Below are 115,343 nucleotides of genomic sequence, written 5' to 3' on the forward strand. Positions count from 1 at the left end.
AATTAGAAATTAATCAATTCAAAATTAAAGACTAGGTGGCTATATTGTAGGGGTTCCACCTCTTCCCATTCCGAACAGAGAAGTTAAGCCCTATAAAGCTGATGGTACTGCCGTAAAAGGTGGGAGAGTAAGTCGCCGCCACATTTTATTTTGTGGTTTCACAAATTTAAAAGCCCTGACAGAAATGTCAGGGCTTTTTTTTATGTCTAAAAAGGTAAATTGGAAGATGTGTCGCCTGATGACGAAGCTTCGCTTGTCAGCATACTAACTCCCGATAGTTATCGGGGCGTCAGTAGCCACAATTTATTTTGTGGTTTCACAAATTCAAAAGCCCTGACAGAAATGTCGGGGCTTTTTTATTTCTATGAAGCGATTGGTTCAGTCCCTACAAGTCGCTGACATTTTATTTTCGGTAGTATTCAATAAAGTGTGTAAACTGATTTTTAGTTGAGAGTTATAAAATCAATTTATTTCTTTTGAAGAAGAATCATTCCTAAGGAGAATGACTCATCTTCGCCATATTTGTTTAGGATTTAAATTAGTTTGCTGCCTGTGCCACCGCTACAGGTCTCACATCGGCATAGGTATGAATACCAAAATTTTGGGTTATACACAGCTGTGGATTTTTCACATGCCATTCAAATTCATCTCTAAAATGACGGAGTGCAGCAGCTACAGGCCATGCGGCAGCTTCACCTAGAGGGCATATGGTATTCCCGTCTATTGATTTTTGAATATCCCATAATAAATCTATATCTGACATAGTACCATGACCATACTCTATTTTATGCAGTACTTTTTCTAGCCAGCCTGTTCCTTCTCGGCATGGACTACATTGTCCACAGCTTTCATGGTGATAGAAACGAGAAAAATTCCAAGTATTACGCACGATACACTGGTCTTCATCATAGAGCATAAATCCACCAGAGCCTAGCATAGTTCCTGTTTCAAACCCACCATCATTTAATCCTTCATAAGAAAATAATCGGTCTTCGCCTGTGGCGGTTTTACAAACTAAATTGGCAGGTAAAATAGGCATAGAACTTCCACCTGGAATACAAGCCTTCATTCGCTTACCTTTAGGGATTCCTCCTAGCCACTCATCCGAATAGATAAATTCTTCCATCTTCATCCCTAGCTCTATTTCATAGATACCAGGTTTATTAATATTACCAGATGCAGAAATTAGCTTAGTTCCTGTACTCTTGCCAATACCTATTTTAGCATATTCTTCTCCGCTCATTTCAATGATAGGAACAACCGCTGCTATTGTTTCTACATTATTGACTACAGTAGGGCACTGATAAAGTCCTTTAACCGCTGGAAATGGTGGCTTCATGCGAGGATTACCTCGCTTACCTTCTAATGCCTCTAACAAAGCAGTTTCTTCGCCACATATATAAGCACCTGCACCCGGCGTAACATAAAGCTCACAATCAAATCCTGATTTCTGAATATTCTTACCCAACCAACCTGCATTTTTAGCTTCGGCGATAGCTTTTTCTAAAATGTCAACTATCCACATATATTCTCCACGGATAAAGATATGACCTACATTCGCTCCTAAGGCAAAGCAAGAATTAATCATACCTTCTACCAAAAGATGTGGCAGCTTCTCCATAATAAACCGATCCTTGAAGGTTCCAGGTTCTGATTCATCAGCATTGCAAACCAAATATCGAGGTACACCTTCTGGTTTGGCTAGAAAGCTCCATTTCATTCCCGTAGGGAAGCCTGCTCCTCCACGACCGCGAAGTCCAGACTTTTGTACTTCGGTGACGATTTCTTCAGGGGTCATCTTCAATGCCTTTTCTGTAGAAGCATAGCCTCCATTCTTGCGATAGACTTCATAAGTCTCAATTCCTGAGATGTGCGCGTTTTTAAGTAGTAGTTTGCGTGACATATTTCTTAATCTTTCTTCTTATTAAATAAATTCAAACTGATTTTTTTCTTCTTGATAAGATAGTATATTCCGAAAATTACCAAAATAAACGGCAATAATTCTATAAACCATAAGACCAATGTAAACACATTATCCCACCCATCTTTAAACGAATTCTTCAACTTCATAAAATAGTTATTAGACAGTTGGCTATCCTTATCTAAAATGGTTATCTCAAACTGACTAAATTGCGTATTATTTTGTAAAAAGCGCTGCCGACCTTCGATACGTTCGATATTGGCTCTTACTTCACTCAGTTTAGCTTCTATTTCTAGCATATCTTTAATCGTCTTAGCCTGCTTGACCAGTTGTAAATATCGTTGCTCTAGTTCTTTTTGAGCCTTTACTTGCGATTCATTGTCTATAAATTCTTCTGTCACATCTTGGCTCGATACATTTTTATCTATGAGTGTACCACCATTTTTTTCTAAGTCAATAAGTACAGCATCAAATTTTTGAAATGGAACTTTAAAGCTTATTCGATATTCTGTGAGATTATCAAGTTTTGATTGATTGTTAGATATAAGATATCCTTGATTTTTTGTTACCAATTGTGTAATCAATCTCACGTTTTCTTCTGGCTTTTCTGATTCAAAAGTGAGCAAGGCATTTTTGATTATCTTTCTATCATAGGTATTGAGATTGACAGCATTGCCATTTACTGGTTCAATCGCTGCTTTTGATTCCTCTACTGCCATTGGAGAACTAACTGCTGCATCGGATGCACCTATTGATTCATGGCTCATCTTAGCTTCATTACAAGAAACCAAGACTAAACTCAAAAAATAAAAGATCCACTTCATCCTATTTACTTTTTAATTCTTCTATCAAGGCATCTATTTTCTCAGGTGTCAAATGCTCTCGATAACTTTTACCCAACTGTAGCATGGGGGCATATCCACAAGCACCGAGACATTCTACTTCTTTGATTGTAAACATTCCATCAGCAGTAGTCTCGCCAGATTTTATACCTAGCTTTTTGCAAGTATAGTCAATCAAACTCTCCACACCCGCAGTAGCACACGTAGCCGTATGACAAAACTCTAGCATATATTTGCCAACAGGTTTTAGATTATACATCGAATAGAAACTTGCTACTTCATATACTTCTATTGGCTTTAGACTCAATACCTCTGCTACATAATTCAGAGTATTGACACTTAACCAGCCGCCAAATTCTGCCTGAGCTATGTGTAATACTCTTAGTAAAGCACTTTTTTGTTTGCCTTCAGGATATTGAGCGATAATCCGCTGCACCTCTTGCATGGTTTCTGCTTTGAATTGTGGCTTTTCTGGGGCTTCTGTTACTTTTACCATTTTATTTCTATTTGATATTCTGTAAATTTAATTCTATAAAATACTGCATACCTACATCTTTTATCTTTCTCAATAAAAACGTGAAAAACATGATATATAAAAGATGGTGCAATGTCATTTCTAGGGTGAAACTACTCGTAGTATTTGATTCTTTGATGTAATATAAAATTGCGAAAACCATGATGCTTACAGCCATATATTCACTATTCCATAAGAGCAAAAATAAAACACCAATAAGTGGTCGAGAATAACTGACTGTATCTTTTACTACCCAAGGAAGCATCAGCCAAGAAAGACCGAGCCCTATGAGTAAGAAAAGAATACTGATTAATTCTGACATATATTTTATGCATCAAGTTCTCCCGCAATCACATTTAGACTACTCATGGTTAAAATAGCATCGCTCAATACTTGCCCTTTAATCATTTCTGGATATGCCTGATAATATATAAAACAAGGTCTGCGGAAATGTAAACGATAAGGGCTACGTCCGCCATCGCTCTGAATATAGAATCCCAACTCTCCATTTCCTCCTTCTACCGGGAAGTATACTTCACCCTTTGGCATAGGGACTTCTCCCATAATTATTTTAAATTGATAAATCAATTGTTCCATTTTGGAATATACATCCTGCTTAGGAGGTAAGAAAAAATCTGGCACATCGGCATGAGATTTCCCTTCAGGTAAATTTTCATATGCATTCTTCATCAATTGAAAACTCTGACGAATTTCTTCTTGACGTACGGTGAATCTATCATAAGTATCACCATTAACTCCTACGGGGACCGTAAAATTAAAATCATCATAACTAGAATATGGGTGAGCTACACGCACGTCATAATCGACACCTGTAGCACGCAGATTGGGACCTGTAAATCCATAAGCTAGAGCCATTTCTGGAGAAATAGGTCCTGCACCAATACATCTATCCATAAAGATCCTATTGCGCTCTAGTAGAGAATTAAACTCTTCAAAAGCTGCAGGAAAATCTTTAATAAAATCTTTGATTAATTGATGAAAACGTGGAGAAAAATCTCTGTCAAATCCTCCAATTCGCCCCATATTGGTAGTCAAGCGAGCACCTGCCACCTCTTCATACATATCGTAAATTTTCTCTCTCCACTGCCAGATATAGGTAAATCCTGTCAAGGCTCCTGTATCTACACCTATTACAGAATCACAAATTATATGATCTGCTATACGTGCCATTTCCATGAGGATGATTCGCATGTAATCCACCTTTTTGGGTACTTTGATCTTGGCTAATTTTTCTACAGCCATCGTATAACCTATGTTATTGATAGGCGATGAGCAATAATTTAGCCTATCCGTCAAGGTTGTAATTTGATAATAGGCTCTATGCTCCGCTATTTTTTCAAATGCTCTATGGATATATCCCACGGTAGCTTCGGAGCTCAGAATACGTTCGCCATCTACCTTAAGCACATTTTGAAATATACCATGAGTAGCAGGGTGAGTAGGACCTAGATTGAGGGTAGCTATTTCACCATCAAAATTATCATACATTTCAAAATTAGAATTCGCCATGCTTATCTTTATTTTTCTTTAAATATTTCAATTATTCTAAACTTAGTTATAAGATTCGGTTAATCAAAAAACTATCTACCGAAATACTTATCTTCTTTATCATCTCTTGTCGCATCTTCCAACTTATATTCCTTTCTCATTGGGAAATAGTCCATATCGTCAACATTTAGAATGCGTTTAAGATTAGGATGACCCTCAAATTCTATTCCGAAGAAATCATATTCTTGCCGCTCTTGCCAGTTGGCAGATGGGAATAGACTTGTAACCGATTTTATCTTAGGATTTGAAATCGGAAAATATGCTTTCACACGAAGACTATAGCCCGAGACTAAGTTTTTCACTTGATACATGACTCCTAGCTCTGCGTCTTTCTTTTCTGGAAAATGCAAGCCACACATAGTCGTTAAAATATCAAGCTTTGTTGCTGATTCATTTTTTAAATATTGCAATACATCATATGCAGCTTCGCGATTGACCTCGACAATCAAGGTATCATAGTCTATTTCTGATTTTAAAACTTTATTTCCAAATTTGGACTGAAGTTCATTCAATACTTCCTCGTTCGTTGGCATATTTCTAATCAATATTATAAGTATCTAGTAATTTTTTATACTCAGGCATATTTCTTCGTCTAATAGATTCCGATTTTGATAATTCCTGAATCTTCATAACTCCTTCTATGATTTGCTCTGGACGAGGAGGGCAGCCTGGGACATAGACATCCACAGGTATGACTCTATCGATACCCTGCAGCACAGAATATGTGTCAAAAATACCACCGCTACTGGCACAAGCACCCACTGCAATAACCCAACGTGGTTCTGCCATTTGTTCATATACCTTACGAAGTATTGGTGCCATTTTTTTAGCGATAGTACCCATAACCATAAGCATATCCGCTTGACGAGGCGAGAAACTTAATCGTTCTGACCCAAAACGTGCTAAATCATAATTCGGACCCATAGTACTCATAAACTCAATGCCACAGCATGATGTAGCAAAAGGCAGCGGCCAAAGCGAATTAGCTCTAGCTAAACCAATAGCTTCGCTAAATTTTGTAAGCATAAATCCTTCACCTTGGTAGGACTCGATTTGTTCTGTTTTAATTTTATCTAACTGATTCATATTTTATATTTCAATAAAACTTACTTTAACACTTCTATTTATTCCAATCCAAAACTCCTTTCTTTATTACATAGTAAAAGCCACAGAGAAAGAAAGCCACAAAAATGAGAACAGCATAAAAGCCTTGCCAGCCCATATCAAGAAAGTTAACTGCGTATGGGTAAAAGAATACTACTTCTACATCGAATAAGACAAAAAGGATAGCAACTAAAAAATATTTTACAGAAATGGGAAATCGGGCATCTCCTTGGCTTTCTATTCCACATTCAAACGCTTCGTTCTTAGCTTTTGAATGTCGCTTAGGACCTAAAAAATGTGTGCCAACTAGGGTCAAAACAACAAACCCAATAGAAACGATGCTAGCGAGAAGTATAGGAATATAAGAATTCATTCAATTAATTATTGTATCCGCAAATCTAGTAATTCTCAAGAAACTAAAACGATATTTCTGACTTTAATTTTACTGCAATTATGAAGCCTTAATCCAAATTCCGCATTATAAAAATGCAGAATCGATTAAGAATTTGTATTTCAATCTCGTACGTACGGGATTGAAACATATTCTAAATCGTCCAGAAGGCTTTTCGGGACAACTTAATCATATAGTTCGCCACGCTGTGGCTTCTAATGTTTATTTTGAGTTTAACAAGATTTAAATGGTGAGAAGCTAAATTCCTTTTTCCTATTTCGTTATCTTTGTTTTAAAATCTCAAACAATATTGACTAACAAATTTATTTTCAAGAATATAGCGATACTAGTAGGTATGACAATACTACCTTTGGTTCTGCTCTTTTTGCCAAAGGATTTCTTTGATAATGGACCAACGCTATGTTTATTTACTCTTGTCACAGGGGTCAATTGCCCAGGGTGCGGTATGACACGTGCATGCATGCGAATGATCCATTTTGATTTTCAAGGAGCTTGGTTGTTTCATAAAGCAAGTTTTGTGGTACTACCTACTCTTATATTTTTATATATCCGTTTTTTTGTACTAAAATTAAGACAAATTGTTAAATTCTAGCGAAAAGCCAACTAAAAATTGTTTGAAATCTTGAATTGTCATTTTTTTTCACTATATTTGCTTCAAGTTTGATTATGACGATGAAAAGGCTTTTAATATTTCTTGGTTTAACTTTTACATTGGTATCCTTTACCCTTGCGGACAAGGACGGTATCAATAGTCTTAGTATTTATCCGCAGCCTATTGTCAAAAAGGCCAGAGTTCAATGCGAAATTGAACTTAGGAAAGTAGAAGTCTATAATTTATTAGGCAATAAAGTAATGGAGCGCGATGGACAAGGAGAATTGGACTTCTCAGATTTGCCAAGCGGTTATTATTTTATCAAAGCTTATTCAGACAAAGGTGACATTGTAAAAAGAGTTCAGAAGAACTAAATTTCATGTCGGTTTTTAAGCGATTGACTCTTCCAGGATTTGAGAGAGTTCCTATTCATAAGGTCTTAGGTCTAGTTATTAGAGAGATTCGTTCTCCTATAATGATATTGCGTGCCAAAGCCATTGCATATAGCTTTTTCCTTGCTATTTTCCCTTCGATTGTTTTTTTATTTAGCTTACTTTCCTATTTACCAAAGAGTAGAGAACTCACAGAAAATATATTGGGGTATCTCAATAAAATGTCTCCGAACCAGCAGATGATCGAGTTATTTAAACCTATTATACATGAGGTAATGAATGGACCCAAAGGCGGTATTCTATCGATTGGTTTTTTATTGATAATTTTCTTCATGAAAAACGGAGTAGTAACTATGATGCAATCTTTCAATGTGCATTTTGAAATTCGCTCGGGCAAATTGTTTATAAAAAATCAACTATTATCTATTGTTATTACAATTGTCGTTCTTGTTTTATTCGTTTTGACTATTGTTTTGCTTGTATTAGGTAAATTCATCATGCAAAAACTATTTGACTTTTTCAGTTATGATGGACATGTTTTAGTATTGTTAATAGATTTGTTACGATATAGTATAAGTATCACTTTAAATTTTCTTGTAATTTCCATATTATATTATCTAGGACCTATCGTGCGACCAGAGAGATTTAAAGTGTTTACTCCTGGTTCTATTGTTGCTACGACTATGATTGTGTTGGTATCGGTTTTATTTTCTTACTACATCAAAAATTTTGGCAACTACAATAAAATCTATGGATCCCTAGGAGTCTTAATTTTTATGCTTATATGGCTATACTGGAACGCACTCGCTATACTTATTGGATATGAAATGAATAGAGGCATAAATATGCTAAAGTCTAAACGGCGAAAAAAGTAAAAATATTAGTTTTTAACTTTCAAAAGTTTTTCCGCAACTGCTATTTTGTATATCTCATATAAACAAGACAGAATGACAATGAAAAACAACAATGCTATAAACTTACTTCTTAATAAAAGTACATTATAGTTTTGAAAAGATAAACTCTTTAAAACATCCTCCACATTCAATAGATAGGCTAAACTCGCCAATAAACCGATATGCCATTTACTAGACCTAATGGAATAGATAACTAAAAAGATGATGGCAGCATGTGCATAACGTTCGTGCATTTGAGTGCAGAAAAAGAAAAAAATAAGCGGTAAAATACCCCAGCTAAGAATAGCTAGATCATGATTTATAGTATTACTTGTTTTACCTAAAATTCTTTTAAGACTCCAAACAAATAGTGGCCATAATGAAAGAAAGCTAAAAATAAAAAAGAGTGCCAGTCCCCAAGTCTTATAGCTAAATCCATACAAAATCTCAGAATCCTTCATCCATCTGGCCTCTCCTCCTATAAATGCGAACCATATATTATAAGCGTTAGCCGAGATATAAGGTTGGCTATCGACCAAGGTAGCTATAACTCTCCAGATATCGCCCAATTTACCATGGAGTATGTAAGGTAAGAAGATAATAGTTTGGATAATTACCAAATATATGAAATCAGAAAGAATAGATTTTCGATCTCCATGCCAGTATATTGGTACCAATAGGAATAGAATAGCTGGAGTAAAAACAATAGCCTGATATTTAAAATTAAGCGCTAATAAAAATGATATCAACCCCATGCGTGTATTTTCTTTCAATAGAAAATATAAACTCATAACCATAAAGAAAGAAATGATTTCATCTACCTGTCCCCAAACTAAAGTATTATGTAAAACAGCAATATTCAAAAGATAAAATATGCCATAATAACTATTAACTAGCGGAGAAAATTTACGCAAAAAATGAAAGACCATATAGCTGGATCCAAGGTGGAAAAGGAAAATAACGAGTTTGAAGTATTTAATATTTAGTGTCAACTCATCAATACTATCCTTCCATTGAGAATAAAGATACAATAAATACTGAAAGGCAGGCAAGTATTCTGTATCCGTATTGTAGACATTCAGTAGTCCAGAAGTTTTGATATAACTTATCCACCTAAGCCAGCATACTCTATCATCATAGTGGCATCTTTCAGGGACTATAAAAAGTATGACTAGAAAAAACAAACTGGCAAAAACAAAAAAATGTTTTTGCCAATCCTCTAGTTTAAATTTAATAAACATGAAAGTATTCCTACTTTGACTTTTCGGTCTTCGATTCTGTCTGCTCTTCTACGATAGGTGAGGAACCTCCTACTTTTAGCTTTATCTTATTTTCAATTTCTTTGGCTACCTCTGGATTATCCGCTAAAAACTGCAGCACGGCATCTCTTCCTTGCCCTATTTTCGTGCCTTCATAGCTATACCATGAACCGCTTTTTTCTAGGATATCGAGTTCTGTACCGAAGTCAACAATTTCACCTACTTTCGAAATACCTACTCCATACATGATATCAAATTCACACACTTTGAACGGAGGGGCTACCTTATTTTTCACGACTTTGACCTTGGTTCTATTCCCAATAATCTCTCCCTCTTTATCTTTTATTTGGGCAATTCTTCGTATATCTAATCTCACAGAGGCATAATATTTCAAAGCATTACCTCCAGTAGTGGTCTCAGGATTACCAAACATAACTCCGATTTTTTCTCTTAATTGATTGATAAAAATGCAGCAGCTATTCGTTCTATTGATAGAACCAGTTAGCTTTCTCAGAGCCTGGGACATCAAACGCGCATGAAGCCCCATTTTACTATCACCCATCTCTCCTTCTAGCTCACTTTTCGGCACTAATGCTGCTACAGAGTCAATAACACAGACATCAATAGCTCCACTTCGTATTAAATGGTCTGCTATTTCTAATGCCTGTTCACCATTATCTGGCTGTGATATAAATAAATTATTTGTATCTACACCTAAAGCCTCGGCATAGGTTCTATCAAATGCATGCTCGGCATCAATTATGGCACAAATACCTCCTTTGCGCTGTGCTTCGGCTATAGCATGTATAGCCAATGTCGTCTTACCTGATGATTCTGGTCCATAGATCTCTACGATACGTCCCTTTGGATATCCTCCTATACCTAGAGATAAGTCTAGACCAATTGACCCAGATGGCACGGTATCGACGGATATCACTTTTGCATCACCCAGACGCATTATGGTTCCTTTTCCATAAGACTTCTCCAGTACACCTATCGTGCTTTCTAATGCTTTTAGCTTTTGTGTTAAATCTGACATAAATAGTTGTTTTTAATTTTATGAATTGCTTTACTGAGTCTGACAAAATTAATCAATTTCTATTGGAAGTAAATTAATATTTTTGCTAAAATCAACGATGCAAATGTAAAAAAGTGAAGTGACAAAAAGTGGCGCTTAAATGAATTAAAGTGGAAAATGATCAGATAATGAGTGAATGCTTTATGAAGTTAGTCACGTTTTGATAGAAAAATGTCGAAGACATCGTATTGTAATAACAAACCATGAGCAGCTTTCTCACAGAATGATATCGATTTTAATTTGAGATAAATTAACCCTATTACGTGCAAGTATTCCATAAAGTTGAAGATATTCAACACCATATCCAAGAAATAAAAAGAAATAGTAAAATTATCGGCTTTGTGCCGACTATGGGTGCGCTTCATGAAGGTCATTTATCCCTCATTCTACGATCCAAAATGGAGTGTGATATAACGGTAGCTAGTATTTTTGTCAATCCTACTCAGTTTAATAATCAGAATGATTATGATAAATATCCGCGCATGCAAGAGGTCGATAGCTACATGCTTGAAAATTCTGGCTGCGATATTTTGTTTCTGCCTGATATTGAGGAAATGTACCAAAATTCGATATTAGAAGTCCTACCTTTTGACATTGGTTATCTTGACACGATTCTTGAAGGTGCTAAACGACCAGGGCATTATCAAGGAGTAGCCACAATTGTGGAAAAACTCTTTCTATCGGTGTCTCCCGATAAGGTATTTATGGGCTTGAAAGATTTTCAACAAGTAAAAGTCATAGAAAAACTAGTGAGAGATAGAAAAATGCCCATAAATATCATAGGTTGTCCTACTCTACGTGAAGCCAATGGCTTGGCTATGAGTAGTCGAAACATGCGACTATCAGAAGAGGGAAAAATGCGTGCTGGAGACATTTATCTTGCGCTTCGTTCTATCATTGAGAATAAAAATACAAAGAGCCCACTCGAGGTTTTAGATAGTGCAGCTATGGAATACTTAGCCCAAGAATTCTGGGACATCGAATACCTTGTGCTACGAAATGCCCATGATTTATCCGAAGTGAATATGATCAAATGGGAAGATGACATCAATTATATTGTTCTCTTTGCAGGGTGGTTAGAAGGGGTGAGATTAATAGATAATATGAGTTTTATCTCCTAGCGGAGTTCCACAATAAGGACTTCTTGCAAATATGTAAGCGAGGTCTTGTCTCTTTCAAGTATTGATTTCTGTGCAAAAATAGTTGAGATAGGAAATTACTACTCCATAAACTCCCATGCACTTTTATAAGCATTATGGGAATGGCAGTAGTCCAGCCATTGATTGTAGAAATCATCTTGAGAGAGGGTAGCACTATCGCCAAAGACGATTAGCATTTTTTTTGCACGGGTAAGTGCTACATTGATACGTCGGTAGTCTTTGAGAAATCCTATACTCCCTTCGTCATTCGAGCGTACGAGACTGATGCAGATGATATCGCGCTCCTGTCCTTGGAAAGAGTCTATTGTGGAGATATCGATATTGTAGTTTAGTTTGAGTTGGGAAAATTCCCGGTCAAAGTTTTTCATATACTCCACCTGACCTCGGTAGGGTGCTATGACACCTATGCTCAAGTGATCGTATTGGTATTTGAGTTCGAGGAGAAGCTTGCTTAGATAGTCAAATAATAATTTACATTCTTCAGGATTGAAAAGGCTATCCGAGTTGTCTTGTTTTTTTTCATCGAAGCCACAGCCAGCCGTATCTATAAATTGTAGGGTGGGGTAGAGCATCTCACGAATCTGAAAATAATGTACTCTTGTATTGGGTGCGGCTTTCAGTTTGTTTTCATAAAATACGAGATTGCTAAATCCCATGATTTCTTCTTTCATCCGATACTGTGTGTCGAGAAGAAATACTCTATTCTTCACGTGAAATCCTATGTCCATAAGGGTTGTAGATAGTCCTTGTTTTTCTGCTTCATGGCTCTTAATAGTAGGGGGCAGCTGAAATGGGTCTCCTGCGAGGATGACCTTTGCCGACTTTAAAATAGGAATCCACGTGGCAGGTTCAAGGGCTTGAGAGACTTCATCTATAACTACTGTATGAAATTTCATATCCTTGAGATAGTTCTGCTGACTGCCGACTAAGGTAGTACAGATTACTTGTGATTCTTCTAAGATTTTTTTGACAAGATAATCTTCAATCCATCGAATGTGTTTATGGATTTCTTTCACTTCTTGTAATAGCAATTTTCGTTGCTCCCTTTCCTCTGGTCCGAATTGGCGTCTATACTTATTCGCCATCTTTCGAAATTCATCAGCTTTTTTTCGCAGTTTTTTAATTTCTAAAATTTCAGGAGATGAATCGATTTTAGCATCTAATGTTTGAGATAATACCGCTTCATTGACACGAGAAATATTTCCTATCCGTAGTGTTTTTAGACCAATAGAAGATAATTTCTCCACTAACAAATCGGTCGCACTATTACTAGGCGAACAAACGAGAATTTGGCTTTCTTTTTTGCTGAGTTGGTAGATAGCTTCAATGAGTGTCGTTGTTTTTCCAGTGCCTGGTGGTCCATGAATGATGAGAAAATCTTCCATTCCCAAAATATGCTCAATGGCATGGATTTGGCTTGCGTTGAGGGAAGAATTACGAGGTGTAAATGGTGTAGCTTGTATAGGTGAAGTCGCTCGCAGTCTATAAAATTTATCTCTCAACTGCGCTAATGTCGTGGAATCTCCTGCTTTCTCGACTTCAGCTAGTGCCAAACGCATTTCTTTAAATGATTTTTCATCAAAATCTGATGCGATACCTATTTTACCATCTTGGTACCAGTCTGGGAAATCATCTTCTTCTAATATGATTTTAATCTGGTTACTTGAGATATAATAGACATTGCCGCGCACAGAGTGAGTGTGAATATTGCCATCGTTATTTTGGAAAAAACGTATCATGGAGCCACTTTTAAACTGGTGGGACACCAATTTATCTTCAGCTATTTCTAGGGTGAGATACGGGTATTCTCCTACAGTAAATCCTGTTTCATTGATTTTGAGAGGATACCATGCGAGTCCTTTCTCGACTAATTCTTTGATAGATAGTTTTCTTAAGGTTTCTTCATAAATGATTTTCTCGTGCTGAAATTCTATATCTAAAGCCTTATTTAGCTTTTCTAGTCTCTCTATTCTCTGGCTCATACTTGAGGTAAAAATATATTCTTTACATCAAAATGGATTCTTTTATTCAGTTGTTTTAGAGAATGGAAAGTAGTTACAACGAAAGAATAACATTTATTTATTTTTGAGAAAGGTTCTTCTGACTATTTTTGTAGATATTTTATAATAATTATGCGATTAGATAATCGTTTGTTAATGATTTTACTATTAATGTTTGTCTATATCTATGGATCACAGATATTAGGCTGGCAGTTTGATTATAATAAATTATTAGCTATTTTTTTATTTGGGTTGCTTACTCAGACTCTCTTTTGCTTGGCTTTTAAAATTCCTGTGAATGCTTCTATTAGTACCATAATAACCACCATGTTGCTTGGATTACTCATACGCACAGAATTTATTTTTATTTGTGGAATGCTTTCCTTTTTTGCAGTATCCTCGAAATATATTTTTCAGTATGAAGGGAAACACCTCTTCAATCCAGCGAATTTTGGATTAGTTTTTATGATGTTATTCACTAAGCAGGCATTTATTACCACGCTCCGATTAGACGTTTTTTTATTGGTGGTCGTAGTCTTAGGAATTCTTCTCATTCTCTATAGAAGCAATGTTAAAAAAGTCGATATTCTATTGTTTTACTTTGTCATACATTATATCTTAACCTTTATTTTTTCATTATTTGACATCGTTATAAATAATGTAGATTGGAAAGATTTGTGGTTTGTCATCTACGCACTTATACTCTTAGCGGATCCCCTCTCAAGCCCTAATAGCAGAATAGGCAGATTATTATGGGTATTTACAATTGTATTATGCACATTTGTCTTGAGCTCTTTGTTTATGGTTACCTATGCGTCGTTTTTTGCTTTAGCCATTGCAGGGATTTTGATGCCTCTTGTAGATAAAATCTTTAAAAAGGAAACAAGATTTTCTTGGGATTCTGTCTATAAAAGACCTCTACATTCAAATGATACTAATTATCAGGCATCTTTGCATTGAGTTTAGCTAAATATTTTTCTAACCAAATTTTTAAAAGATTGCTTGATTTGGTCCAGACGCGGCTTTCTAAAATATCTCTATGTATTTTGTTAAACTTTACCTTACTAATCTTCTCTTTGAGCTGAAAAGATAGAAGTTTACAAATAAAGTTTATTATATCGGACTCATCTTTTGCTAATTCTGAATTGAAATGTTGCATTCGCTTTGAATTTTCGCATTCTCTATAAGCTGACTCTAAATCATTTGTATCTATTAAGTATATAATGATTAGTGCCCTTACATATAGCATTTGGTCTTCTTTAAAAAGGTGGGGTTGTAGTTCTGATAAAGTCGTGTATATGTCATCGTATTGGTTATTTAGTATTTGAAGATATTTCTCACGAATCAAAAATTGAGTTTTCTTAGCCATAGGTACATGTTCCATATTACCCATGACGCGCTGTTGATATGCGAGGGCTTTTTCAAATTGTCCTTTTTTGAGCAACAAGGAAGAATAGTTGAAATAAAAGACAGTTTCGTTTGCTACTGCATGTTTTATGAGTTCATTTTTCTCAATGAATAGAAATATTTCTTCTGCTTTATCTAATTCTTCCTCATATATTAACATGATGGCGTAATTAAAAATACTTTGCCCTAGCTTAAACTTGATGGAAGGACGATATTTCGATTTTTCATTTATAAGAAGGGTGAATATTTCTAGAACTATACCCCATTTTACTTGCGGTTTTTTTTCTTCAATGAGTTGAATAGCTTTATCTATAGGATTGCTAAAACTCGATATGGTTTCTTCTTTTAGTAGCTCAAACGTTTGCATAGATAAAACCTCATCGATTCCATAAATTTCTTTGAAGTAGTTAAAATTTAATGCAGTATAACTCAGATTCGCTGATTCTTCTAAATAAGCCATTTGATTATACTTGTAAGATGTTTTCAGACATTCTATAGCTTCTTGATACATTTTAGGATTCCGAATTGTTTGACTATATTTTACAAAGTATAATTTGCTTAGGCCGAAATAATATAAACTAGAGCTAAACTGATTAAAATAATAATTCCATTCTTTTTCGAATAGATCATTTGCTTGTCTTAACCCTAGAGTATTAAGATAGTTGATGCATTTATTGAGTTCTACGTTTTCAGTTCCTTGCAGCCATAAATCACCTATATAGCCTCTAACCAAATGAAACAACTCTGTTAAGAGATTTTTTAATTGCTTTTCAGAACTTTCATTCATAGGTTTGCCTAATACTTTTCTAAAGAGCTTCCCTTTGTTTTCTTGAAATTCGCTCTCACTTATTGAATGTATTTCCTCCCATAATAAAGACAGTTGTTTATTGACAGAAAAAAAAGTCCTTTTGAGTGCTTTTTTATCTTCAGGAGTTAGACTATTTAGTAATTCAAAAATTTTCATTTTAAATCGACTTAAGTGTTTGTAAGTTAATTACATGAGTGCATTTTTCAACTGTAATTTTATGACTTTTGTCGTTCAAATGTCATAAAATAAATATCTATTCTCCTCATTTTTGTACTCGATGACAGTTTCTATTTCCTCAAGAGCTGTTTGGCGTGTACTTTTGGGGTTTAGCATGGTGCACGCCTTTATTTATTTTTTACGATATAGGCAATCTATATCCATTATTAAGGGGTCATTTCTTTACCATAAGGGGGTAGTTGAAATGACCTCTTTATTTTGTGTAATACTGAATCAAGGCATCGATAGGATTGGCATCTACATTCGTAATATTTAAATCATATTTTTGCATGGCTAATGTCAGTTCCTCCTTGAAAACTAAAGCTATTGAACCGACAAAACTTATGGGTAATTTTTTAGATTCTGGATAGCAGATTATATGGTAACGTATAAATTCATCAAATCCTCGGAGAATAATTTCCTGAATAAATGGGTGAGTTTTAAAATGGCTGGCAATAGGAGCAAAGCTAGCTAGGAATCGATTCGGCAGGTCTTTTTTATAGACAGCGTCAAATATATCTTCTTTGTCTATTTCGTATTTTTCCAAGATATAATCATGGATTTCTTTAGGGAGAGTTTTATAGATATAATTCTTAAGAATTTCCTTGCCTATATATGCGCCCGATGCCTCGTCTCCCATAACATAGCCTAGTGCTGGCACATTATGGGTGATTTCTCCATTTTCATAAACGCAACTATTGGACCCAGTGCCTATGATGCAAGCTATACCATCGCCTTTTCCGAAAAGGGCTATGCACGAAGCTAGTAAATCATGATCAACTAAAATATCATTCGCATTTTTAAAATAAGATTTAAAGATTCCTTTCAGGAAATTATTGCGCCCCTCATGTGAGCACCCAGCACCATAAAACACGATACGAGTAATATCATTTTGAAAATTGGCTAGTTCTGAATTTTTCAATTCATTTATGACAAATTCTTCTGTGACAAAGAATGGATTAATTCCTTTGGTTTCAGCTGCTTTGATTTTTTCACCTGATATAAGCCGCCATTGCGTTTTAGAACTTCCACTTTCTGCTAATAAAAACATAAAGTATAAATATTTAAAAATGTGGGTTTAGTTTATAATGCGAAAAGTACTAGATTTTGATGAAATGATTGGAACTAATTTGAAAATCTATTCTAATTTTGTCTCATGATAAAACAGATTTTAAGAGAAATAGTGATATGGTCAGTAACCATTTTAATCGCTTGGCTTATATGGTTCCCGATTCATAACGTTATTCCATATCGTTTTTTACCATTAGGGTTGATATCATTTACCCTTTTAATGCAATTTGCAAGGTGGTTTGTATTCTATGATGCAGTAGTTTTGTTTAAAAACCCATATTGGCGGGTAGCTTTTGCTTGTGGTTTGTTTTTTGTAGGATTTGTCATTTGGTCTGAAGGTCAAAAAATAGTGGCACTCGCTGAGAATATGGAGCTGCGAGACATTATGCCTGATCAGGCTACACCAGTTTTTCTCAAATATGAACAGATGTATAACTTGTTCATGTATTTGAGAAATCTACTCGTTATTAGCAACTATGGAACACCAGGGGTAGCAGTAATGTTATTGCTTAAAATTATTTATAAATCATTAGGAATGGGCCAAAAAAAAGTTAGTGGCTCAATCTAAATGAAAAAAAAACTTGAGAAACCTATAGCTAACTATTTTCTTCGTTGCACAGTGAAGTCTATTAAAGCTTCAAAAGCTTTTCGATAGATATTGTCATCAAAGTTTAGTAATAATTCTTTTGCCTTGTCAGCATACTCATTCATGCGTTTTTCTGCATATATCAACCCACCGTTATTCTCTATAGTAGATATTATTTTTTGAATGGTGTCTGGATTTTTACGCTTAAAACGTATTGCGGTCATTAGTTTTGTTTTTATCCACCAGCTTGATTTTTGTAAGGTATGTATAAGTGGTAAAGTCATTTTCTGATCCTTTATATCTATAGCCAATGGCTTTCCTATTTCATCTTTTCCTAAATCGAGCAAGTCATCTTTTATCTGAAATGCCATTCCTATGTTGTATCCAATTTCACCTAGTAAGCGATTCTTTTCATTATCCGTGCTCACAGAATGACTACCTACAAGGCAAGCTGTTTTAATTAAAGAAGCGGTTTTCTTGGATATAATATTATAATATACATCTTCCGTTATATCTAGTTTCATAGCCTTCTCTATTTGTAATAGCTCCCCTTCGCTCATTTCCTTTACCGCACTCGATATTATTTGTAGCAGATTATATTCACCATTATCTAATGCTAGTAGTAAGCCTCTAGAAAGCATATAATCACCAAGTAAGACTGCTGCTTTGTTTTTCCATTTTGCATTTATAGATAGAAATCCTCTCCGAGTTTCAGCCTCATCTACTACATCATCGTGAACCAAGGTAGCCGTATGAAGGAGTTCTATCATAACAGCGGATAATATGGTTGAGTGATTAGTCGGTGCTTGAATCTTTGCTGACAGAAAAACCAAGATGGGTCTTATCTGTTTGCCTTTCATTTTTAATAGGTAATCTGTAATTAGATTTAAAAGCGGAATTTCACTCTTTAACTCCGACTTCATCATGGTATTTAAGGAATTTAAATCTTCCTGAATCAGCTCATTAATTTGCTCGAAATTCATACCTTTTTCAACCCTTTTTCGTAAATTATAACGGATAAAATTCCTGCAATGATACCTAAAATACTACCAATAAATACATCTTCTTTAAAATGACACATAAGATACATTCTTGATATTCCTACCATTATGGCTATTGTGAAAAAAAGTACCTGAAAGGACCGATTGAGATTAAAAAAGAAAATAAGAAATGACATACAAAAAAATGCTGTAAAGGTATGTCCTGATGGCATACTATGGTTATATAAAGGCTGAAAATCCGGAATTGGATTTATTTCTCCTTGCTTAAAATACAAGAGGGGTCTAGGAAAGTCTAGAGTTTTCTTAAGATAAACTAAAAATAAATCTATTGGGATGAAGGCCATTAAAGCACTTAGTAGAGCTCTTCTATTTTTCAGCAATAGGTATAAGGCAATTCCTGCTAGACCAACCCATTCTCCTAGATATGTAGCTGTTTTAAAGAATTCCGTCAAAAAAGTTTTCCTATTATAACAGAAGTAAAGTATTTCCCATCCTTTGTTGGTAAGTAGAATAAAGCTCTGCATAATTATAGCATATAGCGCAACGAGAACTAGAAAAAATCTTCTATTTTGGGTTAACATATTTCTTAGAAAATTTCTCTGTTACCCAGTTAGCAAAGCCTTCAATATTCATCAACTGGCTATCATTCATAGCTTTATATGTTAGAAAAATACCTAAAGGAAGAAATAAAATAGTACTAAACCACATGCCTAAGAACGGAGTTACTTTCTCTTGTTGGGCCAATTCTCCCGCAATTTTTGTTAACATGTAGTAGGTGATAAACAAAATAATAGAGATAAACATAGGTAGGCCAATTCCTCCTTTCTTTATAATAGCTCCTAATGGTGCTCCTACAAAAAATAGTACAAGACAAGATATGGCCAGAGTAAATTTTCTATGCCATTCCACCTTGAGTAGCTGGTTATTGCTACGAATATATCCGAAGTCTGAATTGTATGTAAATAGATGGTTCTTTATACTTCGGAGTCTATTGCTGGTAATGGTTTTAAATCTACTAGTATCTTCTGGTATTAGCTTGGCTATACTATCACTCAATTTAACAAGGAAAGTTGGCTTGGAAAGAATGACAAAACTGGGATTCAATTTTAAAAACTGTGAATCAAATTTGGCATTCATGGTTTTCATTTCTTTTTTAAATGAATCCATATTGGTATTGAGCTGAGTCATATTCATGGAAAACCTGGCATCATCTGGATTTTTGCTCATATTTTCCGCTAACTTAAACTGAGTTAGATCAAATCGTTTGTCATAGTTTGAAAATCTCCATTCATAGTGCGGATATTTAACGTCATCGTAAGAATTACTGGCGACCTCTTTATACATAACCCCGGTATCCATCCGAAAAATGAGTACCTTGCCATCATCACTTTGCAACATACGAGCGGATCGAGCAATTAATAGACTTTGATTGCCAGTCCCCTTAGTATGGTCATAAATCTTGAGTCCATATAATGTGCCAGTTTTTTCATCCTTTCCATCAACCAATATACTCATACCGCTGATACCATTATAAAACTGCTTAGGTTTAATAAGTAAGGTAGGCTTTAAATTTCGAATATCGCTCAACATAGTGATCGCTACAGCCTTGGTTTTAGTGAAAATATAATTAGAATAATAAAAGGCAAAGAGTGAAACAAAAATAGAGAATATAATGGTGCTTTTAAAAAAGCGAAATAAAGAAATTCCACTTGCCTTGGCGGAGGTAAGCTCGGAATTTTCACCAAACTTTCCCATGGTCATAATACTACTCAATAGTATAGCTAAAGGCAGGGCGCTAGGGATTAGGGTAGACGAGGTGTACCATATAAACTTAAATAAGTTTTCGTTGTCTATACCTTTACCAATAAGATCATCGATATATACCCACAGAAATTGCATGATAAGGACAAACCATGCTAATAGAAAGGTAATAATAAAAGGCCCAACGTACTGCTTGACCACATACCAATCTAGTTTTTTAAAAGTAAAGAAATCGAGGAGCTTTTTCAAGATCGGTTGGTTTTGCTACAAAAACGCAAAGGAACTAAGATAACAAGATTTTAATTTTGTAATGTTCTCACCTGATAATAAAGTGCTTTTATATCATGTGATGGATATACCCTACACTAACATACTTACAGGACTCTCCAAATACTTCTTCACATCAGCTAGGAAAGCAGAACCTACAGCTCCATCTACGACACGATGGTCACAGCTGAGCGTCATTTTCATGACAGAAGTCGGTACTATTTGACCATTTTTCACACCAGCGATATCTTTCATAGCGCCTACAGCCAATATACATGCATCGGGTGGATTGATTATAGCTGTAAATTCCTCGATGCCCATCATACCTAGATTAGAAATAGAAAAAGTATTTCCTTTCATATCGTCGGGAAGTATTTGTTTGTTTTTAGCTTTTTCGGCAAAGGATTTACTACTAGCTGCTAGTTGGCTCAGACTGAGCATATCGGCACTTCGGATTACAGGTACTACCAACCCATCAGGCACAGCCACAGCCATACCAATATTGACATGATGATTGATTCTAATTTTATCTCCTAGCCAGGAAGCATTTACATAAGGATGTTTTTTCAATGCTAAGGCACAAGCCTTAATGACCATATCGTTAAATGAAATTTTCACAGGAGATATAGCATTCATTTGTTCACGAGCCAACTTAGCATTGTCCATATTGACCTCTATTGTCAGGTAGAAATGCGGGGCAGTGTACATAGATTCGGCCAATCTCTTAGCTATGACTTTGCGCATTTGTGAAAGTGGAATTTCCTCAAATGACTCCTGACCTATAGGTAGATTTTTCAATATATTTCCGCTACTATTTGCCGAACTAGAGCCACCTTGATAGGTCTCAACATCTTTTTTCACTATTCTTCCATCTTCGCCAGTTCCCACTAGGTTAGTAAGATCTATTCCTTTCTCTTTGGCTATACTTTTAGCCAATGGACTAGCCTTGATGCGTTGGTCCGCAGAGCTTACTGGTTCGGCAGTCGGAGCAGAAGAGATTGTTTGAACAACAGAAGCCCCCGCTTCTACCTTGGACTCTTCTTTAGCCGGAGGAGTAGTAGGTGCAGTATCACTTAGCAAGGATTGAAAATCTTCACCTTTTTTACCTAATATGGCCAATAATCCATTGACAGGCACAGAATCGCCAGATTTTGCTGCAACATAAAGTACCTCACCAGATTGGAAACTTTCAAAATCCATAGTAGCTTTATCAGTCTCTACCTCTGCTACTACTGTACCAGCTTTGATGACATCGCCTACTTTAATGAGCATATTCGCTATGACACCTTCTTCCATAGTGTCGCTCATTCTTGGTAAATTTAATCTTTCTGCCATATATTTAGTTTATTCAGTTAAAAGTTTGTTCAGTTATCAGTTTATTTAATGGTCAGTCGTCGGTGAATAGATAACAGTTAGAATAATTGAAATTAAATAAATCATATCAACCTCGTATCTTCTCATTCACAAATCATCATTTCAATCTTTTTTTCAAATTATTACATCATCACATCTCCATATCATCACGTCATCCAATCAATTACCTTCTTCCTGGGGTGAAATTTTGCATTTGCTTCATCATCTTCTTCATTTGCTCGAATTGTTTGATAAATGCATTGACCTTTTCAATACTATTTCCGCTACCTTTAGCGATACGCATTTTTCGTTTCATATCCAATATATCTGGATTTGCCCTCTCTTTCGGAGTCATAGATTGAATAATGGCCTCAATTTTTACAAATTGTTTTTCGTCCACATCAATATCTTTCATAGCATTACCTACACCAGGTATCATCTTCATCAAATCTTTCATATTACCCATCTTTCGTATTTGCCCCAATTGGTCTAGGAAATCATCGAAATCAAACTGGCTTTTAGCTATTTTCTTGGATAACTCCCTTGCTTTTTTCTCGTCATAAACCTCTTGAGCTTTCTCCACGAGCGATACAATATCACCCATGCCGAGGATTCTATTCGCCATCCTATCTGGGTGAAATATATCGAGCGAATCTTCTTTTTCTCCTTGTGATATGAATTTGATAGGTTTATCCACGACGTAGCGAATAGATAAGGCTGCACCACCTCGGGTATCGCCATCCATTTTTGTAAGTACCACGCCATCAAAGTTTATGGTATCGTTAAATGCCTTAGCAGTATTCACCGCATCTTGCCCTGTCATGGAATCTACTACGAATAAGGTCTCCGAAGGTTTTAGTTCATTTTTCAATTGAGATATTTCCCTCATCATAGCCTCATCCACCGCCAATCTACCTGCTGTATCGACTATAATCAGGTTGCAATTATTTTCCTTGGCATATTTGATAGCATTTTCAGCTATCTGTAGTGGGTTTTTATTCTCCATTTCTACATATACCGGCACACTAATCTTCTCACCTAGTGCCTTCAATTGTTCCATAGCTGCTGGTCTATAGACGTCAGCTGCCACCATAAGAGGCTTAAATTTTTTCTTATTTTTAAGGTAGAATGCGAGTTTGTGTGTAAAAGTCGTCTTACCAGAACCCTGTAAACCAGCTATTAAAATGATCGGCGGAGTACCTGTAATATTGATATCTTGTTGACTGCCACCCATCAATTCGGTGAGGGCGTCATTCATGATTTTAATGAACATTTGACTAGGAGAAACAGAAGTCAAAATTCCTTTTCCTATGGCCTCATCTTTTACTTTGTCAGTAAAATCTTTTGCTACTTTATAACTCACATCGGCATCAACTAATGCACGACGAACCTCCTTGGCAGTAGCTGCCACATTTATATCGGTTATTTTACCCTGCCCTTTCAGCGTTTTGAGCGAGGCTTCTATACTTTCCTGTAACTTTTCAAACATCCTATATCCTAACGGTATAAGCTACAAATTTAAAAGAAAATATCTGATAATGATTGAAAAAATCAAAAAAAGGACCCTAACGCTATATTCGTTTTAGGCAATATGACAAAGGTGTAAAAAGTCAATCCTAAGGAAAGAATACAGAGGAGGATTATTATCCAAAAAAACAACTTTTCTTTCTGTACGGTCATAGTTTATAGAGATAAATTTTCCAAAAATCTTTTTTACTGCCTACGGTCTGGATGAGATGAAGCCCCAGTGCAGTGGCATTTTTTACTTCGCAGGCGGAGAATATATACCGTCCTCCGAGCTTTTTTATCTGTTCTGTATTGATTTCCAGATTATAGATTTTTTTACTGTCATGGGCACTTTGACAGTTTTGAACATTTTCTACTCCTAATTCATCGGAATAGAGATAGCAACGATTGCCCCAGGTGTCAAATTTTTCCCGTATGAGCGGATTTTTTAGCAGTTCCTTTTCCATGATTTTTCTGAACTCTTTTTTATAGGCAAGGTTATATACAGAGAACAATCCATCCAAGGTAGCATAATCATGATACTGGGCTATAGTAGGGCTTAGTCCTAGAGAAATGACTTTATTGTCTTCTGTATTGGGTATAACTTTTTTAATTTTCTTGAATTGGTTCAAAGCTAAGTATTCACGATAACTAGGAAAGGTATCTTCAAATCCCCAGAGTTTTTTATAGTTATGCTGGGTTTCATCATTTGCAAGAAATAATATGAGAAACTGTGTGCCTAGAATGAGTGGAATAGTCTTGCTCAGAAGGCGGAAACGAGCAATAGTGTCTAGAGATATGAGTAAAATCAAAAACCAGAGAAAAGGAAGTAGGAAACCAAATCGGTTGAAACGAAAGGATTTTATAAACACGATACTTTGCGTAAAATATTCAATATAGTTGTAAAAAGCTTGCCAGAGAACGATAAATACAATAGCTAAAAAAATTCTTTTTGACCATGGATTCTTTTTAATGCCATAGTAGCTAAGAATAAACACTCCAAAAATAAGCGTGGAGACAAAAATAGAAACGTGATAATGTGTGCTGAAGAAAAAAGAGAAAAACTCCGTGAGACTAGCCTCTATGTTAGGAACATCATTAAACTGATAGTATGCAACTCTATGCGATCGAAATCCTTCTTTTAAAAATAACATACCATAGATAAATTGCAAATTGGCTAGAACTGTTCCTAGAATAAAAGAAGCCCAAGCTGCTATCCATTTTTTAAGGTGATCATGTTTGATAAAAAATAAGTATATCAGATAGACATTGAAAAGGAAAATGATTTCAATCCCAGACCATACAAAAGAAGAACAGAAAGGGAAGATGAAAAAAATGAAAGCTGTAATGCCGAAATCTTCCTGATAGTATAATCTAGCGAAACCATAAGCCAGTAGTGGCATGCCCATTATAGAAATACCGAATGGTGTAAAAAATTGAATGGAAGTTAAGAGTAAGCAGACAAAAACGATACCTGACTCATAAATATAGTTTAAGGTCATATAACGCTTTATAAACAGATAGAATGAGATAAAACCGATAGTCTTGAATAAATAATGCGCTATGATATAACCGTAGAAAATATCAAAAGCATTGCATAAGTTGGCGATAATAGTATAGCCTGATGGAAGTACATTGCGCGGCAGACCATCCATGATCGAGGTGAGTTTGATATCATTGGACAGGCTATACATATAGCCAGAGTGTTTTAAAATATGCAACCATACGAGCTCACCTTCTAGCGTATCATGTATACGTATATATGAGTCATAGCCTAAAATAATATAAGGCATGAAAAAACTTATCGTCCAGATTCCAAGTCCTATGTAAAATTCTTTAGAGAATCGACGATTGATTTTTTGTAATATTGGTATAATAGAATTCAATTTTTTGTTAAAAACAAATTTACAATACATTTTTATTTATCATAAAATTAATGTAATTCTAAAAATTAATATAAAATGCTATTTTTCTAGTTACCTTGCATTTTATTTTTCTGTGTAAAGTGTCTAAAAAACGAATAGCGATTATTGGAGGTGGGGCAGCAGGTATATTTTGTGCCATTCAACTACAAGAAAGACTTGATTGCTTCGTGACCATTTACGAGAAATCAAACGAACTGCTTAAAAAAGTTCGTATTAGTGGTGGAGGTAGGTGCAATGTAACTCATCACTATCATTCCCAGGCTCAATTTTCCAAAAACTACCCAAGAGGTTCAAAAATTATCAAAAAGAACTTAGATGTATTTTCTCCAAAAGATATGTATAAATGGCTTGAATCGAAGGGTGTGAAACTCAAGACAGAGGAGGATGGTAGAGTGTTCCCCGTAACTGATAATTCACAGACAATTATCAACTGTTTTACTAGTCAATTATCGAAACATAATGTCAAAGTCTTGTTTGATCATGAACTTACAAGCATAATTAAGGGAGAAGATGGTTTCTTATTGCATTTTTATCAGAAAAAAATTCAGGCTGATTTTTTAATCATAGCTACAGGTGGAGCACAAAAGCCAAGAGAATTAGAGTTGTATAAAAATTTGAAGATCGAAACGATAGATCCTGTACCCTCTTTGTTTACATTTAAAATTAATGAAAGCGATTTAACCTCACTTATGGGGCTCAGTGTACCGAATGTTTCTGTGAGGATAATGGGCTCAGATTTAAGAGAGCAAGGTCCTGTTTTGGTAACACATTGGGGACTCAGCGGCCCTGGTATTTTAAAATTGTCTGCATGGGGTGCGTTCGTCCTTAACGAATTGAATTATAAATTTCAGGTTGCCATAAATTGGACAGGAGAAAAATCGGAATTAGATGTTAGGAGAGATATCGAAGCAGTCATAGAAAAAAATAGTCAGGCAAAAGTTTCCAATCGGAGGCTAGAAAAGTATCCTCAGCGATTTTGGGAATATTTACTTGTAAAAGCAGAAATAGAATCGGATAAAAAATGGTCTGAACTTTCGAAGAAAAATGTCAATAAGTTGATTCAGATACTTATAAATACAGTTTATGAGGTCAATGGTAAGACTACATTTAAAGAAGAGTTTGTCACAGCAGGTGGTATAGATATAGAACACTTACATAGTCATTCTATGGAATCGAAGTTAGTCCCTAACATGTATTTTATCGGAGAGATTACTAATATTGATGGTATCACTGGTGGTTTTAATTTTCAAAATGCCTGGACAAGTTCTGTAGTTTGTGCAATAGATATTACCAATAAAGTCAAAAAAAGCCTCTCAAAGGAGAGGCTAAATGTTGATTTTAAAGATTAATATTCATCTTCGTTAAAATAAAAGTCATCCTGTGTAGGGTAGTCTGGCCATATATCTTCTACGCCTTCATATTGTTCTTCTCCGGCATCTTCTAGTTGTTGTAGATTTTCGATAACTGCTACAGGTGCTCCAGAGCGTATAGCATAGTCGATAAGTTCATCTCTAGTAGCTGGCCATGGGGCATCTTCTAAATAGGAAGCTAATTCAAGTGTCCAATACATATTTGTTTAATTTTTTATTTTGATAATTTTTTATTTTAATGGTTTAAAGTGTGACTTCTTTTTTCCAAATAACTTCATTTTTCCCGTTTAATTGTGCTAATTTTCTGGATAATATAAAAAAATAATCACTCAATCTGTTTAAGAACTGTAGGGCTGTGTATAGGGACGGATGGCAAGTTTCGATATCCAATAACGCTACGAGACTTCTTTCAGCCCTGCGACATACCGTTCTACAAATATGCGCTCTAGCTATCGATTCATGTCCACCTGGCAATATGAAATTAGTCATAGGCGCTAATTCAGATTCCATTTTATCCATTTGCATTTCTAGGCTGGTGATATCTTCACCCAATAGCTGTGGCAATTTGGCTATAAACTTTTCATCTACCGTGGCAACAACGGAGCCTATATTAAATAGAATATGTTGAATTTTTTCCAAATACAATCTCAAATCGTTTTTCTCTATACTTTCAATCAATGCACCTAGAAATGAGTTAAGTTCATCAATATTGCCATAGGCCTCTACTCTAATGTAACTTTTTTTTACTCTCTCACCACCAAATAGAGCGGTAGTTCCGTCGTCACCGGTTTTGGTATAAATTTTCATTCGATTTGTTACCTAGATAGCATCAAATCCCATAGTCAAACCTGTGAGTGCAAATGGCAATGGTATCCACACCCACTGTGGTACTAATACTAGTGCAGCTAAACATGCTATAGTGCCAAGACCAAACATGAGCCAAGCTTTACCTCTTCCGTTTTCTTTATTCATATATTAACGTTTTTAGTTTTTTCTAAATTTTCGGCAAATGTAATTTTTTTTTTAAAAAAAAAGCAAGTTCATTTTGAACTTGCTTTATATGTTAAGATTGGGTGAATAAATCTTGGTTATGCAGCCTTGAGAACTTTTCGCATCAACTTAGATTTAATATTAGACGCTTTATTCTTATGAATAATATTCCTTTTTGCTAATTTATCTACTAGAGAAATGACGCTAGATAATTTATCTTTTTGAGCATTATTGTCTTTTTCGTTCAATATTGCTCTAACTGCATTACGAGTAGTTTTAGCATAATATCGATTGTATAATCTTCTTTTGACAGCTTTTCTTGCCGCTTTTTTTGCATTTTTTGTGTTTGCCATATCTCTGAATCTTCAAATTTTGGGAGTGCAAATATAAAGAATAAATTTTAAATGAGAATCTTTTTCTTTCGATCAAAGTAGTCATTGATAAGAAATATCAAGATAACTACAGTGGATGAGGAGTATAATAAAAAGTTATATATCAATTCTTTAGGAACGAAAATGCTTATCTTATATTTTTCACTATATCCGAAAAAATAAATTAATAATATGCAAAATATCAAGGTGAAAAACAAAATAATATTGTCTTTTTTCTCAGCAAAAGATACTCGAAAACTTTTTTTAGGGGTATCTATAGACTTCATGACCCTATCCCTCATATTCTCATGGAATTGAATGGGGATAATTTGGTCTATATCTTGCTCAATAATTTTCTTAAAATTACTCATTGTGTGCAAATTTAATTGATTTCTGAACATACTCATTCATTTTTTTACGAGCTCTATGCAGCATCACTTTTACATTCACTTCGGTAGCTTGGGTAATTTGACTTATTTCCTTTATACTTTGATCTTGAAAGTAAAATAAATCGATGATCAACCGCTCTTTGTCTTGAAGTATTTGCAGTGCTTGCGCCACCAATTGCTCATTATTGGTATCTATCTCTTCGTTATAATCTTCCAGATTTTGCCCTATGTCACTAATTTCATCAAAATATTTCTGATTATTCTTCACAGCCAAGGCTTTATTCACTACAATACGATATAACCAGGTTGAAAACTTAGATTCTCCCTTGAAATTTTTTAAGTTATCATAAGCAGCTATAAATGATTCCTGCACAATATCTTGACAATCATCGCTATTTTTGACTATTCTATAGGCTACTGCAAAACTCATTTTGGCATATCTATCCACTATATGCTTATACAGAGATGGCTCTCCTTTAAGGATTAAGGAAATAAGTTGGTGGTCTGTCATGCTCTAGTCAGGCGGCCTTAGATTACTTTATTTTTTCATTGTAATACCAAAATCCTGTTCCTAAAAGGATAAAAAGCATACCTATAAAATATCCAAATCCATCCATGACAGTTCCTATCAAAATAGAAATACCCAAAGACCCAAAAACAATCGCATATTTTAATGTCTTTCGTTTATCATAGCTTGCTAATTCATCGGTACCAGATTCAATTTTGAACTTCCTTTCATTTTCAGAACGATTTATTTCTTCTAGGCTAAATCCTTTATTTAGAAGCGCCTCCCTCCATTTTCTTTTCTGATAGCTTCGAAAGGCTAAGTACCCAAACACCGATAATATGGCTATAATTGGGATGAAAACTCCAATCTTATCTGTAAATCCTTCGGTTTTTATTTTTTCTAATTCTACTTGACTTTCAAAATATTCTTGCTTAGAATCATTTTTAAATTCTGCAGCTACATTCTCCATTTCTTCGTTTACTTCTTTGCTAATTTCGTCTAAAGTTTTGTTAATACTGTCATTTTCAGTAACTATACTTATCTGATAAGACTTTTTACCATTGGAAGTTGCAGTATCTAGGGTAATAGATGCTTGGTTTCCAATTTGTATTTTTGCAGTTGGTACTGAGAGCATTATATTATTTTTCATGTGTTGGATTTTTAAATTAATAATCGTTGATATGATTATGGAAATCGAAGAAGGTTACAAACTAAGTTTAATTTTAGAATAAAACCCTTGTGAGTTTACATTTTTTTATATCTTTGCGGATACAATAATAAAAATTCTAATCCAAGATGAGTAAATCTATACTTGAACTTAATTTTTTCAAGAAATCTTTATCAATTCTATTCTTATCTATTATAACTTTAGTAGCTCAGTCTGCCATCAACATTATTACTCCTTTGCCTACTAATGTGACAAAGTGTGAAGGAGATTCTCTTTCATTCAATATCTCTCTGACAAGTGATAATCCAGTAGATTATACTTGGAAGCGAAATGGAGGCGTTATCGGTAATAATAGCTCTAGTTTGTTAATACCTATTCTAGCGATTACAGATACTGGTACTTATACTTGTGAAATAAAAGAACAAGTAACGGGTGTTACCAATATTCAAACATGTATAGTCGCTATAAACAGAAAGCCTGTAATCGTGACACATCCAAATGGAACGACTTCTCCCATGTGTTTTGGTGCCAATTTAAGTTTAAACGCGAATGTTCAAAATGCGACAATGGTATGGCGCAGAAATGGAGTAGTTCTATCTTCAGGTCCTGCTACTTATACCAAAATGGGCGTTACACTTTCAGATACTGGATTATATACGGTGCTAGCCAAGGCTCAAATTGGTTGTAAAGACACTGTAACCAACGGTTACCATATTGCAATTAAACAGCGAGCATTTATTATCGATACCCCAAAAGGTGCAAAATTAAGAGATAAGTCTCTTATCCTATCTGGTCCTGGTATGTCTCATGTTATGAAAATAAAAGTAGGAGGAGATGGCCCATTCGCTTATCAATGGTATAAAGATGGTGTAGCTATCCCTGGCGCAAATGCCGACAGTTTAAAGATTCATGAATTCATATCTATTCAGGATTCTGGATCCTATAGAGTTATAGTTAATACAACCTTACCATGTCTAGATACACTTAGGAGTAAATTGGTTTTAGTGGAGCCTACTCTATGTCCCTTATTGCTAAAGCAGACGGATACCCTTTTAAACGCCTGTATGGGTGGACCTGCGATAATGGAGGTGAATGCATTAGGAGTGCATAGATATCAGTGGTTTAAAGTAAATAATAGTGGTACCCAAGATTCGTTAGAAGGAGCTATTTATAATCGATTCATGATAGCTAACGCAGATTCTACTTCACCTGGTTTTTATAATTTAGTGATGTATAAGGACCCGAGTATAACTGGAGACTGTCAAGAAAAGGATTTATTCAAGAGAATTAAAGTCGTGCTCAATCCACGTCAAACAGTGACTGTTCACCCCATGCCTAATGCTAGTTGCAACGCCACATCGCATACGCTGATGGTACGTGGTAAAAATGCTACCATGTATCAGTGGTACAAAAATGGGGTAGCCATTCCTGGTGCTACCGACAGCAACTATACTGTAAGTCCAGTAACTTTATCACCAGATGAGTATAAGGCTCATGTGAGAAATCCTTACTGTACAGATGAACCGTCAAATGCTGTGTTAGTTAGACAATTAAATCCAAATAATGCGGTTCGTTTAGCTATTAGTGATAAATTAAATTTACTAGAACAGTGCACAGATAATGGAGGATGGACATATTATGCTCATGAGGGCAATAGACAAGAATTACTTTTAGCGATTAAAAAGAATGGAAATAATATCCTATTTTCTCCAGATGTGAGATTTACTGGTGGATTTATCAAAGAATTAGAGCCAGAAGCTACGCAAAATAAAGTAATCTTAATGGGTCTGAGAATGTTTACAATAAAACTTCAAAATCCATTGATGGATACAGTAAAAAATCCATATTCAGTAAGATTTTTCTACAACGAAGGTCCTTCAGAAAAAGGTCTATTTATAAGCACTATTCAAGCTAGAAGAAATGCCTTAGTTCCCACAAATCAGTTTTCAACTGATTTACCATTAAATGAACTCTCATTTGTCACTTCGACACAAAACGAAATGACAAGTGCATTGATTTTAGGTGAAACTAAATCTCCAATTAAATTCCCTTATCAAATCGTTGTAGATAAAACTATGGGATACCAAAATGGTATAGCCTACGTTGATGTCAATAATATGGTTACTTCGAAAGGAGGTGGTACTTTTTATTTCCATTATCAAAGAAAGGCATCTAGTGGAATTGAGTCTCAAGTAAAATCTAACTTTGATATTTATCCAATTCCATCCAATGGTAATTTCTCAATTAAGTTAAATGAAATGTTAAAAAATGAGGTTCAAGTAAGAGTCCTCGATTTATTAGGTAAAGAGGTCAAAACATTTACAATAGAAAAATTTGAAACTATAAAAAATATAGACTGCACAAATCTTCCTGCTGGGAATTATTTTCTCAACATAGACAATGGTACAGAGCAGTTTAACAAGAAAATAACTATCGCTAGGTAGTTGTTTTAATACTAATTTATGTTTAAGTGGAGGGATAGACGCAAGTCTATCCCTTTTCTTTTTATGTTGTTTTAATACCGTAAGCGTATTAGTAATAGTCCAATGTCGCATGGCTCATTGCACTAAACGAATACAGCTACGGCATTTACCATAGCAAGGTTTTAAAATGGGTTGGGCCATTTTAAAACCGCTATTGGTATTACAATTTATATTTTTTGGTTAGAATCTTTTTGCAATACCATGACTATCAATTGTTTTTGCTTTTTTCAGCAAACCCTAATTTAGTTTTGCAATCTCAAGCGCAGTTATAGGACTTAAAGAAACCCCCATTCCATTGCAGTTCATCGCATAGATCGTATTTTGACCTAATTGTAATATTTTGGGCAATTTGTTTTCAGTAAAAGCCATAATTCCAGACCACTGTTGTTCAATTTCCAATCTTTTATTTGGGGAGATAATAGTGTGAAGCTTGTTAATCAAGTCCTCTTGAATCTTTTGATTTAATTCAAACTCTGTAGTAGACTCTTTTTCAAAATCTAAATGCCGTCCTCCGCCAAATAATATTCTATTCCCTACATTTCTGAAATAGTAATACCCCTCATGAAAATGAAAACAGCCTTTCCATGGCAAATCTAAGACTGGTTCTGTAATAAGCACTTGTCCGCGTCCAGGTTTTATAAGCAAACTCTGATCTGGCAAAAAGGCATTGGTACAGAAAATTAATTTGTTAGTATTTACCTTCGTTTTACCATTCACTTCAAGAGTTACCTCTTCGCCAGAATTATAGTCTGTAATTTCAGAATTTGAGAAAAAACTTATATTTCTAGAACGTATCCGTCGATGCAGGGCCAATATCAATTTCCCACTATGCAGCTGGCCTTCAAGTGAATTATATAAAAGCTGTTTTACTTCGTTACCAAATCCAAAATCACATAACCTATTCTTAACCAATTGGAAAACGACCTGTCCAAATATTGGATAAAGGAAATCATTCACTTCGTCTATAATCTTCGAATCAATTTTGTCATCAAACAATAACTCGTAACCACCATAATTGTGGTAATCTATTTCGTCACCAATTAGTGACTGTATCGCCTGAATTCCAAGCCAACGATTTTTAATAATTTCTAAAGTTTTTTTATCTCCCCATTGTTTTCTATCTGTTAATATCTCTGTAAGGCTGCCAAAGCAGGCAAAGCCAGCATTGCGGCTAGTAGCACCCGAAGCGTATAACTCTCTTTCATAGATAGCGATTTTAGCATTTGGATATTTCAATGACAATTCATAGGCTGTCCATAACCCTAGTATGCCACCGCCTATTATGGAGATGTCATTTTGAAGTAGGGAGTCTGTTTCCCAAAAACTTGGCATAATTTATCTTTGATAGGAATCAAAAATAGAATTCCATTTTAACTTGAGAACACCAAGTATGGCTTCTTGAATAATATTCCCCGACATTTTCGAAACTCCTTCTTCACGGTCTTTGAACCAAATAGGTACCTCGACTATTTTATAACCTAGTAAATAGGCAGCGTATTTCATTTGAATCTGAAATGCATAACCCTTAAAGGTAATTTTATCAAAATTCAAATTTTCGAGAAACTTCTTTTTATAGCATACAAAGCCAGCAGTAGTATCGTTTACTGGCAGAAAAGTAATCATTCGCGCATATATGGATGCTCCTCGAGACAAAAATATTCTTCTTTTAGGCCAATTATAAACACCCCCACCATCAATATACCGAGACCCGACAGCAACATCTGCTCCATCCAAAATAGCTTGGCGAAGTCGCGGTAAATCTTCAGGATTATGAGAAAAATCACAATCCATCTCGCAAACCATTTCATAGCCACGCTCTAGTGCCCACTTAAATCCTGTAATGTAGGCTGTACCCAATCCTAGCTTGCCTTCCCGCTGTATTAAGTGTAGTTGATCAGGAAATTTTTGTTGCATTTCTTTGACCAAATCAGCCGTACCATCAGGAGAATTATCATCTATAATTAACAAATCGAAACCCGCATTAAGAGAAAATACTTTCTCTATCATTTGTATTACATTATCCTGCTCATTATAAGTAGGAATTATTACTAAGCAATCATTCACAATACAAATATAAAAGATAATATAACTATAGACATATAATTATGATAATGGAATTCCTAGCTCGTTGCAAACTTGTTTTAATTTAGCCTTGGTATGTAATCCGAAATCTGCTTGGTACATCCATCTAAAATAGCCTCTATCTTTTTCATAAATATCTTGAAATCGCATATCTTTATATTTGCCAAAGCAGAGATAGTATTGATTGTCTTTTTTGAGAATACGTTTGGCATTATCCAAATGACCACTAGCGGTATGTGAAAATGTTTTAGAGATATAGGCGATATCATTTATAATATCAGGGTAGCGCTCAAGCTGAGCTTTGAATATTTCGTAGGTAGCTTCTACATCGGCCTCTGCAGTGTGTGCATTGATGAGTTCTTTCTCACAGTAAAATTGATATGCAGCAGATAGATCTCGCTTCTCTTTGGCGTGAAAAATGGATTGCACATCAATATTATTCTTTTCTTCAATAAATAAATCAATACCGCATCGCAACATTTCTTCTTGTAGCATAGGTATGTCGAATCTATTCGAATTATAACCTGCTAAATCAGCATCTTTGAGAAATTCTTCAATTTCCTTAGCTATTTCAGAAAACTTAGGAGCATCTTGCACGCGTTCGTTCGTAATGCCGTGTATAGCTGCTACCTCAGTAGGTATAGGTATTGTAGGATTTACTAGATAGTAAAGTGTTTTTCTACCTTGGTCGGGCAATATTTTAAGAATTGAGATTTCTACAATTCTATCTTTGGTTATATCAAGACCTGTAGTTTCTAGGTCGAAAAAAGCGAGAGGTCGAGAGAGATTGAGCATTATATGTTATTTAAATATTTATCTTGAATGACATTTCTATGGTGCATTTCGTGCGCTAAAATTGCGAATCCCATAGCTGCTACCTGAGTGTCATACCCGTTAGCATTTCCAACCTTAGCGAGATCTATGGGAGAAAATTGTGAAAATATATGATGAGTATATTTCACCTGTATATCTATAGATTTTAAGAGCTTCTCCTTCGATAAATCAGCTTCACGAATACACGCAGCATACTCGTCGGGTTCCCAGCCCATAAGGGGCTTCTCCTCACCTCGCACAGTGCTGAGTGCTCGATAGCAGAATATTAATTCCGCATCTAACCAGTGCTGGACTATTTTCTGAATACTCCATTTATCTTGAGCGTAGCTATAGCTCCATAGCGCTTCAGGTATGTTTTTATAAAATTCTAATATCATGGGTCGCTGCTCTAGCATGCGAAGCAGGGGAATATCCTGCGCTAGTTTTTTATACGCCTCTGCATAGTATGGTGCATAAAATTGTAAATCGGTGACCAGCATTATTTTATATAAATATACTCTGAATCATTGTGTTCAACTACTACCTCAGCTATTTTAGATTCTTCCACTCGTCCCATTATCTGCGCTTCCACACCAAAAGATTTAGAAATAGCAATAATCTCCTGAGCTATAGTTTCATTTTCTAAATAAATTTCAAGGCGTGTTCCCATATTAAACACTTGAAACATTTCTTTCCAGTCTGTCTGACTTTGTTCTTGAATATAATTAAATAAAAATGGGATAGTTAAATAATTGTCTTTGACAATTCTAAGCTTGTCTACAAAATGTAAAACCTTGGAAGCTCCACCACCTGTGCAGTGAACTATCGAAGCTAGCTTTTCTCTTCCTATTTCATTAAAAACTCTCTTTAAAATAGGTGTGTAACTCATCGTTGGTGATAAAATTAACTTACCTAGAGTTAAATCATTAAAAACGACATCAGTGAGTTTGTTTTTCCCAATATATTGAACTGAAGGGTCTACGAGCGTTTCTATGGATTCAGAATATTTTTTATAATCAGAAGATAGTAAATCATGTCTAGCAGAGGTCAATCCATTGCTGCCCATGCCAGCATTATAACCATTTTCATAAATACAATTTCCATAGCTGGCAAGACCTACTATAATCTGACCTGGTTTGATATTACCGGTTTGAATAATATCTGATTTTTTCATGCGAGCCACCATACTCGCATCTACTGATACTGTTCTCACCACATCCCCTACATCCGCTGTTTCTCCGCCTGTATAAACTATTTCAACTCCATAGTCATTGAGTTTATCTATGTATTCCTGAGTGCCCTCAATGATTTCTTTGATGATTTCACCGGGAATTCTGTTTTTATTTCTATTGATAATAGATGTAAATAGAAATTTATCTATAGCACCTACGCAAGCCATATCATCGAGATTCATGACGAGGGCGTCTTGTCCTATTCCACGAAATACAGAGGCGTCACCTGTCTCTAGCCAATAGAGATATGCAATAACTGATTTAGTGCCACTTCCATCGCTACTCATTAGGTTCACATAATCATCACTGCCACCAAGGGTATCAGGAAATACTTTGCAAAACAGGTTAGCATAAACACCTTGTTGCAGATTGGCTATAGCTTTGTGTACATCTTCTTTTTTAGCAGAGACACCGCGTTTCAGATATAATTCACTCATGTTATATTCCTTTTTGATACCAATTTTTCATATACTCCATATCTGCTGCACTGTAATTGGTGTCTTTTTCTAGTAGCGTTATCAATTCTTTAAATCCAGTCAAGGTATCCATTTTACAATTTGCAGCATCAAATGCTTCACGCGCTTTTTGAAAATTATAGGTAAAGATAGCCAATAAGCCCATAACATCACTGCCATAATTTCGAAGGGCTTCTACTGCCTTGAGACTGCTGCCACCAGTGGATATTAAATCTTCTATAATGACTACTTTGGCATTTGGTTCTAAATATCCTTCCACCGTGTTTTCTCTTCCATGTGCCTTGGGCTTATCACGCACATAGACAAAAGGTAAACCCAATCTATCGGCTACTAGCATGCCATGCGCTATGCCTCCGGTGGCTACTCCAGCAATGGTCTCGGCGTCAGGATATTGTTCTTTGATTTTCGCTACAAATCCATCGCAAATCGCAGATCGTACCTCAGGAAATGAAAGTGTAATGCGGTTATCACAATAAATAGGAGATTCTGCTCCGCTCGCCCATATAAATGGCTTTGCAGGAGAGAGTTTGACGGCTTGGATTTTTAGTAGTTGTTGGGCGATGGACATAAAATTTTTGTGTTTTATGAGTTTAATATTTGATTTATATAATCTAAAATTTCATCTTTTCCCCTGCCTTCTTCCGACGAGGTTACAAAACTTTTGGGCAATGCATCCCATGATTCGAGTAGCTTTTCCTCAAAATTCTTCATATTGATTTTGCATTGCTTGAGTTCACGTGTATCTGCTTTAGTGTATACGAGAGCAAATGGAATCCCTCTCTCGCCCAACCAGCTAATCATATCGAGGTCACTTTTCATAGGTTTAATTCGACTATCTATGAGTAGAAATATATTGGTAAGTGTTTCTCGAGATTCGAAATAAGCATACATAGTATCTTCCCAACTCGATCGAAGTTTCTTGCTTCGCTTGGCATAGCCATAACCCGGTAAATCCACGAGATGCCATTCATTATTTATAAGAAAATAATTCAATGACTGGGTTTTACCTGGGGTTGAAGATACCTTAGCTAAGTCTTTTTTCCCTGTGATATAATTTATCAAAGATGATTTCCCTACATTGGATCTACCAATAAAGCAAAATTCAGGGATTTCACTTATTGGTAATTCCTTGAGCGTATTGAATGATCCAACAAAATGTCTCGCACGAATATTCACAGCACAAAATTAAGGGGATTAATTAAGAGTTTAGGATTAGTTTTGTACCATCAATCTATCCATGTGGAAATCGAAGTAGAAAAAGTAGTTCCCTATAATCAGGAGAAAGAAAAGAGGGTGCAAATAGAGTCGATGTTTGACAATATAGCACATAAGTATGATTTTTTGAATCACCTTTTGAGTTTGGGTATAGATATTACATGGAGAAAACGCGCTATTCGTGAAGTTTCTGTTGTTCAGCCTAGATTAATACTCGATATGGCTTCTGGTACAGGAGATTTTGCATTCGAGGCCTTAAGTATTTCACCTGAAAAAATCGTAGCTCTAGATCTATCACAAAATATGCTCGACATAGGGAGGTCTAAGGCAAGTACTAAAGATACTCAAACTATTATCGATTGGGTCAAAGGCGATAGTGAGCAGATATTATATTCAGACGGTCATTTTGATGCTATCACCGTAGGCTTTGGTGTGCGAAATTTCCAAAATCTTGAAAAAGGTCTTTCCGAATTGCATAGAGTTCTACGACCGGGAGGCATGATAGCTATTTTGGAACCTTCTTTTCCTACGAATCCATTTTTAAAAATTTTATTTAACATACATTTTCGATATATTACCCCTTTGGTAGGGAAATTATTTTCAAAGGATGCCAGAGCTTATACTTATTTACCAGATTCGGTTAGTGTATTTCCGCAAGGAGATTCGTTCTGCAAAATATTGGAAAATGTTGGATTTAAGGATACTAAACATATCGCTTTGACGTTTGGTATGTGTGCGCTATACCTTGCCAGAAAGTAACATGAAACATTATATTATTTTTTCTTTTGTCATATTAAATTTGTCTGGATTACATGGGCAACTAAATTTTTACGAAAAAGGAAACAAGGCGCTCTATTGGGGGATTTCATTAGGATTAAATATCTCTAACTTTAGAATTGATAGGCAACCACATTCCGAAGCGAATGATTCAATTTTAAGTATTGAGGATAAATCTCAACCAGGATTTAATCTGGGCCTTATTGGTAATTGGCAATTTAACCGCTATTTTGATCTGCGATTTATCCCTAATATGACATTTGGTGAAAAATTGATTCAATACAATACCATCAATGGGACAGTCGATAATCGAATTAAAACTACCTACATATCCTTACCTGTTCATATTCGGTATAAGTCTGAACCTGTAAACGATTGGAGAATTTTTGTAGTAGCAGGGTTAAAATATGATTTAAATATAGACCCTCAAGTTAGAACTACCAGTGAGCCAAATAAAATATCACTTCGAAAATCAGGTCTATCCATGGAATATGGTATCGGTCTCCAATATTTTTTCCCATATTTTATTTTCTCTCCAGAGTTAAAATATTCCCATAGTCTCAATAGTGTACTGGATCCTAATCAGAGTGATTTGAATAGGTCAGCTATAAGAGGCTTATATCCCCGAACTTTGATATTTACCTTAAACTTTGAGGGTTAGTTTATGCCTATAATTTTTGAGCAAAATAAAAACGATTTTCATATTGTCGTATATGAAATATCGCAGGGGGAAGATTACTACAAAGCTGGAATTGATTTTACTCCTTTTGATATTTCTGAGTTTTCCAAAATAGTAAACCCTCTTAAACGCATGCAGTGGTTGGCTTCGAGATATTGGGTAAAGAAAATGTCAAAGCAACAACAACAATTATTGTTAGAAAAAACAGAACTCGGGAAACCACTAATTGTAAACTATCCGATTCATTTTTCAATTTCTCATTCTCGAAATTTCGTTGCTGTTATTTGTTCAATGACTAAGAATGTAGCCATAGACATAGAGAAAATTCAATCCAAAATTTTAAAAATTAAACACAAGTTTCTACACCCATTTGATTTTGAACAAGGCGATTCTCTTGAGAAATTGACTATGATTTGGAGTGCTAAGGAGACGATATATAAGCACTATCATACTAAAGAACTGTATTCATTTAAAGAACAAATCTCTATAGATAGCTTTTCGGAAGATAAAATGAATTACAGCCTATCTAATTTTCAAAACCAAATGAATAAGGAGATTTTTTATAAGAAAATAGAGGATACTATTTTGACTTGGATTATTGATAACTGATTTCATAATCCTCAAACATGGGTTCATAGCCAATTTGCTTATAAATTTTATTGGATGTAGGATTGGATTTGTCGGTAAACAGACAAATCGTTTTTTGTCCCCTATCCTGAATCATCTTGGTCAAAGTCCATACACAAGATAGGGCATATCCTCTATTCCTTTGCTCTACAGGCGTATATACCAAACTAATTTTCGAAAAATAGTCATTGGAAACTAATTCAGTACAGATAGAAACAGGAGTATTATTGACCACCCACTTGAATAGTCTGCCATTTTCTATCAGTGACATAGCCATTTTTTTTATGGCCTCACCTATTGGTCTATGGGGCATTTGGCATTCTTTTCCGAATTTTTCAAGCCAAATAGTTGCCAATTCTATATCAAGTTCGTCACATGTTTCCATGCAACCTTCGCTTAAATCAATAGGTTTTAATTTTGCTAGTTTATGACCAATCAGAGTTTTATCAACTTTAAATTCTGGATTGTAAATTTTTGAAAATTGCTTAGCTAGATTTTTATCACCAATACATCCATTGAGTCGGATTTGTTGCATTTTAAAATATTCAGATAAATTCTGTAAATGCGCTATGGTATAATTCTCACCATATAAGATAACATTGGGTCTATTTTTAAATGCAGTCATTATGAATTGGTCATTGTCAAATAGAGCCAGTAGTGACGTATTTGTTAATATTTTATCTCTATCTTTGGTACTAACAAGTTGCCCTAAAACGATATTATACTTAACTGGATTTGTGAGCAGAAAATGACCTACATCCATCCAGTATTCATTGACAGTATTATAGGTCCTGATATGCATATCTAAGAATTTTAAATTCAACTATCACGTAACTCCCCTTCACTCTTGGCTATGACGCATGTTGCCAGACTATTGCCTATTACATTCGTCGAAGTTCGTGCCATATCCATGAGTTCATCTACACCGAAGATAAGATAAATAGGAGCTAATGGTAAATGCAAATCGGTAGCGGTAGCTATGAGTATCACTAGTGAAGCACGAGGGACAGCCGCTACACCTTTGCTCGTAAGCATGAGAATAAAGAGCATCGATAATTGTTGTGCCAATGTTAATTCTATACCCGAGGCTTGTGCCACAAATACAGTCGCTAAGGAGAGGTAGAGCGTGGTGCCATCTAAGTTGAAACTATAGCCCATAGGAAGTACAAAAGATACGATTTTTCTACTACACCCAAAATCTTCTAAGGCTTTGAATAATTTAGGCAGGGCAGCATCTGAACTCGTAGTAGCGAAGGCAATTGAAACAGGTTCTTTGATATGATGCCAAAGTTTTTTTAAATTGATTTTGAAATAGAGCCCGATAGGTATCAGCACAAATAAAATAAGCACAGCCAAAGCACCATACAAAGTACCTACTAATTTCAATAAAGGAATCAATACAGAAAAACCCATATGCCCCACAGCATAAGCCATAGCAGCACCAACAGCTAATGGTGCGAAGTACATAATGATATTGGTAACCTTGAACATAGTTTCTGCCAATCCATCGCAGAAATGTATCATGGTATTCTTAGCTGCAGCTGGAGCCATGGATACACCCAGACCAAAGAGAATACTGAAAATAACAATTTGTAATACCTTGCCATCGAAAACAGCTTTCGAAATATTCTCAGGAAAAATATCTAAAACATATTCTTCAAAAGTTTTTGGTTTGATTTGTTTGGTCTCATCTACTTTTTCTATGGACTTGGCTTCGGCCTGCATGTGTATGCCTTTACCTGCCTGTGTGAGATTGATAGCACCTAGACCAATGAATAATGCTAGTGTCGTTACTACTTCGAAATATATGATGGATTTTAGCCCTAATTTCCCTAAGTCTTTCAGTTTTCCATGATGAGCTATTCCTAAAACTAAGGTTGCAAAAATCAGGGGAGCTACTATCATTTTTATAAGACGAAGAAATATCTTGGATATGAGTTGGAGTTTCTGAGAAAACTCAGGAAATACTACACCTACTATGATGCCTATTATCATACAGATAAAAATCCAGTGGGTGAGCGAGATTTTCTTAGTTAGAAGCATATTTATTTGGAATAATGTTTGTAAATGTAGTTTTTTTTGAGTATGAATTGTATATTTTCTAGATATTAGCAGTAAATTCAGATAATGAAGCTTTTTATTTTTATTTTGTCATTAGTTACTTGCAATTTTTTCTTTGCTCAAAACTTCCAATCTCCCACTAATCCCTATTTCTGGAAAAATAAAATAGGCTTAAAAAGTGAATATTGGCAGCAAGATGTAGATTATATCATCAATGCTAGCCTGGATGAGAAAGAAGAAATTATTTCAGGTAAAGTAGAAATTATTTATACCAATAATTCTCCGCATGTATTGAATGAATTGTTTTTCAATCTTTATCAAAATGCCTTTATCAAAGAATCGTATCTCTCCAATTTACAAGAGGCGAATGGAAACAAAGTGCGTTTTGGTAAATGGGAAGCCGAAGGTAAGGGGAATGAAATTCTATCATTGAAAGTAGATGGTGAAGTAGTAAAAACAGAAATTGATGGTTCTATCATGAAGGCATGGCTCAAAAATCCTATGCAGCCCAATACGAACATAAAAATTGAGATTGATTTTAAGACCTATTACAGTAAAGGTGGTGACACGAGAAGAAGAATGAAATCATACACCTATCAAGGCGTAAAGCATTTCAATGGGGCTCACTGGTATCCTAGGCTGGCGGTTTATGATAGAAAATTTGGCTGGTGTACCGATCAGCACTTAAATCGTGAGTTTTATGGTGATTTTGGAAATTATCGCGTTCATTTAGATTTTCCTGCGAATTATGTGGTGGAGGCTACAGGTGTCTTGCAAAATAGAACCGAAGTGCTTCCGGATACCTTGCGAAAAAAATTGGATATTTCCAATTATTGGAGTCATCCTTGGGATACAGTCGTAACTTATAAAATTCCAATGAAAAAAGGTGAACGCAAAGTTTGGAAGTATTTTGCAGAGAACGTGCATGATTTCGCATGGGTTGCGGGACCTCATTATCGCTTGGATGAGAAGAACTACAAAGGGTTTAGCACGGTAGCATTGGTGTTAGAACCACATTGTAGTGGTTGGAAAAATGCTTGTGATTTTTCTGCCAAAGTTATCGACGTCTATAGTAGAGATTTCGGACAATATGCCTACCCGAAAATGGTCGTAGCAGATTGTCAAGATGGGATGGAATATCCTATGCTCACTATGGATGGTGGTTCAGACCCTGGCTATAGAGGATTATTGGCTCATGAGATAGGACATAATTGGTTTTATGGTATGGTCAATAATAATGAGACTTACAGAGCTCTGCTAGACGAAGGATTTACCCAGTTCTTGACCGTATGGGCACTAGAAGCTATCGATGGTAAGAATATGTTTACAACTGGTAAGCAACCAAAACATTTTATGCCAACCGCAGTCAGAAATGCACGCTGCTATGATAGTTATATGCTAGATGCTATGAGCCATGAGCGCACTGAGATCAATGTGCATAGCGATGGATTTAATGGTGCCTTAGGCCAAGGCGGAGGCTATCGAAATGTCTATAACAAAACAGCTACTATGCTTTACAATCTGCAATACGTGCTAGGAGATAGTCTATTTCAGCGGGCTATGAAGCACTATTTCAATCAATGGTCATTTCGTCATCCTTATGTGGAGGATTTTAGAAATTCTATTATAGAATATACCAAGGTAGATTTGAATTGGTTTTTTGACCAATGGATAGAGACATCCAAAGTGCTTGATTATAAAATTTTTCCTCTGAAAAAATTAGATAGTGGACAGTATCAATTGAAGTTAAAACGAATGGAAGATATGCAGTCGCCTCTGGACATAACCGTATTTGGAAAAAGTGGCAAACGATATAATTTTTACATTCCGAATACCTGGTTTGAAAAAGAGACTGAAGCTACTAAACTGCCACGCTGGATAGGCTGGGATAACAAATTAAAGACGACTTATACTGTGAAAATTTCATTACCGGAAGAACCGAAATATGCAAGAATTGATACCTCGAGAAGACTAGCAGATATCAATGAAATGAATAATACGACTGAGTGCAATTGGAAATTATATTTCGATCGAAATCAATCGTTGCCTCGAGATAGAGAGCATTACACCGTACTATGGCGTCCTGATTTTTGGTATAATAATTTTGATGGTGTCAAGGCAGGTGTTCATTTTGAGGGTAGTTTAAATAAAAATTTTCATCAAACTGAGTTAGATATATGGCTCAATACTCGAATAGGAAAGTGGAGCGTTCGCGATGTAGCAAATCAAAATGAAAGAAATGCCATCAATGATTTGATTTCTTTCCGATTTACCTATAGTTCTCCTACGCACAAGTTTATTAAAAATAGCGATGTTCGATTTGAAGCGAGGCATATCGATGGTATAGCCTTGACCTCTTTGCAATGGAGAAAAGCATTTGAAAATTCTAATTATATCACTTTAGGAGGTAAGTCTATGGTTCGCTATCGCAGGGATCAGGATTATTATAATTATATGACTTCTATACAATGGAATACTTTCCTCATGGCAAATACCAGTGCATGGATAGAGTGGATAAATAACAAAAGTCTAGATAGGAATTTGGAACAAATGACGCGAGTTAAGCTTAGGTCTTCTGTAATGTCTGTTGCTAATTTTAGCTATCTCGAAGCGGAGCATAAAGAAAATATAAAATTGGATAAATTGCTTTTCAAATTCAGAATTTTTGGAAGACTGGGAACGCATAATCGTGGGTTAGTTCCTACCGAAGTACTATTAAATGCTGGAGGAGCAAGCGGAGAAGAAATGTTGGAAAATAAATTTATGCGCAGTGTTTCCGCTTTTCCAGATTTATTTATGAAAGGAAGTCAGTTTGTAAATTCTCCGTATTTTTCACATCTTCACTATGGTGGGGGAATCAATCTAAGAGGCTATGCATTTCGAAATATTGTAGCTTCAGATGGCATAGGTTATTTTATCAATAATCAAAATAGCGGTTTTTCAATCAATACACAACTAAACTTCGAGAATTTATCACCATTGAGATTTGGAAAATTAGCACGCTCATTAGGAATGAACATTTATTTGTTTGGAGATTTAGGAAGTTTGTCTAACTTTAACTTAGGTCGCTTTAGCATAGAACAGGCTCCAATACTAGCAGACGCGGGATTAGGTACTGCTTTGACTTGGAAAAAGGGAATAAAATATCTAGGACTAGGACCTATGACCTTTCGCTTCGATATGCCATTCTATTTATCGCATCCTGCCGCAGGTGAGTTGGAGAAGTTTCAGATTAGATGGCTAGTGGGAGTTGAGCAGGCTTTTTAGGTTTTACTTCTTATTTCTAGCAGACATTCACCTAAATATTCATACTCTTCCAACGAATTGTATAACTGCGAAGAGACTCGCACATATTGCGGAGGAGCTTGTGGGAATAGAACGCAAGGCACTTCTATTTTGTATTGATCGTAAAGCAAATTTTTAACTTCTGTATAATAGTTAAAAAATTTATCAGGAATTTTATCGTCCCATAAAGGAATATTGACGATAGACCCTAGCATTGATTCAGGCACAGGTAGAGCCACTTCTAACTTTTGAGCTATTAATTTCGCACCTGCTATTGCCAAATTTCTATTCCTCTCTTTGATTTCTGACCAACCTCCTTGTACAAGATTTGGCATATAATCCAATGCATCCTTTATACATAAATATGCACTATAATCCTTGGTGCCTTCCCAGATAAATTGATTAGACCAATGTGCTGCCTCGTCCGTGTTCCAGTCATTGTAAAAACTATAAAATACAGGTTTATACTCTTTTTGATGTTTCGGGTTTACATAGACAAACGCAGAGCCTTTGGGTGAGCATATCCATTTATGGCAGTTGGCTACGAAATAGTCTGCATCCAATTCATCTAAATTAAAATCTACCATCCCGGGCGCATGCGCAGCATCGACGATGACTTTGACACCCTTGCTATGCAGGAGGTTAATGATTTTTTTAATCGGAAAAATAATAGCCGAGGCAGACGTGATATAGTCTATCAAAGCTAAGGAGGTCTTCGCACTTATATTGTTTTCAATTTGTTCTAAAATTTCATCTTCCGATTTCAGAGGAAAAGGAATTTGTACTTTAATAATTTCATTGCCTTTCGCTTCTCCAATTTTATGGAATGCATGAATACAAGCACCATAGGCATGATTGGTGGTAAGCCATTGTCTGTTTGATTCTTTTTGATTGTGGAGAATATGATTGATACCTATGGTAGTATTGGGAACTAGATATAAATTATGTTCGTCTGTGCCAACAAATTCAGCCAATGCTTTTTTATTTTCATGATAAATAGGATACCATTTTCTTACTGAGAATTCAACAGGCTCTGATTCCAATTGATCAATACAATGTTTTTGTATATCTAAAATATATTTAGGAGTACCTCCAAAAGAGCCATGATTAAGGTGAACTATATTCGGATTTAACTGCCAGTGACTAAAAAGGGGAGAGGGTTTTGGAAGGCTAAGCATGGATATTATTTCGTTTCTGCGAGTTCTAAAATAGCTTTGGTCATCACATTCCAGCTATACTTTTTCTTTTCCACTTTCAAGTTTTCTTTAAATTCTTTTTCTTTATTTTGATCGAAATAGGAATTTATTTTTTCTGCCACTGACTCAGCATTTGGTTCAGCTATCAATCCTACTTTTCCATTAGGTACCATACCCGTCAATCCGCCGACATTGGTTACTATCATTGGTATTTCGAAATGATATGCTAGAGGAGTGACGCCACTTTGCGTTGCAGATTTATATGGTTGGATAACGACAGCACTCGCACAGAAATAATATTTTACTTCACTATCAGTTATAAAATTCGTTTTGAGTATTATCTTGTCTTGAATATTAAACTGCTCAATTAAGTCTAGGTAAGGATTGGAATCTTCATAAAATTCTCCAGCTATAATCAACTTCAGGTTGGGATTTGTAATTTTTGATAAAGCTTCTAATAATAAATCCAACCCTTTATATTTTCTAATAAATCCGAAGAAAAGCATATAATTATTATCTTTTTGAAGGTTTAACTTTTCGATGGCTTCTTCTCTAGAAATTATTTCTCCGAAATTATCATAAAGCGGATGAGGTATAAATTTTTTCTTTTTTTCATGAGTGGCAAATAAATCTAAATCTGATAAAACTTTCTCACTCATGGTGACAAAGGCATCTATTGGCTTGATAAAATATCGAGTGAATAAATTGTCACCAGGTCTCTTTTCATGAGGAATGATATTGTCCGCTATGCAGACTATTTTGGTGTGTTTATTTTTTTTCACCAGTCGAAGAATAGTGCCAAGACAAGGACCTATAAATGGCAACCAATAGCGCACAACAATGATATCAGGCTTTTTATTTTTTAACTCTAATCCTATTTGTATCCAATTAAAAGGATTAATGGAGTTTATTTTTACAAGTATTTTTAGTTTTTCAGGTGGCGCTTCATCGCTATACTGCGAAGTGCCAGGAAATAGAAAACTAGGATATTGCAGACTGAAAGTGTATATACAGGCATTATGATTTTCCTCTGTAAATGCCTTGCATAATCGTTCATTATACGTAGCTAAGCCACCACGAAGGGGGAAGGCAGGACCAATAATAACTATCTTTTTCAATGCTTCTTTTTAAAAAAGTCCAAAATACTAGATTTTGAATACATTTGCGGCTTTAAAAATCTTATAAAATATGAAAAAACTAATTTTAAGTATTGGAATTTTGTTAGTTGCTTCACTCCATGCACAAGAGAGTCCAGAAGTAATTAAAACAAAAATTGATGATTTAAACAAACAAAAAGCGGTATTAGAATCACAGATAGCTGATTTAAACAAACAACTTCCTGCTCCAGTTGTAAAGCCTTGGACTTACAAAGGAAATGCTTCTATAAATTTGGGTCAAAACTTACTTGGTTCTGATTGGACTGCATCCTATGGTGGTAATAGTACTTTGAATATAGGTGGGCAAGCCCATTTGGAAGCTAATTATAAGAATGGTCGTCATTCATGGAACAATAGTTTTGATGGAACGTTGGGATTTTTCAAAAATATAAATGTGGAAAATGGTGTAAATGATAATATCAATAAGAATGTAGACGTTTTACAACTATCAACAAAGTATTTATTTGATTTACAAAAAGCTAATTTAAAAGTAGGAGTTGGAGCTAATTTTCTTTCACAATTTATAAAGACCTACGATTTGGCAAATCCTAATTTCTTGCTTTCAGATTTTTTGGCGCCAGGTATTTTAGATTTATCTCCAGGCATCGAATGGACTCCCCAACCATATTTAAAAGTATTTTTAGCACCTGCATCTGGTAGATTTACATTTGTGACTAATGACACTATTATTTTAAGAACAGATGCCAAAGCTAATAGATTTGGAAACGAGGTAGACCAGCGTGTAAGAACGGAACTTGGAGCTCGATTAGACATAGTTTTTGAAAAAGAGCTAGTTAAAAATTTAAATATCCGCAGTCGAGCTCAGTTGTTTAATAATTTTTCTAGACCTCAAGCACAGATAGATGCGATTAATAGCAGCCGAGCGAATATCGATATCAATTGGCAGACAGATGTTTTCTATAAGCTAACAAAGCATATTGCATTAAACTTTGGATTTCAATTGTTGAGAGATGATGATGTGCGTATTACAGACAAATCAACTGGCTCTAAAATAACACCTTGGAACTGGAGAAATAACATAGGCATAGGATTTGTAGCAGGCTTCTAACGATAGTTTAGGATAATACAGATTTTCTTTACATTATTTTGTACTAATTTAGTGCTCAGGTTAATGTCCTGAGCATTTTTTATGATACGCAATCTTCTTTTATTTTTAAGTTTATTTTTTGTTGAGATTGTTTATGCACAAGTACTTACAATCAAGGGACAAGTGATTAATAAACAAACCAATAATTATTTGGTAGGATGTTCGGTTTTTAACGTGTCTAAGCAAATTGGTACCGTAACAAACGAGGAAGGTAGATTTAATATTTCTGTAGAGAAAGGTGATTTGATTCAATTTACCTATGTGGGTATGGGGGTAATAGAACAATATGTCATAGAAGATTCAGAATGGACTATTGAGATGACTTACCAGAGTCGTAAAATTAAAGCGGTCACCATCAAGGCAGAAGTTGCGGCAAAAAAATCTGTATTGTATAATCCGAAATTTGAAGAAAAGAAACAAACTTTTCGAGAGCCTATCCGACGAACTCCTGAAGAATATTTAAAGCAAAGTTCTCCTTTAACTTCTCCGATTTCTTTTTTTTATTATTCTAATAAGCGAGTTCAACGAAGATTAAATGCTATATTGGATATAGAAAAACTAGACGCCAGTAATCTCAAATATTCACTTGATTTTATATCCTTAGTGACCAAGGTAGATGATATTGATGAGCTGAAAGACATTAAAGCGCATTGCTATTTCCCGCATGACGAGGTTCTTAACTCTAGTTATTATGAATTAGGATTGAAACTTCAAGATTGTTATATAGAATATCTCGAAGAGAGAAAACAACGGCAGTCTACAGACTCTATCCCTAGGGATAACTAATGCCAAGTGCTAACAAATAATAAAGGTCTTATGAAAACATAAGACCTCTTTGAATTTTCGTTAAGAATTGATATCAATTTGTATTATCTACAATAGTCAAATTCCCTACATAAAAATAGTTGACTTTGCTTTCATTCGAGCCAGAAGTACTTGCACAGAGATAGAAAGCATTTCTAAAGGTAGGATCAAAACCATTACTCATATCAATTTTTTTCTCTCCATTGACGTACATTTGAATCCTTTTTCCATTCACAATAAAACAAACCTTCAATATTTCATCTGTAGGCATATCGCAAGGTACAGATTCAAAACCAGCAGTCGTATTAACCCCTTGACGACCATATTTCAATCCTTCACCATGACCTGTATTGGAGGTATGAAATGAAAACTCAATACCTTCTCTATTTGCTGGCGCTAATAAATAATCCACTACTCTTGGTTTAGGTCCAAAGCCCATGCTTGACATACGCTGTGGAGCGTCGCTAGGCATTATGAGATCAAAGGTAATACTAAAATTTTCTGGAAGTTTTTTGATTTTAGGATTTATGACAGATCGTGGTGTTACTTTTAGAAACTTTCCCATACCTTTCAGCTTCTTTATCTCGCCACCTGAAGTTGAAACCCAGTTTTGTGGAAAATCTCCAGGATTTGTATTTTCGAAATTATCCGAGAAAATCATATTCCCATTAGCATTGCAGTTACCATTTCCACTCGGAGAATCTTCTTCTTCTAGTCCTGATTTTTTGGTCGTGCCATTCGTGTTAGATGAGCTATTGCTCGATGATGAGTTTTTCGATTTACCATTCAATACTCTATCAGCTGATTTGTCTATACTTTCTTCGACTTTTTTATTGAGCTTGTCTTCAAGCCGTTTAAAAATTTGACTATGGATTTGTGAGCTGCTAATACTAAGAATGAGAAAAATTATTACTTTGTTCATGATGAATTATTTTATGAGTTTAAAAGATTGGGTTTGAATTTGAGTGTTCTCAAATTGAAGCAAGTATAGTCCAGATGGTACTTCGTCAAGCAGGAGCTGATAAATGTCATTTGTGTATTTTAGTTGAGTGATCGTCACTTTCTGACCTGCTATATTGAATAGCCTTATACTTTCTGGTATTATTTCCGTTTTGCTATGAATAAAAATTTGGGTAATGAAAGGATTGGGATAAACCTCAATATTGTTTGTCGGCCTATAATTTTGAATTTGCGATACCGATTTAGGTAGTTTCTGTTGAAAACCTAAAAAGACTTTAACTCCCGGTGTTTCTGCATAGGTAGAAAAGGGCTGCCCAAAACTTGAGTTTATACTAATACTGCCAGCTGTGGCATTATACCCTCCACTATTAAGGGATGCACGCTGCACGGATTGACTTTGACATATTTGAAATATCAGGATGAATGCGATTATTGGAATTGAATTTTTCATGGGATTACTTTTTATTATTACAAAAATTATTGACGAATAACCATGACATTGAAACTAGTGCCTATCGGGAAATTACTCGCTGTAGTATTGATAATGTACCAAATAGCATTGCTAGGAACATCAGGGTCGACTCCGTATGCAACTCTTCCGCTTGGCATAGATAAAGTTGTCGATGTATTTAATCCTGTATTAGGAGTGATAAGAATAATATCGCTAGGTTTGGGATTACTATATGCCAGTGTAATTGAAGCTACTGCACTGGTAGTAGCAGGAGTTGTAAAGGCGCAACGAGAATTCGCACTACCATGCACTTTAAATTGCCCAGACATAGAAATAGCAGGGCTATCAGCTGAATGAGCTTTCACTATGAGTCCTTTGGTTCCCGATATATCTGCACCTGTAGTATTGATGCCGATGTTCTGTACCAGAAGACCTCGAGATTGATCACCATAGTTAATTATTTGCATTCCTAGTGAAGAATCTCCATTATTAGCTACAACTATACCAGCGTTGCTATTAGCCCCTGTAGTTATATTGCACCCTGTCCCATTAGATATTACATTAAGACCTATTCCTTTGTTTGCCTGCGCTCTCACTGCAGTGCCACTTTCACTCGATCCAAAAAGTCCGATTCCATTTGCTCTATTTTTTCCCACGATGGTAGCACGATCACTTCCTCCAAATGTGCTTGCGTGGATTAAGCTCGCAAACCCTTCAATTTGTGCAGTGAGATTAAGGTCTTTATTTACAACTAGATAGTCATTTGTACTCGGATTAGCAGGGTTTCCTTCTCGAATACCTTTAATGGCTGGGTGAAATACTGAATAATCGCCAGTAGAAGCAGTCGTGATTAGTGGAGATTTTGTAGCCATCCATTTTGATCCATCATGCGATAACATGTCAAATCCTGTTCCTGTAATGCCGATATTTTTGGCATTGTCTGCATACTTAGCATGCGGCGTCGATAAGATTCGTGTTGTTCCCATATCGACATAGGCCCCTGTTAGGTCCACTTCTGTTTTGAGAAATTTTACAAATGACCAATTGACTAAGGAATAATCTCCTACTTTATCCGTACCATTGCCTATCTCTAGATTGAGAATTCCATTGGCGTTATTCATTACTTTAGTGTGGACTTCTTGATAAACCTGTGGTCCAGCTGCAGTATTATCAAGGATACTAACCCTTACTTTCACAGTACTGCCTGAGGCAGGAGGATTATTTGATCCATCCACGACAGCTATTTGATACGAGAAGAAGTCTGTGGCAGTTTGTGCCTGATGTTGCCATACTATGAAAAGTAATAGCATTGTTGAAATTAATTTTTTCATGATGGGTTATTTTAAAGTTTGAAAATTGATTATTGACGAATTATGAGTACATTTAATCGAGTACCAGCATTAAATAAAGCATTTCCTTCTACAGTCCACCAATTGTTACCAGTGTCCCATGTCAGTCTGTGAGATGGAATAGAAGCTCCATTAGACACTACATTGTATATGACAATATCGCTTTGTTTTTGATTAGGATAGGTTAGTGGAATAAATGCATTGGCTGTAGAAATAGCAATTGTTTGAAAAGCCGTTCTTCGCTCAGGGCTTGATGCTGCCACTTTTATAAATCCATCTATTTCTATAGCAGTAGTATCATTGGTTGTCATATCTCCAATAGAAGTACCTGCAACTGCTCTTATACCTGCTTGTTTGCCAAAAAATGCTCCCCCATAGAATCCTCCACCATAGCCTAGTACGCCTGTGACACCATGACCATATACTCCATAACCTAATGAGGCTTGACCTTCTAATCCATGTGAGTTATTGGCATTGGATACTCCTTTGATAGCTACCCCATGGCTGCTAGTTCCCATGATACCAATGCCTCCAGCGGCAAGAGCTTCGCCATATACCCCAACACCTGCACCACCCGCTTCACCATAAACCCCATATCCTGTGCTGGCTACTTTGCCATAGACTCCACGACCAAGTGCTCCTAAAGCTTCGCCTCTTACGCCAGATCCGGTACTTTCATGAATACCATGAATAGCATACCCAAAACCGTTTGTTGCTTTATTTCTAGCATAGATTGCTGCTTTGTGTTGTGTTGGGTTCTCTTTCATCAATGATGCTGCTATGCCATTGTTTTCAAATTGAGATCCAGCCCAATGTATTTCCAAAGCACCTTGCGCATCGCCATCAAAAGAATCTCCTATGGAAGCACTCGATCCGTTGGGATGTCTTAGGCTAAGATTATACTCGCCAGCATATCTTTTCCAATATCCTTCAGGAAGTGCTACAGCGTTTCCATCACTAATTTTTATCGTATCCAAATTCCAACCAGAGTACTGATATGGGACATAGGATAATGTTTGCTTCTCTATTACTTTTTTAGCTGTATTCGCGAATGGTACTCCTAATATTTGAGTTGCCCCCATGTCTATATAATTCGATCCTCCTGTGATATCGACTTCAGTTTTTATAAACCGAGGAGTTGTCCAGACAATGTTGGAAATATTTCCTTCTTTGGATGAGCCATTACCTATTTGTAGATTCACAATTCCAGAATTATTATTGAGTGCCTGTGTATGAAGCTCTCTATAAAGTTGTGCTCCTGCTGCAGATCCATCGAGTATGGAAATTCGGATAGAAATATTGCTACCCTGTGCAGGAGGATTTCCATCGGCACCTCTTATTGCCATTTGGTAAGAAAATACATCTGCTTGCGCTAAAACGCGGAGCTGAAATAAGAGAATTACGAGAAATAATTTGACGCGTACCATAGGTTATAAATTTTAGTGCAAAGTTCTAAAACCTATGGTAGAAGCACAACTACATATAGATGTAGGCTTATGGAATCTTATGATTTGGCAATAGTATCACGAATGAGTTCTATTGTTTTTTGAAGAGAACGAAAGGAGGCCGCGTTTTCTTTTTTAGTTTTAAATATATTTTCAAGTTGTTTGATTGTTTGACCAAATTCATCTAACTCTAGATAATACAACCCTGTCTGCAAATCGTGCAATGAGGTGTGAATATTGGCAGTCATTTTTTGCGCTATACTTTTTTGAATAGACTGTACGCTATTCTGAATAGACACAATTATGTCTTTCTCCATTTTTAGTGCTTTAGATTCATCTCCAAAGCAAAATTCTAAAAGTCTATTATGCTGAATAGTAGCTTTCGCTTTAGTTTTATTAGATTTGGAGATTACCTTAGATATAGTGGTTACTAAATCTTGAATCAAAAAAGGTTTAGGCAATACTTCTTTGACTCCTATTTTATGCCAATCTTTGACTTCATGTTTGAGTACAGAGGCTGTAAAAGCTATGATAGGAATCTTATTAATTTTATCATTCTTGTTTTTCCGAATTTCTTGTGAAGCTGTCATGCCATCCATTATTGGCATTTGGCTATCCATGAGAATGACATTGGGTTGTTGCAATTTTAGAAACTCCAATGCTTCCAGTCCATTTTTACAAATGGAAATTTTAACTAGAGGATTGAGATTTACGAGTGTTTGCGAGGTTATTGTATTATTTATATCATTATCATCGACGATAAGGACATGTAAATGACTCAATACGGCTCTATCGAAAAATGCCTTGCTTCGTTCGATTTCTTCGTATCGAGCTTGGTTACCTCTTTTAAATGGTATATGAAATGAAATAGTAGTACCAATATCTACTTGACTTTTGACAGTTATTTTACCTTTAAACAATTCTATCAATTGTTTGGATATAGATAATCCAAGCCCTGTGCCTCCATATAATCTATTAGTACTCAGATTATCTTGTTCAAATTCTGAAAAAATCTTCTCAATATTTTCTTTTTTGATACCAATTCCCGTGTCTGCTATCTCAAACTTGAGTTCATGAATTTGTTTCGTTTTTCTAACTTCTTTGACAGAAACTTTTACTTCTCCTTTATGCGTAAACTTGATCGCATTACCTACTAAGTTATTTAGAATCTGTAATAGCCTTGTCTTGTCACCTAAAATTACTTCGTTTGATTTTTCATCCATGTGGAAACTAAATCGAATGTTCTTTTCAGCGCATTTAAATTGTCCAATTTCGATGACTTGATCAAGCACATCCTCCAGCTTAAAATCAATATTTTCTAATTCTACTTTTCCTTTTTCTATTTTACTAAAGTCTAGGATATCATTTAGAATCTCCAAGAGACTTTCGGATGAATTGCGGATGGTATCGAGATATTGAATTTGGCTTTTCTTAGGCTCTTTGAGTAATAGAAGATTCGTCATTCCCATGATGGCATTGATAGGTGTGCGGATTTCATGGCTCATATTCGCTAAGAACTTACTTTTAAGCTGTGCAGCCTCTTCCATAGCCTGTTTATCCTTTTTTACCAATTCCATTTCATGGCTTAAAGCCTTGTCTTGAATTTCTTTGTTTTTACTTTCTTCGAGTATTTGTTTATCTAAATTGTGAAATTTTTCGTGATAGTCTAGTGCTTTATCATATTGCTTTATAGCTTTGTAGGATTCAAATAAAATATGATACAATTCCGCTGTCTGGGCTATGTCGTATTGGTATCCAAGTTGCCAAATTTCTTCGATTTTTTCAATCGTTTCTTTATATTTACTTTGATTGAATAAGAGTTCAGCTTCAAGCTTAAAAGTGCTTTGATAAAATACTTTATTTTCAATATGCTCGGCTATTTCTCTTGCTTGTAAAATAATTTTTTTTGCTTCGATATATTTTTTATCATCCAATAGAAGAGAGGAAAGATTCATCAAAGGATAGATTTGTTTCTGAGGAGCTTTATTGTATATGGCAGCTTTGATGGATTTTTCGAAATAGGGTTTGGCTTCTTGATTGCGTTTCATCTTATAGAGTACATCTCCTATATTGTTCAAATTTCCCGGTTCTCCCTGCTTATATCCTATACCTATAAATGCATTATTTGCTTTCAAATTATATTCTAGTGCCCGATCAAGCTCCTGAATGTTTCCATAAACTGCTGCTAGTAGAGAGTAACTATTCGCCAATAGAAATCCATTATGAGCCTGCTCTGCATTTTCTATAGCAGCATAAAAACTTTGGATGGACTCTTTGGGTTTTCTTTTATAGAAGTATAGAAATCCTAACCGAAAATAGAGATGAGATTTTAAATCGGGATCAAAACTGTCTTCATCCTTTAGAGAATTGTAAATGATGTCATACGCCTCATCAATTCTCTGAGTAAACCCCAATGCGGTAGCTAAACAATAGCTTATAAATACATAGATTTCGGAAGAATTATTTTTTTTGAACGTTTTTAATAATTGTCTAGCTACTACAATGCCTTCTTGATACTTCATAGCCTTGTTTAGCAAATAGATTTCTATCGATTTTAGTATCTGGCTATATGGGTGATTTATGGAATTGGTGTTAGCTCCTTGCATTTGTTTTAATTTAGCAAGTGATTTTTCAAATTTTAAATCTATGTCTTTGACAAGGATATCCAATCCATTTTTTTGCTCTTTGGTTAATTCACTATGTTTTGTATATAAGAATTTCATGAGCAGCTTATACTATTTTGTGCAGAATTGCTTTACTGACAGCTTCGGATTGGGAATGAACATGTAGTTTTTTATAGATATTTTTAAAGTGAAATCGCACGGTATCGATGCTGATATTGATGTCTGCGGCTATCATTTTTTGTGAGTAGCCCTTTACTAATAATCCTAGTATGCTTTTTTCTTTTTCCGTAAGCGCATAGTTCTCATCTATATTTATTTTCTCATTCTGTATGTTGCGAAATAGGCTCAATACCTTAGTTGCAATTTGTGGGTTCATAGGTGCACCGCCTTTATACACAGATTCTATGGCATCTATGAGTTCAGCTGGTCTTGTTTTTTTCAAGATATATCCAGAAGCTCCCGCACATAATGCATCAAATACTGTATCATCTGCTTCATGAACGGTTTGAATAAGAATAGGCAAGTCAGGATAAATCTTTCGTATCTGTTTGATAGCTTCTATGCCATTCATTTCTGGCATTTCGATATCCATGAGAATTACATCAGGCTGATAGGACTCGATATGCTTCAAAACATCCACTGGGTTTTCAAATGCTGCTGCACATTTCACGCCTTCGGTTCCGTTTATCAGCTGAAAAAGTCCATCCCTCAAGTAGGAAATGTCCTCATACAGTAGGGTGACTATTGTTCGTGACTCCATATTTCAATTTATTGCAAAATTGAACAAATATTTTTTTTTGATAGACTACATGATGATGTAGTCTATTTTTCATGCAGCGAATTCCTCCTCTACCTCATCAATCTCATAAATCAAATTGTCGAGGATAAAGCGTTGGCGTTCCTTATCATTACCTCCCATGTAGTATTTAAGGAGTTCTTGAATTTTCACCTTATCGTCAAGAATGATGGGCATGAGGCGCATATCTTTTCCTATGAATAACTTGAATTCATCAGGCGATATTTCTCCTAAACCTTTGAAGCGCGTGATTTCAGGCTTTCCACCGAGTTTTTTAATGGCAGCTTTCTTTTCTTGATCAGAATAGCAGTAAATAGTTTCTTTCTTATTTCTCACTCTAAAGATGGGTGTTTCTAGAACTTTCACATGTCCATTGATGACCAATTCTGGGAAAAACTGCAGGAAGAAGGTAAGAAGAAGTAACCGAATATGCATACCATCATGGTCGGCATCGGTTGCTATGATGACATTGTTATATCGTAGATTTTCGATACCTTCTTCGATATCTAAAGCATGCTGAAGAAGATTGAGTTCTTCATTTTCATAGACGATTTTCTTTTTCATACCAAAGCAGTTCTGAGGCTTTCCTTTGAGGGAAAATACAGCCTGAGTCTCCGCATTTCTAGACTTGGTCATAGAACCTGAGGCGGAGTCCCCTTCGGTTATGAATATGGTCGTTTCTTTATTATGATCATACTTTTCATCGGTATAGTGATAGCGACAGTCACGTAGTTTTTTGTTGTGAATATTCGCTTTTTTAGCTCGCTCTTTTGCTATTTTTCTTACTCCCTCCATATCCTTTCGCTCACGTTCGCTGTTTTGTATTTTTTTCAAAATAGCCTCCGCTACCAGTGGATTTTTATGAAGATAGTTGTCCAGATATTGTTTTACAAAATCGTTGACAAAGGCTTTCATAGACCGACCATCGTTCTCTAGTGTGACAGTTCCTAGTTTTGTCTTGGTCTGACTTTCGAACATAGGTTCTTGAATTCGCACACAAATAGCCCCCACTATAGACATACGAATATCCGAAGCGTCAAAGTCTTTTTTATAAAAATCTCGAATGGTTTTGACGATAGCCTCTTTGAATGCACCTAAATGCGTGCCTCCTTGGGTCGTATATTGCCCATTGACAAAGGTATAGTATTCTTCTCCATATTTAGAGGAATGAGTGAATGCCATTTCTATTTCATCATTTTTGAGATGAATAATAGGATATTGCTGCGATTCTTCATCTATTTTTTTACTTACCAAGTCTTTTAATCCATCTTTAGAGCTAAACTCCTGACCATTGAAGATAAGTTTGAGTCCGGCATTGAGATAGGCATAATTCCATAGCTGCTCCTGCACATAGTCGGGGATAAATCGATAATTATGAAAAATGGCATTGTCTGGTCTGAACCATATGGTAGTGCCATTGACATCTTTAGAAGCTTGTATTTTAGTTTCCATTTTTAATTTTCCGCCTTCAAACTCAGCTATTTTTTCCTTACCTTCTCTTACGGATTTTACTTTGAAATAGGAAGACAAGGCATTGACAGCTTTAGATCCTACACCATTCATCCCTACAGACTTTTTGAAAGCCTTAGAGTCAAATTTTCCTGAGGTATTCATTTTTGAGATAGAGTCAACCACTTTTTCCAAGGGAATACCTCTGCCGTAGTCTCGAATCATAACTTCTGCACTATCGAGGTTTATATCTACTTTTTTGCCATGACCCATAATAAATTCATCGATTGCATTATCCATGATTTCCTTGAGTAGAATATATATACCATCATCTTGAGATGTGCCATCCCCCGTTTTCCCGATATACATTCCCGGTCTCAAGCGCATATGCTCCAGCCAATCCAGGGTTTTTATGTCATCCTTGGAGTATTCTAATTCTAAATCACTCTTCATTTTTCCGAATAAATTATATGCAAATTTGTATGAAAATAAATGAAATCTAGAATTCTAGTATTAACATAGTTTTTTTTACATTTTATTTCAAAGATGTAGCAAATAAATATTATGGTTATAAATTGCTGATTTATTGTGTAATTTTGTTTCATCATGACAAAACTTAGGTTGTTTTTTGCCACGTTCCTATTAGTTTGGGGTAATCTAATCTCTCAAAATAATTGTGCAGATTATATACAGGTGTGTGGCAATCAAGCCATAAGCCTCAATGTATCTGGAGGTGGAGTGCAAGAAATAGGTTTTAATACGTGGTGTTTCTTTCAGGAACACAATTCCTTATGGCTGCGGTTTACTATCCAGACAGGTGGTACTTTGGGTTTTAACCTCATTCCTGCAAGCACGAGTATTGTTGAGGACTATGACTTTATGATTTTTGGACCTAATGTAACTTGCATCAATAAAGGGACTCCTATTCGCTGCAGTTCTACCAATCCGCAAGCTGCCGGTTCACCAAACAATCACACGGGTATGCGTGCATCTAGCACTGATGTGTCAGAAGGACCAGGAAATCTTGGAGATAATTGGGTGCAATGGTTGACAGTCAATGCTGGAGAATCCTATTTTTTACTTATTGATAGACCACTTGGAAATTCTGCATTTACTCTAAATTGGACAGGAACAGCAGTACTAAAAAAAACAGACGCAGGTCCTGATTTGACAGTATGTAAAGGTAAAACAATTACTATGGCAGCTACAGAAACAGGGACGTGGATTCAGCATAGTACCAACCCTTCAACTGTGAGCTTTTCTTCTATAACTAATCCTAAATCTTCAGTTTCTGGTTTTAATACTGCTGGAATCTATAAGTTTACTTGGAGTTCATTGGGTTGTGCAGATACCATGCAAATTCAAGTCTTGAATACTTCTAGCTCCAATGAAGCGAAAACAATTTGCCAAGGTCAAACCTATAGAGGTCATAGTGCTACAGGAGTTTACAAAGATACCCTTAAAAATATAGCTGGATGTGATAGTATTATCACCTTGACCCTAACTGTAAATCCAAACTCAGGTTCTACAATTTATAAAACCATATGCCAAGGGGAGAGTTTTCTGGGTAGAACTACATCGGGAACATATACTGATAAATTGGTGAGTGCAAATGGTTGTGATAGCATGCGCACTTTGATTTTGACTGTGAATCCAAGTCATAACCCTGTGATCAATAAAAGTATTTGTGATGGTGAAAGTTTTATGGGTAAAACGGTAACTGGGACCTATACATTCAGTTATAAGAATACCTTTGGTTGTGATAGTATTGTGACTTTAAATCTAAGAGTCAATAATTATTCGAATGTAGTTATCAATGCCGCTATTTGTCAAGGACAATCCTATAATGGCAAAACGGTTGCTGGTACCTATAAAGATAGCTTTAAAAGTATCGAAGGATGTGATAGTATCCGTACATTAAACCTTACCGTCAATCAGCATAGCACATCGACCATCAGGGATACTATCTGTGATGGCAAGTCGCACGGAGGTCATACGAAGACAGGAACCTATGTTGACGTTTTAAAAAATGTAGTGAATTGCGATAGCACACGCACCTTACATTTGGTAGTGAAACCTAATTCATTTTTTACTGTCAATAAAAAAATATGTCAGGGAGAGAGTTTTCTAGGTCGCTCTTCTACGGGTAATTATTCCGATATATTTCTAAGTGCCAATGGATGCGATAGTACCCGTTTTTTAAATTTGTGGGTGACACCCAAAGTGACTATCCCCTTAAATAGAAAAATATGTGAAGGCGAAGTATTTATGGGTCATACCACTTCAGGATTTTATATAGACACGTTGCGAAATGATATTGGATGTGATAGCATTATTACTCATTTAACGCTCAGGGTAATACCGAAAGATTCACTTCTGCGAAAAACAATCTGCGAAGGCGAGAGTTTTCTAGGTTATGATTCTACTGGAGTTTATTTCGACAATATTATTGATGAAAATAATTGTCCTCGATTGAGAAGACTTGAACTTACTGTAAATCCGACTACTTATGGCAGTGAGACAAAAATCATTTGTTTCGGTGAAACTTATAAAGGGAAAAATAAAACGGGGAAGTATTCCATAAAATACAAAAACGTCAATGGTTGTGATAGTTTCTTTAGTTTGGATTTGACTGTAAAGCCAGACTTTCTTACTAAGACTCTAAGGGATACCAATACCTGTAGAGGAAATCCCATTACACTGGGAGTAAAAGAAGGATATAAAGCCTATGAGTGGAATGATGGCGAAAATACTGCAGTTCGGAACGTAAATATATCGGATAACTATGTAGTTACAGTTACTAACCATGATGACTGCCTGTCTACAGACAAAGCCAAGGTTTTTTTCTACCCGCTGCCAAAAGTAGAAATAGGAGAGGATACGATTATTTATGATGGGGAAATACTACGATTAGAACCGAAGATATCTGGAATTTTGAATTACCAAGGTTTAAGGTGGTCGCCTAAACAACTTTTTAAGTGTGATTCTTGCCTCAATCAATGGCTTGAAACTGGACAGAGCACCTATGTCAAATTAGCTTATAACGATAAATACACTTGTTACGGACAAGACTCTTTTGATATCAGAGTTTTACCTGTTCAGAATGTCGGACTACCGACTGCCTTCTCTCCCAATGGAGACGGAGAGAATGACTATTTTGAACTCAATGGAGGTCCTGTGCGTAGTCTTAGTATTTCTATTTTTAATCGCTGGGGAGAAAAAGTATATGAATATACTGGCAAGACTCCTGCGTGGGATGGTAAATATAAAGGTGAGCCATCCCCTACTGGGGTTTATACCTATTTTGTCCGCTTCAATTTATACAAAGGTGGCATTCAGGAAAAGATGGGAACATTTACGATAATACGATAATGTTACGCCATTTTGTCTTGCTCTTTAAACAAAAAGCCACGTCATTTCGTCTCATAAACGTCTAAAAGACATAGATTAGTATGATCAACTAATTTTATTATGACACCTTGTCTCTTATTCTTTGAATGTATTAAATTTGAATGAATATTCTAGAATGAATTGAGTTCGCAATATCTTATTTTAAAATATGAGGAAGAGCCTATTCAACATTTAAAATTCAAAATTAAACATTAACTCAGTGGATATTAAAAAACTTACTATCAAATCGCAAGAGCTCCTTCAAAAAGCTCAAAACAAAGCTGTTGAGGCTTCACATCAGGCTATAGAGAATGCGCATATCGCAATGGCAATCTTGGAAGATGCCGAGAATTTAGTCCCTCAAATTGTGAAGAAATTGGGAATTCAGCCTACACCAATAGTCAACAAATTGGAGGAATCTATTCAAAAAATACCGCGAGTTTCAGGTACAGATTCTGGTCAATACCTCAGTAGAAATGCCCAGACAGTCATGGTGAAAGCGGAATCATTGCTCAAAGACGTTGGTGATAGTTATGTGAGCCCTGAATTGGTCATGTTATCTATGCTTATGCAAAGTGATGATACTGCCAAATTACTCAAAGAGTTCGGTTTAAAAGAATCTGAATTTCGCAAAGCACTCAAGGAAATACGAGGTAATCAAAAAGTAGATTCGAATACGACAGAAATGACCTACGATTCTCTCGGAAAATATGCTATTAATTTAAACGAACAAGCTGAAAAAGGCAAGCTCGATCCTGTAATTGGACGTGATGAAGAGATAAGACGGGTTCTACATATTCTTTCACGAAAGACAAAAAACAACCCAATGCTTATAGGTGAACCTGGAGTAGGTAAAACTGCCATAGCTGAAGGTATAGCCAAGCGAATCGTCAATGGGGATGTACCAGAAAACTTATTAGATTTAAAAGTGTTTGCACTAGACATGGGTGCACTTCTAGCGGGTGCCAAGTACAAAGGAGAATTTGAAGAGCGACTCAAGGCCGTGGTTAAAGAAGTGGTAGAGAGTGATGGCAAAATTGTATTGTTTATTGATGAAATTCATACCCTCATAGGTGCAGGAAAGTCTGACGGAGCTATGGATGCAGCGAATATTCTCAAACCATCTTTAGCACGGGGGGAATTGCGTTCTATCGGAGCTACTACTCTAGATGAATATCAAAAGTATTTTGAAAAGGACAAAGCTATGGAGCGAAGATTTCAAAAAGTGATGATCGAAGAGCCTGATGAAGAAGCGGCCATATCTATCTTGCGAGGTCTGAAAGAGCGCTACGAACGTTACCACAATGTAGAGATAAAAGATGAGGCCATTATTTCAGCAGTTACCCTTTCACAGCGATACATAACGGATCGTTTCTTGCCCGATAAAGCTATAGACCTCATCGACGAAGCTGCGGCAAAACTGAGACTTGAAATTAATTCAGTTCCGGAAGAGCTAGATGAACTCAATCGAAAAATAATGCAGCTCGAGATAGAGCGAGAAGCCATCCGTCGTGAAAATGATGAGACGAAACTGAAAAGTATCGAAGAACAATTAGCGAAATGGAATTTGAGTCGAGAAGAATTTAAATCCAAATGGGAAAAGGAAAAATCAATTGTCGATAAGATTCAAGATGCTAAATCTAAATTAGAAGCCCTAAAACTAGAGGCAGAACAAGCAGAGCGTAGTGGAAATTACGCCCGCGTTGCAGAAATTCGCTATGGATTGATGACTTCTACCCAAGCAGAAGTAGAAGCTTGTGAAAAAGAACTCAAGTCCATAGAGGGAGGAGATAAGTTGATGAAAGAATTTGTCACATCCGAAGATATCGCAGAGATCGTGAGTAAGTGGACAGGTGTGCCGGTGCAGTCTATGTTGCAGTCTGAAAAAATGAAATTACTTCATCTTGATGAAGAACTTCGCAAACGAGTTGTAGGTCAAGAAGAAGCAGTCGAGGCAGTAGCTAGCGCCATATTGCGTAGTCGAGCAGGTTTGCAAAATCCAAATCGTCCTATCGGTTCATTTTTATTTCTAGGTAGCACAGGAGTAGGGAAGACCGAGTTGGCAAAGGCTCTAGCCGAATATCTATTCAACGATGAAAATGCTTACATCCGAATAGACATGAGTGAATACTCTGAGAAACATAGTGTAAGCCGTCTCGTGGGTGCGCCTCCGGGCTATGTAGGATATGAGGAAAGCGGTCAATTGACAGAAGCTGTAAGGCGAAGACCTTACTCCGTCGTGTTGCTCGATGAAATAGAAAAAGCACATCCTGATACCTTCAATATTCTTCTTCAAATGCTTGACGATGGACGATTGACGGACAATAAAGGTCGCCTCATTAACTTTAAGAATACCATTATCATTATGACCTCCAATATGGGTTCGGATATCATTTTAGAGGGATTCGATGATGTGGAAGACGAAAATATGGCTAATGTGGCTCCTATTGTGAAGCAAAAACTGGTAGGGCATCTCAAAACCATCATAAAACCTGAATTTATCAATCGTATCGATGATATAGTTCTATTCCTCCCATTAAGGAGGTCCGTAATTCGAGAAATAGTGAAGATTCAGCTAAAACAGGTTGAGGATTTACTAGCCGATCAAGATTTAAAATTAGAGATATTACCTGCAGCCTTGGATTATCTGGCAGAGCATGGTTATGACCCAGAGATGGGCGCTAGACCATTGAAAAGATTGATTCAACGTGACATTGTCAATCTTATATCTAAGAAAATAATCGCTGGAGATTTTGTCAAGGGGATGATTATTTATATTGATGCTGTCGATGATATTTTAGCGGCGTACACGAAGTAGAATATACTCCTATCACTTAGTATAATTTTACCCACAAAGGCACCAAGACTGAAATTATAAAGCTAAAAATCTCTCTGTTGTTCTGATAGAACTATCGAGACAGGTGATAATTACTACTTAGTGTCTTTGTGGCAAGTAACAATTGATAACTTGTATTATTTCTTTACATTAAAATCACCAGAGTAAATAAGAATAAAGTTGTCCATATTGATGTATTTTTTTGCAGCATCATTTACCTCTTGTAGTGTTACTTTCTGTAATTTTTCACTAAATTCATCGTAGTATTTCAGATCTTTTTTCTGCTCCATGTATCGATTTAATAGACTCGCAATAAAATTATTATTGCCTAGCCCTATTTTTCTTTCCTGAATCTGGCTGCCTTTAATATCCGATAGTTCCTTGCTTGTAAAACTTCCTTGGCTTGCTTTGGTGAGTTCTTCTATAAGGGCATTATTTAGTTTATCTTTAAAACTTGGATTGAAAAAGGCATAAGTGCCGAAGCTACCAATTTGATCCTCAAAATCTGCAGACAAAAATGATCCAGCTCCATAGCTCATTCCCTCTGCTTCACGGAGTCTCTGAGCTATTCTCGAATTTAGAAAAGCCCCACCGCCTATAATTTCATTGGCCATATACATAGCAGGGAAATCTGCGTCTTTCTCGCAAAGTGACATATTGAGAGTGCCGGCAGAAACTGCATTCGTTTTATCATTGATTTGAATAGTTTCATTCTGCTTGGTCGTAGCTATATTTAGTTTTTTGATTTTGACGTATGGGGTCTTGGCATTCCAACCACTAAAAATTTCTTTTAGTGCTTTAGTTGCCGCAACTTTATCTACTTCACCCACGAAGGATGCATATCCTTCATTGAGCCCAATAAATTTCTGATAGAAGTCCTTGACATCTTGAAGTTTTGCTTTTGAAAAACCTAGCAGTTGCTCATCAATAGTCATACTGCCTAGTGGGTGTCCTTTAGGATAAGGATTAGTTTTTATACTGAGTGTCGTGAAAGCTACGTTTTGCGGATCGTTTTTATAAGCTTCATACATTGTTTTATATTCGAGTACCACTTTGTCAAACTCATTTTGATCAAAAGACGGATTGCGCAGAATATCTCTTAACAGATTCATAGTAGCCTGCATATTGTCTTTATCGGTATTAATAGAGATAGATAGAAAGTTAGCTCCGAAATTGACATTGATATCTGATTTTAATTTATCGAGTTCGTCCTTTATTTGAGTTCTATTCTTGGTAGTAGTGCCAGATTTTAACACCGATCCAAGTAGCATTGCTGCTATATCGGTATGCATTAAACTTTGTTCATCCCCTTGAAAAATTTTAATTCTCCCTACTATCTTATTATTTTTAGTTGGCTTATTCAATATGGAATATTGAAGTTTACCATCGATATCTCCTCGTTGAACATTTTTCTTGATATTATCGATGCTAGCATCAAATTCCTGAAGTGTTTGGGTTTGTTCTTTACCTTTATAATCTTTTACCAAGGCATTAATATCAGGTCTTTCATCTACTTTCACTCTATCTGTATTTCTTTCAGGTATAAACTGTCCCCAAGTGCGGTTAGAAGGCCTGTAGTATCTGGCAGCGACTCTTTCCAAATCGGTTACGGTAATTTTATCAATATTATCGCGATAGATATACAACAATCTATAATCGCCCGATGCAATAATTTCAGTCAAGAAAATACCAAAATTGATCGTATTGCTCATAGCTCTATCTATCTGCTTTGTGAGTGAAGCTTTTGCCCTTTGCAATTGTTCTTCGGTGAATTTTGTTTGAGGCAAACCATCCAGTACCTTCCACATTCTGTTTTTTGGCTCATCGACAGATTGATCCATAGGAATATTCATGGAAAAATAGGTATAGCCTGGATCATAGAGTGGCATTGAGTAACCATAAACAGAAGTGGCTAGCTTAGTGTCCATAAGCTCTTTATAGAGTAATCCCGAACCTTCAGACGTTAGTATTTCTATGAGGGCATCATTCACAATGTAATCCTTATCAGAAGCTGCAGGAGTATGATAGGCTAAAGCTATAATGCGTTCATCTCCATTTCTTTTCAACTCTACATAGCGCTCACCATCCTGAGGTGGCTCTACGGTATAGGTAGGCTGCAGCACACGCGTGGGTTTAGGCAGAATAGCTAAGTTTTTAGCAATATACTCCAATGCCTTTTTCTCATCAAACTTACCTGCTATAATAAGTGTGGCATTATCAGGTTGATAGTATTTTTTATAGAAGGCTCTAAGATTTTCTACAGGTACTCTTTCTATATCTTCACGGCTGCCTATGGTCGAATTTCCATAATTATGCCACAGATACATTGTAGATAGGATGCGTTCATTCAGTACACCTCCGGGATTATTTTCTCCTATTTCAAATTCATTGCGAACCACACTAAACTCTTTTTCGAGCTCTTCTTTGAGAATTTTGGCATTGACCATTCTATCTGCCTCCATTTCTATAGCCCATTTCAGATTACTATCCGCTGCGGGCAATATTTCATAATAATTGGTGCGATCATACCAGGTAGTTCCATTCGCGGAGGCACCTCTGTCTCCTATAGCTTTTTTTATGTCTTTAAAATTTTTACAAGACTTGAATAACATATGTTCGAGTAAATGGGCCATCCCAGTCTCTCCATACCCTTCATGTCTGGAGCCTACGTGATAAATGATGTTTACAAGAAGATTGCTCTGTGAAGGGTCAGAAATCAATAAAATCTTGAGTCCATTTTCACATTTAAACTCTTTGATACCTTCCATTGTCCTTACTGGTGTAGGAAGTTTTATTTGACTGGACATATATTGCGCAGCTAATAATAATGCTGCTAATAGGATTTTTTGCATAGTTGGTTTTAATTTTAAGTGAAAAGAAAATATTTTAAATTATAAAGGTTGGGAATAAGGAATGTATCCTTTGAGATTGAATTTTTCCAGCTGGTTTTTTGCCAATTATTTTATGGTGAAATTTATTGGAACATCAAAATAAACAGCTACGTTTTTACCTGCTTGTTTTCCAGGTTTCCATTTTGGCATTTTTTTAATGACACGAACCGCCTCTTCGTCGCAGCCTCCACCTATACCTTTTGTGACTTTTACCTTTAGAATAGAGCCATCACTATGGACTACGAAGTTAACCATGACTACCCCTTGTATGTTATTTTTTAGTGCCTTGACAGGATATTTTATATTCTTTTGCAAGAACGCCATTAATGCATTATCTCCACCCGGGAACTCAGGCATCTGCTCTGCAAATACATATGGTTCTTCGGATTTATCTGAGCTACTTTCTTGGCTATAGCAGGATAAAGATATCAATAAGAGGAAGGCAATCAAGTTGATATTTTTTTTCATAAATTGTTTTTCCAAAGATATAAAAAAACCCGAAGAATTTCTTCGGGTTTTTAACAAATTACTATTTTTAATTACTCTATTTTGAAGTTAACCGGTACGTCAAAGTAAACCGGAACAGGCTGACCTCCTTGTTTACCAGGCTTCCAGCGAGGCATGTTACGCACGACTCTTGCGGCTTCTTCATCGCAGCCGCCTTTGATACCTTTGGTTACATTTACTTTACTGATGCTACCATCAGCATTGACTACGAAATTAACCATAACGACACCTTCTATTTCATTCTCCAAAGCAAATGCAGGATATTTGATATTTCTCTGAAGGTAGGCCATGAGGGCATCGTCGCCTCCAGGGAACTCAGGCATTTGTTCTGCAAAAACCAAAGGTTCGTCCACTTTTGGAGCTTCTACTCCCTTACCAGCATCATCTCCAGCATCGAGGTCGTCTAGTTCTTGTCCTACTACTGTAGCAGTAGATATCTCAGCCTTGGATTCTTTTACTTCTTCCACTGTTTTAATTTCCTCATCCGGTGGTGCTACTTCTACAATCTTCGGTGGGACAAACTGAATAGTTGCTTTCACTGGCGGCGGTGGCGGTGGCGGCGGCGGTGGTGGAGTTTTCTCATTGAGTGGCGGTGGAGCTTTAAGCTCTGTAACCTTGCGTATTGGAGCCTTGGTCTCAAAAACTATTTTATCTTTCAATTTCTCATAAACAACATAGCCTACAATGATACCTAGGACAAGGAATAGAAAAATAACTAAGGATCTTTTGAGATGCTGAGGATAACTCTTCCGCAGGTCATACGCACCATATGATTTATTTTTACCTCTGAATAAGAGGTCGTCTAGTGAGCCCTTCAAGGCTATTACTTGATCTATATTCATCTTATTCTTATTTATTTTTGAACTGCTTTTTTCATAGAATTCTCAACTAAAATCTTTTCTGGATCTGAAATCGGTAGAATGGCATAAAATTTTATATCATTGATATGCATTTCATCCAAGATATCTACCATATTGCCATATACAGATGAGTCTACAGCTTTTATCAATACCATGGTTTTATTGTTCTTTTTGGAATCCATTCCCATTCCTCCAGGTAAGGCAGCGACTGCTTTTTTCTTATCCATAATTACCTTACGTATGCCTTTTTCTTTATCAAAGGAAGTAGCTACAATAGCATTAGGATCCGCTGCTGCTTTTTCTGGACTACCAAAGTAGTATAGAATAACATTTTTAGGCGCTAATAAAACGGTCATAACCACATCATCATCTACTTTAGGAGGGTTAGGTGGAATATTTTTTGTATCAGGCAAGGCTATTTCCATTGCCTTAGGTTTAGCTAGGGTGGTCGTCAAGATAAAGAAGGTGATGAGTAGAAATGCTAAGTCTACCATCGGTGTCAAATCTAAACGGGGAGAGGGTTTACTACCTCGGCCTTTTTTCCCACCCCCGCCCTGGGGGTTTTCTGCTACATCAGCCATATCTTTTTACTTTTTCAGTTTAATTTACTACATTAATTAATCTCTTGCTCCTTGTGTAGTCAACAAGCTAAAGCGACTTACTCCCTGATTTTCAAGAGTATTCATGACTTGTTTGATGACTGCGTATGGCGACTTGGTGTCGGCTTTTATCACTACGGTAGCTTTCTGATTGGCAGCACGTGCTTGGTAAATCCACCATCGCAGTTCATTCGCATCAGAATTTTCTACATCCGCAGGAATTCCTTTTGTATTCTTAATCATCTCTAGTTTGGCTGCTGCATCTGCAGATAAAAATGTTGGTAGCTCTTTCGCAGAAACTGGTATCACACCTCCATTAATGAAATTTTTCTTTTGATCTTCTGTATTAATATTCGTAAGACCAAATTGTGATTTCAAATTATCTAACCAAATAGCTCTAGAATCATTGACATTATCCATTCCTACAAATATCCGTCCTGCTTTATCTACCAAGATAGTGATTACGTTCACATCTGGCACTGGCATTTCTACTATCGAAGAAGGGGTCATGACCTCTACAGGTTCTACAGGCTTAGCCTTAGCAGTCAAGATAAAGAAAGTCAAAAGAAGAAAAGATACATCACACATCGCCGTCATATCGACGAATACGGAGCCTTTTTTTACTTGAATTTTTGGCATCTTTTAAAATTTTCTTTTTGAATAATCTAGTTTTTAAGATTAATTTCTAGACGCAAATGTTTGAGAAATCAAGAATTGAGCTTCATCCATCTTATAGGTCATCCCATCAATCTTGGAATTAAAGAAATTATAAAAAGTAATAGCGAAGAAGGAAGTAGATATACCTAAAGCCGTATTGATAAGGGCTTCTGAGATACCTACAGCGAGTGCAGTCTGGTCTGGAGCACCTGCAGCACCTAGAGCCGCGAAAGACTTAATCATACCCAATACCGTACCAATCAATGCCGCTAGAGTAGCTATGGTAGCAATCGTAGATAGAATGGTCATATTTTTACTCAACATAGGAACCTCCAAAGCGGTAGTCTCCTCCATTGACTTCTGGATAGATAGCACTTTATGTTCTGTATCCATACCAGATTTTTTAGACATTTCTTCATAGGCATCTACTCCAGAAAGCGTTACGTTAGCTATTGTTCCTTTTTGAACATCGCATAATCTTCTCGCTTCTTCGATATCATTGCTCTCTAGTGACTGAACAATCTTTTTTAAGAAACCATCTACATCTTTACCACCAGCTGCTTTGCCTAGAGACAACCAACGCTCAATAGTAAATACGAAAGTAGAGATAAATAGTGTGAATAACACTGGTACTACGAAACCGCCCATGTAAACCATACCCATATAGTCGCCTGGTTTAGCATGACCATGCTCATCAAAGTGACTTGATGCTCCGAATACAAATTTGTAAAGGGCAACTGCTGTTAAGAAAATAAGTCCAAATACTATTGCATTTGAAACTGGAATTACGCTTCCCGGATTTTTTTGTGTACTCATTGTTTGTTGATTTTAAATTTAATTTATGATTTTTATTTGGTTAATTTCTATTAGTTATCTAACACAAAGATATATTTTTTATTTTAACGAATATAAAAAGAATAATGCCTTAACATTTAGTTAATATTCGAACAATTTCAAGCTAAAAAATATTTGTAAATCCCTTGTAAAATAAGCTCGGGAAGTATTCCTAAGATGACGATAGTGACAGTGAGAATAGTCATCGTGATAGCAAGTAAAATATTCTTAATTGCAACATTTTCTTGAGTTTTTTCATAAAAAAATATACGATTCAGAAGTCTAAGGTAATAGCCAATGGCCACTGCACTGGATAATAAAGCGAGTGCAAACATCCAACCATTGATTTGATATATACCGGTTAAAACGCGGTACTTGGCTATAAATCCACCTGTAAATGGGATACCTGCCATGGATAATACCCCTATGGCTAAAGTGACAGCTAAAATAGGGCTGTGCTTGCTCAATCCATTGAGATGATCTAGGAAGACTGTATTTCCATTTTCAATATGATCTATTACGGAAAAAACTATAAGGCTTGATGTGGTATAAGTTAATAAATAAAAAACGAAAAGAGACATATCCTGAAGAGCAATACTAAGCACAATTCCTGTCAGAACAAATGCTATATGAGAAATACTAGAATAGGCAAGCATTCGTTTTACATTATTTTGGACCAAACCTAATATGGCTCCAAGTATGAAAGAGACGCAAATAATAGGCATGAGGAATTTGAAATAAATCTCAAACTGATTTCGGAAATAACCTACTAATAGGTAATACATCGTGATAGAAGAACCTATCTTCACTACTGTAGTCATAAAAGTGGTGACTACAGTGGGTGAGCCATCATATACATCTGGAGACCAAAAATGAAATGGAGCTAAAGCCATTTTAAACAAAATAGATGCTATAATGAAAATATAACCGATATGAAAATATGCGGGTAATTGACCACCGCTAATATTTTGAGCAGTAACAATATCATTCATGATAAAACTACCTGTAGTCCCATAGACTAAGGCTATGCCGAAAAGTAGAAAAGCACTTGCAAAGGAGCCTAAAATGAAATATTTCAAACCTGCTTCTAAGGAAGTAGCTTGATTTCTCTTGCTTGCAGCCAATACATAGAGCGGAATGGACATGATTTCTATTCCTAAGAATAGGGTCAGTAAATTTGCTTGACCCAGAAGCAGGATGACACCACAGGTGCTAAATAACATCAAGGAATACACTGCAGACCAGTCATATTCTTTTTCATAGCTTCTTTGCAATACAAAAATTACTAGAAGTAATATGAGAACTATGACTGACATAATACGTGTCAATGGGAACATGGTGAAAAATGCCGGGAAATCAAGACCCAATCCCAATCGAAGATGTAGAGCTAATAGTGCGGTTAGAATACCAGTTATACCTAAATATTTTGGAAGGGATTTATGAGGGAAAAAACTCGTGAACATAGTGACGAGTCCTGTGATGAAAAGAATCAGAATAGTTAACATACGTCGTTCTTAATTATTTTTTAACTCTAACAAATTAGTCATATACTGCGAACTATTGGCAGTGAGGTCTAAAACGGCTTGAGGATATATTCCTAAAACTATTACTAATAGTGCAATAAATCCTAAGGCAATTAAATCAGTTTTTGATACGGGTTTGAAGTCCGAAACGGATTCTGAAACCTCTCCCATAAATGCTCTCTGAAACATCCTAAGCATATAGGTAGCTCCCAGAATAACCGTAACCCCAGCCAATGCCCCCAAAATAGGATTATAAAAGAAAACAGACATTAGAAGTAAAAACTCTCCAGGAAAGCCATTTGTTAATGGTACTGCTATACTACCAAGAATTATAATAAAGGCCAAAGTGCTGAATATAGGTGCCTTCGAAGATATTCCCCCTAATTCAGTAAGGTAGCGCGTTCCAGTGCTTCGTTCTATAATGTCTATGATATAGAAAATCCCTACTATATTGATTCCATGAACCAGCATCTGAATTCCACTTCCTTGAAATCCTAAAAATTTAAAGGTGAAAATACCTGCCACAATTAATCCAACGTGTGATAATGACGAGAATGCTGCTATAAGTTTTAAATCATTTCTTCTCAAGGCTAATATAGCGCCATATAAGGTACCAACAATAGCTAAAACAAGAATGAGTTTTTGCATTAAAGGTAGAACCTCTTCCTGAAAAGGAATCAACCATCTTAGCAGACCAAACAAGCCCATTTTTAACATGATGCCAGATAAGAGTATCGTGCCTTCCGCAGGCGCCTTTCTGTAGGTATTGGCTTGCCATGAATGTAATGGGAATATTGGAATTTTGACTCCAAATCCAATAACTAGAAAAATTGTGTATAATATCTGGGTGTTTCCTGTAAGTGAGGTCTTTGCCATTTCTGTAATCTCGAAACTACCAGATTTGGTTTCTACTGCGAATAGAATGAAGGCAGCCAATATAAAAAGGCTTCCCACAAAGGTGTATACAAAAAAGCGAATAAACGTCTTGCTTAAATCCTTGCCATTACCCCATTTATATACGATATAATATATTGGTAGAAGGGCTAGCTCCCAAAAAAAGTAAAATAAAATGGCATTTAAACTAGCAAAAACGCCCACTAAAGCAAACTGCATTAAAAATGTACAACCATAAAATGAACTGGAATAGGATTTATTCCATGCCATAATATTGGCGTAAAGAACGACAAAATTAGTTAATACAAACATTAAAACCCCTAAACTATCTAAGCCTATGTGAAGACTACCTCCAGTACCTACTAGAAACGCTTCATGGAAGTAGGTAAAATTGTAATGATTCATGGGGTTGTACTGGGTGAGCACATATATTGAAAATAAGAAAAAAGCCCCAGAAAATGCTAAGCTAAACTCTCGTACTAATTTTTTTGGCAGAAAGAAAGCTGTCAGAGCTACTAGAAGCGGTAATAATAAAATTAGATGCACAGTGCTAGAATTAAATATTTAAAATATAAATAGTATGGAAGTTAATATGATTATAACCGCAACGGCTATATATATGAGATAAAATTCTATGTTTCCGCTCTGAACGATACGCAGAAGCTGACCTGCGCCATAGAATAATCTAGAACTTCCAAAAACTATCGGTTGAATTAAGAAATGCTCAACAATATAGAAACAGAAATCAGATAGATATTCGATAGGTTTCACTATGATATTATGGTAGAGCTCATCAATATAGAATTTATGCTCACCCCATAGTGAAAATCCAATACGCGGTTTTACTAATTCTTCACTTGTTTGTTTCTTGAATTTTAAATAAGCAAAACTACCTAGAATGAAGACCAATGCAGTAGCAATGGCCATAAGCATAATTTCTGCAATATGACTCAAGTGACTTGTATGGGGAGGAATTGCCTTCAATGAGTTAATATGTGATAACCAATGAGCCATTTTTTGACTGATGCCTGCACCGAGTAAATGAGGAAGATTCAATAAACCTCCGAGAACGGAGAGTATTGCCAAAACGATTAATGGTAAGGTCATGGTAAGAGGACTCTCATGTAAATGTGATTCCTGTTCAGAGCTACCTCTAAATTTACCCATAAACGTTAGTGTATAGACCCGAACCATATAAATAATAGTTATAGCTGCACTAGCTAAGGCAAATCCCCAAACTATAGGTGAATGATGATATAATTTCTCTAAAATTTCATCTTTGGAGAAGAATCCAGAAGTACCGATAAATCCAATAATCGCTAGGGTGCCTATAGCGAATGTCCAATGAGTAAGTTTTATCTTATTTTTTAAACCTCCCATACTTAAAATATTTTGCTCACCACTCATAGCGTGAATGACCGATCCCGCACCTAAAAATAATAACGCTTTAAAGAAAGCATGCGTAGTCAAATGAAACATGGCTGAGGTATATGCACCCACACCTAGTGCGACGAACATTAAACCTAGCTGAGAAACTGTGGAGTAGGCCAATACTTTTTTAATATCATTCTGAAATAGACCAATCAATGCTCCTAAAATAGAAGTGGCCATACCTATGATAAGAATAAAGTTAAGGGTAAATGGAGCGAGTTCAAAAAGAGCTGCATTGCGAACGACTAAATAAATACCCGCTGTCACCATGGTGGCAGCATGTATGAGTGCAGAAACAGGAGTCGGTCCTGCCATGGCATCAGGAAGCCAAGTATATAATGGTAGCTGAGCACTTTTACCCATAGCACCTATAAAAAGACAAAGTGTAATAGCAGTATAGATATATGGTTGATAGAGTCCCAATTGCCCAGATGCTTTTAAGACTAAATCTTCGGCTGCTATAGAATTGATCTCATTGAAATTAATAGTGCCAAATGTTTGTATACACAGGAATATACCTAAAAGTAGCCCTAAGTCTCCAATTCTATTCATGATAAAGGCTTTACGCGCTGCATGACCATACTCTATATTTTTATACCAAAATCCTATAAGCAGATAGGAGCATAAACCAACTCCTTCCCAGCCTATAAAGAGCATAATGAAATTCCCACCCAATACCAGCATGAGCATAGAGAATATAAAGAGGTTTAAGTAAGCAAAAAAGCGACCTATTCCCTTGTCATGCGACATATAACCTATGGAATACAAATGGATTAAGGAACCAATTCCTGTAATTATAAGCATCATCCAAGTACTCAATTCGTCTACCCAGAGAGAAAATCCGATATGCAAAGTAGAAATATGCATCCAAGAAAAAAATGGAACCTCGTATGCCCCTGTATTCATAACTTTTTGAAACATCAGTATAGAGCATACAAAGGAAACAAAAACTGCCAAAGTTCCTACTATTCCAGAATTTTTACCTAATTTTTTGCCTAGAATTAGATTCAATAGGAAACCTACAATAGGCGATAACAATAATATTTTAGCAACAATCACTTTTAATCGTTTTAATTTATCCTTTTAAATTGTCTAAGAAACTACTATCAATAGTTTTGAATTTTCTGTATATCAAAACAATCAATGCCAATCCGACAGAAACTTCTGCAGCAGCTACTAGCATTGAGAAAAATACAAATATCTGCCCATTCATGTTTCCAAACATTTTAGAAAATACTACCAAAAGTAGATTCGATGCATTGAGCATCAGCTCTATACACATTAAAAGTATGATAACATTTCTACGAACCAATACGCCTAGGAGTCCTATGCAAAAAAGCGCTGATCCTAACCATAAATAATTTTCAAATCCAATCAAATTCATTTTTTATCATTTTTTCTTGCCACGAATTCACGAATTTTTTAATTAGTTCAACCGTAGCGACGAGTATTTGTAAATTTATTATATTTTTAAATCAAAATATCATCACATCGTCTCTCCCGATAGCTATCGGGACACATCAACTTCTATTTTTAAAATTATTCAATTTTCAAATTAATACATTATCACATCAACTTTTCTCTCTACTTCCTAAAAACACAGCACCCACCATTGCGGCTATAAATAGAATAGAGGCTATCTCAAATGGGAATACATAATCAGTAAAAAGCATCTTACCCAATGGTTTTACATAACCAAAGTCGGGGGGAAGCATGTTTCCTGGTACACTATTCGTAGTAGGTTTTATTGGAGTATCTCCCATATTTCTAAAATAAAGGACAGCCATACTTATAAAACCTCCAGCAGCCACTATAGTAGCTAGGGACTTCCATAACAAGGATTTATTCGGCTCGTTATTTGCATTCATATTCATAAGCATGAGCACGAATAGGAATAGTACCATAATAGCACCAGCATAGACTATAATATTAATGACAGCTATAAACTGAGCATGCAATAAAACATAATGCCCCGTTAAGCTAAACATAGTCAAAATTAAAAAGATGACACTATAAATTGGGTTCCTAGCTATGACCACCATCAAGGCACAAATAAGTGTAATGGCAGATAGGGCTATAAATGCGAAATTGTTTAAATCCATAAATTAAGATTGTATTCCTTCGAAAACTTGGTTGTGCTTATGTTTGGGATCTTTTTTAAACTCAAGGACTTCTGGTGTTTGTCGCTTACTTATATCTACAGGCTTATCTATGGGTTCTACTAATATATCTTTTCCGTAAATAAAATCTTTGCGCATAAACTCAGCATCGACTATTCGATCAGTTAAGAAAATAGCCTCTTTCGGGCAGGCTTCTTCGCATAAACCACAATAGATACATCGAAGCATATTGATCTCATAAGTTGCGGCATATTTTTCTTCTCTATAGAGATGTTTTTCATTTGGTTTTCTCTCAGCAGCCTCCATAGTGATAGCTTCCGCAGGACAAGCTAAAGCGCATAAACCACATGCGGTGCATCGCTCTGCACCCTTCTCGTCTCTTTTTAATACATGTTGTCCTCTGTATATGGTGGAGAATTCTCTTTTTTCTTCTGGATATCGAACAGTAGCAGGTTTTCGTAATAGGTGACTAATAGTGGTGGCCATACCTTTAAAGATAGCAGGGAGATAGAGGCTCTCCATGAAACTCATCTTCGTTTCTGTGACTACTTTTTTCCTTTTTGAAAGGTTAAATAACTGCTCGTCCATGTTTCAAACTTGAAAGTGCAAGTTTAACGAATAAATGATAATTTGGAATTAATAATTTCTATAAAAAATTGACTTTAACATAAAGAATTGTGGCTTTGAGATTCTAGTCATTTGTTTTCTGTGAGGATTTTTTATCTTTGCTTTGAAATTCAAGACTTTGAAAGTATTTTTTAGCCTTATTCTTACGTTTTTATTTAGCTTCAGTATGCTGGGTCAAAAGACTTTTGCTAGTAGGGTAGGTAATTATCAGTGGGTTTATTCTAAAACAATATGGGCAGAGATTGCTGGCAGATATAGTTATTCTTTTGATACCATGCCTTTTCAATTTAATGGTAAAGAATATTTTTCATTTGGTGAGCCCAATATTAAGGTTGCAGATTCAGGAACAAAAGTATATGGGTTAAAAGGGACAAATGAATACTTACTTATGGACTATTCATTAAACATTGGAGATACATTAAGAACAATTATTGGCTCTAATACATTTCAATTGCAGTTTAGAAAAAAATCAAAAATAAAAATAGAAGGAGATAGTTTGTGGTCAATTGAACTCAAGTCAGTCGCCTACCCAACAAATGTACCACCATTAGTTTGGATTGAAAGCATTGGTTGTCCTAATGGATATCATCCTTTGAATTGGCCTTCTATTATGGGAATGTCAGATATTGGTTATCAGCTTAATTGTGTATTGCATGCTGATACGAGTATTTTAAAACAAATTGGTAAAAACTGCGCCTTAGAAAATGCCTTAATAAATCCCAACAAGAAATGGTACACTTGGGCTTCCAATGACAATGGAGATTTAAAGTTTTCTGTACCTTATTATTTTACAAGTCGTGATACATTAATAAACGGTAAAAAGTATCAAACTATGAATCAACCCATGCGTTTCGTAAGATATGATACTATTGCCGGAAAGTATTATATTCTTTCTAATAAATTAGGAGAGGAAATAATGGTTTACAATGCAAAAGCGAAAGTGGGTGATACTATGTTCTCTACGTCCATTTCAGCTGATACGGTTACTAAAATTAGTTATGGATGGCTCCAAAACGAATATCGAAAAATCTATACTACAACTAAAGATGTTTTTTTATCAGGGATAGGTAGTCAAAATCGTGTGATGTGGGACCAACATCTGGTAACTTTCCCAGAGTATCAGGCAGGAAATATTTGTTATGGTGAATTTGCTTCTATAAAGTATCACTTTCCTTACTATTTTCAAAATAAAGAGCAATGTGATATCACTTCTAGCATATATAATGCCTCTAAAAAAACACTTAGTTTTTTCCCTAACCCAGTGCAATCCACTTTAAATTTAAGTTCCGCTGACAAACAAGGCTTTAAGATAAGAAACTCACTTGGGACAATCGTATTAGAAGGTGTATGTGAGGGAAAAATATATGTAGAGACTCTCCCACAAGGGATTTATTTTTTGGAATTATTGGATAAAAGTGGAAGCGAGTTTTATAAGTTTCAAAAATAGCTGACTCAAAATTCATATTCAATAAATATTGATATCTTAATTAGGGTCTGCTGAAAAACTCAGAAGTGCGCCAAATACGAGCCATCAAGCCGAAGCTGTATAGTCATACTGCGAGGTGAATACCGTAAGCGTATTAGTAATAGTCCAATGTCGCATGGCTCATTGTACTAAACAAATACTGCTACGGCATTTACCATAGCAAGGTATTAAAATGGGTTGGACCATTTTAATACCGCTATTGGCAGAAGATGGCGAAGTAGTTGGTGTGCTTCTGTGTAGCCTAAAATTCTTGTCGGTAAATGCAAGATATTTGGGCGTGAACTCCAGTAAACTTGTTTTTACAATTTGCATATTCAGGGGGAAAAGTTTTTGCAATCTTATGGCTATCAATTGTTTTGGCGTTTTTCAGTAGACCCTAATTAGCAAAACTAATAGGAGATAGATTTGAAGATCAACTAAGCCATTTTCAAGTTAAGAACTTTTTGGGTTTATTCTTCCTCATATTGGCATTCTTTTTCTTTGAATTGTCTACATAAATGAACAATTTTAAGAAGTTTGTCATTTATATGGAAACTTGATTTTCTATTTAGCTAAGTTGTAGTTTAATTTCGCATTGAACTTAAATTATTAAATCATGAAAAAACTTTTATTTCTTTGCCTAGTTGCAGGCACTCTAAATGCACAAACTTCGAACTCCTTAAAAGGCGTTTCCATGGGATCTAGCAATAAGGGAGAAATGGGATTAGCCAAGAAAAATCTACTTCTAAGTGGAGCTTTAGGATTCATCTCAAACGAAAATGCTGGCGTTACAACTAATTCATTTTCTTTTTCACCTGCTGCTATCTATATGTTAAAGGATAATATCGGTGTAGGAGGCAGACTCACAGTAGATGGTGGAAGCGGTAGAGATGCTGTATTTGGATTTGGAGTTGACGGGATGTATGTATTTACACCGAGAAAACAATTCTCATTAGCCTTAAATGGGGACGTTTCCTTTAAATTCCCTACAGGTATGACCCAAATTTCTGTTGGTGTTTCTCCAGGAATCAACTATTTTGTTCACTCCAATTGGGCGCTTATGGCGAGATTAGGTCGTGTAGGATTTGATATCACAAGTGTATCTGGAGCAGGTTCTTCTGTAGGAATGAATCTCGGCGTAGATTTCAGAACTATTGGATTTGGAGTAGCATATGTTATAAAGTAATTCTTTTATTTTATCACTTTTACTAAAGCTGCCTAAGGGCAGCTTTTTTTATATGTACTAATGACATATAATACCTGATTTATAATTTATAATCCATAAACAATGGTATCAAAAACCAGCAAAATAAAGATATTAAGATTATAGAAACCACGTTGAGAATAAAACCAGCATAAACCATTTGTCTTAGTTTTATATAACCACTGGAGAATACAATCGCATTGGGAGGAGTACCCATGGGCAGCATGCTTGCACAGCTAGCGGCCATGGTCATTGGAACACCTAGCATGAGCGGATTGATGTCCATAGCGCTCGCTAAGCTCGATACTACTGGTGCAAAAATTATAACTTGAGCCACATTGCTCGTCAGTTCACTAATAAAAATGGATATAGTAGTGATGATGAGTATCATCATAAAACCCTTGATTTGATAACTCGCCAACCAATTACCTAAAAGCTGAACGAGTTGTGCCTCTTCTAAGCCTTTACCCAGAGCTATTCCACCGCCAAAAAGCAATAAAATGCCCCAAGCCATTTTTTTTGAATCTTCCCAAATAAGAAGATTTTCTGAGCCGGATTGATTTTCGGTAGTCTTCATTCCGGCTGGGATAGCAAATAAAGCTATAGTGGAAATCAAAGCTATCATCGTATCATCCAATTGAAAAAATGGATTGAGCTTATTAATTACTCCTCTTGTAATCCAAAGTGTAGAAGTAAAGATAAATACAATAAGAACGCGTTTTTCAGCATTAGAAAATTTACCTAAATCTTTATATTGCTGATTTATGATAGCTTTAGTTTCTGAGCTGGACTTTATATGATTAGGATATAACCATTTTGCAAGAATCCAATAGAGGGTTATCATAAGAGCAATAGACAAAGGCGTGCAGACCATCATCCAGTCTATAAAGTCTATCTGATGATGATACTGAGTATAAATGTGACCTACATAGGAAATATTGGGCGGCGTGCCTACTATGGTGGCTATGCCTCCCATGTTAGAGGCAAAAGCAATAACAAGCATAAGTACAAGAGAAAAATTATCCAAATTTCCATTACCGGAATAATTTTTTTTCATGACATGAATGATAGACAACGCTATGGGTAACATCATGATGGTGGTAGCCGTATTGCTCAGCCACATACTCAATAGTCCTGTAGCTAGAATAAAGCCAATAATAATCCGATTGCCGCTAGTTCCTGTTAGTTTTACAATACTTAAAGCAATTCTGCGGTGAAGGTTCCATTTCTCTATGGCTAATCCGAGCATAAAGCCACCTAGAAATAGAAAGATAATAGGGCTCGCGTAGGAATAAGCAGCTTTATCAATACTCATAATCTTTAAGAGTGGAAATAAAATCAGTGGAACTAAACCTACCACTGGCATAGGAAGTGCTTCCGACACCCACCAGCTAATCATCAGGATAGCTACAAATAATGTTTTGTTTGCTAACTCGGAAACATTCAATGGGTTAATAGCATAAAAAAGGACGGCAAGGAATAGGCCTATAAATATTTTAATGAATGAAGACTTTAGTATTACTGATTTTGCCATGACTGTTAAGTTTATTTTACCTCCTTTTGGATATAATTCTCAAACCATCCCAAATATTCATACATTTTAAATGATAAGAAATAGGGTAAATTTAGTAGTTTGAATTCTTTTCCTTTAGGTGTTGTAACAGTATCTATCGATAATTTGCCTCCATAGACGCGCACGGCCATGGTATGAGGTGCTAAATCCATATACATTAGTAGCGATTTTAGTTTGCCTATTTTCCCAGATTTCACTTCTACAGGTATCAATTTTCCATTAAAATTAAGCAAATAATCTATCTCGGCATCAGAACCTTTTTTATCTCTAACCCAGAAATGCAAAGGCTCTAGGGACTCATACTGGGTTGATTTAATTTCCTGCCCTACCAATAATTCTATCATAGCACCTTGGTAAACACCGCTGAGCTCTTTTTTACTCAATATTTCTAATTGTAATCCTACGAAATGATTTAATAAGCCAATATCTAAGATATGTAGTTTAGGAGATTTTTTATAATCAGGCAGGAGAGGTAAGGTATGATGTGTCGTAGGATAAGCGAGATTGAGTATCATCGCTTTTTCTAAGGTGCGAAGCGATTCGCCCATATCCTTAGACTTATAGTTGGAGTTGGCAAAATTCTCAAATTTTATCCTCGAACCAGCTACAGAAAACATAGATTTGATAACAAATCGGAGATATTGACCTTGAGCCGAAGAAATCGCATATTTCTCCACATCATCTAAATAGGAATTGATGATAGACTGAAAATAGCGTTGGAGTGATTTTAGATCTATGCTGAGCGCGTATTGCTTGACGATCTCTGGCATGCCGCCTATGAGTGCGAAAGTATGAAACAAATCAAACAATCTATCTGTTGCATAATCGGGCAAGGGTATCGTATTTATGATCTCCAGAGCAGCCGTCTCTTGATTAGCATGAAGAAATTCTTCAAAATTGGCAGGACGAAGTACATAATACTCTACACGACCTACAGGAAATTGGTATTGATGGTCAAATAAACTCTCGAGCATAGACCCAGCAGCTATTACACAAAGTTCAGGTAGTTCTTCATAGAAATAGCGCAGCAAATTCATAACCTTGGGGCGCTCCTGAATTTCATCTATAAAGAGGAGGGTATCTGCTAATTTTTGAGTTGATTTGTTATGAGCGAAAAATATGCGCTGCGTCAGTTCATTGATATCTTTATAATCCTCAAAATGTGCCACATCTTTCGGTTTTTCAAGATTGAGGTAGATATATTGACCAAAACTCGCACCAAACTCATTTACAGCCGTCGTTTTACCTACTTGGCGAGCCCCTCTCAGTATGAGGGGTTTTCGGCTATTATAGTGTCGCCATTCTTGAAGTTTTGGCTGTATTTTTCTATAAAATTCCATTTTACTTATAAAGCGCTGAAATTAAAGCACAATTATAAATAAAAAAACACAGAGTAGGGGTAATTTATTTAAAAATATGACACAAAGTAGGGGTAAAAAAATAAAAAATGGAACACAAAGTAGGGGGTAAATTAATGCGCCCTCGCAAACAAGACTCTATGATTTGTTTCTTTGCCACTATATATGCATTTTCCATCAGTTTGCTCGAAATCGTAAGGAATGCAGCGAATTGTAGCCTTGGTTTCCTCCTTGATTTTTTCTTCGGTCTCCGCAGTGCCATCCCAGTGGGCCAGCACGAAACCACCTTCTTCTATCTTTTTCTTAAAGTCGGCATAGTCCACAGATTCACGGGTATTGGTATTGCGATATTCTTTAGCTCTATTGAAGATATTGGCTTGAATATCGTCTAACAATTTTTCTACATGCTCTACTAAATTATCTTGCGAGATAGATTCTTTGGTCAAATTATCTCGGCGTGCTACCTCAGCTACATTTTCTTCGAGGTCTCTTGGTCCGAATACAATTCGCACTGGTATTCCTTTGAGCTCATGCTCAGCAAATTTGAAGCCAGGACGTTTAGTTAAGTCTTTATCAATTAAGCAACGAATTCCTTTGGCCTTGAATTGTGCTACATATTCATTACATTTATCAAGCAAGACTTGATTTTGTTCTGGCTTTTTTTCGTGTAGAAATGGCACAAATACGACCTGATGCGGAGCTACTTTTGGCGGCATCACGATACCATTATCATCGGAATGTGTCATCAACAAAGCTCCTATCAATCGTGTAGAAACACCCCATGAGGTAGCCCATACATATTCGTCTCTACCCTCTGTGGTTTGGTATTTGACATCAAAAGCCTTAGCAAAATTTTGACCAAGGAAATGAGAAGTACCCGCCTGTAATGCTCTGCCATCTTGCATCAAGGCTTCAATACACAAGGTGTCATCCGCACCTGCGAAGCGCTCACTCTCTGTTTTCTTCCCTTGATAAACTGGAATAGCTAAATATTTTTCGGCAAATTCAGCATAAACTCCAAGCATTTTCTCGGTTTCTTCGATAGCTTCTTCTTTCGTGGCATGAGCGGTGTGTCCTTCTTGCCATAGAAATTCTGCAGTACGGAGAAAAAGTTTAGTTCTCATTTCCCATCGCACGACATTCGCCCATTGATTGATAAGCAATGGTAAATCACGATAAGATTCGATCCATTTTCTATAGGTATTCCAGATAACGGCTTCTGAAGTAGGACGCACGACAAGTTCTTCTTCCAACTTGGCTTCTGGATCTACTATGAGCTTGCCTTTATTATCAGGATCATTTTTCAAGCGATAGTGCGTCACCACGGCACATTCTTTGGCGAAGCCTTCGGCGTTTTTTTCTTCGGCTTCAAACAAACTCTTAGGAACGAATAGTGGGAAGTAGGCATTCACGTGACCGGTGTCCTTAATCATTTTATCTAGGGCATCGCGCATATTTTCCCAAAGGGCATAGCCATAGGGCTTGATGACCATGCAGCCTCGCACATCGCTGTAATCGGCCAATCCACCTTTTAATACCAAGTCATTATACCACTGACTAATATCCTCACTTCTCTTCGTTAAAAAATCGCTCATTGTAATTTAAATAAAGTGACAAAGATAAGAAAATAGTATTTTTGATATTTAATAGAGTTGTAAATGTCTATCGTTGATTTGTCCTTAGGGCATAAGTCTTTTCAGTGGCTAGATGTCACGACCCCAAAAGAAAATGAGCTATTAGAGCTGGGTGAGCGCTTTGGTATTCACCCCTACTCAATTAAAGATTGTCTAGAGCCTGACCATTTGCCCAAAATTGAAAGTCAAGATGGTTATCAATTTATTATTTCACGCTTACTTATCGAAAATCATCATCACACCAAAGTACATACTATACAGCAAGCGACATCTAAGTTGGCTATATTTTACAATGAAAATTTTATTATCACCATACATCGCCTACCACTCGATTTTATCGAAGAAGTGAAAATGAAGTTTTATGATAATGCGAAATGTCATTCTCCAAATGAATTGGTGGTAAGACTCTTATGGTATGTTCTTAAAACCTATGATAAGCCCTCTATGAAATTGGCCGAGGAAATAGATAGCTATGAAGAGCAAGTATTTCTCAAAACACTATCACCTATGGTGATGAAAAATTTATATTTTCTAAAACGCCGAACGCATATTGCACATAAACTACTTCAAATGACTGGGACTGTGGTAAATGGTATCTCATCAAAAGATAAAGTTTCGCTTAACGACCTCAAAGATACGCAAATACATTTACAGTCTGTCTATGCTCAAAGTCTCGAGGATGCTAATAATCTCATGCATTTTTACATGTCTATCTCATCGCAGCGTACAAATGAGGTTATGAGAATCTTGACTGTATTTTCTGCCTTCTTTTTACCCTTGACATTTATCGTAGGCGTCTATGGTATGAATTTTAAATTTATGCCAGAGCTGGATTATGTGCATGGTTATAAGATTGTGTGGTTATTTATGATTTTGATTACAATTATAATTTTTCAATGGTTTTGGAGGAAGAAATGGTTATAACTTAGTGAAAAGTAGAAAGTGAAAAGTTTAAAGTTAAAGCAGAGATCTTATATGTATTTAAATAATTGGAAATGAAAAAGATATTTATCAATATAAAGCTGTTTATTCTATTTTTATTTATGAACATAAAGATAAATGCGCAGCAATTTAGTATTCTTACTTGCAGCCGAGGCGACGAGATATACAGCACATTTGGTCATTCAGCCATCCGCTATCAAGATAGTCTGCAGGGGATTGACTGGGTATATAATTATGGTTTATTCGATTTTCATGACCCTAATTTTATTCCGAAGTTTTGTTTGGGGAAATTGGATTATATGGTAGGTAAGGAATCTATGAACGATTTCATGGCTCAATATGTCTATCAGCAGCGTGAGGTCAAGGAGCAAATCCTAAATTTAACCTCTGCTCAAAGAGATAGTTTATTGCAATTTCTAGAATGGAATATTCGTGAAGAGAATAAATATTATCGATATGATTTTTTATTCAATAATTGTGCCACGAAGATTATAGAAGTCTTGGAGAAAAACTGTATAGGGGTGGAGATGAAATTTTATGAGGAAGAGGATAAAAAATCATTTCGGCAGCATATTCATGCGAATGCCCGAAACTCTGTACCATGGATAGATTGGGGAATGGACGTGGCACTAGGTCTGCCAGTAGATAGAAGAGCAAGTGCAAGAGAATATTGTTTTTTGCCAGAATTTGTAGCCAAGTCCATAGCATTGTCTAAGACACAGGGAGCTAGCTTAGTGTCTAGTGAGTCTGTCTTAATACCAGAAACACCTAGTGTTTCTTCTAGCTGGTCTTGGCTATGGTCACCCAATGCCTTTGCAATTATTCTCCTATTATGCGTTCTAGTTTTGAAATGGTGGCAACCTGCATGGTCGCATAGTTTTTATGGCATTTTATTTTTTATCCTAGGTATTGGAGGTTTGGTCATAGGTTTTGAATGGTTTTTTACTGAACATTCAGTGACAAAAAATAATTTGAATTTACTGTGGCTGAATCCACTATTTGTGTTCTACGGGTATGCACTCATGGCTAAGAAGGAATGGCTATGGTTTAAACGTATCGTCCAACTCTGCTTTGGATTGGCTCTTTTAGCTATATTTTTTAAAGTTCAAGATATACACGCTGCAAGTAGAACTCTTATTATTGCTGCTTTTATCATTACAAGTGTGCATTTTCATTATAAGTTGAAGAGGGATTGATAATAGAAGCACATCATTAGGTTCAGCTCCATGGCTATAATTTACATACAATAATTTTCATAAAAAATTAAACAATCATGAAAATAGAAAAAACTAATCCCTGGCATGGCGTGAGCAGAGGCAATTTAGGCTCTTATTTAGTGAATGGTCTTATCGAGATACCAAAGGGTAGCCGAGCTAAGTATGAGGTTGATAAAGAAAGTGGATTGCTGCGATTAGATCGCGTTATCTATTCTTCGATGTATTATCCAGCAAACTATGGCTTTATTCCTCAAAGTTATTGTGGAGATCGTGATCCACTAGATATTTTGATATTGACTTCAGAAGTTATAGTTCCTTTATGCATAGTTCCTGCGAAGGTGATAGGTGTTATGCGAATGATAGATAGCGGGGACACTGATGATAAAATCATAGCTGTATGTGCTGGAGATCCTAGTGTGAATCATATTCAAGATATATCCGAACTTCCAGAACACAGTCTTTTAGAATTGAGAAATTTTTTTGAGGAATATAAAAAACTAGAGAAGAAACATGTTGTTGTGGCGGATTTTTTGAATCGTGAAGCTGCTATGCAAATTGTAGAGGAAAGTTTTGTGGCATATGACAAGCTTGTAAATTCCAACAATATCATTTGAAAATTTAAACGAATTTTAAGTTGTCGAATACAAAGTAATCCTTATCTTAGCTAAAAAAAATTATATGGTTCGAATATTTCTCGTTTTATTTACTACTTTATTGACCTTAACATCTAAGGGTCAAACTGCCAATGATATCATAGAAATGAACCTGAAAGCAAGAGGTGGAAAGGACAAGATAACTAGCCTCAAAACGATGAAAATGGAGTGTATCTCGAATCGGCAAGGTATGGAATTTCCGCTTACACTTACTTTTGCACACAATACGGGTTTTCGCATGGATATGCAGATCATGGGGATGGATTGTTTTATGCTGATCAATACCAAAGCTGCTTACAGTTATTTCCCGATGCGAGGTCAGTCCAAGCCTGAGGCTATGCCAGAAGAGGCTCATAAGGGAATGTTAAGTAGATTGGATATTCAGGGTGACTTTATCGATTATGAAAAGAAAGGATTTACTTATACCGTATTGCCTGAAGATAAGGTGGACGAAAAGGAATGCTATGTCTTGCTCTGCAAAAAACCTGATGGTAAGGAAAAGACTATTTACATTGAAAAAGATTCCAAACTGGTTGTAAAAGAAATTAGCAAGACTGAAGTAGAAGGTGAAGAGAAAGAATTTGTCTCTACATTTTCGGATTATAAGCTTGTAGATGGCTTTATGCTACCTATGGCTATGTCTAGTGCTATGCAAGGTGATCTAAAAATTACCAAATACATAATTAATGCTGAAATCAAACCAGAGTTGTTTGAATTGAAGAACTAAGAGCCCTTTGAAAACTCTCTTTGGTTTAGTGCGATTATTAACTTTTCAGTTAGCAATCTGCCAGTTTTTTCGTTTACTTTTCATTTTACTATCTCCCGCTCGGTTTGATTTCACCTTGATTATTGGCAGTATGTGGACAGGGCTAGCTTTTGATTTGGGAGTTAGCTTGCTTGTTGTCTTTTTAGTTTTATTCATTCAGTTAATAGTATCTAGGTTGACTCAGAATGCTCAAAATAAAGTCTTGACAGTCGCTTTATTTATACTCATACTCATTCAAGCATTAGCTTCACTGGGGGATATTATACTTTATAAATATTGGGATAGTATTTTTAGCATTCGTGCTTATCCTTATCTCAAAAACATAGGGGAAATGCTGAAAAATGTATCGTGGATTAATGGCTTGTTTGCAATCTTTTTTCTTGCTTTGACCTCATTTATTTTTCACTATAGTTTGAAATATTTGGATTTCAAGAAAGTAGGAAGTTCCCCATGGTATGGACGTGTATTCATTTTATTGATTTTAATGCCAATTAGTTTTCTAGTTCTTCGAGGTGGCTTTCGAGAAATACCTCGCAATCAAAGCGATGCTTTTTTCTGTGATCATAGAACCTACAATATGGCTGCTATCAATAGTACTTGGAATTTTTTCAATGTATTGGTTGAAAATCAAAAGTTCTTAGAAACTAATCCATACCGCAAATTGTCAGAAGATATAGTATTGCATAGAATTCACGAAATTCAAACTTTAGGGCAATCAAAAGATGTCAAATTATTCAATTTTCAAGGTAATCCTAACATCGTGCTGATAACGTTGGAAGGCGTAAGCGCTGAGGTTTTGAAACTTCATAATAGGGATAGTTCATATATGCCTTTTCTAGAGTCCTTGATAGATTCTTCTTACTATTTTGCAAATGCATACGCTGTGGGTTCACGCACGGAGCAAGGCCTTGGAGCACTTTTATCTGGAAGTCTAGCTACTCCATATAATAGTTTGACAGATAATGTGAGTGCGTTATCAGATTTGCCAAGTATAGTGTCAACTATGAAGGATAGAAAATATGATACGCGTTTTGTCTTCGGCGGTAATGTGGAATTCGCCAACATGCTTGCTTATCTAACCGAAATCGGTTTTGATACAATTATTGATATTCTGAATTTCTCTAAAGAAAAACAATTGCAGAGTTTAGGTGTACCAGATGAATATTTATTTCAAGAATTGATAGTACAATATAGAAAAATGAAATCTCCTTTTTTTCTGCATACATTGACATTGAGCACGCATGAGCCATTTGATATACCCAAGTTAAAGATATACTCGTCTGAACGAAAAATGTATTTGCAGAGTGTAACCTATCTCGACAAACAACTGCAAAATTTCTTTACTGCGGTTCGTCAAGATAAAAAATTTAAGAATACGCTATTTGTTATCATTTCTGACCATTCGCATAAAATGCCTAATGACTGTGATATTGCGAGTAAGGAAAGGTATCATATTCCTTTATTGTTTTACTCTCATGGCTTAAATTCAAGCTTTCGTGGGTATAAGGATAGTTTGTTATTCGCACAGCAAAACCTACCCGCTACGCTATCATATCTTTTGAACTGGAAAGAAAAAAACTATCTAAAGTTTTCTAGAAATCATTTTTCAGATATGAATAGATATAGTATTAGTGCTTTTGTCAATGGATATCTTTATCAGACCGATACTTCTGCTATTTCTTATGATTATGTATGGCGACCTTATGATACGACCAATCAAGACTTAGTCATGCAACATAGTTATCCCCAAGCGATATTGCAGTATTTAGCGGATCAAATTCGCGGTGTCCGATCTATTAAGGAAAAATAAATTTCTTTTAGTTTTATTGCTACATCTTCAGCTTGAAAATTTGCTATTCTTTGTTGTGCCAATTCTGTAAAATTATGTTTGATTAATGTTGGCACAACTAAAAGCTTCTCAGCCAAGTCACCCACATCATTGTCTCGGAAATAAATACCTGCCTCATCTGCCACCTCGCGGTGTATAGGAGTATCGCTAAGTATAATCGGCTTATTGTAAAGAAAAGATTCTAAGATAGGAATCCCAAAACCCTCACCTCTACTGGGATATGCTGAAAACAAACTATGGTCTAAGTAGTTAAATTTCTCTGTATCTGTCAACTTACTTAAAAATTGAATTCTAGTCTCACATTTCATTTTTCTCGATAAGTGAATAATTTCATTCTTACGTTTACCTCCTCCTATGAATATCAAATCGTAGGTGACCTGGTCCTTTATTTTCGCAAATGCTTTGACTAATACATCTTGATTTTTTCTACCGATAAAGGACGAGATACAAACGATATAATCTTTGTGATATGGTTTTTCTTGTTTATGTAGAATTTTATCCGAAATAGGAACAGGTATTACTTCTATTTTTTCTTCATCTATGTGATAAAAACGAATGATTTCTTGTTTTGTAACTTCGCTCACAGCTATAATTTTATCTGCTTTTCGGCAGGCATATTTAGCTTTATGATGATATATCACTCTATCTATCGATGGATAGTCCTGCGGAAAACGAAGAAATAAAAGATCATGAATCGTGACTACTGTTTTTACTTTCTTAGGAATAAAAAAAGGCAACTCACCTGCTAAGCCATGATAGACTTCTATATCATATTTCAGCAAGTCAAAATAAACAACAAACGACCTCCACAGCGCTCCTAATCTGCTAGTAATAGTAGTCAAAGAAGAATGCCATATTTTCCTTTTTGGAGTAAAGAGAACTAGATTTTCACATGGCAAGTTTTTAGCTAATTCTTCTATAACTCCTCTACTATAGACCCCTAGTCCAGAGTGATTGTTAAATGCGCGCTTAGCGTCGAGTCCTAGTTTTATTGCCACGAATTCACGAATTTTTATAATACTATTCTCTTATATACTAGACTTTTTTCTCCAAAGTTTACTAAAATAGCCAGTTTACATTGTGAAACCTTCAGATAATTTAAACATTGTGCTATATCGGCATCACATAAGTTTGAAGTAGATTTAACTTCTAAAATTATCTCATTAAAAACTACGAAGTCTGCATAAAAGTTATGCGGCAAAACTATTCCTTTATAATTTACTTCAAACTTTTTCTCTCTTTCAAAACGAATATTTTCTTTTCTAATTTCGTATTCAAGCGCATCTTTATAAACAATTTCTAGAAACCCAGCTCCAAGCTGATTATGCACTTCCATGCATAGTCCAATTATTTTATAGCTTTCTTCTTTTAGAAAAATCATCAAAAGAAATTCGTGAATTCGTGGCTACCTTCCCATTTCCTCATAAAAGCAACACAACGTCTCAATCCCTTTTAAATAGTTCCAGACATGATAATGTTCATTTGGCGAATGGATAGCATCCGTATCGAGTCCAAAACCAAGCAAAACAGTATCGATACCTAATACTCGTTTAAACATTGATACGATAGGAATAGAACCTCCTGTTCTCAATGGAATAGGTGTTTTGCCATAGGTGGTCTCTACTGCTTTTTCAGCGGCTTTATAAGCCTTACTATCGGTAGGTGTGACAGCGGGCTCGCCACCATGATGCGGTGTTACTTTTACCTTGACATAAGGTGGAGCTATCGACTTGAAATGTGTTTCGAACAACTTAGAAATTTCGTGATAATCTTGATTTGGGACCAATCGCATTGAGATTTTAGCGTACGCTTTCGATGGCAAAACTGTCTTCGCTCCTTCGCCGATATAGCCGCCCCAGATACCATTCACATCGAGTGTAGGGCGAATGCTCACGCGTTCTAATACTGCATACTCCCTCTCTCCGAAAACTTCATCAATATCTAAATGCTTTTTATATTCGGTAATATCGAAAGGTGCTTTGGACATAGCTGCTCTCTCTGCATCGCTTACCGCCTCTACCTTTTCATAGAAATGAGGGATTGTTATGGTACCATTTTCGTCCTGCATAGAGGCTATCATTTTACATAAGGTATTGATAGGATTACCCACCGCACCGCCATATACTCCAGAATGGAGATCTCTATTAGGTCCTGTGACTTCTACTTCCATATATGCCAAACCTCTCAAACCAGTCGTGATAGATGGATGTTCATTGGATATCATAGACGTATCCGATATCACGATGCAGTCGCTTTTGAGTTTGTCTTTATATTGATTGACAAATTCTTCTAAATGCTCGGAGCCTATCTCTTCTTCCCCTTCTACGATACATTTGATATTGCAGTTCAGTTTGTTTTCAGAAAGTAAAATATCTAATGCTTTGAAGTGCATATAAAACTGTCCTTTGTCATCTGCGGCACCACGAGCATAGATTTTTCCATCTTTAATGACAGGCTCGAATGGAGGCGAAGTCCATAAGTCTATTGGATCGGCTGGTTGTACATCGTAGTGTCCATAAACCAAAATCGTTGGCTTAGTCGCATCGATTATCTTTTCTCCATACACCACAGGATAGCCTTTGGTAGGGATAATTTCTACTTTGTCTAATCCAATAGCATTCATTTTATCAGATACGAATCGTGCACAATTCATCACATCTTGCTTATATGCAGGGTCTGCTGAAATGGATGGAAATTTTAAAAGTTCGATGAGTTCTTGGAGATATTGTTCTTTGTTATGTTGGACCGTAGATTTATATGTACTCATGAAATTGCGATTTTTTGCTGGCAAAGTTAGTAAAAAAACCAGTTGAATATAGTAGAGAGATTAACTTGATTCTAAAAACTCTCATACGCCCCGATATCTGTACCGCTGCCTTTAGGTCTGGGTTCGCCTTTGATATCGTCTAATAGACTGTTGGATAATCCTTTGTCTATACAAGGCGAGTTGGCTTTGAGTTTTAGATTTTCTTTGTCTATCACCGTACTTTCAAATAGAGGATTTTGATTGACTTGAGCATTGGTGAAACTAGGCGAAGTTAGGTTTGATTTAGAGTTATAATTACAATTTCTGAAACTATAATCCGCATCGGTGTTTAATGGTTTGTCAATATCCAAAATTATACTTTCATCTGCATTGGAGTTGATAATGCAGTTTTCAAAGAAACAAGTATTCTCTAATTTATTTTTATAGGTCTGCTTTCCATCCTCATCATAAAATTGATTTGCGAGTAGGAGATTTCCTTTTTTATCCTTACTCTGAATATTAAAAAGGGTACAATTGCGGAAGCGATAATCGCCACCTAGCAATAGCTGCACCAAATATTCTGTTGAAGTGAAAAATTGGCAATTATCAGCTTCTACCTTGCAGTTCATGCTTCTCAGTGTCCAATAAAAAGCATTGGAAATAGTAGAATTTTTAAGATAAATTTCGGCACGGGTACTATTATTGGTCATTTGCCCAAAATTGGTTTGTGGCTGAAAGCCCAACCATATCCCAAACGCAGATTCATCGACTGTGGTATATGATAAGACATTGTTTTTGCTATTGCGCTCGAATAAAAGCCCTAACCACTGCCCTGCAGCCTTGATATAGGATTTTTCTAATCGTAACCCTCGCATGTGAATCGGTTTGTCTTTGGTACCATTGCATTTCAAGCTACCTTGAACTATAATACCAGCGCTACTGGCGAAATGTAGTTTACATCCTGCTTCAATATTAAGCGTAGCTCCATTAGCTATCAATAAACCGGGTATGGTGCCAGAATTGGTGCGTTTATCTATAATGACATGTGGTTTATCACTTAAGAAATTGGTATTCGATTGTACGACTTCCCCATAATGAAAATAGGCGTTCTGCCCGAGCGCTCGCATAATAATTATCTGACGACTTCCATTGGTTTCTAAAATAATAGAATCCATTACTAGAATAGGGTTACTAGGATTGGGATTAACCGTAACTTCTGCAAATACCCAAAGGCTATCATTGGGTAAAATACGAATATTCTCAGCCTTCACACCCGATAAGCCATCAATATTGAAACGATATTGTGAATTCGTGCCTTGAGAAAGATAGGCTCTACTTATAATGAGCGTGGAGCTAGAACGATTATAGATTCTAAAAGACCTCGTAGCGGAGCCTAAGGTTTGAAATATCGTATCGAAGGTAAGAGTATCCGTCGAAAACTTCAGGGGAAACCTAGTGCTATTATCAATTGTTTCCTTTTCACAGGAAGTAATGAAACAAACAAATAAAAAAAGTCCTATAGCATTACGAAGCATGCAGAAGTAACGAAAATGGGAGATAATTATTTCAGTAAACTTTCAATTAATTGGATATTTTCTGCTGAGTTGATATGATCTCTTGGAGATACCACCTTGATCATTTTTCCTTGCTTATCGAATATGAATTTCTGAAAATTCCACTTGATATCAGCATCTTGCAGATTATTGTATTTCTTTTGAGTTAGGAACTGATAGAATGGATGCATTTCAGGACCTTTCACTACGATTTTGGAAAACATATCGAAGCTGACACCATAATTCACTTGGCAAAACTCAGCTATCTGTTTGTTGTCACCCGGTTCTTGTGCTAGAAACTCATTGGCGGGAAATCCTAAGACTACCAAACCCAGATCCTTATACTTTTTGAAAACCTCTTCCAATTCCTTGTATTGAGGTGTGAGTCCGCATTTACTAGCTACATTGACTATGACAATAACCTTGCCTTTATAATCTGCTATCGATTTATCTTTTCCTTGAATTGTCTTCATCGTAAAGTCGTAAATCGAACTTTCCTTGAGCTCTGGAAAATTATTCTGACTATTGAGCAGTCCAAAAGAATTGAGTAGTGAGAAAAACCATTTTTTCATTTCGCTTAAAATTTAATCTTCAAAGATAAGATTTATCCTCTAAAAAACTTCCTAATCCCCTCTGCTTTTAACAAACATTCATGATATTCTTTCTCCGCATCGCTCAGCAAGGTAATTGCTCCACCTACGGCAAGTGATAGTCTCTGTATAGTGGCATCATAGTAGAGTGTGCGGATAACGACATTGAAGTCAAAATCACCATTCGGTGCAAAATAACCAATATTTCCCGCATACAAACCCCTGTGGAAGTTCTCTATTTGCGCTATGTATTGCATAACTTCTTTCTTCGGTGCACCAGTCATAGAGCCTGCGGGGAGCAATTTCTTTAATGCTTTTTTGCCATCATTTTTATCTCTCAACTGAGCCGATATGGTAGATATCATTTGATGTACAAATGGAAAGGTATAAATCTCACACAATTCTTCCACTTTTATACTGCCTGTCTCAGCATAAGTCGTCATGTCGTGCCTTACGAGATCTACTATCATAGTATTTTCGGCACGCTCTTTGATACTTGTAGCTAACTCGTTTTTGATTGCTATATCATTTTTAGGTGAGGTTAAATCCCTACGAGCTGTTCCTTTGATAGGTTGGCTTATGAGTTTATTGCCTCGTAGACATGCCAGACGTTCAGGACTAAATGACAATGCCCATTTGCCATCATATTTCAATAAAGCTGACATAGGAGAGCGAGCATGCTTATTGATTTCAAGAAAGGTAGATACAGGGTTCAATTCGATATTCTCCTTGAAAAACTCAACACAATAATTCAATTCATAAAACTGACCTTTTCGAATAGCCTCTTGTATTTTATAAATATTATCTTGATAATCTGAAGCCGAAGTTCGCTCCTGAAATTCAAACTTTGGTATGCTATAAGGTTCTACGTTCTCTTCTATAATAGCATCAAGGATAGCCAAACTCTCTGTTGCATTTCTATTGAAATATAACCTTTCATTCTTGCCATATAAAATATATCTGGGCTCGAAAAAATAGGTTGAGCCATAGTTTACAAAAGGTATTGCATCTGTATTGGTATCATAGGAAATGTGTCCGAAGTAAAATTTCCCAGATTGTAACTCCTCGATTTCTGTATAGAAGTCTAGTGCATCAACCGCTAGAATAAAATCAAATTCTCCATAGCGATCGTGATTTTGATTGGAATCTAGAAATATAAATGTAGAAAAACGCTGAGCCCAGACAAGCAACTTTGCATTGAAGGTTTCTGTATTTTCGTACTTTACAGAAAAAAAATCTATCATCGACTTATGAAAGAATTATAAATCGCCAAGAAAAATCAAATCGAGGTCGATAAATTTTTCACCTAATATTTGACTAAAGTGCTGATGACATACATTGCCTATAAACAAGTAGGCCCCATGTCGCACCCCTTTGGAGAATTGAATGAGAGGCTTGATACCGCCAGCATTTTGAAGTTGAATCATGGTATTGGCTAATATATTGCTCAAAGCGATAGATGCTGTTCGAGATACCCGTGATGGAATATTCGGTACGCAGTAGTGTATGACATCATGCTTTATAAATGTAGGATTATCATGATTAGTCATTTCACTTGTTTCAAAGCATCCACCTTGATCTATCGACACATCTATTATGACAGAATTAGGTTTCATGTTCATGACCATAGATTCTGAAATAAGAATGGGTGTGCGGCTAGTTTTAGAATGTAATGCTCCTATAACCACATCTGCATTTTTCAATTCCTGCGATAGCGTAATGGAGGATAATACAGATGTGTAGATATTTCTGCCGAGATTATTTTGAATACGTTTGAGCTTGTACAGAGAGTTGTCAAAAATCTTGACAGTAGCCCCCAGTCCTAATGCGGCTTTGGCAGCAGTCTCACCTACTATGCCAGACCCCAATATGACTACATTGGTAGGTGGTACTCCTGTGATGCCACCTAGTAGAATTCCTTTGCCACCTTTGACGGTGCTCAGATATTCCGATGCTATCAATACGACCGCTCCGCCTGCTATTTCACTCATGGCACGAACTATAGGATAGGCTCCCCAGTCGTCTTGAAGGTATTCATAAGCAATCGCTGTTATTTTTTTCTCCATCATTTTCTCTACGACTTTTTTCTTCATTGATGGAAGATGAAGCGGGGAAAATATGGTTTGATGGGTTTTCATGTGTTCCACTTCCTCCAAAGTAGGTGGAGTCACTTGAAGTATAATATCACAGTCGTAAATTTTGTGTTGTTCATAAATTATATCAGCACCTGCCTCAGAATATTCTCTATCAGAATAGTGGCTATAATTTCCTGCACCGGTTTCAATTTGTACCTTTATACCATGATGAGATAACATATGGACTGATTCTGGGGTCAAGGCTACTCGATTTTCTTGAAAGGTTTTTTCGCGAGGTACACCTATCGAGAAACTATTTTTCTTTTCACCTACGACTATAGGTTGTTCTTGTGTAGAATATTCGTATTTGGTGACATTTTGAGATAAATCAGTAACTTGACTCAGAGACATAAATAAAGTTCTATCTGTGTTTTGAACAAATTTAAGCTATTTTAATTTAATTAACCGAATGAATATCACTGGTTATCAAACATAACCGAGGTAATGATTTTTTTCTACCCCAATTGTAAAATAGTTCTATATTTGCACTCGCTTTTGACAAAAGCATTTGTCATTTACGTCTCGATGTTCTAATCGGGATTGCTTAGCAGAGATAATCTCAATGCGGCTGTGAGTAGATGGTCTGGTAGTTCAGTTGGTTAGAATACATGCCTGTCACGCATGGGGTCGCGGGTTCGAGTCCCGTCCAGACCGCAGAAGGGTTCCGTTAGGAGCCCTTTTTTTATTAGATAGCTTTGTGGTTTTGTAAATAAAAGTTATTTTTGTAACAATTGAGAAAGAGACATGAAATCAGAGATTTCAATACACCGCGACGCAGTCAGAGACTGCGCCGAACAGGGAATTGCAACAACAATAAGTAATGGCGAGAAGATTATTGATAAGATTAATGATAGTCAAAAGGAAACTCATGGAACAGGAACAACTCATATTCATTATGATAAAGATGGAAATGCAGTTTCAAGTAGATTATCAACTCATGGTAATGGCGATACAATAAGAACATATGATAAAAAATAAATTAATAAAAAAACTTTTCGGAATAATTATCTTATTAAATTCCTGTACTTCACCAATATTAGAAGTGAAGGAGGGCACTAAAAAGATAGTACTAAAAGCTGATGATGATAAGTGGGTAGTTATGAATATAAAGGACAATAAACCCTTTGGCCAATTTACTTATTTGACTCAACTAAATCAATCAAAGAAACTCGAGTGGTATTCTGGTTTTGATTCTCCATATTATTCAATTAAAATAGATGATTTTGATGAGATATCAAGCATAACTAAAAATTTTAAATACTTAGATACTACTTTACTTAGTGTGCCTATAATTTTGACACGGATATATAAAGATAGTAGTTTTAAAATAATAGTAAGTCCAAATTATCCAATAGATCAGTTTGAAGTTACTGCTTATTATCCCAGTATTCCTAGCTTTCGTTTTAATTATCTTGAAAATAAGTATATTATATCTTTCAATAAATTATTTCATGGTAAAAGTGTTATTTATCTAAAGTTTGAGTTTATTGGAGAAAAAAATGAAATTATAAAGACTTTAGATAGTGTCAATGTTATTATTCCTCATTCGACATAGTGTGACTCTGTTCGCTGTAGGGTGCAGTCGAAGTCGTGACGCAGTTCGGCGAATGTCTGTGACTTCGTTGAAGTGTTAGTAAATTTGTAGTCTACAAAATAAAAGCTTGCTTTGTAGCGATAAAGATGAGCAAGGGATTTACTAAATTTTTCTGTGTATTCTGCGTTTTCCGTGAGACACAAAAAATGCAGAGAAAAACTTCCGTGATTTCCGTGTATTCTGTGAGAAAAACTCTGATATCCTTAGTCTATAGTTGAAGTCGTGCAGCGTTAGGCGAAGTTTGCAACTTCGTTAATAAGAATTGAGTTGTAAAATTTACACCCTCATTTTTTAATTAAATTAATCACTCCATAAATCAAAAATGCCTCCGAGAAACTTGGAGGCATTTTTCGTTGCGGTCGCGTAGGGATTCGAACCCCAAACCTTCCCGACGCTCGCGGTCGGGATGCTCTATTGCTAGCGCTTTTGGTTGTTATAGTGACAAGCTAAGTTTCTTACTTTTGAGTTGTAAAATTTATACCCTAATCTTTTATTAAATTCAATCACTTTATAAATCAAAAATGCCTCCGAGAAACTTGGAGGCATTTTTCGTTGCGGTCGCGTAGGGATTCGAACCCCAAACCTCCTGATCCGTAGTCAGGTGCTCTATCCAATTGAGCTACGCAACCTTTTTACTTCGATTTTATTCTTGGGTTCGAGAACCCCAAATCTTCCCGACGCTGTCGTTGAGATGCTCTATTGCCGACGCTTCGGTCGGCATACTGACAAGTAAACTTCGTCAGTACCAATTGAGCTACGCAACCTTTTTTGCTTCGATTTTATTCTTGGGTTCGAGAACCCCAAATCTTCCCGACGCTGTCGTTGAGATGCTCTATTGCCGACGCTTCGGTCGGCATACTGACAAGCAAGGCTTCGTCAGTACCAATTGAGCTACGCAACCTAATTTTAAAAAGGAGAGCAAATATATAATAAAATAAATGCACTCCTTTTTTATTTTAAAGAGACAAAGTGGCTAATACACTATTCATATTTCTCACTGCATCTGCAGATTTAGAGAATAGTGCTTTTTCATCTTCGTTCAAATCTAGTTCGATAATCTTTTCCCAGCCATTCTTTCCTATTACTACTGGCACTCCTAGGCAAATATCATTTTGTCCATATTCGCCATCTAGTTTGACACAGCAAGGATATACTCTTTTTTCATCTCTCACTATTGACTCTACAAGTACTGCACCTGCAGCACCTGGTGCATACCACGCAGAAGTACCAAGCATAGCTGTGAGTGTAGCCCCACCTACCATGGTATCAGCAGCTACCTTAGCTGCGGTTTCGGCTGTTAACACATTATGCACAGGTACTCCTTGATAAGTAGCTAATCTCGTCAAAGGAATCATGGTCGTATCGCCATGTCCACCAATTACGGTAGCCTGAAGGTCATGTTGAGAGCATCCGATAGCCTGCTGTAGATATGTTTTAAATCTGCTGCTATCTAAAATTCCCCCCATTCCTATAATTCTATGCTTAGGTAGTCCTGAACTAGTCAAGGCTAGGTAGGTCATAGTGTCCATAGGATTCGAAATCACCACAATGATACAATCAGGAGAAAACTTCAATAAATTTTCTGTGACATTTTTTACAATGCCAGCATTGATACCTATCAATTCTTCTCTCGTCATGCCTGGTTTACGTGGTATACCCGAAGTTATAACTGCTACATGGCTACCTGCAGTTTTGCTATAATCATTAGTGCTTCCAATTACTTTGGTATCAAATCCAAGAAGTGAAGTTGTTTGGGTCATGTCTAAAGCCTTACCTTCAGCAAATCCTTCTTTTATATCGAGCAATACGAGTTCTTCGCAAAGCTCTTTTCTCATAATATTATCTGCACATGTAGCGCCTACTGCACCTGCTCCTACTACGGTAATTTTCATTTTAATCTAGTTTTAAAATTGTAAATAATTGATTAAATTTAAAGAGCGCAAATTTCTATCATTTTAAATTGATAATTCCAATTAATTTTCAAGAAATCAATTAAAAAAACACAATATTGTGAAGGCTATCACAGTTCTAAGATATTGAAGTTATGATTGGATTACAAAATATTTAAAATCAAATATTTAGAATTAAAAGTAAAAAGGAATTTAAGTCTTTTAAATCTATTTTATTAGGTTTGCCTTCTAATTATTTTAAATCATTTTACAAAATGGCAAGTACGTCGGAAATAAAGAAAGGACTATGCATGGTTATCGATGGTAATCTATGGGTAGTTGTAGATTTTCTTCATGTTAAACCAGGCAAGGGTCCAGCATTCGTGAGAACAAAACTTAAAAATGTAAAAACCAAGAAAGTAGTAGAGCAAACCATACCAGCTGGTCATTCAATTGAAACAGCAAGAGTGGAACGAAGAGCATTTCAATATCTTTATAACGATGAGTCTGGATATCATTTTATGAATAACGAAACCTATGACCAAGTGGCGATAGATGGGGATATGATTAATAATCCACAATTGCTCAAAGAAGGGCAAACCGTGGAAATGCTTCTCCATGCTGAGACCGAAGAAACATTGACGGTAGAAATGCCAGCTTCGGTAGCTTTAAAAGTTACGGAAACATATGATGCCGTGGCTGGAAATACGGCTACTAATGCCACAAAAGAAGCAACTGTAGAAACTGGCGCAAAGATTCAAGTGCCACTTTTTGTGAATGAAGGTGACCTAATCAAAATAAATACAGACTCATGTGCTTATATGGAGCGTGTAAAAGCTTAATTAATATATCCTAGTATCAATTTTATTATATATTTGAACCTAAAATCTAAAAATTATGGACTTTAAAGAAATCCAAGAACTAGTAAAAATGTTTAGCAAGTCGGGAATTGGTGAATTAAAAATAGAGCAAGAAAATTTTTCGATTAAATTGAAAAGTAATGAAAGTTTTACCCAAGTAGTTAGCGGAGGGGTGGTGACTTCGATGCCTATGGCAGCTGCTCCCGTGACGCAAACCGCAGCAGTATCTCCAGCTCCAATAGCTACTAATAACGAAGAAAAAGCAGCACCTGCAGCCAAATCAGGTGGTAATGAAAAGACTATCAAAGCGCCAATGATTGGCACTTTCTATCGTTCTTCAGGACCAGATAAGGATCCATTTGTAAAAGTAGGCGACCGAGTAGAAGTAGGTCAGGTTATCTGTATTATTGAAGCTATGAAGCTTTTTAATGAAATAGAAAGTGATGTCGCAGGTACTATTACTAAAGTACTAATCAACGACGCGAGTCCAGTGGAGTACGACCAACCTTTATTTGTAGTAGAATAATAATTAATTTCTAAGAAATCTGTGCTCACACAGAATCAAAATTAATTATTGATTATTAATTATTAATTGGATTAAATGTTTAAGAAAATATTAATAGCCAATAGAGGCGAAATTGCACTTAGAGTTATACGAACCGCTCGTGAAATGGGTATCAAAACGGTGGCAGTTTATTCTACTGCGGATAAGGATAGCTTGCATGTAAAGTTCGCAGATGAGGCTATCTGCATAGGTCCTCCTGAGAGTTCTAAGTCCTATTTGAATATTCCTAATATCATAGCAGCCATAGAATTGACAGGTGCGGATGCAGTACATCCAGGCTATGGTTTTTTGGCTGAAAATGCTGGATTTGCTGAAATATGTAGTCAATATAAGGTGAAATTCATCGGTCCTACACCTGAAATGATTCGCCTTATGGGTGATAAAATCACAGCGAAGGACACTATGATAAAGGCTGGAGTTCCTGTGGTGCCTGGTTCACCTGGATTAATAGAAGATGTAGAGGAAGGAATAAAGGTAGCTGTAGAAATGGGTTTTCCTGTAATCATAAAAGCTACTGCAGGTGGAGGAGGTAAAGGAATGCGTATTGTATGGAAAGAAGAGGATTTTCAATCTAATTTCGAAACAGCAACCCGTGAAGCTACTGCTGCATTCGGCAATGGTGGTTGCTATGTAGAGAAATATATCGAAGAGCCAAGACATATTGAAATTCAGGTAGCTGGTGACCAACACGGAAATGTCACACACTTATCTGAAAGAGACTGTTCTATTCAACGCCGTCATCAAAAGTTGGTAGAGGAATGTCCGTCTCCATTTGTAGATCCTGAGTTAAGAAAGAAAATGGGTGAAGCGGCTAAGAAGGCTGCAAAATCAATTAACTACGAAGGGATGGGAACCATTGAGTTTCTTGTAGATAAATATAAGAATTTCTACTTTATGGAAATGAATACGAGAATTCAAGTGGAGCACACGGTGACAGAAGAAGTAATGGATTTTGACCTCATCAAGGAGCAGATTATGATAGCTGCTGGTGAGAAAATAACTCGTTCAGAATATTTCCCTCCAGAGCGTGGTGTTCATGCTATTGAAGTTCGAATTAATGCTGAGAATGTGTTGCGCGACTTCGCCCCACATCCGGGTAAGATAGGCGCATTCCATACTCCAAAAGGATTTGGTGTGCGTGTAGATACCTTAGCGTATTCTGGATATACTGTGCAGCCTTATTATGATAGTATGATAGCGAAATTGATTTGCAGATCGCACTCACGCGAAGAGGCAATTCAGAAAATGAAAAGAGCTCTAGAAGAATTCGTAGTAGAAGGCATCAATACAACCATTCCATTCCATAAGGTACTTATGAATAATGAGGATTTTGTCAAAGGTAATTTCGATACTGGTTTCCTCAATAAATGGGACTATATCGAAGAAATAAAGAAACTGGAAAAATAAATTAGTAACAAGTTCCTAGTTACTAGTCTCAAGTGTAACTCGAAACTAACAACTAGTAGCTATTAACTCAAAAGATATGTATAATCTACTCAAAGGAAAAAAAGGAATCATATTTGGTGCACTCAATGCGGACTCTATAGCATGGAAAGTAGCTCAGCGGGCTCATGCAGAAGGTGCGCAAATTATTTTAACCAATGCACCAGTGGCTATGCGCTTGGGAGAAATTAATAAATTAGCTGAAGAGTGCAATGCACCTGTAATACCCGCAGATGCTACCAAAAATGAAGACCTAGAAAATTTGTTTTCAAAGGCAATGGAACATTTTGGCGGTAAAGTTGATTTTGTTCTGCATAGTATCGGTATGAGCATCAATATTCGCAAGAATAGAAGTTATGCTGAGTCTGTGCATGATGATTTTATCAAAGGAATGGATATCTCAGCCCTTTCCCTGCATAGAACCTTGGCAGCAACTTGGAAATTAGATGCATTGGCTGCAGGTAGTTCTGTTTTATCATTATCCTATATAGCAGCACAGCGAACTTTCCCTGGCTATGGAGATATGGCAGATAATAAATCTTATCTAGAATCCATTACTCGATCATTTGGATACTATTATGGCAAGAAAAATGGTACACGAGTCAATTCTATTTCACAATCGCCTACCAAAACCTCTGCGGGTAGTGGGATAGCTGGATTTAATGCCTTCTATAACTATGCGCAAAAAATGTCGCCACTGGGAAATGCAACTGCGGATGAATGTGCAGACTATTGTATCACTATGTTCTCTGACCTTACGAAAAAAGTCACTATGCAAAATCTTTTCCATGATGGAGGATTTTCATTTACAGGAGTCAGTGAGGAGGTGATGGAGATGTTTATGGATAAGGAATAGTTCCTAGTGGCTAGCTATTAGTCGCTAGTTCAGGGTCTAAGAAATTAAAAATGTCCAATAAGTCCTTTCTAGTTAGCATTTTCCTTACAGCATTTATAGACATGCTGGGGATTGGGATTATTATTCCAGTCATTCCAGCAATTTTTTATGGTCAAGGCTCTGCACATTTCGCCGGTCTCATCGATGAGACGACCATCCGGTGGACATTCTGCTTATTGATGGCTGCCTTTCCTTTTATGCAATTTTTTGGAGCTCCCATTCTCGGTGGATTGAGCGATCGATATGGGAGGAAACCGATTATAATGTTGTCGATGATAGGAGCAGCTGTAGGTTACTCTCTTTTTGCTGTTGCTTTATATACTCAGAGTTTAGTTATTTTGTTTCTTTCAAGGCTTATACCTGGTTTTTTTGGAGGTAGTCTTTCAGTATTGTTTTCAGCTATTAGTGATGTATCAGAACCAGCCGACAAGCCTAAAAATTTTGCACTGATAGGTATGGCCTTCGGTCTTGGCTTTATTCTAGGACCTGTTATTGGTGGTGTTCTATCAAATTCTAACTACTGCGCTTGGTTTGATTTGACGACTCCCTTTATGCTCACAGCCCTCTTATCTTTAAGTAATTTTTTTTTAGTGTGGTTTAGATTTCAAGAAACTTTGCTAAGTTCCAAACATACCAAACTAACTATACTCAAGGGCTTTCAAAATGTAAAGATAGCTTTTACTACTACGAACTTACGTACCTTGTTTTCCATTACTTTTCTCAATACCTTAGGCTTTTCATTTTATACCCAATTTTTCTCTGTGTTTATGTTTGAGAAATTTCATTCCGATAGCACGGAGGTAGGGCTGGTATTTGGTTGGGTAGGATTCTGGTTGGTTTTTACACAAGGATTTTTAATACGAAAAATAAACCCTAGCACAGCGCCCGCCAGCATTGTATCCAAGACTATGCTTGTTATCGGACTCGGCATTATCTCTATGGTTTTTCCTAATGCTATATGGGGAATTTTACTCCTCAATTTTTTTCTTGCTTTAGCTCAGGGTCTCAATTCTCCCAACCTTCTAACCTTGGTATCTGGTCAGGCAGAACCACAGCAGCAGGGCGAAATCTTGGGTATCAATCAGTCTATGCAATCTTTAGCCCAAATTATCCCGCCTATGGTCGTCGCTATTTTTGGTAAGAATTTAACTACCTTTCCATTTGTCTTTGGAGGCTGTATGGTCGTGATGGCGTGGGTTATTTTTGTGCTAGTATTTAAAAAAACTATTAATGACTAAACTCTCTGTAAACATCAACAAAGTAGCTACCATCCGCAATGCTCGTGGAGGTGACTATCCCAATGTCATTGAATTTGCGAAAAAATGCATGGAGTATGGTGCAGATGGCATCACTATCCATCCTCGTCCAGACCAGCGCCATATCAAATTTCAAGATGTAGAAGATTTGAGTCAATTTCTCCCTATAGACAATTGTGAATTCAATATCGAAGGCTATCCCGATGAGTATTTTATAGCTATGGTATTGAAGTATATACCTAGTCAAGTTACCTTAGTGCCCGATCCGCCGCATATTCTTACGTCTGATACAGGCTGGGACACGATCCAAAAAGCAGATTTTTTGCGACCTATTATTGCTAAATTTCAGCATGCAGGTATCCGAGTGTCACTTTTTATGGATACCGATGCGGATATGATACGCAAGGCAAAAGATCTCGGTGCAGATAGAATAGAATTCTATACAGGTCAATATTTTAAAGATTATCCAGTAGACAAGGAGAAAGCTGTTCAATGTTTTGTACAAGCGAATCAAGTGGCTCTGGATTGTGGATTGGTCGTCAATGCGGGTCATGATCTTAATCTTGATAATTTGAAGTATTTCAAAGATAGTATTCCAAATCTAGCGGAAGTATCTATCGGTCATTGGCTTATTAGTGACTGTCTCTACTATGGATTACAGAATGTGATACCGATGTATAAAAGACTATTGAAGTAAAAAAAAATCCTAGTAATTTTGCTACATGCAAATTTTTAGATACATTTGGGGGATTTGGGGCTTTATTGTTCTAGTTCCTATTGTTATACTCACTGCTTTTTTTATAGTCACTCTTAGTCTAATTTTCGGTAAGAAAGCCCAAAATATATGTCTATTTGTCTCCCAAAAAATTTCTTGTAATCTCATATGTCTCTTATCTGGCATTTGGGTTTGTATTCATGGCAGAGAATATATAGAAAAAGGCAAAGGTTATGTCATTATAGGCAATCATAATTCTGATTATGATATATTCATAGATTCTACGACGCTACCTTGGTCTAATATTTTTTGCTTTCTATCAAAAGCTGAAATTGGGAATATTCCGGTATTTGGTATTATAGCTAAAAACTTAGCTGTACTTGTTGATAGAAGTAGTATGACCTCTCGTGTCAAATCTATGCGGAAGATGAAAGAAGTTCTCGAAAGTGGAAAGTCTGTCTGGATTTATGCAGAAGGCACGCGAAACAAAACTACTGAACCTCTTTTAGAATTTAAAGATGGCGCATTCAAGCTGGCTATGGAAATGAAGGTTCCAATTATTGTCAACACATTAGTCGGTATCCGAAATATCAATAATGCGAATAAAAAAGTAGATTTATGTCCAGGTGTCGTGCAATGTTTTTTTGAAAAACCGATTGACACTTCGTATCTCACTTCACAAGATTTGGATAATCTCAAAGAGCAAGTTCGCGAACTCATGCTTTCACGTTTGAATGGTTAAAATTATATGAATAGAAAAGAATTAATTAATCAAATAAGAAGCAAGAAGAGCTTCCTTTGTGTCGGCTTGGATCCCGATATTCATAAATTGCCCAATCATCTACCAAAATCAGCAGAGGGCGTCAAAACATTCTGTCTAGAAATAATTAATTCTACATTAGAATATTGTGTATCGTATAAACTCAATGCTGCTTTTTTTGAGTCATTAGGTTGGGAGGGATTCAAGGTTTTTGAAGAAGTGGTTGCTTCTATACCGTCGACGCATTTTATCATAGCGGATGCCAAGCGAGGTGATATCGGCAATACCTCCGAACTCTATGCCCGTGCCTTTTTTGAGCGTATGAACTGTGATGCATTAACAATAAATCCCTATATGGGTAGCGATAGCGTGAAACCATTTCTAAACCATGAAAATAAATGGGCTATAGTATTAGGATTGACATCCAACGAAGGCGCAAAAGATTTTGAACTATTGGAGTGGAATAACCAATTTGTATTTGAAAAAGTCATATCTAAATGTGCTAGCTGGGGTTCGCCAGACAATATGATGTTTGTCATCGGTGCTACCAAGGCTGAATACTATTCAAAAATTAGAAAAATAATTCCACATCATTTCTTACTCATTCCAGGCGTAGGTGCTCAGGGTGGGTCTATGGAAGATGTATGCAAAGAATTGATGAATGAGGATATCGGAATTTTAGTCAATTCTTCACGAGAGATAATTTATGCATCAAACAGAGAGGATTTTGCAGCCAAGGCAGGGGAGAAGGCTAAGAAGATGTGGGATGAAATGAAAGGGTATTTTGAATAATAAATTTATCACTTTTGAGTTTCATTTCTAAAACATTTAGTGAAAATTGTATTATTTTTTTTATTATTAAATACATTAGTAAGTGATTGTCAATCACAGAGATTGTTTCCTTATCGGAAGGACACATTTTGGGGATACTGTGATAGTCTAAAGAACATAATAATCAAACCACACTATGATTATGTATATGAGTTTGACAATGATTCAAAACAAGGTATAGTCAGAAAAGGCAATTATATAGGTATAGTTAATGAACGAGATTCGATTTTATTTCCTTTTAGTTCTGATATTATTAACTACTTTAATGATAATTATCTAGTTAAGAAGGAAGGGAAATGGGGTTTAATTAATAAAAAATTTAAGAAAATACTACCATTCTTATATTCTGATATTATTAAATTAAACAATGGGAAATACTTTGCCATAAAACATTCTATCTCCAGAAAAGCGAAGTTCTATGATTCAAGAGTCATATTGAAAAAGGAGTCAAATCGCATTGTTTCTCAATTTAAAGATGGTAGCATAGTTATTACTTATCCTGATAAAAAATATATACCTCAAAAGATAAATTATATCTTTAATAATGGAAATTTCGCAGTACATGCGGGTGAAGATCCTTCTTTATTAAAAATAGGTCTATATATTAATCGGGAAAATTTTCATGATACCTCATATGAGTTTACACCCGAAGTTTTCTGTTGGGAATATAGTACTTACAATAAATATGGACAAAGATTATCTAGGTGTACAAAAAGGAGATACAATTATATGGGCTCGAATCGTTTTTCATCATATAATGCAGAAACTTTCGCAAATAACCTATACGACGATAACTTCAAGAAAATAAATAGTGATTCACTGAATTTTTGTGAACCCTTTCGTTTTTTTAACAATTATTTAAGAATTCAGAGAAATGGTTATAGTTATGTATTTGATACAAATGGTCTATTAGTTGTAAGATTCAAAGGCAATATTCATCAAGATATACTTGCTAACAAATTCTGGGGGCAATTAAATTGGAATTCAAGGTGGGGCATGTATGACTTCAAAAATCAATTATTGATAGATTCGGTATATGATTATGTTTCTTTTTATGATAAGACTAAGAATAGAATTGTAGTAGGAAAAAATAAAAAAAGAGGCATGATAGACACCAGTGGGCGCATAATAGTTCCATTTATATACTCGCATTTACTGAATTTTCATGAAGGATTAGCAGAAGCCGCTTTTAATGATTCGTCTTGTGGATTTATAGATACTAGCAATAAAATTGTTATTCCGTTTGATTATTGTATAAATTACTCACTATTCAATGAAGGCTTAGCTGAGGTTAAGAAACGAAATAGTGGAGTTTATAATTATGGATATATCAATAGAAAGAATGAAATTGTCATTCCTTTAATTTATACCTCAGAATATGATGTTTCATACATCCAAGATAATATTGGTGAGCTATGGGTACACGAATACTTAAGTAAGTCAAAAAATACTTTGCATAGAAAGTTTTATTTTCATAGCAATGGGAAAGTTTTTTATGATCCTTAATTTAATTTTATTTATCATAATTTCATGTTTTCCTTTAAAATATTTGAAGTATTAGCCTTAGTTTTGTGCCACATGAAGAATTTGTAGAGAAAATTATAATAGAAGTGGTTCATTAAGACAAGAACCAAGACAGAGAAGTTGTGTCAATATTTAAATAATTTAATGAAATCAGTTTTTAGGAGTCATACCATTTTTAAAATATATTCAAAATGAAAAAAATATTAATTGGAATCGTCAGTTTTTTCTTTATTTTCATCGCAGCAGCGACAATCCTTCCCTTTCTTTTCAAGGATAAGATAGTTCAAGCGGCTAAGGATGCTGCTAATCAAGAGTTGAATGCGGTCTTGAATTTCGAATCAATTGATGTATCGCTTTTGCAGAATATAAAAAATTTTCCTGATATCACGCTTGTTGTTCATAATCCTTCGATAGCTGGGCTTGGACAATTCACAGGTGATACGTTGGTAAAAATGGACGCTCTCAAATTAGCACTTGATATCAAATCGATATTTCAATCAGCCAAGCCAATGGAGATTCATGGTATCGAGCTCGTGAATGCTGATATCTATGCTAAGGTAGCAGCAGATAGCCAAGCCAATTGGAATATAACTAAAGAAACAACTGAGAAAAAAGAACCTTCAAAGTTTGCCTTAGCCATTCAAAAGATTGTGCTGGACAATGTCAATATTATCTACAAAGATATTCCTGGAAATAATTCCGCTGAAATCTTAGGGCTCAATCATAAAGCCAGTGGAGACTTTACAGAAAATGTAGTTCGATATTCGAGTGAAACAAAGATCCAAGACCTCAGTTATTTTCACGGTTTAATACCTTATTTGAAAAATGCGAACTTAATCAATAAGTCCACGATAGAGATAGACCAAGCTGCTAAAAAATATAACTTTTCAGAAAATACTATTTCACTTAATGATTTAGAGTTGATTTTGAATGGCTATATTCAACAAATGGATAAAGAAGCTATGAGCATGAGTCTGGATTTCAAAACAGAGAATAATGAATTTAAAAAAGTATTATCGCTCATACCCGCAATCTATAAAAATGATTTTAAGAGTATCGAAACTCAAGGAAAATTTGATCTCAAAGGCAAAGTGGAAGGGCTCTATAGAGGTTCAATATATCCCAAAATGGATATCGTATTTAATATTCAAAATGGAGAGTTTAAATATCCAAGCCTTCCGAAAAAAGTCTCCAATATTCAGTTGGCTTCTGCTATCAAAAGTCCAGGAGGTTCACTGGATAATATGAGTATTGATGTTTCTAAATTTTCGATGAATATAGGTAGCGACCCTTTTGAGGGTAGGTTGAAGGTGAGTCAGCCTATTTCCAATCCTTATATGGAGCTTTATTCTAAGGGCAAAATAAATCTCGGAGACGTTCTCAATTTCTATCCCATGGAAGGCGTGAAAAAGCTAGAAGGATTGGTCAATCTGAATCTCGATTTAAAAGCTCGAAAATCTGACTTACAAGCCAAGAATTACACCGCAATCAAAGCAGATGGTACTGCTAATATCAAAGGTATGGTTTATGAATCAGCCACGGTAGAAAAACCAGTTCGGATTTCAGATTTGGTTCTCAATTTTTCTCCACAATACGTCGATATGCCTGCCTGTGTAGGCAATATAGGAGCTACTGATTTTAACTTAAAAGGAAAATTGGAAAATTTTATTGGGTATTATTTATCCAAAGATGAGGTAATGCGTGGAAATTTAAATTTTATAAGCCAAAAAGTGGATATGAATGAATTTGCCTCCGAAGATAAATCAGGTAAAAAGTCGGAGTATGTGATGGTACCGAATAAGATTGACTTTACAGGCAATGCTACCATAGGTGAAATGCTTTATGGCAAAATGAATATTAAAAACATAGCAGGCTCTATGACTGTGAAGGAGGAGAAAATTACCTTGAGCAATGTGAAAGCCGAATTGCTAGGTGGAACTGCCAAAATGAATGCAATTTATAGTACTGTTGGGCAGACCAAGCCCCTGACTGCAGTGCATTACGATATTGAATCCTTTGATATTAATCAAGTGTATAACTATATGGAGAGTGCTCCTAAGTTAGCGCCGATTATGAAGTTCATGACAGGGAAACTGTCCTCTAGTTCTAATCTCACGATGAGTTTATTGCCAGATTTAAGTCCAGATTTGAATACATTGAATGGAGATTTTACAGTAGCTATACCCGTGGCCAAAGTGGTGGGATTGCCCGTACTGCAGCAGATAGCCAGTGTGACCAAACTCAATCAACTAAATAACCTAGAAGCGACCAATATCAAAGCCAATATGTCTTTTGATAATGGAAGAATAGTTCTTCAACCTACGAAATTTAAAGCGAATAATTTAGATATGACCTTAGGTGGATTTCAAGGATTGGATAAATCGATAGACTATAAAATGGCTGTGGATGTTCCTTTCTCTCAACTAGGTAATGCCGCCAGTGTTGTCAATGGTTTAGTATCTAAGTTTAATCTCCCATTTTTGGGAAATATCAATCCTGAAACCATTCGTCTAAATCTCAATATCAAAGGATTTTTCGACAAACCACAAATATCACTCGGAGCGCCAGAAGTACTGTCAGGTGGCAAGCCAACTGATGCCAAAGGTGCAGCTCTAGATGCTGTCAAAAAAACTGGTGAAGACCTGAAAAATCAAGCGATAAAGACCGCTGATAGTATGAAAAATGCAGTGATACATGAGGCCAATAAAAAAGTAGATGAAGCTAAACAAGAAGCAGAACGTAGAGCAGAAGAGGCAAAGAAAAAAGCAGAGGAAGAAGTGAATAAAAAGAAAGATGAGCTATTAAATGAGCTGAAGAAAAAACTGCCGTGGTAGTTTGAGTTGCAGGTTAAAAGTGTGAAAGATTAAAGTTGATTATCCCTTTCCACCTTTGTCGGCGTTTAAACGCATCGTCAAAAACAAATTTATATAACCATTTTACCCTTTATCTCAGCCATACCTTCCGTTGCTTTGATAGCCAACTTTACAAAATCAGAAGGTACAGCGTATTCCTGACAATGAGGGTCTATGATATATTTTTTCTTTGCATTGTGTGCAAAGTGAATCAAATTGGCGGCAGGATAAACCTGTAAGGAAGTTCCTATCACGATTAAAATATCGGCATCATAGACCATATCCGCCGCTAAGTCGAGCAGCGGCACATCTTCTCCAAACCAAACAATGAACGGCCTCAACTGTGAGCCATCCTCCGCTAGATCTCCTAGTTTGATATCGTCTTTCCATTCACATACTAAATTTTTATTCCGATCACTGCAGGCTTTGTATAGCTCTCCGTGCAGGTGAATAACTCTCCTGCTTCTTGCTCTTTCATGCAAATCATCGACATTTTGCGTAATGACAATGACTTCAAAATGTTTCTCTAGCTGGGCTATGATATTATGTGCATCATTAGGTTTTACTTCGGATAACTGCCTTCTTCGTTGATTGTAAAAATCGAGCACCAATTTAGGATTCTTATGCCAACCTTGAATGGACGCCACCTCCATAACGTCATGATTTTCCCATAGACCATTCGCATCGCGAAAAGTGGAAATACCAGATTCTTGAGAAATGCCTGCGCCAGAGAGGATGACGAGTTTTTTCATGGTTTGAGATATTCAGATAATATTCATTCTAATATGTTTCACAACCACCCCTTCTCCTTATACCACTTAACCGTCCGTTCAAATCCTGCATCGACTGTCATTGAGGGATTATAGCCGAAGTCATTCTTAGCTTTTTGGCTGGTACAACTCCATGATTCGCTAACCATCTCACGACCTTTTTGAGTATTGAAGGTTACTGCTCTCCCAAAAAGATTGGCGATAAATTCATAAATATAAGCCACTATGAAAATTACAAAATGCGGCACTCTTAGCTTGATGGCTGAGACCTTCAGAATCTGGGCTGATAGCTCTCCTAGGCGTGGCCAAGTATATTCATCCTCATTACCCCCTAGAAAATAGGTTTGATTTTTTGATTTTTCAGAAATGGCACATTGGTAAAATCCTTTAACTAAATCTCCTACATAGACCAAGGAGACCGACTTGGGTGAAAAGCCGATTAATGGAATAATATGTGATTTGATAGTTTTGAAAAATAAGAGGACTTCAACGTCACGCTCACCATATACGACTGGAGGACGAATAATACTGATAGGTAATCTATCCATATAGGAAATAGCTAGGTCTTCTTCCGCTACTTTACTCATACCATAGTCTGTGAGAGGAAGACGTTCGCAAGTTTCATCATTAGGTTGACCTACTTTCGTAGCTCTGGATGCAGCCAAACTTGATGTCACAATAATTTTTTCAATACTATCAATTCCTATACTTGCTTCTAAAATACAACGAGTGGGTTTGACATTACCTGCCTCAAAACCTGCATAATCAAATGCCTTGACTGTTCCAGCTAGATGAAAAATATAGTTTGCATTATGTTCAGTAAATACGTTTCGTAAGAAATCAATATCTTCAATACCATTTCTATGAATAGTTATATCTAAATCTTTGAGCCATTTATCATCGCTAGATTTTCGCATGAGGCAATGCACTTCATGACCTTGGCTTATTAGATATTCTACCAGATGAGAACCTACAAATCCATTGGCTCCTGTGACAAATGAAATTTTCTTATTCATAGTTTAATTTTCACTTAATTTATTTTTTATCATGCTAGCTAGAACCTTTATGGCTACTTGGTTGTGTCCACCTTGAGGTATAATGATATCGGCATATTTCTTAGTGGGTTCTATAAACTGGTCATGCATAGGTCTTACTGTTTTTTCATACCTATTTAAGACTTCTGCAGCGTCTCGTCCTCGCTCTATGGTATCGCGTTTGATTAGTCGTATGAGTCTTTCGTCTGCTTGCGCATCAACAAATATTTTGACATCAAATAATTTACGTAATGTAGTATCGGTAAATAATAAAATACCCTCTACGACGATTACTTTTTTAGGTTCGATAATTTTGCCTTCTGAGCGCGCGCAGGTAAGATAGGAATATGTTGGTTGAACAATGCTTTGCCCTTTAAGAAGTTGAATAATTTGTTCTTCTAGAAGAGAGAATTCTATAGAATCAGGATGGTCAAAATTCGTCTCTTTTCTAACCTCTGCGGACAAATGACTGATATCTTTATAATAATTGTCCTGTGATA

The 115,343-nt window shown here is 36.0% G+C and carries 105 protein-coding genes, 2 tRNA genes and 1 rRNA gene (1 of these 108 running past the window's edge); 37 read left to right on the top strand and 71 right to left on the bottom strand.

The annotated features are described in order from the left end of the window. Positions 1 to 31 precede the first annotated feature (31 nt). Positions 32 to 144 (top strand): 5S ribosomal RNA (rrf, locus tag JNL75_06140). Positions 145 to 538: 394 nt separating this feature from the next. On the opposite strand, the gene nuoF is transcribed toward rrf, so the two are convergent. The 8 genes from nuoF to JNL75_06180 form a co-directional block, all read right to left on the bottom strand. Then, on the bottom strand, positions 539 to 1,903 hold the full coding sequence (gene nuoF / locus JNL75_06145; protein ID MBL7789399.1) for an NADH-quinone oxidoreductase subunit NuoF: 1,365 nt from the start codon (positions 1,901 to 1,903) through the stop codon (positions 539 to 541). A gap of 5 nt (positions 1,904 to 1,908) precedes the next feature. Continuing rightward, positions 1,909 to 2,745 (bottom strand): DUF4349 domain-containing protein, encoded by an 837-nt coding sequence (locus tag JNL75_06150; GenBank protein ID MBL7789400.1) that lies wholly within the window; start codon positions 2,743 to 2,745, stop codon positions 1,909 to 1,911. 1 nt (position 2,746) lies between these two features. After that, positions 2,747 to 3,259, bottom strand: a complete 513-nt coding sequence (locus JNL75_06155; GenBank protein MBL7789401.1) for an NAD(P)H-dependent oxidoreductase subunit E — start codon at positions 3,257 to 3,259, stop codon at positions 2,747 to 2,749. Positions 3,260 to 3,266: 7 nt separating this feature from the next. Further along, positions 3,267 to 3,599, bottom strand: a complete 333-nt coding sequence (locus JNL75_06160; GenBank protein ID MBL7789402.1) for a hypothetical protein — start codon at positions 3,597 to 3,599, stop codon at positions 3,267 to 3,269. A 5-nt stretch (positions 3,600 to 3,604) separates the two neighbouring features. Continuing rightward, positions 3,605 to 4,807 (bottom strand): NADH-quinone oxidoreductase subunit D, encoded by a 1,203-nt coding sequence (locus JNL75_06165; protein ID MBL7789403.1) that lies wholly within the window; start codon positions 4,805 to 4,807, stop codon positions 3,605 to 3,607. A 71-nt stretch (positions 4,808 to 4,878) separates the two neighbouring features. Then, positions 4,879 to 5,379, bottom strand: coding sequence for an NADH-quinone oxidoreductase subunit C (locus JNL75_06170; protein MBL7789404.1), 501 nt, complete (start codon positions 5,377 to 5,379; stop codon positions 4,879 to 4,881). Between the two features lie 4 nt (positions 5,380 to 5,383). Continuing rightward, on the bottom strand, positions 5,384 to 5,932 hold the full coding sequence (locus tag JNL75_06175; protein MBL7789405.1) for an NADH-quinone oxidoreductase subunit B: 549 nt from the start codon (positions 5,930 to 5,932) through the stop codon (positions 5,384 to 5,386). Positions 5,933 to 5,966: 34 nt separating this feature from the next. After that, positions 5,967 to 6,323 (bottom strand): NADH-quinone oxidoreductase subunit A, encoded by a 357-nt coding sequence (locus JNL75_06180; protein MBL7789406.1) that lies wholly within the window; start codon positions 6,321 to 6,323, stop codon positions 5,967 to 5,969. Positions 6,324 to 6,651: 328 nt separating this feature from the next. Between JNL75_06180 and JNL75_06185 the strand changes: the two genes are divergently transcribed. The 3 genes from JNL75_06185 (at position 6,652) to JNL75_06195 (ending at position 8,221) form a co-directional block, all read left to right on the top strand. Beyond that, positions 6,652 to 6,954: a DUF2752 domain-containing protein gene (locus JNL75_06185; GenBank protein ID MBL7789407.1), complete on the top strand. Its 303-nt coding sequence runs from the start codon at positions 6,652 to 6,654 to the stop codon at positions 6,952 to 6,954. An 80-nt stretch (positions 6,955 to 7,034) separates the two neighbouring features. Next, the gene (locus tag JNL75_06190) at positions 7,035 to 7,328 is read left to right on the top strand and encodes a T9SS type A sorting domain-containing protein (protein MBL7789408.1); all 294 of its coding nucleotides are present in this window, start codon (positions 7,035 to 7,037) and stop codon (positions 7,326 to 7,328) included. A gap of 5 nt (positions 7,329 to 7,333) precedes the next feature. Further along, the gene (locus tag JNL75_06195; protein ID MBL7789409.1) at positions 7,334 to 8,221 is read left to right on the top strand and encodes a YihY/virulence factor BrkB family protein; all 888 of its coding nucleotides are present in this window, start codon (positions 7,334 to 7,336) and stop codon (positions 8,219 to 8,221) included. Between the two features lie 5 nt (positions 8,222 to 8,226). On the opposite strand, the gene JNL75_06200 is transcribed toward JNL75_06195, so the two are convergent. Both JNL75_06200 and recA read right to left on the bottom strand, forming a co-directional pair. Further along, the gene (locus tag JNL75_06200; protein ID MBL7789410.1) at positions 8,227 to 9,480 is read right to left on the bottom strand and encodes a hypothetical protein; all 1,254 of its coding nucleotides are present in this window, start codon (positions 9,478 to 9,480) and stop codon (positions 8,227 to 8,229) included. A gap of 10 nt (positions 9,481 to 9,490) precedes the next feature. After that, positions 9,491 to 10,537, bottom strand: a complete 1,047-nt coding sequence (gene recA, locus JNL75_06205) for a recombinase RecA (GenBank protein MBL7789411.1) — start codon at positions 10,535 to 10,537, stop codon at positions 9,491 to 9,493. Between the two features lie 302 nt (positions 10,538 to 10,839). Between recA and JNL75_06210 the strand changes: the two genes are divergently transcribed. Beyond that, positions 10,840 to 11,697 (top strand): pantoate--beta-alanine ligase, encoded by an 858-nt coding sequence (locus tag JNL75_06210; protein MBL7789412.1) that lies wholly within the window; start codon positions 10,840 to 10,842, stop codon positions 11,695 to 11,697. A gap of 98 nt (positions 11,698 to 11,795) precedes the next feature. Here JNL75_06210 and JNL75_06215 read toward each other — a convergent pair whose 3' ends face one another. Beyond that, a complete protein-coding gene (locus JNL75_06215) occupies positions 11,796 to 13,718 on the bottom strand; it encodes an AAA family ATPase (GenBank protein ID MBL7789413.1) in 1,923 nt (640 codons plus the stop codon). Between the two features lie 174 nt (positions 13,719 to 13,892). Between JNL75_06215 and JNL75_06220 the strand changes: the two genes are divergently transcribed. Next, positions 13,893 to 14,696, top strand: a complete 804-nt coding sequence (locus tag JNL75_06220; protein MBL7789414.1) for a hypothetical protein — start codon at positions 13,893 to 13,895, stop codon at positions 14,694 to 14,696. Here JNL75_06220 and JNL75_06225 read toward each other — a convergent pair. Together JNL75_06225 and JNL75_06230 are read right to left on the bottom strand one after the other, a co-directional pair. Beyond that, positions 14,671 to 16,107: a hypothetical protein gene (locus tag JNL75_06225; protein ID MBL7789415.1), complete on the bottom strand. Its 1,437-nt coding sequence runs from the start codon at positions 16,105 to 16,107 to the stop codon at positions 14,671 to 14,673. The genes JNL75_06220 and JNL75_06225 overlap by 26 nt on opposite strands. A 274-nt stretch (positions 16,108 to 16,381) precedes the next feature. Then, the gene (locus JNL75_06230; protein ID MBL7789416.1) at positions 16,382 to 17,218 is read right to left on the bottom strand and encodes a hypothetical protein; all 837 of its coding nucleotides are present in this window, start codon (positions 17,216 to 17,218) and stop codon (positions 16,382 to 16,384) included. Positions 17,219 to 17,323: 105 nt separating this feature from the next. Between JNL75_06230 and JNL75_06235 the strand changes: the two genes are divergently transcribed. Beyond that, positions 17,324 to 17,806 carry a hypothetical protein gene (locus JNL75_06235; protein ID MBL7789417.1) on the top strand — a complete coding sequence of 161 codons (483 nt, stop codon included), beginning with the start codon at positions 17,324 to 17,326 and terminating at the stop codon, positions 17,804 to 17,806. Positions 17,807 to 17,838: 32 nt separating this feature from the next. Here the strand turns inward: JNL75_06235 and JNL75_06240 are convergent, their stop codons facing one another. The 6 genes from JNL75_06240 to JNL75_06265 all read right to left on the bottom strand — a co-directional run bounded on the left by JNL75_06240 (position 17,839) and on the right by JNL75_06265 (position 25,598). After that, entirely contained in the window at positions 17,839 to 18,807 is a 969-nt protein-coding gene (locus JNL75_06240) for a polyprenyl synthetase family protein (GenBank protein MBL7789418.1), read from the bottom strand. Beyond that, positions 18,804 to 19,349, bottom strand: a complete 546-nt coding sequence (locus JNL75_06245) for a phosphatase PAP2 family protein (GenBank protein ID MBL7789419.1) — start codon at positions 19,347 to 19,349, stop codon at positions 18,804 to 18,806. Before JNL75_06245 ends, JNL75_06240 begins: the two co-directional genes overlap by 4 nt. Before the next feature lie 40 nt (positions 19,350 to 19,389). Beyond that, positions 19,390 to 20,835: an LptF/LptG family permease gene (locus JNL75_06250; protein MBL7789420.1), complete on the bottom strand. Its 1,446-nt coding sequence runs from the start codon at positions 20,833 to 20,835 to the stop codon at positions 19,390 to 19,392. A 111-nt stretch (positions 20,836 to 20,946) separates the two neighbouring features. Next, the gene (locus JNL75_06255; protein ID MBL7789421.1) at positions 20,947 to 22,188 is read right to left on the bottom strand and encodes a 2-oxo acid dehydrogenase subunit E2; all 1,242 of its coding nucleotides are present in this window, start codon (positions 22,186 to 22,188) and stop codon (positions 20,947 to 20,949) included. A 202-nt stretch (positions 22,189 to 22,390) separates the two neighbouring features. Further along, positions 22,391 to 23,695 (bottom strand): signal recognition particle protein, encoded by a 1,305-nt coding sequence (gene ffh, locus JNL75_06260; protein ID MBL7789422.1) that lies wholly within the window; start codon positions 23,693 to 23,695, stop codon positions 22,391 to 22,393. Positions 23,696 to 23,882: 187 nt separating this feature from the next. Continuing rightward, on the bottom strand, positions 23,883 to 25,598 hold the full coding sequence (locus JNL75_06265) for a hypothetical protein (GenBank protein MBL7789423.1): 1,716 nt from the start codon (positions 25,596 to 25,598) through the stop codon (positions 23,883 to 23,885). A 119-nt stretch (positions 25,599 to 25,717) separates the two neighbouring features. Between JNL75_06265 and JNL75_06270 the strand changes: the two genes are divergently transcribed. Next, entirely contained in the window at positions 25,718 to 26,986 is a 1,269-nt protein-coding gene (locus JNL75_06270) for an NAD(P)/FAD-dependent oxidoreductase (protein MBL7789424.1), read from the top strand. Here the strand turns inward: JNL75_06270 and JNL75_06275 are convergent. The 7 genes from JNL75_06275 to JNL75_06305 all read right to left on the bottom strand — a co-directional run bounded on the left by JNL75_06275 (position 26,983) and on the right by JNL75_06305 (position 29,914). Continuing rightward, positions 26,983 to 27,207 (bottom strand): DUF2795 domain-containing protein, encoded by a 225-nt coding sequence (locus JNL75_06275; GenBank protein ID MBL7789425.1) that lies wholly within the window; start codon positions 27,205 to 27,207, stop codon positions 26,983 to 26,985. The two genes, JNL75_06270 and JNL75_06275, sit on opposite strands and share 4 nt — an antisense overlap. Positions 27,208 to 27,250: 43 nt before the next feature. Then, positions 27,251 to 27,814: a cob(I)yrinic acid a,c-diamide adenosyltransferase gene (locus tag JNL75_06280; protein MBL7789426.1), complete on the bottom strand. Its 564-nt coding sequence runs from the start codon at positions 27,812 to 27,814 to the stop codon at positions 27,251 to 27,253. Between the two features lie 12 nt (positions 27,815 to 27,826). Beyond that, positions 27,827 to 27,979, bottom strand: coding sequence for a hypothetical protein (locus JNL75_06285; protein ID MBL7789427.1), 153 nt, complete (start codon positions 27,977 to 27,979; stop codon positions 27,827 to 27,829). Between the two features lie 116 nt (positions 27,980 to 28,095). Further along, entirely contained in the window at positions 28,096 to 28,350 is a 255-nt protein-coding gene (locus JNL75_06290; protein ID MBL7789428.1) for a 30S ribosomal protein S20, read from the bottom strand. A gap of 47 nt (positions 28,351 to 28,397) precedes the next feature. Next, positions 28,398 to 28,739 (bottom strand): hypothetical protein, encoded by a 342-nt coding sequence (locus JNL75_06295; GenBank protein ID MBL7789429.1) that lies wholly within the window; start codon positions 28,737 to 28,739, stop codon positions 28,398 to 28,400. Then, positions 28,732 to 29,268 (bottom strand): sigma-70 family RNA polymerase sigma factor, encoded by a 537-nt coding sequence (locus tag JNL75_06300; protein MBL7789430.1) that lies wholly within the window; start codon positions 29,266 to 29,268, stop codon positions 28,732 to 28,734. The genes JNL75_06295 and JNL75_06300 overlap by 8 nt, the downstream gene beginning before the upstream one ends. A gap of 22 nt (positions 29,269 to 29,290) precedes the next feature. Next, positions 29,291 to 29,914, bottom strand: a complete 624-nt coding sequence (locus JNL75_06305; protein MBL7789431.1) for a hypothetical protein — start codon at positions 29,912 to 29,914, stop codon at positions 29,291 to 29,293. Positions 29,915 to 30,060: 146 nt separating this feature from the next. Here JNL75_06305 and JNL75_06310 point away from each other — a divergent pair, with 146 nt between their 5' ends. Then, positions 30,061 to 32,376, top strand: a complete 2,316-nt coding sequence (locus JNL75_06310) for a T9SS type A sorting domain-containing protein (GenBank protein ID MBL7789432.1) — start codon at positions 30,061 to 30,063, stop codon at positions 32,374 to 32,376. Positions 32,377 to 32,652: 276 nt separating this feature from the next. On the opposite strand, the gene JNL75_06315 is transcribed toward JNL75_06310, so the two are convergent. Genes JNL75_06315 through JNL75_06345 form a run of 7 tightly spaced genes read right to left on the bottom strand, consistent with a single transcriptional unit; the run spans position 32,653 to position 38,194 of the window. Next, a complete protein-coding gene (locus JNL75_06315) occupies positions 32,653 to 33,747 on the bottom strand; it encodes an FAD-binding oxidoreductase (protein MBL7789433.1) in 1,095 nt (364 codons plus the stop codon). A gap of 3 nt (positions 33,748 to 33,750) precedes the next feature. Then, positions 33,751 to 34,482, bottom strand: a complete 732-nt coding sequence (locus tag JNL75_06320; protein MBL7789434.1) for a polyprenol monophosphomannose synthase — start codon at positions 34,480 to 34,482, stop codon at positions 33,751 to 33,753. A 36-nt stretch (positions 34,483 to 34,518) separates the two neighbouring features. Next, on the bottom strand, positions 34,519 to 35,292 hold the full coding sequence (locus tag JNL75_06325; protein ID MBL7789435.1) for a 3'-5' exonuclease: 774 nt from the start codon (positions 35,290 to 35,292) through the stop codon (positions 34,519 to 34,521). Continuing rightward, positions 35,292 to 35,810 (bottom strand): DinB family protein, encoded by a 519-nt coding sequence (locus tag JNL75_06330; GenBank protein ID MBL7789436.1) that lies wholly within the window; start codon positions 35,808 to 35,810, stop codon positions 35,292 to 35,294. The genes JNL75_06325 and JNL75_06330 overlap by 1 nt, the downstream gene beginning before the upstream one ends. Continuing rightward, entirely contained in the window at positions 35,810 to 36,979 is a 1,170-nt protein-coding gene (locus JNL75_06335; GenBank protein ID MBL7789437.1) for a phosphoribosylformylglycinamidine cyclo-ligase, read from the bottom strand. The genes JNL75_06330 and JNL75_06335 overlap by 1 nt, the downstream gene beginning before the upstream one ends. Before the next feature lies 1 nt (position 36,980). Continuing rightward, positions 36,981 to 37,586, bottom strand: a complete 606-nt coding sequence (locus JNL75_06340; protein ID MBL7789438.1) for an orotate phosphoribosyltransferase — start codon at positions 37,584 to 37,586, stop codon at positions 36,981 to 36,983. Between the two features lie 14 nt (positions 37,587 to 37,600). Continuing rightward, positions 37,601 to 38,194 (bottom strand): YihA family ribosome biogenesis GTP-binding protein, encoded by a 594-nt coding sequence (locus tag JNL75_06345; GenBank protein ID MBL7789439.1) that lies wholly within the window; start codon positions 38,192 to 38,194, stop codon positions 37,601 to 37,603. On the opposite strand from JNL75_06345, the gene ubiE reads away from it, so the two are divergent. From ubiE to JNL75_06360, 3 genes are read left to right on the top strand one after another with little or no spacing between them, the layout of a single operon-like run. After that, positions 38,174 to 38,992, top strand: a complete 819-nt coding sequence (gene ubiE, locus JNL75_06350) for a bifunctional demethylmenaquinone methyltransferase/2-methoxy-6-polyprenyl-1,4-benzoquinol methylase UbiE (GenBank protein MBL7789440.1) — start codon at positions 38,174 to 38,176, stop codon at positions 38,990 to 38,992. The genes JNL75_06345 and ubiE overlap by 21 nt on opposite strands. Before the next feature lie 40 nt (positions 38,993 to 39,032). Further along, a complete protein-coding gene (locus JNL75_06355; GenBank protein MBL7789441.1) occupies positions 39,033 to 39,671 on the top strand; it encodes a PorT family protein in 639 nt (212 codons plus the stop codon). Between the two features lie 3 nt (positions 39,672 to 39,674). Next, positions 39,675 to 40,298 carry a 4'-phosphopantetheinyl transferase superfamily protein gene (locus JNL75_06360; protein MBL7789442.1) on the top strand — a complete coding sequence of 208 codons (624 nt, stop codon included), beginning with the start codon at positions 39,675 to 39,677 and terminating at the stop codon, positions 40,296 to 40,298. Here the strand turns inward: JNL75_06360 and JNL75_06365 are convergent. After that, positions 40,285 to 41,118, bottom strand: a complete 834-nt coding sequence (locus tag JNL75_06365) for a hypothetical protein (protein MBL7789443.1) — start codon at positions 41,116 to 41,118, stop codon at positions 40,285 to 40,287. The two genes, JNL75_06360 and JNL75_06365, sit on opposite strands and share 14 nt — an antisense overlap. A 17-nt stretch (positions 41,119 to 41,135) precedes the next feature. Then, positions 41,136 to 42,359 (bottom strand): cation:dicarboxylase symporter family transporter, encoded by a 1,224-nt coding sequence (locus tag JNL75_06370; GenBank protein ID MBL7789444.1) that lies wholly within the window; start codon positions 42,357 to 42,359, stop codon positions 41,136 to 41,138. A gap of 84 nt (positions 42,360 to 42,443) precedes the next feature. On the opposite strand from JNL75_06370, the gene JNL75_06375 reads away from it, so the two are divergent. After that, entirely contained in the window at positions 42,444 to 45,644 is a 3,201-nt protein-coding gene (locus tag JNL75_06375; protein MBL7789445.1) for a M1 family metallopeptidase, read from the top strand. Here the strand turns inward: JNL75_06375 and JNL75_06380 are convergent. Together JNL75_06380 and JNL75_06385 are read right to left on the bottom strand one after the other, a co-directional pair. Next, entirely contained in the window at positions 45,641 to 46,840 is a 1,200-nt protein-coding gene (locus JNL75_06380) for an aminotransferase class V-fold PLP-dependent enzyme (GenBank protein MBL7789446.1), read from the bottom strand. The two genes, JNL75_06375 and JNL75_06380, sit on opposite strands and share 4 nt — an antisense overlap. 5 nt (positions 46,841 to 46,845) lie before the next feature. After that, positions 46,846 to 47,976, bottom strand: a complete 1,131-nt coding sequence (locus JNL75_06385; GenBank protein ID MBL7789447.1) for a glycosyltransferase — start codon at positions 47,974 to 47,976, stop codon at positions 46,846 to 46,848. Positions 47,977 to 48,046: 70 nt separating this feature from the next. Here JNL75_06385 and JNL75_06390 point away from each other — a divergent pair, with 70 nt between their 5' ends. Together JNL75_06390 and JNL75_06395 are read left to right on the top strand one after the other, a co-directional pair. Then, positions 48,047 to 49,084, top strand: a complete 1,038-nt coding sequence (locus JNL75_06390) for a DUF3078 domain-containing protein (GenBank protein ID MBL7789448.1) — start codon at positions 48,047 to 48,049, stop codon at positions 49,082 to 49,084. 162 nt (positions 49,085 to 49,246) lie between these two features. Then, entirely contained in the window at positions 49,247 to 49,909 is a 663-nt protein-coding gene (locus JNL75_06395; protein MBL7789449.1) for a hypothetical protein, read from the top strand. A 73-nt stretch (positions 49,910 to 49,982) separates the two neighbouring features. Here JNL75_06395 and JNL75_06400 read toward each other — a convergent pair whose 3' ends face one another. From JNL75_06400 to JNL75_06430, 7 genes are all read right to left on the bottom strand, one after another. Next, complete coding sequence (locus JNL75_06400; protein MBL7789450.1) at positions 49,983 to 50,849, bottom strand: hypothetical protein; 867 nt, start codon at positions 50,847 to 50,849, stop codon at positions 49,983 to 49,985. Positions 50,850 to 50,855: 6 nt separating this feature from the next. Beyond that, the gene (locus JNL75_06405; protein MBL7789451.1) at positions 50,856 to 51,338 is read right to left on the bottom strand and encodes a T9SS type A sorting domain-containing protein; all 483 of its coding nucleotides are present in this window, start codon (positions 51,336 to 51,338) and stop codon (positions 50,856 to 50,858) included. A 26-nt stretch (positions 51,339 to 51,364) separates the two neighbouring features. Beyond that, entirely contained in the window at positions 51,365 to 52,669 is a 1,305-nt protein-coding gene (locus tag JNL75_06410) for a hypothetical protein (protein MBL7789452.1), read from the bottom strand. Between the two features lie 29 nt (positions 52,670 to 52,698). Continuing rightward, positions 52,699 to 54,114: a hypothetical protein gene (locus JNL75_06415; protein ID MBL7789453.1), complete on the bottom strand. Its 1,416-nt coding sequence runs from the start codon at positions 54,112 to 54,114 to the stop codon at positions 52,699 to 52,701. Between the two features lie 77 nt (positions 54,115 to 54,191). Then, positions 54,192 to 56,855 (bottom strand): response regulator, encoded by a 2,664-nt coding sequence (locus tag JNL75_06420; GenBank protein MBL7789454.1) that lies wholly within the window; start codon positions 56,853 to 56,855, stop codon positions 54,192 to 54,194. A 7-nt stretch (positions 56,856 to 56,862) separates the two neighbouring features. Further along, positions 56,863 to 57,516 carry a response regulator transcription factor gene (locus tag JNL75_06425; GenBank protein MBL7789455.1) on the bottom strand — a complete coding sequence of 218 codons (654 nt, stop codon included), beginning with the start codon at positions 57,514 to 57,516 and terminating at the stop codon, positions 56,863 to 56,865. A gap of 69 nt (positions 57,517 to 57,585) precedes the next feature. Beyond that, positions 57,586 to 59,370: an ATP-binding protein gene (locus tag JNL75_06430; protein MBL7789456.1), complete on the bottom strand. Its 1,785-nt coding sequence runs from the start codon at positions 59,368 to 59,370 to the stop codon at positions 57,586 to 57,588. 237 nt (positions 59,371 to 59,607) lie between these two features. On the opposite strand from JNL75_06430, the gene JNL75_06435 reads away from it, so the two are divergent. Both JNL75_06435 and clpB read left to right on the top strand, forming a co-directional pair. Continuing rightward, positions 59,608 to 62,373: a gliding motility-associated C-terminal domain-containing protein gene (locus JNL75_06435; protein ID MBL7789457.1), complete on the top strand. Its 2,766-nt coding sequence runs from the start codon at positions 59,608 to 59,610 to the stop codon at positions 62,371 to 62,373. A gap of 238 nt (positions 62,374 to 62,611) precedes the next feature. Then, the gene (gene clpB / locus JNL75_06440) at positions 62,612 to 65,209 is read left to right on the top strand and encodes an ATP-dependent chaperone ClpB (protein MBL7789458.1); all 2,598 of its coding nucleotides are present in this window, start codon (positions 62,612 to 62,614) and stop codon (positions 65,207 to 65,209) included. A gap of 155 nt (positions 65,210 to 65,364) precedes the next feature. Here the strand turns inward: clpB and JNL75_06445 are convergent, their stop codons facing one another. The 12 genes from JNL75_06445 to JNL75_06500 all read right to left on the bottom strand — a co-directional run bounded on the left by JNL75_06445 (position 65,365) and on the right by JNL75_06500 (position 78,074). Further along, positions 65,365 to 68,079 carry an insulinase family protein gene (locus tag JNL75_06445; protein ID MBL7789459.1) on the bottom strand — a complete coding sequence of 905 codons (2,715 nt, stop codon included), beginning with the start codon at positions 68,077 to 68,079 and terminating at the stop codon, positions 65,365 to 65,367. 105 nt (positions 68,080 to 68,184) lie between these two features. Next, positions 68,185 to 68,586 (bottom strand): energy transducer TonB, encoded by a 402-nt coding sequence (locus tag JNL75_06450; protein ID MBL7789460.1) that lies wholly within the window; start codon positions 68,584 to 68,586, stop codon positions 68,185 to 68,187. 71 nt (positions 68,587 to 68,657) lie between these two features. After that, positions 68,658 to 69,467, bottom strand: coding sequence for a TonB family protein (locus tag JNL75_06455; protein ID MBL7789461.1), 810 nt, complete (start codon positions 69,465 to 69,467; stop codon positions 68,658 to 68,660). 11 nt (positions 69,468 to 69,478) lie between these two features. Beyond that, positions 69,479 to 70,066, bottom strand: a complete 588-nt coding sequence (locus tag JNL75_06460) for a biopolymer transporter ExbD (protein ID MBL7789462.1) — start codon at positions 70,064 to 70,066, stop codon at positions 69,479 to 69,481. 36 nt (positions 70,067 to 70,102) lie between these two features. Continuing rightward, positions 70,103 to 70,723: a biopolymer transporter ExbD gene (locus tag JNL75_06465; GenBank protein ID MBL7789463.1), complete on the bottom strand. Its 621-nt coding sequence runs from the start codon at positions 70,721 to 70,723 to the stop codon at positions 70,103 to 70,105. A gap of 39 nt (positions 70,724 to 70,762) precedes the next feature. Beyond that, a complete protein-coding gene (locus JNL75_06470) occupies positions 70,763 to 71,557 on the bottom strand; it encodes a MotA/TolQ/ExbB proton channel family protein (GenBank protein ID MBL7789464.1) in 795 nt (264 codons plus the stop codon). Between the two features lie 137 nt (positions 71,558 to 71,694). Beyond that, complete coding sequence (locus tag JNL75_06475) at positions 71,695 to 73,080, bottom strand: NADH-quinone oxidoreductase subunit N (GenBank protein MBL7789465.1); 1,386 nt, start codon at positions 73,078 to 73,080, stop codon at positions 71,695 to 71,697. 9 nt (positions 73,081 to 73,089) lie between these two features. Continuing rightward, complete coding sequence (locus tag JNL75_06480; protein MBL7789466.1) at positions 73,090 to 74,538, bottom strand: NADH-quinone oxidoreductase subunit M; 1,449 nt, start codon at positions 74,536 to 74,538, stop codon at positions 73,090 to 73,092. 18 nt (positions 74,539 to 74,556) lie between these two features. Beyond that, entirely contained in the window at positions 74,557 to 76,482 is a 1,926-nt protein-coding gene (nuoL, locus tag JNL75_06485) for an NADH-quinone oxidoreductase subunit L (protein ID MBL7789467.1), read from the bottom strand. A gap of 16 nt (positions 76,483 to 76,498) precedes the next feature. Continuing rightward, positions 76,499 to 76,807 carry an NADH-quinone oxidoreductase subunit NuoK gene (nuoK, locus tag JNL75_06490; GenBank protein ID MBL7789468.1) on the bottom strand — a complete coding sequence of 103 codons (309 nt, stop codon included), beginning with the start codon at positions 76,805 to 76,807 and terminating at the stop codon, positions 76,499 to 76,501. A 187-nt stretch (positions 76,808 to 76,994) separates the two neighbouring features. Beyond that, positions 76,995 to 77,525 (bottom strand): NADH-quinone oxidoreductase subunit J, encoded by a 531-nt coding sequence (locus JNL75_06495; GenBank protein MBL7789469.1) that lies wholly within the window; start codon positions 77,523 to 77,525, stop codon positions 76,995 to 76,997. Between the two features lie 3 nt (positions 77,526 to 77,528). Further along, a complete protein-coding gene (locus JNL75_06500; protein ID MBL7789470.1) occupies positions 77,529 to 78,074 on the bottom strand; it encodes an NADH-quinone oxidoreductase subunit I in 546 nt (181 codons plus the stop codon). Positions 78,075 to 78,288: 214 nt separating this feature from the next. On the opposite strand from JNL75_06500, the gene JNL75_06505 reads away from it, so the two are divergent. Beyond that, the gene (locus JNL75_06505; GenBank protein ID MBL7789471.1) at positions 78,289 to 79,617 is read left to right on the top strand and encodes a T9SS type A sorting domain-containing protein; all 1,329 of its coding nucleotides are present in this window, start codon (positions 78,289 to 78,291) and stop codon (positions 79,615 to 79,617) included. 634 nt (positions 79,618 to 80,251) lie between these two features. Further along, on the top strand, positions 80,252 to 80,821 hold the full coding sequence (locus JNL75_06510; protein MBL7789472.1) for a hypothetical protein: 570 nt from the start codon (positions 80,252 to 80,254) through the stop codon (positions 80,819 to 80,821). Positions 80,822 to 80,900: 79 nt separating this feature from the next. Here JNL75_06510 and JNL75_06515 read toward each other — a convergent pair whose 3' ends face one another. From JNL75_06515 to JNL75_06525, 3 genes are all read right to left on the bottom strand, one after another. Next, positions 80,901 to 82,373 carry a DASS family sodium-coupled anion symporter gene (locus JNL75_06515; protein MBL7789473.1) on the bottom strand — a complete coding sequence of 491 codons (1,473 nt, stop codon included), beginning with the start codon at positions 82,371 to 82,373 and terminating at the stop codon, positions 80,901 to 80,903. An 11-nt stretch (positions 82,374 to 82,384) separates the two neighbouring features. Beyond that, the gene (locus tag JNL75_06520; GenBank protein ID MBL7789474.1) at positions 82,385 to 83,752 is read right to left on the bottom strand and encodes an ATP-binding protein; all 1,368 of its coding nucleotides are present in this window, start codon (positions 83,750 to 83,752) and stop codon (positions 82,385 to 82,387) included. 131 nt (positions 83,753 to 83,883) lie between these two features. Further along, on the bottom strand, positions 83,884 to 85,365 hold the full coding sequence (locus tag JNL75_06525; protein MBL7789475.1) for a proline--tRNA ligase: 1,482 nt from the start codon (positions 85,363 to 85,365) through the stop codon (positions 83,884 to 83,886). Between the two features lie 63 nt (positions 85,366 to 85,428). Here JNL75_06525 and JNL75_06530 point away from each other — a divergent pair, with 63 nt between their 5' ends. The 5 genes from JNL75_06530 (at position 85,429) to JNL75_06550 (ending at position 90,792) form a co-directional block, all read left to right on the top strand. Next, positions 85,429 to 86,328, top strand: coding sequence for a hypothetical protein (locus tag JNL75_06530; GenBank protein MBL7789476.1), 900 nt, complete (start codon positions 85,429 to 85,431; stop codon positions 86,326 to 86,328). Between the two features lie 71 nt (positions 86,329 to 86,399). After that, positions 86,400 to 87,542 carry a DUF4105 domain-containing protein gene (locus tag JNL75_06535; protein ID MBL7789477.1) on the top strand — a complete coding sequence of 381 codons (1,143 nt, stop codon included), beginning with the start codon at positions 86,400 to 86,402 and terminating at the stop codon, positions 87,540 to 87,542. Positions 87,543 to 87,619: 77 nt separating this feature from the next. Continuing rightward, the gene (locus JNL75_06540) at positions 87,620 to 88,177 is read left to right on the top strand and encodes an inorganic diphosphatase (GenBank protein MBL7789478.1); all 558 of its coding nucleotides are present in this window, start codon (positions 87,620 to 87,622) and stop codon (positions 88,175 to 88,177) included. Between the two features lie 64 nt (positions 88,178 to 88,241). Next, positions 88,242 to 88,943: a hypothetical protein gene (locus tag JNL75_06545; protein MBL7789479.1), complete on the top strand. Its 702-nt coding sequence runs from the start codon at positions 88,242 to 88,244 to the stop codon at positions 88,941 to 88,943. A 7-nt stretch (positions 88,944 to 88,950) separates the two neighbouring features. After that, the gene (locus tag JNL75_06550) at positions 88,951 to 90,792 is read left to right on the top strand and encodes a sulfatase-like hydrolase/transferase (protein ID MBL7789480.1); all 1,842 of its coding nucleotides are present in this window, start codon (positions 88,951 to 88,953) and stop codon (positions 90,790 to 90,792) included. Here the strand turns inward: JNL75_06550 and JNL75_06555 are convergent. The 7 genes from JNL75_06555 to JNL75_06585 form a co-directional block, all read right to left on the bottom strand. After that, positions 90,756 to 91,829 (bottom strand): glycosyltransferase family 4 protein, encoded by a 1,074-nt coding sequence (locus tag JNL75_06555; GenBank protein MBL7789481.1) that lies wholly within the window; start codon positions 91,827 to 91,829, stop codon positions 90,756 to 90,758. The two genes, JNL75_06550 and JNL75_06555, sit on opposite strands and share 37 nt — an antisense overlap. A gap of 14 nt (positions 91,830 to 91,843) precedes the next feature. Next, positions 91,844 to 92,212, bottom strand: a complete 369-nt coding sequence (locus JNL75_06560; GenBank protein ID MBL7789482.1) for a GxxExxY protein — start codon at positions 92,210 to 92,212, stop codon at positions 91,844 to 91,846. Between the two features lie 24 nt (positions 92,213 to 92,236). Next, positions 92,237 to 93,598, bottom strand: coding sequence for a dipeptidase (locus tag JNL75_06565; protein MBL7789483.1), 1,362 nt, complete (start codon positions 93,596 to 93,598; stop codon positions 92,237 to 92,239). Positions 93,599 to 93,669: 71 nt separating this feature from the next. Beyond that, entirely contained in the window at positions 93,670 to 95,112 is a 1,443-nt protein-coding gene (locus tag JNL75_06570; protein ID MBL7789484.1) for a hypothetical protein, read from the bottom strand. 26 nt (positions 95,113 to 95,138) lie between these two features. Next, positions 95,139 to 95,702: a glutathione peroxidase gene (locus JNL75_06575; protein MBL7789485.1), complete on the bottom strand. Its 564-nt coding sequence runs from the start codon at positions 95,700 to 95,702 to the stop codon at positions 95,139 to 95,141. A gap of 32 nt (positions 95,703 to 95,734) precedes the next feature. Next, positions 95,735 to 96,964, bottom strand: coding sequence for an anthranilate synthase component I family protein (locus JNL75_06580; GenBank protein ID MBL7789486.1), 1,230 nt, complete (start codon positions 96,962 to 96,964; stop codon positions 95,735 to 95,737). Between the two features lie 15 nt (positions 96,965 to 96,979). Further along, a complete protein-coding gene (locus tag JNL75_06585; GenBank protein MBL7789487.1) occupies positions 96,980 to 98,206 on the bottom strand; it encodes an alanine dehydrogenase in 1,227 nt (408 codons plus the stop codon). A gap of 229 nt (positions 98,207 to 98,435) precedes the next feature. Between JNL75_06585 and JNL75_06590 the strand changes: the two genes are divergently transcribed. The 3 genes from JNL75_06590 to JNL75_06600 all read left to right on the top strand — a co-directional run bounded on the left by JNL75_06590 (position 98,436) and on the right by JNL75_06600 (position 99,410). After that, positions 98,436 to 98,509, top strand: a tRNA-Asp gene (locus JNL75_06590). Between the two features lie 90 nt (positions 98,510 to 98,599). Further along, positions 98,600 to 98,833 (top strand): hypothetical protein, encoded by a 234-nt coding sequence (locus tag JNL75_06595; protein ID MBL7789488.1) that lies wholly within the window; start codon positions 98,600 to 98,602, stop codon positions 98,831 to 98,833. Beyond that, complete coding sequence (locus tag JNL75_06600; protein MBL7789489.1) at positions 98,820 to 99,410, top strand: hypothetical protein; 591 nt, start codon at positions 98,820 to 98,822, stop codon at positions 99,408 to 99,410. The genes JNL75_06595 and JNL75_06600 overlap by 14 nt, the downstream gene beginning before the upstream one ends. Before the next feature lie 594 nt (positions 99,411 to 100,004). On the opposite strand, the gene JNL75_06605 is transcribed toward JNL75_06600, so the two are convergent. Together JNL75_06605 and mdh are read right to left on the bottom strand one after the other, a co-directional pair. Next, a tRNA-Arg gene (locus JNL75_06605) sits at positions 100,005 to 100,078 on the bottom strand. 327 nt (positions 100,079 to 100,405) lie between these two features. Further along, positions 100,406 to 101,341 (bottom strand): malate dehydrogenase, encoded by a 936-nt coding sequence (gene mdh / locus JNL75_06610; GenBank protein MBL7789490.1) that lies wholly within the window; start codon positions 101,339 to 101,341, stop codon positions 100,406 to 100,408. A gap of 272 nt (positions 101,342 to 101,613) precedes the next feature. Here mdh and efp point away from each other — a divergent pair, with 272 nt between their 5' ends. The 10 genes from efp to JNL75_06660 all read left to right on the top strand — a co-directional run bounded on the left by efp (position 101,614) and on the right by JNL75_06660 (position 113,021). Further along, a complete protein-coding gene (gene efp / locus JNL75_06615) occupies positions 101,614 to 102,180 on the top strand; it encodes an elongation factor P (GenBank protein MBL7789491.1) in 567 nt (188 codons plus the stop codon). Positions 102,181 to 102,235: 55 nt separating this feature from the next. Further along, the gene (accB, locus tag JNL75_06620; GenBank protein ID MBL7789492.1) at positions 102,236 to 102,724 is read left to right on the top strand and encodes an acetyl-CoA carboxylase biotin carboxyl carrier protein; all 489 of its coding nucleotides are present in this window, start codon (positions 102,236 to 102,238) and stop codon (positions 102,722 to 102,724) included. 75 nt (positions 102,725 to 102,799) lie between these two features. Then, positions 102,800 to 104,170: an acetyl-CoA carboxylase biotin carboxylase subunit gene (accC, locus tag JNL75_06625; protein MBL7789493.1), complete on the top strand. Its 1,371-nt coding sequence runs from the start codon at positions 102,800 to 102,802 to the stop codon at positions 104,168 to 104,170. Positions 104,171 to 104,246: 76 nt separating this feature from the next. After that, a complete protein-coding gene (locus JNL75_06630; protein MBL7789494.1) occupies positions 104,247 to 105,062 on the top strand; it encodes an SDR family oxidoreductase in 816 nt (271 codons plus the stop codon). Positions 105,063 to 105,112: 50 nt separating this feature from the next. Further along, the gene (locus JNL75_06635) at positions 105,113 to 106,339 is read left to right on the top strand and encodes an MFS transporter (GenBank protein ID MBL7789495.1); all 1,227 of its coding nucleotides are present in this window, start codon (positions 105,113 to 105,115) and stop codon (positions 106,337 to 106,339) included. After that, complete coding sequence (locus JNL75_06640; protein ID MBL7789496.1) at positions 106,332 to 107,054, top strand: pyridoxine 5'-phosphate synthase; 723 nt, start codon at positions 106,332 to 106,334, stop codon at positions 107,052 to 107,054. Before JNL75_06635 ends, JNL75_06640 begins: the two co-directional genes overlap by 8 nt. Positions 107,055 to 107,079: 25 nt before the next feature. After that, positions 107,080 to 107,814, top strand: a complete 735-nt coding sequence (locus JNL75_06645) for a 1-acyl-sn-glycerol-3-phosphate acyltransferase (protein ID MBL7789497.1) — start codon at positions 107,080 to 107,082, stop codon at positions 107,812 to 107,814. A 6-nt stretch (positions 107,815 to 107,820) separates the two neighbouring features. Beyond that, a complete protein-coding gene (pyrF, locus tag JNL75_06650; protein MBL7789498.1) occupies positions 107,821 to 108,624 on the top strand; it encodes an orotidine-5'-phosphate decarboxylase in 804 nt (267 codons plus the stop codon). A gap of 39 nt (positions 108,625 to 108,663) precedes the next feature. After that, positions 108,664 to 110,169, top strand: a complete 1,506-nt coding sequence (locus JNL75_06655; GenBank protein MBL7789499.1) for a WG repeat-containing protein — start codon at positions 108,664 to 108,666, stop codon at positions 110,167 to 110,169. A gap of 209 nt (positions 110,170 to 110,378) precedes the next feature. After that, positions 110,379 to 113,021, top strand: a complete 2,643-nt coding sequence (locus JNL75_06660) for an AsmA-like C-terminal region-containing protein (protein MBL7789500.1) — start codon at positions 110,379 to 110,381, stop codon at positions 113,019 to 113,021. An 89-nt stretch (positions 113,022 to 113,110) separates the two neighbouring features. Here JNL75_06660 and JNL75_06665 read toward each other — a convergent pair whose 3' ends face one another. The 3 genes in view from JNL75_06665 to udk are tightly spaced (at most 38 nt apart) and all read right to left on the bottom strand, a layout consistent with a single transcriptional unit that may run on beyond the window. After that, the gene (locus JNL75_06665; protein MBL7789501.1) at positions 113,111 to 113,791 is read right to left on the bottom strand and encodes an NAD-dependent deacylase; all 681 of its coding nucleotides are present in this window, start codon (positions 113,789 to 113,791) and stop codon (positions 113,111 to 113,113) included. A gap of 38 nt (positions 113,792 to 113,829) precedes the next feature. Then, entirely contained in the window at positions 113,830 to 114,825 is a 996-nt protein-coding gene (locus JNL75_06670) for an NAD(P)-dependent oxidoreductase (protein MBL7789502.1), read from the bottom strand. A 3-nt stretch (positions 114,826 to 114,828) separates the two neighbouring features. Next, positions 114,829 to 115,343, bottom strand: the 3' portion of a protein-coding gene (udk, locus tag JNL75_06675) for a uridine kinase (GenBank protein MBL7789503.1). It continues 94 nt past the right edge of the window; only the last 515 of its 609 coding nucleotides appear in the window; its start codon lies beyond the right edge, outside the window — the gene reads right to left on this strand; it ends in the stop codon at positions 114,829 to 114,831.

Source organism: Chitinophagales bacterium (assembly GCA_016787225.1).
Lineage (GTDB): Bacteria > Bacteroidota > Bacteroidia > Chitinophagales > JADJOU01 > CHPMRC01.

Excerpts from the sequence above, each read along its gene's own strand:
- nuoF (MBL7789399.1), bottom strand. The coding sequence starts at position 1,903 with ATGTCACGCAAACTACTACTTAAAAACGCGCACATCTCAGGAATTGAG.
- JNL75_06150 (MBL7789400.1), bottom strand. The coding sequence starts at position 2,745 with ATGAAGTGGATCTTTTATTTTTTGAGTTTAGTCTTGGTTTCTTGTAAT.
- JNL75_06155 (MBL7789401.1), bottom strand. The coding sequence starts at position 3,259 with ATGGTAAAAGTAACAGAAGCCCCAGAAAAGCCACAATTCAAAGCAGAA.
- JNL75_06160 (MBL7789402.1), bottom strand. The coding sequence starts at position 3,599 with ATGTCAGAATTAATCAGTATTCTTTTCTTACTCATAGGGCTCGGTCTT.
- JNL75_06165 (MBL7789403.1), bottom strand. The coding sequence starts at position 4,807 with ATGGCGAATTCTAATTTTGAAATGTATGATAATTTTGATGGTGAAATA.
- JNL75_06170 (MBL7789404.1), bottom strand. The coding sequence starts at position 5,379 with ATGCCAACGAACGAGGAAGTATTGAATGAACTTCAGTCCAAATTTGGA.
- JNL75_06175 (MBL7789405.1), bottom strand. The coding sequence starts at position 5,932 with ATGAATCAGTTAGATAAAATTAAAACAGAACAAATCGAGTCCTACCAA.
- JNL75_06180 (MBL7789406.1), bottom strand. The coding sequence starts at position 6,323 with ATGAATTCTTATATTCCTATACTTCTCGCTAGCATCGTTTCTATTGGG.
- JNL75_06190 (MBL7789408.1), top strand. The coding sequence starts at position 7,035 with ATGAAAAGGCTTTTAATATTTCTTGGTTTAACTTTTACATTGGTATCC.
- JNL75_06195 (MBL7789409.1), top strand. The coding sequence starts at position 7,334 with ATGTCGGTTTTTAAGCGATTGACTCTTCCAGGATTTGAGAGAGTTCCT.
- JNL75_06200 (MBL7789410.1), bottom strand. The coding sequence starts at position 9,480 with ATGTTTATTAAATTTAAACTAGAGGATTGGCAAAAACATTTTTTTGTT.
- recA (MBL7789411.1), bottom strand. The coding sequence starts at position 10,537 with ATGTCAGATTTAACACAAAAGCTAAAAGCATTAGAAAGCACGATAGGT.
- JNL75_06215 (MBL7789413.1), bottom strand. The coding sequence starts at position 13,718 with ATGAGCCAGAGAATAGAGAGACTAGAAAAGCTAAATAAGGCTTTAGAT.
- JNL75_06220 (MBL7789414.1), top strand. The coding sequence starts at position 13,893 with ATGATTTTACTATTAATGTTTGTCTATATCTATGGATCACAGATATTA.
- JNL75_06225 (MBL7789415.1), bottom strand. The coding sequence starts at position 16,107 with ATGAAAATTTTTGAATTACTAAATAGTCTAACTCCTGAAGATAAAAAA.
- JNL75_06230 (MBL7789416.1), bottom strand. The coding sequence starts at position 17,218 with ATGTTTTTATTAGCAGAAAGTGGAAGTTCTAAAACGCAATGGCGGCTT.
- JNL75_06235 (MBL7789417.1), top strand. The coding sequence starts at position 17,324 with ATGATAAAACAGATTTTAAGAGAAATAGTGATATGGTCAGTAACCATT.
- JNL75_06240 (MBL7789418.1), bottom strand. The coding sequence starts at position 18,807 with ATGAATTTCGAGCAAATTAATGAGCTGATTCAGGAAGATTTAAATTCC.
- JNL75_06245 (MBL7789419.1), bottom strand. The coding sequence starts at position 19,349 with ATGCAGAGCTTTATTCTACTTACCAACAAAGGATGGGAAATACTTTAC.
- JNL75_06255 (MBL7789421.1), bottom strand. The coding sequence starts at position 22,188 with ATGGCAGAAAGATTAAATTTACCAAGAATGAGCGACACTATGGAAGAA.
- ffh (MBL7789422.1), bottom strand. The coding sequence starts at position 23,695 with ATGTTTGAAAAGTTACAGGAAAGTATAGAAGCCTCGCTCAAAACGCTG.
- JNL75_06275 (MBL7789425.1), bottom strand. The coding sequence starts at position 27,207 with ATGTATTGGACACTTGAATTAGCTTCCTATTTAGAAGATGCCCCATGG.
- JNL75_06280 (MBL7789426.1), bottom strand. The coding sequence starts at position 27,814 with ATGAAAATTTATACCAAAACCGGTGACGACGGAACTACCGCTCTATTT.
- JNL75_06285 (MBL7789427.1), bottom strand. The coding sequence starts at position 27,979 with ATGAATAAAGAAAACGGAAGAGGTAAAGCTTGGCTCATGTTTGGTCTT.
- JNL75_06290 (MBL7789428.1), bottom strand. The coding sequence starts at position 28,350 with ATGGCAAACACAAAAAATGCAAAAAAAGCGGCAAGAAAAGCTGTCAAA.
- JNL75_06295 (MBL7789429.1), bottom strand. The coding sequence starts at position 28,739 with ATGAGTAATTTTAAGAAAATTATTGAGCAAGATATAGACCAAATTATC.
- JNL75_06300 (MBL7789430.1), bottom strand. The coding sequence starts at position 29,268 with ATGACAGACCACCAACTTATTTCCTTAATCCTTAAAGGAGAGCCATCT.
- JNL75_06305 (MBL7789431.1), bottom strand. The coding sequence starts at position 29,914 with ATGAAAAATAATATAATGCTCTCAGTACCAACTGCAAAAATACAAATT.
- JNL75_06310 (MBL7789432.1), top strand. The coding sequence starts at position 30,061 with ATGAGTAAATCTATACTTGAACTTAATTTTTTCAAGAAATCTTTATCA.
- JNL75_06315 (MBL7789433.1), bottom strand. The coding sequence starts at position 33,747 with ATGCCAAGTTTTTGGGAAACAGACTCCCTACTTCAAAATGACATCTCC.
- JNL75_06325 (MBL7789435.1), bottom strand. The coding sequence starts at position 35,292 with ATGCTCAATCTCTCTCGACCTCTCGCTTTTTTCGACCTAGAAACTACA.
- JNL75_06330 (MBL7789436.1), bottom strand. The coding sequence starts at position 35,810 with ATGCTGGTCACCGATTTACAATTTTATGCACCATACTATGCAGAGGCG.
- JNL75_06335 (MBL7789437.1), bottom strand. The coding sequence starts at position 36,979 with ATGAGTGAATTATATCTGAAACGCGGTGTCTCTGCTAAAAAAGAAGAT.
- JNL75_06340 (MBL7789438.1), bottom strand. The coding sequence starts at position 37,586 with ATGTCCATCGCCCAACAACTACTAAAAATCCAAGCCGTCAAACTCTCT.
- ubiE (MBL7789440.1), top strand. The coding sequence starts at position 38,174 with ATGTCTCGCACGAATATTCACAGCACAAAATTAAGGGGATTAATTAAG.
- JNL75_06360 (MBL7789442.1), top strand. The coding sequence starts at position 39,675 with ATGCCTATAATTTTTGAGCAAAATAAAAACGATTTTCATATTGTCGTA.
- JNL75_06365 (MBL7789443.1), bottom strand. The coding sequence starts at position 41,118 with ATGCATATCAGGACCTATAATACTGTCAATGAATACTGGATGGATGTA.
- JNL75_06370 (MBL7789444.1), bottom strand. The coding sequence starts at position 42,359 with ATGCTTCTAACTAAGAAAATCTCGCTCACCCACTGGATTTTTATCTGT.
- JNL75_06375 (MBL7789445.1), top strand. The coding sequence starts at position 42,444 with ATGAAGCTTTTTATTTTTATTTTGTCATTAGTTACTTGCAATTTTTTC.
- JNL75_06380 (MBL7789446.1), bottom strand. The coding sequence starts at position 46,840 with ATGCTTAGCCTTCCAAAACCCTCTCCCCTTTTTAGTCACTGGCAGTTA.
- JNL75_06390 (MBL7789448.1), top strand. The coding sequence starts at position 48,047 with ATGAAAAAACTAATTTTAAGTATTGGAATTTTGTTAGTTGCTTCACTC.
- JNL75_06400 (MBL7789450.1), bottom strand. The coding sequence starts at position 50,849 with ATGAACAAAGTAATAATTTTTCTCATTCTTAGTATTAGCAGCTCACAA.
- JNL75_06405 (MBL7789451.1), bottom strand. The coding sequence starts at position 51,338 with ATGAAAAATTCAATTCCAATAATCGCATTCATCCTGATATTTCAAATA.
- JNL75_06410 (MBL7789452.1), bottom strand. The coding sequence starts at position 52,669 with ATGAAAAAATTAATTTCAACAATGCTATTACTTTTCATAGTATGGCAA.
- JNL75_06415 (MBL7789453.1), bottom strand. The coding sequence starts at position 54,114 with ATGGTACGCGTCAAATTATTTCTCGTAATTCTCTTATTTCAGCTCCGC.
- JNL75_06420 (MBL7789454.1), bottom strand. The coding sequence starts at position 56,855 with ATGAAATTCTTATATACAAAACATAGTGAATTAACCAAAGAGCAAAAA.
- JNL75_06425 (MBL7789455.1), bottom strand. The coding sequence starts at position 57,516 with ATGGAGTCACGAACAATAGTCACCCTACTGTATGAGGACATTTCCTAC.
- JNL75_06430 (MBL7789456.1), bottom strand. The coding sequence starts at position 59,370 with ATGTATATCGGGAAAACGGGGGATGGCACATCTCAAGATGATGGTATA.
- JNL75_06435 (MBL7789457.1), top strand. The coding sequence starts at position 59,608 with ATGACAAAACTTAGGTTGTTTTTTGCCACGTTCCTATTAGTTTGGGGT.
- JNL75_06445 (MBL7789459.1), bottom strand. The coding sequence starts at position 68,079 with ATGCAAAAAATCCTATTAGCAGCATTATTATTAGCTGCGCAATATATG.
- JNL75_06450 (MBL7789460.1), bottom strand. The coding sequence starts at position 68,586 with ATGAAAAAAAATATCAACTTGATTGCCTTCCTCTTATTGATATCTTTA.
- JNL75_06455 (MBL7789461.1), bottom strand. The coding sequence starts at position 69,467 with ATGAATATAGATCAAGTAATAGCCTTGAAGGGCTCACTAGACGACCTC.
- JNL75_06460 (MBL7789462.1), bottom strand. The coding sequence starts at position 70,066 with ATGGCTGATGTAGCAGAAAACCCCCAGGGCGGGGGTGGGAAAAAAGGC.
- JNL75_06465 (MBL7789463.1), bottom strand. The coding sequence starts at position 70,723 with ATGCCAAAAATTCAAGTAAAAAAAGGCTCCGTATTCGTCGATATGACG.
- JNL75_06470 (MBL7789464.1), bottom strand. The coding sequence starts at position 71,557 with ATGAGTACACAAAAAAATCCGGGAAGCGTAATTCCAGTTTCAAATGCA.
- JNL75_06475 (MBL7789465.1), bottom strand. The coding sequence starts at position 73,080 with ATGTTAACTATTCTGATTCTTTTCATCACAGGACTCGTCACTATGTTC.
- nuoK (MBL7789468.1), bottom strand. The coding sequence starts at position 76,807 with ATGAATTTGATTGGATTTGAAAATTATTTATGGTTAGGATCAGCGCTT.
- JNL75_06495 (MBL7789469.1), bottom strand. The coding sequence starts at position 77,525 with ATGGATTTAAACAATTTCGCATTTATAGCCCTATCTGCCATTACACTT.
- JNL75_06500 (MBL7789470.1), bottom strand. The coding sequence starts at position 78,074 with ATGAGTTTCATGGAGAGCCTCTATCTCCCTGCTATCTTTAAAGGTATG.
- JNL75_06510 (MBL7789472.1), top strand. The coding sequence starts at position 80,252 with ATGAAAAAACTTTTATTTCTTTGCCTAGTTGCAGGCACTCTAAATGCA.
- JNL75_06515 (MBL7789473.1), bottom strand. The coding sequence starts at position 82,373 with ATGGCAAAATCAGTAATACTAAAGTCTTCATTCATTAAAATATTTATA.
- JNL75_06520 (MBL7789474.1), bottom strand. The coding sequence starts at position 83,752 with ATGGAATTTTATAGAAAAATACAGCCAAAACTTCAAGAATGGCGACAC.
- JNL75_06525 (MBL7789475.1), bottom strand. The coding sequence starts at position 85,365 with ATGAGCGATTTTTTAACGAAGAGAAGTGAGGATATTAGTCAGTGGTAT.
- JNL75_06530 (MBL7789476.1), top strand. The coding sequence starts at position 85,429 with ATGTCTATCGTTGATTTGTCCTTAGGGCATAAGTCTTTTCAGTGGCTA.
- JNL75_06535 (MBL7789477.1), top strand. The coding sequence starts at position 86,400 with ATGAAAAAGATATTTATCAATATAAAGCTGTTTATTCTATTTTTATTT.
- JNL75_06540 (MBL7789478.1), top strand. The coding sequence starts at position 87,620 with ATGAAAATAGAAAAAACTAATCCCTGGCATGGCGTGAGCAGAGGCAAT.
- JNL75_06545 (MBL7789479.1), top strand. The coding sequence starts at position 88,242 with ATGGTTCGAATATTTCTCGTTTTATTTACTACTTTATTGACCTTAACA.
- JNL75_06560 (MBL7789482.1), bottom strand. The coding sequence starts at position 92,212 with ATGATTTTTCTAAAAGAAGAAAGCTATAAAATAATTGGACTATGCATG.
- JNL75_06565 (MBL7789483.1), bottom strand. The coding sequence starts at position 93,598 with ATGAGTACATATAAATCTACGGTCCAACATAACAAAGAACAATATCTC.
- JNL75_06570 (MBL7789484.1), bottom strand. The coding sequence starts at position 95,112 with ATGCTTCGTAATGCTATAGGACTTTTTTTATTTGTTTGTTTCATTACT.
- JNL75_06575 (MBL7789485.1), bottom strand. The coding sequence starts at position 95,702 with ATGAAAAAATGGTTTTTCTCACTACTCAATTCTTTTGGACTGCTCAAT.
- JNL75_06580 (MBL7789486.1), bottom strand. The coding sequence starts at position 96,964 with ATGATAGATTTTTTTTCTGTAAAGTACGAAAATACAGAAACCTTCAAT.
- JNL75_06585 (MBL7789487.1), bottom strand. The coding sequence starts at position 98,206 with ATGTCTCTGAGTCAAGTTACTGATTTATCTCAAAATGTCACCAAATAC.
- JNL75_06595 (MBL7789488.1), top strand. The coding sequence starts at position 98,600 with ATGAAATCAGAGATTTCAATACACCGCGACGCAGTCAGAGACTGCGCC.
- JNL75_06600 (MBL7789489.1), top strand. The coding sequence starts at position 98,820 with ATGATAAAAAATAAATTAATAAAAAAACTTTTCGGAATAATTATCTTA.
- mdh (MBL7789490.1), bottom strand. The coding sequence starts at position 101,341 with ATGAAAATTACCGTAGTAGGAGCAGGTGCAGTAGGCGCTACATGTGCA.
- efp (MBL7789491.1), top strand. The coding sequence starts at position 101,614 with ATGGCAAGTACGTCGGAAATAAAGAAAGGACTATGCATGGTTATCGAT.
- accB (MBL7789492.1), top strand. The coding sequence starts at position 102,236 with ATGGACTTTAAAGAAATCCAAGAACTAGTAAAAATGTTTAGCAAGTCG.
- accC (MBL7789493.1), top strand. The coding sequence starts at position 102,800 with ATGTTTAAGAAAATATTAATAGCCAATAGAGGCGAAATTGCACTTAGA.
- JNL75_06630 (MBL7789494.1), top strand. The coding sequence starts at position 104,247 with ATGTATAATCTACTCAAAGGAAAAAAAGGAATCATATTTGGTGCACTC.
- JNL75_06635 (MBL7789495.1), top strand. The coding sequence starts at position 105,113 with ATGTCCAATAAGTCCTTTCTAGTTAGCATTTTCCTTACAGCATTTATA.
- JNL75_06640 (MBL7789496.1), top strand. The coding sequence starts at position 106,332 with ATGACTAAACTCTCTGTAAACATCAACAAAGTAGCTACCATCCGCAAT.
- JNL75_06645 (MBL7789497.1), top strand. The coding sequence starts at position 107,080 with ATGCAAATTTTTAGATACATTTGGGGGATTTGGGGCTTTATTGTTCTA.
- pyrF (MBL7789498.1), top strand. The coding sequence starts at position 107,821 with ATGAATAGAAAAGAATTAATTAATCAAATAAGAAGCAAGAAGAGCTTC.
- JNL75_06660 (MBL7789500.1), top strand. The coding sequence starts at position 110,379 with ATGAAAAAAATATTAATTGGAATCGTCAGTTTTTTCTTTATTTTCATC.
- JNL75_06665 (MBL7789501.1), bottom strand. The coding sequence starts at position 113,791 with ATGAAAAAACTCGTCATCCTCTCTGGCGCAGGCATTTCTCAAGAATCT.
- JNL75_06670 (MBL7789502.1), bottom strand. The coding sequence starts at position 114,825 with ATGAATAAGAAAATTTCATTTGTCACAGGAGCCAATGGATTTGTAGGT.